Below are 92665 nucleotides of genomic sequence, written 5' to 3'. Positions count from 1 at the left end.
TGCAGGGACACAAAAAAATCCGGCCTTCAACAGGTGAAGGCCGGATTCTTGGGACGCCTTGGCTACGATGCAATGCTTAAGTGAACAGCATTACGCCTTGTGCGGGGTTTTTCTTTGCCTTGGAGGCCGTCTAAAGAGGCGAGCCCTACTGCAACAACTGTACGTAGCTGCGCACCGTTGCCGCCAGTCCGTCGTAAAGCGCTTCGCCGATCAGCGCATGGCCGATCGATACTTCGGCCAGATGGGGAACCGCGGCCTTGAACGCTCCCAGGTTGGCCTGGCTGAGATCATGGCCCGCATTGACGCCCAGTCCCGCCAGATGCGCGAGCCGCGCCGCATTCGCACAGGCGGCCAGAGCGCCGCGCGGTTTGCCTTCGGCAAACGCGTGCGCAAAAGGGCCGGTGTAGATTTCGATGCGCTCTACCCCAATAGCCGCTGCCGGTTCGAAGCGCTCGGCTTCAGCATCGACAAACAGGCTCACGCGACAGCCGAGATCGAGCAACTCGTGGACCAGCGGACGCAAGCGATCGATATCGCGATCAAGATCGAAGCCGTGATCGGAGGTGATCTGCCCATCGCTATCCGGCACCAAGGTCACCTGCGTCGGGCGTACCTCACGGGCTAGCTCGATAAGCCCTGGATACTCTCCGCGTGCGGCCGCGAAAGGATTGCCTTCGATGTTGTACTCCACACGACCGCGAAGCAGCGCTGCAAGTGCACGCACGTCGTCCGGCCGAACATGCCGCAGATCGGCACGCGGGTGCACGGTGATGCCGCCGCACCCGGACTCGATGCAGGTCTGCGCGGCTTTGCAGATATCCGGTTCGTCACCGCCGCGCGAATTGCGCAGCACGGCGATCTTGTTGAGGTTGACGCTAAGCAGGGTCATGTCGTTTAAACGATTCCTTATAAGAGAGGTCGGCAGCAAGGTCAGCGCAAAGATTAACTAGGCAGGGCGAAAGACGCCGTAAAGCCCGAGTCATCAGATCCCTATCGTCCAGCAGTGGATCTTTCTTGCCGACCCACGCCAGGCCAGCGCGGCAACGTAGTCAATGCCGACGTCCAGCCGCTGCAACTGCCACGCTGAGGCATCATCATCATCGAGCCAGCGCAACACAGGTTGGTCTTGAATGCTCGCTACATGCAAACGATCGAGGCCAAACGCGATTCCTCGCCCCAATGCCTTGAGCACTGCCTCTTTTGCCGTCCAAAGGTTCAGAAATACCGTACTGCGAGCATTCAACGGCGTCGATGTCAAAACCGCGAGCTCACCTTTGCAAAAATAGCGCTCGGCGATATCCAGCGCACGCGGGCGATCGCGCCGCCGTTCGATATCGATGCCGGGCATGCAATGCCTTCCAATGGCGATCAGGGCACAGCCGCCGCTGTGAGACCAGTTGAATCCCACCACAGCGCCGTGCCGCCTATCGAGTTCAGGCCGGCCGAATTCACCGTCGATCAAGCTCACTTCGCCGCCGGATATTCCAAGATAGGCGCCGAGCACATTCTGCAGAGGCTGCCGTTTTTGCCGCCGCTCATAGGGCAGCAAAAACACGTGCAGATCGTGATCGCCCAGCTGCCCGGCGATCAAGCCGAGACCACGCATGTCGGTTGACTTCATGCCCGGATTTTAGCGCGACTGCGGTGTTCCTCGCCGCCTCGCCAGACAAAGCGTAAACCCATCTGGACGGCTATTTGATCAATCGCTCATCCACCAGGCTCTTTACGACACCCGGATCGGCAAGCGTAGAGATGTCACCCAGTTGATCGGGCAGGTTCTCACCGATCTTGCGTAGGATGCGCCGCATGATCTTGCCCGAACGTGTTTTCGGCAAACCCGGTGCCCACTGGATGTAATCAGGCGTGGCGATAGGCCCGATTTCCTTGCGTACCCACGCCACCAGCTCCTTGCGCAGCTCGTCGCTGCCCTCGATGCCCGACACCAGCGTGACATAGGCATAGATGCCCTGGCCCTTGATATCGTGCGGGCAGCCGACCACGGCCGCCTCGGCGACTTTCGCATGCGCGACCAGGGCGCTCTCCACCTCGGCCGTACCGATGCGATGACCACTGACGTTGATCACGTCATCCACGCGGCCGGTGATCCAGTAGTAGCCGTCCTCGTCGCGTCGCACGCCGTCACCGGTGAAGTAGTTGCCGGGGTAGGCGCTGAAATACGTTTCGATGAAACGCTGGTGATCGCCATAGACGGTACGCATCTGCCCCGGCCAGGAGTTCGTGATCAGCAAGTTGCCTTCCGTCGCCCCCTGCTGTACTTCGCCATTCGCATCAACGATCGCCGGCTGGATGCCGAAGAACGGCAGCGTGGCCGAGCCCGGTTTGGCATCGGTGGCACCGGGCAGTGGCGTGATGAGGATGCCGCCGGTCTCAGTCTGCCACCACGTGTCGACAATCGGACAGCGCTCGTCGCCAACCACGCGGTAATACCACTCCCACGCTTCGGGGTTGATCGGCTCGCCAACGGTACCGAGCAGACGCAGCGAAGCGCGCGATGCCTTCTTGACCGGCGCTTCGCCCTCACGCATCAGTGCGCGGATGGCCGTGGGCGCGGTGTAGAACAGCGTCACCTTGTGCTTGTCCACCACGTCCCAGAAGCGGCTGTAGTCGGGATAGTTTGGCACGCCATCGAACATGACGGTGGTGGCGCCGTTGGCCAGTGGACCGTAAACCACGTAGCTATGGCCGGTAATCCAGCCGACGTCGGCGGTGCACCAGTAGACATCGTCTTCGCGCAGATCGAACACGCACTCGTGCGTGTAGCTGGCATAGACCAAATACCCGCCGGTCGTATGCAGAACGCCCTTGGGTTTTCCGGTGGAACCGGAGGTGTAGAGAATGAAAAGCGGATGTTCGGCTTCCACCGGTTCGGCCGGGCATTCAGCCGTCTGGCCGTCCATCAGATGATGGTAGTAGCGGTCACGCGGCGACTGCATCGGCACGCTGGCGCCCGTGCGGCGAACCACGATGACGGTTTCCACACTGTTTGTACCGGGACGATCGAGGGCCGCATCGACATTGGTCTTCAGCGCGATCTTCTTACCGCCGCGCGTGCCTTCGTCGGCAGTGATCACCAGCTTGGCGGTGAAGTCGGCAATACGTCCGGCCAGTGAATCCGGCGAGAATCCGCCGAACACCACCGAATGGATCGCGCCGATGCGAGCGCACGCCAGCATCGCGATCGCCGCCTCGGGAATCATCGGTAGATAAATCGCGACGCGATCGCCCTTGGTCACGCCGAGGTGCTTCAGCATATTGGCGAACTTGCAGACCTCGGCGTGCAGCTCGCGATAGCTGATGCGACGCGACTCGTTCGGATCGTCGCCCTCGAAAATGATCGCCGTCTTGTCGCCACGCTCGGCCAGGTGACGGTCGAGGCAATTGCTGGTGACATTCAGCACGCCATCTTCGTACCAACGAATATGCAGATCTTTCGGATCGAACGAGACGTCGCTGATCTTGCTTGGTGCCTTGTTCCAGTCCAGCCGATCGGCTACGCCGGCCCAGAAACTGTCCGGGTTCTCGATCGACTCGGCATAAAGCCTTTCGTAATCCGCCTTGCGCAAACGCGCGCCGGCAGCGAATTCGGATTTGACCGGATAAAGCTTGGACATGATGAGCCTCGCGTTTGGCCGGCTAAAAAGAGCAGCCGGCAGGGAATCGTCATGGCGCTTCGCGCCATAGCCAGTGGCCGAGTGTAATACCGTGGGTCGCCATGCTGTTGACGCGCGGCACAAGATTTCGTGATGAAAACGCACTCGATTTTTCCATGGCGCAGAAATGCAAAACGCAACAGCTCGCGCTGTTGCGTTTTGCGACACATCTTCCATTGAAACGTCTCAATGCCGGCCAATCAAACCAACGCGGAATCTGCCTTCGTCGACCAAGGCGGTACCGCCCTCGCGATCACGCTCTTCTAAACAGGCCGATGATGACGAGCAGGACAATCGCACCGATCATTGCGTGGATGATGCTGGTGACGATCGGTCCGATAATCACGAAATGAACCCCCAGCGCCGGCAGCAGCCAGCCGGCCAGAAACGCGCCGATGATACCGACCACGATATTGCCGAGCAGGCCAAAGCCAAACCCGCGCACGATTAGCCCTGCCAGCCAGCCCGCCATGGCGCCGATGAAAAGAAAAATAAGCAAGCCGTAACCGGTCATGGAAAACTCCAGATTGGACGAGGCAGGAAGAATGGTCGCAGTGCCCCGGAACTGCTGACCGCGGAGCATCGGTCTATTGCCGTGCAGCCACTGTGACGGTAGCCGTGCGGCGAGGAAAACACCACATCGGGCTCACAGTCCCGACTCATTGAATTCTTGCCTCCGCGCAGCCGCTCCCCAAGATGCATCATAAACCGGTCGATGAGCGTTGCGTATGCGCCCAAGCAGCAGATGCGGCCACCAACCATTTGTGCAAAAGACTTCGCAAGATGTCGCGACTGCTGAGACGCTCTCGCGTCATCATCGGAGCATGGATCACCCGCCACCGGACGACCACGACCTGCTGTCGAGCTTTCCTGACGATCAGCCAGCCTCGCTAGCGCGAGCAGTGAAGGGCCGTGGCGCCGCGTCCAATCCCGAAGGCCGATTCGAAACCGTTCGCCATCAAGCAGAAGACGACGGCTGGTCGCATGCGCTACTCGACGAAACGGCGCCACGCCCGCGTACCGAAGTCACCGAAGAGCGTGCGCGCAGCCTGATCAGTCGTAACGACTCGCCGGATATCCATTTCACCCAGGCCATCAACCCTTATCGGGGCTGTGAGCACGGCTGCATCTATTGCTTCGCGCGGCCGTCGCACAGTTATCTCAACCTTTCCCCTGGCTTGGATTTCGAAACCAAGCTGCGCGCCAAGAGCAATCTTGCCGAGGTTCTACGCATCGACCTGGCCAAGCGCGGCTACGTCGTCAGCCCGATCAATATCGGCAGCAATACCGATCCCTATCAACCGGTCGAAAAACGCTGGCGGCTGACCCGCGCCGCGCTGCAGGTGCTGGCCGAATGCCATCACCCTTGCACCATCGTGACTAAGAACGCGCTGGTCGAGCGCGACCTCGACATCCTGGTGCCGATGGCACGCGAGAATCTGGTGCAAGTGTTTATCTCGATCAACTCGCTGGACAACCGCCTGGCCGCCAAACTCGAACCGCGTGCCAGCGCGCCGCATCGTCGCATCAAGGCCATCCGCATGCTCGCCGACGCGGGCGTCCCCGTTGGCGTGCTGGTGGCGCCGATCATTCCGGCGCTCAACGACAAGGACATGGAAGTCGTGCTTGAGCAGTCGGCCGATGCCGGCGCGCGCTGCGCCGGCTACACCACGCTGCGCCTGCCGTACGAATTGAAGGCGCTATTCCGCGAATGGCTGGCGCTGCATGTGCCGCAGCGCGCCGACCATGTGATGAGCCTGGTGCAGCAGATGAACGGCGGCCGCGATTACGACAGCGATTTCTCCACCCGCATGCGCGGGCAGGGCGTCTTCGCCGATCTGCTGCGTCGCCGTTTCGACATAGCCAGTCGCCGGCACGGTTACGCGCGCTCGCGCGAACTCTTACTCGATATCTCACGCTTCGTACCGCCGCGAAAACCGTCGCCGCAGGGCGACCTTTTCTAAAGCAACCACCTCGGCTTATTCGGCAGGGAAAGAAAGGATGTGGCCGCTGCATCAAATCCCGTCAGCATCTTTGGCTCAGCCAATACATCGCTATACCGGGGCGCCCATGAGCCTTGCCCATGTCATCCGATGCTGGCCGGGCGCCATCGCCGCAAATTTGGCACTGAGCGATACCTTCAGGCATCGATACATCAGCTGGACAGGATAAAGATCGAGACAGCGTTGGATCGTCGGATCCCTCAGCTCGATTCCCTGGCGAAGAACACGACCGCATCGCGCAAAAAATCTCTCTCCTTCTTCATCCGGGCCAGCTCGCGCTTGAGCGTGGTCGTCTCCAGTCGGTGTCGCCAATGGCCTAGAACCCCGGTGCCCATGTGCGCATGCTGGAAAATCGGAGTCAACGTCTACGGAATTCGATTTCAGGCAATCTGTCGAACGAAACGCTCCAGCCAAAGGAATGAGATCAAGGGTGCCGTTAGCGCACGTGCGCGCGTCACTACCAGCTCGTCCAACAGCTGGAGTACGGCGTCTCGGTTGACGAGCCCCAGGTCGGCAAGGGCGCAATCGCGCAGTTGCGTGGTTATCGTCTTGGCGTGATGTGCAATTAACTCGGGGAGAACGTGAGCGAACGTTTCTTTGCAATAACTTCTTGGAAATATTTCACCCAGTTTGGCCCGTAAATATCGCCACATCGTTTCCCGATCCTTTCGGCTCTGGAGAGGCAGGCGCCGACAAAAAGAAGCCAAATGTGGATCGCTCAACGGATTGATCGGCCAAAGACCTCGTCGAAGCAGGTGGGGAGCCTGGCACATACTCGAAGCCAACACCGATGCGGATAGCGGACCGACGGGAGCGTCAAACCCACTGATCGAGCAGGATGAATTAAGCGCTCGGGGCGTCAACAATAATTCCGCGCGACGCTTGGCCTCTGCAACCACAATGTCGCTTTTGCCTCCGGCGGATCGCTCCTCATTTCGATACGCCGGGAACAGTTGGTCTCCGCCAAGACCGGTGAACAGAAATTCGCTGCCCTGCGTTCGAGCGCTGTCCCACAAATTCTCGAACGCTTCGAGATAGAACTCAGCAAGTGGATAGTCCGGTCGACTTGCGCTTGGCTGTAGATCGAGCGTCGGCGGGAATGAATCGATATTTACGGCCGTATCGCGAAGACCAAGCTTTTCAATAAGCATGCGCCGGCGTTCGGCCTGGAGTTGACTGTATCCGTCATCGAGCAGGACTCCCAGACTTATGATGTTCTCATGCGATTGAGCCAGAGCGCATGCAACGGTCGCCGAGTCCATGCCGCCGCTTAACTCGACGGCCATCCGCTTCGGGGTGGGTCGAATCGAAATCGCACGATGCAGCAGTTGCTCGAATCGCTCTACGCCGTGGTCAATCAATGCTTCTTCGGAAGGCGATATGGTTTCAGCAGGTGAAGGATATACGTAACGGCTTTTGCCCGGCTCCGCGTAAAGCGTGGCTCGTTCTGTCAGCATAAGAACGCCCGAACATAATTGCCTCGCGGAATAATCGGCGTTGAGTGCCAGACGCCTGCTGGCCATCTCCAGATCAATGGTTGTAGGCCGGGAAAAAAAGTCGGCCAGATCATAGGAAATTTCCACCGCGTCATCGGTGACCCGGCAATAGACTGGCGCCGATCCGAGAAGACCGGCGCGCAACTTCAGTCGGCACCCAGCCTGAGCCACTTCGATCATCAGATAATCAAGCGGCCATAAAAGAGCCTCTTTGTAGAGCTGGTTGAATCGATCGGCGTCGACCAACGCGCCCGCATCTCCTTTGTCCCATTCGACATCCCGGCAACGCTCGCGCACCGTCGCGAACCACTGCCCCTGCATGCGAACCACGATGGTCTCCACGGCGCAGTGACGGTAGGGAGCGATCTGGCTTTCCCCGAAGAACAGGGCATCATTTCGCCACTCTGGCGGCTGCTGGAGGTCGGAAAAAGCAACATTGGCCTTGATCATGGATACTCGATTGCCTGTGATCGGTGCCGTTTGGTCATCGGAGTTTTCGAACAAAAGAACGCCGCCTGATGGCGGCGTTCTTTATCGCCACGTCTCAATAGAATCGCCGTGGTTTTAGCCGCCTGGCTGGGTGGAGTACCAGCGAGAGTCTTCGCCAAGATATGGCTTCATTTCGCAGACGCCCGGCGCCGCGATGTTTTGCATGGGTTCGTCGAGCTGAATGGCGAACGGGTTGGATTGAGAATCCTGCTTCTCAAACTTGGCATCTTGCAGTTTCATCACGAAGTTCCTCTTCCTAGATATCGCCATGTGGCGACAAACTGAACCTACCATCGTGCCCATGATTAGTTCGGATGACTGGGTCACAGTTCTGTCTGAAACGATATGGAATCGAGTGCAACAAGCATTGACTCATCCGGCCGATCGACCCGTGATGAAAATCAAACTGCCGATTCGTCGCTTCGACGCTCGGGTCGGCCGGAACGCCCAGCGAGAAGCTGTGTGGAGCACGGCATTCGCCGAAGGGCTTGGCGGTCCCGACGCGTTGGCCCTGTCGAAGCCGATCCGACGAAATGGCTCCCGGCGGCTATCCGGAGTTGGTTCGTGCACAGCAGCAGGCCGTTACCGATTTAGCCATTCGTATCGCTTCGACGGCGAGATCGTGGCGACGTTGCAGCGATTCGAGCTGCTCAACGCCGTAGAAAATCGGCAGGTATGCATTCACGCGCTTCAACGCTACTGCGTCAAGCGTTTATCGTTTCATTCAACGGAAGGCGCTGTTCCGCGAATGGCTGGCGCTGCATGCGCCGCAGTGCGCCGATCAGGTGATGAGCCTGGTGCAGCATTCGAACGCAGCGGATTACTTCGACGCAGGCAGATATTTCTCGAACCAGCCCAGCGCACGCTGCAGCACGTCGCGCTGATGCACGGGGTCGACGAAGTGATGGCCTTCGTTGGGATACACCACCAGCGACGTCGGCACGCCCTGCGCGCGCAGCGCATGCCATAGTTCGAACGACTGCGGCGCGGGGCATTCGGCGTCACGGTCGCCCACGACGATAAGCATCGGCGTCTTGATCTGCTTGACGAAATTGATCGCCGAACTCTTTGCGTAGATCGCCGGATCGTCGTATACGGACTTGCCGAAGAACGGGATCATCCACTGGTCGATCAGATTCTCGCCGTAATAGCTCTGCCAGTTCGAAATGCCTGCGCCCGCAACCACGGCCCGAAAACGCTGCGTCTGCGTGGGCGCGAACATGCTCATGAAACCGCCGTAGCTCCAGCCGGTCAGGCCAAGCCGTTTGTCGTCCACCGGCAGCTTTTTCTCCACCGCATCGACGCCGGCCAGCGTGTCACGCAGGTCGCCATAGCCGAAGTCCTTGCGGTTGGCCTGCACGAACGCCTCGCCCTGGCCAAAGCTGCCGCGCGGATTGGGCATGAGCACGAAATAGCCGAGCGTCGACAGCGGCGCCGAGCCGAAGCCGACCGATGGCCAACGCGGAATCATCGCCGCGGACGGACCTCCATGCACCATCACAATCATTGGATACGACTTGCCGGCATCGTAGCCGGCGGGATACAGCAGCCAGCCCTGCACGTGTCGACCTTCGTTATCCCACTCGACCGATTCCGCCTTGCCCCATGCGGGCTTCAACGCGGCGTTGATCGCGGTGACCGCCTTGGGCGGCGTAGTGCCCAGTGCACCAGCGTGTACCTCCGGCGCCTCAGCGTACGAGCTTTGCACGAACGCCACCTGCGCGCGATCGCGCGACAGCGCCAGCGCCATGTCCGCACTGCCATCGCCGATGCTTGCCGGCAGGTTGAACAGCACGCGTTCCTGCGCAGCTTTGTCGGCATCGACACGGTATTCGGCCACTTCACTATCGCCGCCGCGTACCTGGGACACCAGCAGCTGCTGGTTGCTGTTCCAGCTCAGCCATGCCGGCGAGACATGAATGCCGGGGGTGAGATTGGTCGGGCTGCCACCGCGGGACAATACGGCATAGATATCGCCGCCGGTCGAACCCTGATCGCTCATCAGGCCCCCGATAAACGCGATCCGCGAACCGTCGGGCGACCAGCGCGGCAGCGCGATCTGCAGGCCGTGCAGATCGCCACTCACGTTGCCGGGATCGACCAGCACAGTCGGCGCAGCGTTTGTCTGTGCGTTCTGCACATACAGTTTGGCCACCCACCAGTTGTTGTCGCCAGGGGCCGGTGCCGAAACATAGGCGATGCGCTGCGCGTCGGGCGACCAGCTGAATTCGTAGACGTAGCTGGCGGCCGGCGTGAGCATCTGCGGCGCACCGCCAGTGGCAACCACAGTGGCCACACGCTGCACCTCGAGTCCGTCCACACCCACCTCGCCGGAGGCGGGTTTGGCCGCCGACACGGCGCTGGCGCGGCGGGTGGCCCCTTCCACATAGAGAAAGCCCAGACGGCTGCCGTCGCCCGACCAGCTCAGCGCCTGCGCGTTGCCGTTCAACGTGGTGAGTACCACGGGAGCCGTCTTGCCCAGGGCGTCGGCGAGCACGATCTGAGAAGCGCGCGACTTATCCTTGCGTTCTGCACCGTGGCAATCGGAGATATAGGCGAGGTGGCGCGAGTCCGGTGCCCAGGCGATTTCGTCCTGGCTGCAGCTACCGGACTTGGCGGACGGATCCGCGGCGCGCGCGTGGCTGCCATCGGCATCCGCTATTTCAACGCTCGGCTTGTCGTCGGATTCCACGACCCAGGCCAGCTGCCGGCCGTCGGGCGACAGCTGCGCCGCGTGGATCGACTTTACCTTGCCCAGCTGGGTCAGCACGTTCTGGATGCGCGGATCGACCGTCGTCGGCGCTTCGGCAAGTACCGCCGGTGCAGCTGCCAGCAGGGTTAGCAAGATGGCGATGCGGAGACGGCAGGTCATGACAGATCCCAGGGACAGTGATCGGCCAAACTAGCAGCGCCTCGCCACGGTTCCAAGTGACGGAAGTCCCGGTCGAGCGTGCCGATGCTGGATCGGGTATGGCTCCCACAACCGGCAACGCCGCGTGGCGGCCTTCGCACGTTTGCCTATGGCGTGACCGGCGCCAGCATGAGACTGGCCCGTCGCGCGGCCACCGCCGCCTTGATCGCCGGCATCGCCGCCAGCGTGGCGCGCTCGCCTTCGAGAATGGCCTGGTTCTTCTGCTCGAAATCGGTGGCGCCGATGCCGGTGATATTCGGCTTGATGACGAAGTCGGCGCGGGCCAGCTCCTGCTTGCCCAATTGGCGACCCATGATGGTGATCGACTGGCCGACGATGTTGACCATGCCCTGAGGATTGCTGCCGCTGGGCGTTGAAGAGATATCCACCGCGATCACGAAATCCGCGCCGAGCTGGCGCGCCGCGTCCACCGGCACAGGACTGACCACGCCGCCATCGACGTAGTGCTTGTCGCCGATCGACACCGGCTCGAAAACACCAGGGATGCTGCTGGAAGCGCGCACGGCCTGGCCGGTATTGCCGCGTACGAACACGGTGCGCTCGCCGGTTTCCAGCTGCGTGGCCACCGCGGCAAACGGCAGCTTCAGCTCCTGGATCGCGCGGTGGTTGACCGCCGTGTTGATGTAGTCCTGCAGTTTCTGCCCCTGCACCAGGCCGCCGGAAAAAATATGCACGTCGCGGATCGTCGCCTCGTCCAGCGCAAACGCCTGCTCCTGCAGCTGAAACGGATCCAGGCCGGCGGCATACAGCGAACCGACTACGCTGCCGGCACTGGTGCCGGACACCACGTCCGGATGGATGCCGCTGGCTTCGAGCATCTTGATCACCCCGATATGCGCAAAGCCCTTCGCCGCACCGCCGCCGAGGGCAAGGCCGATCTTCAACGTCACCGGCGCGGCGGCGACAGCCGGCAATGTGTTGTTGGGTTTGCTGTGCCCGGTACAGGCAGCCAGCGTCAGTGCAGCAAGCAGAAGCAGGAGCTGGCGGCGGAAGGGCATGAAGAGGGTGTGCCGGCGAAGGAAAAGGGAATGCTGCTATCGAAAAGCGGCAAAGCCGTGGCAGTCACGGGCGTTGCCGCTTGCAAGTTCACCCGATGGAACGGTCGACGTCGTCGACCTGGTTCTGCGCACCGTCGGCGATGAGGTGGTAGTGCGTGGCGACCTCGACTTCCTTCTTCGAGCCGAGGAACACCGGCACGCGCTGATGCAGTCCGGTAGGCTGCAACTGCATGATGCGTTCACGGCCGGTGGTGGCTGCGCCGCCGGCCTGTTCGATGATGAAGGCCATCGGATTGGCCTCGTACATCAGACGCAGTTTGCCCCCCTGCTTGAGGATCTTGGCATCCAGAGGGTAATAAAACACGCCGCCGCGGGTCACGATGCGATGCACGTCGGCCACCATCGAAGCGACCCAGCGCATGTTGAAATCCTTGCCGCGCGGGCCGGTGGTGCCGGCAAGCAGTTCGCCGATATAGCGCTGCATCGGCGGCTGCCAGTGGCGCTGGTTCGACATATTGATGGCGAACTCGGTAGCCTCCTCGGGAATGCGGATGCCGCGACGGCTGAGCATGAAGCTGCCGACCTCGCGCTCCAGCGTGAATTCGTGCGTGCCGTGACCGAAGGTCAGCACCAGCGTGGTCGCCGGGCCGTACACCACGTAGCCGGCGGCGAGCTGTTCCGTACCCGGCTGCAGAAAGTGTTCGGCCTTCGGTTCGGTCACATCGTCCGGGCAGCGCAGCACGGAGAAGATCGTGCCGACCGAAATATTGACGTCGATGTTGGAGCTGCCGTCCAGCGGATCGAACAGCAGCAGATGGTTGCCCTTCGGATAGCCGTCCGGAATCTGTTGCGGATCTTCCATCTCCTCCGACGCGCACGCGGCGAGGTGGCCGCCCCAGGCGTTGGCTTCGAGCAGGATCTCGTTGGAGATCACGTCGAGCTTTTTCTGCGCCTCACCCTGCACGTTGATGCTGCCGCCTTCCCCATCGCCAGCTTGCATGCCGAGCACGCCGCCGAGCGCGCCTTTGTTGGTGGCTACCGCGATGCGCTTGCAGGCGCGGGCCACCACTTCGATCAACAGGGAAAGCTCGGCATTGATGTGGCCGGCGCGGCGCTCCTCGATCAGGAACTGGATCAGCGAAATGGGTTTTATCGGGCTCGGTTTCATGGGGCGGCCAGGGTGAACGAAGCACGCATTGTCCCGGCTCCGGCTGAACCGCGCCAGCCGGGTCGGCGAAAAGGCGAATGATCATGCCGTCGCCCCACTACTGACAGCACGTTGGCAGCAGGAGGCGGCCAAGCTGTGTATCCACCAGGGAGGAAACGCCATGCGCGATACGGTTTATTTTCTGATTTTCGACGGCTTTGCCGATTGGCAGGCAGCGCTGGCGCTTTGCGAGATTCGCCGTCCGGGGGACTGGCGGGTGCAGACGGTCGGGTTCTCGCGCGCCGCGGTGATGTCGATGGGCGGCCTCGCGGTGCAGCCCGACGTGCCGCTGGGGCAGGTCGACCTGGGGCGTGCCGCCATGCTGATCGTGCCCGGGGGGCATCTCTGGCTGCGCGGGGAGGGCAGCGCAGCGGTGGCCATCCTGCGTGATGCTGGTGAGGCGGGAGTGCCTGTGGCTGGCATCGATACCGGCGTCGTGGCGCTGGGCCGCGCTGGCCTGCTCGACGACGTTCGCCATACCGGCAACTGGGCGGGACAGATCGCAGGGCAGGTTGCCGATTATTCGGGCGAGTCGCTATACGACGCTTCAGCGCTTGCCATCAGCGACGGCGGCGTCATCACCGCCAGTCATCTGGGCAGCGTGGAGTTTGCCCACGACATCATTCAGGCGCTGCATCTTTACAGCCCCAGCGATCGCGAGCACTGGTACCGACTGTTCAAGCATGCCCAGCTACCGCCGTGGTGGGTGGGCGAAACGGTGATGGCCTGAGAGGCGACACGATGAATTCGCCATGGCAGCGCCTGCTGAAGGCGTATCACCCGGTATATCAACGCGGCCTGCTGATGGACGGGCTTTACAAGTGGCCATCGGACAAGTCGTCGGAGGATCCTTCAAAGCCCGAATCGCGTCCGCGCCGCCGCATGCTGCTGATCGCGCTGACCGGGTGGCGCGCGATCACGTCCGACAGTGGCCGTGCTCGTCTGCCTCGGCGATGATGAGCGCATGCGTCGTGCCGATCGTCTCTTCCTCATCATTCATGCCCTGCGCGGTCGGCGTACCGCGCTGCAGGCGCGCCAGCTCGCGCAGACGCTGGGCGTATCGCAGCGCACGGTCTATCGCGACGTGTCGGACCTGCAGCTGTCCGGTGTACCGATCGAGGGCGAGGCCGGGGTCGGTTACGTGCTGCGCAAGGGCTCGGATATTCCCCCGCTGATGTTCACCGCCGCCGAGCTCGAAGCGCTGGTGGTCGGCACACGGTTCGTCCGTGCTTTCGCCGGCGCGCGCCTGGCCGATAGCGCGAAGACCGCCCTGCTGAAGATCGAGGCCGTGCTGCCGCCGGAGCTACGCGAACGCGCGGCGCATACGCGCATCTTCGCGCCGGTATGGCGCGACCAGCACCAGTCCGATTTCGCGACGATGATCGATCGCCTGCATGCGGCGATCGTAGGTAATCACGTATTGCAGCTCGACTATCGCGACGAAAGCGGACGCGTCAGCGCGCGCGAGGTCGAGCCGCTGTGCCTGTCGTTCTGGGGTGGCGCGTGGACGCTGGGGGCATGGTGCCGGCTGCGTAAGGATTTTCGAAATTTCCGCCCGGACCGCATCCATACCTGCGAGCCGACGGGCGAAGTCTGTGCGGAAGTGGCCGAGCGAAATCTGGCCAGCTATCTGCGCGCCGTCGGCGGCGGCATGATGGATATCGGATAAGCCTTCACGGGGTATCCGTCACGGTGCACCGTGGCGCGATCACGAGTACGCTGGCACGCACTCAATCGCGAAGGTGTGTCGCATGCAACTCCATCATCCGCAGCTGCAGGTGGCACCGGCCGACCTGCGGCCGACCCAACTGACCGTGGGCTATGCCGAAGTGGCTGCCAAGCGTGCCGAGTGGGCAAAGCTCGCCAGAAAAAAGCGCAGGGAGCTGCTCGGCCGGCACTGGTTTCCCGGCGTGCTCGGCCCGGGCGGCAAGATCTACATCGTCGATCATCATCATTTGGGCCTGGCCCTGATCGAGGAGAAGGTCGACAGCGTGCCGGTGCTGGTGCAGCGGGATTTTTCCTGGCTGGAGCCCGCGGTGTTCTGGCGCACAATGGAATTCAACCGCTGGGCGCACCCCTACGACGCGCACGGTCATCGCACCGACTACGACGCGTTTCCCGCCAAGCTCACCGACTTGACCGATGACCCCTACCGCACGCTGTCCGCACGCGTGCGCGAAGCCGGCGGTTATTCGAAGGACGCCACGCCTTACGCCGAATTTTTGTGGGCGGATTTTCTGCGTTCGCGGGTCAAACTAAAGGGCAAGCAGCCCGGCAAGCGTGCGCTCAAGCAGTCGCTGGAACTGGCGCATACGCACGAAGCCGCCTACTTGCCCGGCTGGAGTGGCCTGATCGTATGAGTTCGGCCGCATGAGCGAGGCCGCCGCGGCCGCGCCGTCGCGATCGGCCGATCTGCTGGCCGGGCTGTCGATTGCGGGGTTGCTGCTGCCCGAAGCGGTAGCGTATTCCAGCATCGCCGGTCTACCGCCGCAGGCCGGCGTCATGGCGCTGTTCGCCGGTCTGGTCTGCTACGGTGCGATCGGACGCAGCCGCTACGCCATCGTGTCGGCGACATCGTCATCTGCGGCCGTGCTGGCCGAGGCCAGCGTGGCGATCGGTGGCGGCGATCCGCTATTGCGCGCCGCGTTCGCTGCGCTGCTGGTGCTGATGACCGGCGCGTGCTTTCTTCTCGCCGGTGCGGCTCGACTGGGCGGCATTTCCAATGTGATCGCCAAGCCGGTGCTGCGCGGTTACGCGTTCGGTCTGGCGCTGGTGATCGCGGTCAAGCAGTGGCCGAATCTGGTGGGTTTGTCGGCGAAGCAGTCGAGTTTGCTGCCGTTGATCGTCGAGCTGCTGCGGCGCGTGCGCGAATGGCATTGGCCCAGTTTCGGCTGCGGCATCGCCGCCTTGCTGCTGCTGTTTCTGCTCGAACGCCTGCGGCGCCTGCCGGGTACATTGCTGGTGATCGTCGCGGGTATCGCCGGCTCCAGCTGGCTGGCTGTGCACGGCGTGGCGCTCACCGGCGTGATCCGTCTGGCGCTGAGCTGGGCGGCGCCGGCGCTGCCCGATCGCGCGCAGTGGCTGCCGGATCTGGAGCTCGCCGCGGCGCTGATGTTGATTCTGTATGCCGAGTCGTACAGTTCGATCCGCAGCTTTGCCTTGAAGCACGGTGAGGCGGTAGCGGCCAATCGCGATCTGGCCGCGCTTGGCGTGGCCAACGTGGTGTCCGGGCTGTTCCACGGCATGCCGGTGGGGGCGGGCTATTCCGCCAGCTCGGCGAACGAAGCCGCCGGCGCGCAGTCGCGGCTGGCCGGCCTGACCGCGGCCGCTACCGTGCTGGTGCTGGTACTGACCTGTCTGCCGTGGATCGAGCGGATTCCGGTGCCGGTGCTGGCGGCGATCGTGATCCACGCGGTAAGCAAGTCGCTGAGCCTGGATGTCTTCGCGCCATATCTGAAATGGCGGCGTGACCGGCTGGTGGCACTGGCCGCGGTAGTGGCGGTGATCGCGCTGGGTGTGCTCAACGGCCTGCTGGTGGCGATCGGCTTCAGCCTGGCGATGCTGCTGCGAACGCTGGCTACGCCGCGGCTGAGTGTGCTGGGCCGGCTGGCCGACAGTCACGATTTCGTCGATATCGCGCGGCATCCGCAGGCGCTGCCGCTGGCCGGGACGATGATTCTGCGGCCGGAGGAGCCGCTGTTTTTCGCCAACGCCGAGCCGATGCTGGCGCTGGCGCGAGCCCGCGTGCTGGCGCAGAACGATGCGCGGCGGCCAGCCGCGGCGGCCACGCCAGTGACGCGGGTGATCCTGAGCCTGGAGGAATCGCCGGACCTCGACAGCAGCGCGCTGGAGGCGCTCGCCGATTTCGCCGACTGGCTGCAGGCAAGAAATATCGAATTGCGGGTAGCGCGACTGAAGGAAGCCGTGCGTCAATTGCTGATGCTTGCTGCGCTGCCCCAGCTACCGGCGGCGGCGCTGGACTACTGGAGCGTCGAAGACGCTGCCAGCGGCAGCGAGGCTTCGGGCAAAGCCGGCTAAAAACGAACGTTGAAGGAGTGGATTTAAGTGAAGTCAGTGGCAGTGAAGAAAAAAGTGATGAAGAACAAAGTGACCACGAACATTGCCGCAAAAAAAATCCTGGTCGCGATGATTGCCGGCCTGCTGACCCTGCCGGCGTGGGCTGCTCCGAGCACCGCCGATACCTCGTTTCAGAATCTGTATCAGCAGGAATGGTCATGGCGCACCGGCCAGTCCGGCGTCAGCACCTCGGGCGAATCGCAGCCCAACGATGGCCGCCTCGACGATGTCGACGCCGCGAGCCAGCAACAGCGCCTCGCATATTGGCAGCACGTGCTCAAGCAGCTCGACGGCATCGATGCGAGCCAGCTGTCGCCGGCCAACCGCATCAACGCCGCGGTCTACCGCGAGCAGATCGGCAACTTCGTCGCCGACCAGCACTTCGCCAACTGGCAGATGCCCTTCAACAGCGACTCGGCGTTCTGGTCCGACGTGGGCTACGAGCTGGGTGGGGGCAATTTGCGCACGGTCGACGACTATCACAAGTACCTCGACAAGCTCGATCAGATCCCGGCGTATTTCGACCAGCAGATCGCCAATATGCAGCTCGGCCTCAAGCGCGGTTTCAGCGTGCCGCGCGCGGTACTCAACGGGCGCGACGTGTCCATCGCCGCCGTTGCCGATCTCAAGGATCCCACTGAAAGCGCGTTCTACCAGCCGTTCAAACATCTGCCGGATTCGATCGGCGCCGACGATGCGCAGGCGCTGCAGGGCGAGGCCGTGCAGCGCATCCGCGACGATGTGATTCCGGCCTACGCCAAGCTGCTGACGTTCTTCCGCAACGTGTACGTGCCCCAGGCACGCACCACGCTGGCCGCCGAGGCCATGCCCGATGGTAAGGCGTATTACCGTCAGCAGATCCACGAGTACACCACGCTCGATCTGAGCCCCGATGCGATCCACCAGATCGGGTTGGACCAGGTCGCAAAGATTCACGCGCAGATGCTCGACACGATGGCGCAGACCGGCTTCAAGGGCAGCTTCGCCGACTTCCTGCATTTTCTGCGCACCGACCCGCAGTTCTACGCCAAGACGCCGCAAGAGCTGCTCGATCGTAGCGCCTGGGTGGCGAAAGAAGTCGACGGCAAAGTGGGCAAGCTGTTCGGCCATCTGCCGCGCGAGCGCTTCACTATCGAGCCTGTGCCCGACGCGATCGCGCCGTACTACACCTCCGGCCGCGGCGGTCCGGACGTCTATCTGGTCAATACCTACGACCTGCCGTCGCGACCGCTGTACAACATGCCGGCACTGACCCTGCACGAGTCTTACCCCGGTCACGCGCTGCAGCTGGAGCTGGCCGACGAACAGCACGATCAGCCGGATTTTCGCCGCAACGGTTACATCTCCGCCTATGGCGAGGGTTGGGGCCTGTACTCGGAGTTTCTCGGCAACGAGATGGGCATCTACAAGACGCCGTACGAGCAGTTCGGCTTTCTCAGCTACCAGATGTGGCGCGCCTGCCGCCTGGTGGTCGATACCGGCATCCATCACCTGGGTTGGACGCGCCAGCAGGCGATCGACTACATGACGCAGAACACCGCGCTGTCCGACCGCGAGATCGCCAACGAAGTGGACCGCTACATCAGCTGGCCCGGCCAGGCGCTCTCGTACGAGCTGGGCTATCTGAAAATTCTCGAGCTGCGCGCCAAGGCGGAAAAGGCGCTCGGCGCGAAATTCGATATCCGGCACTTCCATGACACCGTGCTCTCCACGGGATCGGTGCCGTTGCCGGTGCTCGAACAGCGTGTCGACCAGTTTATTGCCGACGGCGGGCCGGAGCCGAATTTCTGAAGTCCTTCGACCATAGCGTTCCGGTGGCGTCCATCCAAAGCGTTTCGGCCGTCCGGACGCGCTGATTCGGGCAAAACCGAGTAAACTTCTGTTGTAAAGTAAATTTGTCCATTACTTCACAGCGAGAATTTAAATGTCGGCCACTCCGCTGCCTCACGCGCTTCCCGCCGATGAACTCGGCGGCCCGGCCTTGCGCAGTTTCTTTGGCCTGGCCGACCGCTGGAATCTGCGCATCGCCGACCAGCGCAAACTGCTCGGCGACCCGCCGGAGTCGACGTTCTACAAATGGAAGCGCCAGCAGGACGGTGCGCCGGGGCGAGACACGATCGAACGGATCAGCTACCTGCTCGGTATCTGGAAGAACCTGCAGATTCTGTTTCCCGATGCCGCCCAGGCCGATGCCTGGCTGCACAAGCCGAATCAGGCGCCGCTGTTCGGCGGTCATTCGGCGCTGCAGCGCATGCTGTCCGGCAACGTCGCCGACCTGTATGTGGTGCGGCAGTATCTGGACGCGCAGCGGGGCGTCAGCTGAGGCTGAGCGGGCCGTCGCAGATGGCGATACGCGCTTGGCCCACGCTAGGACTTCCCAGCGCTAACGCTTTTCGATCAGGGCAACGCGCCGATTTGAAGCGATATAGCGCGTGACGAAAACTCCGATGCCCCATGCACTGCCACCCATCAAACGTATCCGCTGGAGCCACGCGTATCGCGTCGTGCCCAGCCGGTTTCCGCCAGTGGGCGTTTACGACCGCATCGCCGATCCGGCCGATCTCGATGCGGTCTTTGCGATCGAGGCGATGACCAATCCGCGCTTGCGCGAAGAGGCAGGGTCGTTGCAGCTGATCCCGAAAGATCGCCGCATCAGCGGGCCGGGCAGCACGCCGGTGATGGCCGCCTTTACCCACCTCAATCCCGAGGGCAGCCGATTTTCCGACGGCAGCTGGGGCGTGTTCTACGCCGCGCACAGTGTGGCGACCGCAGTAGAAGAAACCATTTATCACCGCCAGCAATTTCTGGCGGCTACGGCCGAGCCGGCGTGCGATATCGAGATGCGTTGCTATCGCACCGCCATCGCCGGCAAGCTGCACGACCTGCGCGGCGGCTGGCCCGAGGCGCAGGCCCCCGACAGTTATGCGGCGAGCCAGCGGTTGGCGCGGCAACTGCGCGATTTGAACTCCAACGGCATCGTCTACGACAGCGCGCGCCACCCCGGCGGCGAATGCGCCGCGGTGTTCTATCCCGACCTGATCGCGCCGTGTGTGCAGTCCGAGCATTTGATTTACCGCTGGGATGGCAGGCGCATCGCGATGGTACTGAGGGTTTCGAAGCTGGAACGACCGCGCTAATCTCGGCGCTGGCGCAGGCCTTTGACTTGCTTTGAGGATATAAAATGAGACGGTTCATGCTGCTGCTCTTGCTGGCGCTGCCGCTATTCGCACACGCGAGCGAGCCGGTTCCTGAATCCGCGGAGCAGGCGAAATGGGAGCCGGCCATCGCGGCGTTTGAAGCGGCGGACAGGCAGCAACCGCCGCCGCCGCGCTCGATTCTCTTTATCGGCAGCTCCTCGATCGAGCACTGGAAAAGTCTCGCGGCCGATTTCCCGGAACTCAGCGTGATCAACCGCGGCTTCGGCGGTTCGGAGCTGGCCGATTCGACTTACTTTGCCGACCGCATCGTGGCGCCGTATCACCCGCGCGCCGTCGTGCTGTATGCGGGCGACAACGATCTGCAGGACGGTCACAGCCCCGCGCAGGTGCGCGACGATTTTGCCGCTTTCGTGCGCAAGGTCAGGTCGGTCGACCCCGGTGTGCCGATCGCGTTCGTCGCGATCAAGCCGAGCATGGCGCGCAAGGTGCTGTTGCCTAAAGTGAGCGAGGCGAATGCCTTGATCAAAGCCTATGCAGCCACGCAGAAGCAAGTGACCTATCTGGACGTCTATACGCCCATGCTCGGCGCCGACGGCCAGCCGCAGCCGAAGTGGTTCGGCGACGATGGCCTGCACATGAACCGCACCGGCTATGCGCTGTGGATCGGCATCATCAGACCTTGGGTCGACAGGCAACGAGGCGATGCCGTGCCGCGCTGAGAGCCCGCCAGTGGCGAGCCCGGTCTCAGGCGTCGTCGTTTGTGGCAAACCCTTCGCGCGTGCCGCGGGTAAACACGCGCTCATCGCCGAGCACATCGCCGGCGTTGTGCGTCGGCCGCTGCTTGAGGCGGGCATAGATCGGCGTGAAGTCCGGATGGGTCGCTTCGAACAGCTGCTCAAAGCTGTCGATCACGAAGTAGGTCTGCTGGAATGTATCGATGCGGTAGCGCGTATTCATCACGCGCTCCAGATCGAAGCCGATGCGGTTAGGCGCGGCTGAATCCAGCGAATAGATCGACTCGCCTTTCGAGCTGACGATGCCGGCGCCATAGATGCGCATGCCTTCGCTGGTGTTGATCAGGCCGAATTCGACCGAGTACCAGTACAGCCGCGTGAGGTTCATCAGCGCGTCCGGACCGATCGCAAACGCCTTCATGCCGCCGCGGCCATAGGCCTGCATGTAGTCGGCGAACACCGGGTTGAGCAGCAGCGGCACGTGGCCGAACAGGTCGTGGAACAGGTCAGGCTCGCTGAGGTAATCGAGCTGGTCGGGCTTGCGGATCCACCAGCTCACCGGAAAGCGGCGATTGGCCAGGTGATCGAAAAACACCTCGTCCGGCAGCAGCCCTTCCACCGCCACCACTTCCCAGCCGGTGGCTTCGCCCAGCACCTTGTTGAGGTCGGCGAATTTCGGAATGCCGCCATCGCCCAGACCGAAGCGTTCGACGCCGGCCAGGAATTCCGCGCAGGCGCGACCGGGCAGCATCTCGCGCTGACGCTTGTACAGCGTGTCCCACACTTCATGATCGGTGCGCGAATAGCTGGCCCAGGGTTGTTCGACCACGCCCGTGGCATACACCGGTACATAACCACGATCGGTCTGTTGGTGTTCGACGCGGCGAGGGGTGTCCATGGCGCACTCCGGGTGGCAGCAGTTTCGGTTGAGTCGATAGTCTACGGCCGAAACCGCACATGAAGCTTGTTTAGTTGCTCGATATCGGGCTCTACATGCACTATTATTGCTAAAGAAAGATAAATACGGCAGGTATCGTGCACATGATGGCCCTGGACCGCACCGATCTTCGCATGCTGGCCGTGCTGCAGGGCGAAGGCCGCATCACCAACGCCGAACTGGCCGAGCGCGTGAGCCTGTCGGCCTCGGCGTGCCTGCGCCGATTGCAGCGGCTGGAGTCGGACAAGATCATCACCGGCTACGCAGCGCAGGTCGATCCGCAGGCCGTCGGGTTGGGTTTGCAGGCCTTCGTGCGCGTGCAGCTGACCAAGCACGAAAGTTCGGCGATCGAGAGCTTCGTCGAGCGCGTCAACGGCTGGGACGAAGTCGTGGCCTGTCACGCGCTGACCGGCGACATGGACTACCTGCTGCATGTCCACGTAGCCGACCTGCAGGACTTCTCGCGTTTCCTGCTCGACCATCTGCTCAATGCTGCCGGCGTCGCCGACGTCAACTCCAGTTTCGTCTTGCGCACGGTCAAGCGCTCGCCTTCGTTGCCGCTGACGCAAGTGAAACTTTGAACATTCAAGCGCTCGCTGATTAACGCTAAACTAACCGACTCATGAGCACCGCCACCACGACCGCCACCATGCCCGATCGCCTGCGCCCGCTGCGCTACCTCTGGCGCGTGCCGCTGCTGCTCGCCCACATCGTGCTGGGCATCGCGCTGGCGATGACCGTCACTTGGAATCGCTTCGCCGTAATGCGTAACGGCCACGAGCCGTTTTCGCATCGGCTGATCCGCTGGTGGTCGCGCATGCTGCTGCGGATCTTCGGCATGCATTCGGTGCGCATCGGTCAGCCGATGCCCGACGCGGTGCTGTTCGTCGCCAACCACACCTCGTGGATCGACATTGTCATGCTGCACAGCCAGCGCGCCGCGTGCTTCGTGGCCAAGTCGGAAATCGCGCGCTGGCCGCTGGTCGGCTGGATGGCGGCCTGCGCGGGCACCATTTTTCATCGCCGCGGCAACAACCATTCGCTTTCGTCGGTGATGCAGGTGATGGTCGAGCGCCTGCGCGGCGGCCGTTCGGTGGCCGTGTTTCCGGAAGGCGGCAGCGGCTACAACGGCGTGCTGAAGGTTTTTCATGCGCGGATCTTCCAGGCGGCGCTGGACGCCAACGTGCCGGTACAGCCGGTGGCCCTGCGCTTTGCACGCAACGGTGTACGCATCATCGATGCCGGCTTCCGCGTCAACGAAAGTTTTGTGCACAACATCGTGCGTCTGCTCGGCGAGGCGCCGATGGATGCCGAGGTGCATTTTCTGGCCGCCGTGCCGGCCTCGCCCGATGCGCGTCGCCGCATGGCCGAGCTGTCGCGCGAGCGTATCGAAGCGGCGCTTGGCGGGGCCGCGGCGAGTAAAGCGGCCGCATGAGCGTGTTTCGTTCCAAACTGCTGCGCGGCGCCGATTTCAATCCGCCGTGGCCGCTGCGCAGCGGCCACGTGCAGACCCTTCTTTCCTCCAGCGGCGTACGTCGCTATCTGCTGCCCCGTGCCGCGAAAACCGTGCTGATCGGTGCCGAGCCGATGATCGTCGACGGCGGCGACGGCGTGCGCTTGACTGGCGCCTACACGGCGCAGAAAACCCATCCGCAATCGCGCGGCCTGGCCGTGCTGTTTCACGGTTGGGAAGGCAGCGTGGATTCCACTTACGTGCTGCAGACGGGCAGCCGCCTGCTGCGCGACGGCTGGGACATCTTCCGGCTGAACTTCCGAGATCACGGCGAAAGCTTTGCCTTCAACGAAGCGCTGTTCCACTCCAACCGCATCGACGAAGTGATCCACGCGCTGGGCGATATCGCCAGCCGCTGGCCGTCGCGGCCGATGGCGCTGGCCGGGTTCTCGCTGGGCGGCAACTTTGCTTTGCGCGCGGCGCTGGCCGCGCCGAGCCGCGGTATTCCGCTTTCGTATGCGCTGGCCGTCTGTCCGATCATCGATCCCGCCGAGGGCCTGTTCTCGCTGGAGCGCAAGGCACGCTGGTTCTACAACGCGTATTTCATGCAGAAGTGGCGGCACTCCCTGCGCGCCAAGCAGGCCGCGTTTCCGCAGCAGCAGTATTTCGAGCTGTCCGAGCTGAAGCAGAACATGCGTGGACTCACCGAAGCGCTGGTGCTTCGGCACACCGACTTCGGCTCGCTGGAAGAATATCTGGACGGTTATTCGGTCGCCGGCAGCGCGCTGGCCGGCATGCAGATTCCGGCCACCATTCTCACTGCGGAAGATGATCCGGTGATCCCGATCAATGCGTTCAGAGAGCTGCAGCTGCCGCCGAATATCGAACTGGATATTTCGCGCTACGGCGGCCACTGCGGCTTTATCCGCAACTGGGGTATGACCAGTTTCACCGACGATTACATCGCCGACCGCTTCAACGCCATCGCGGACAGTGCGGTCGCCGGTATCGGCTGAGAGCGGTCCTGTGTTCGATGCCGCGCTGCGGTTTGACAGTGCGGACGCGATCGCTTCCACTCCAGATTCTCCGTTCGATGCGCATCGGCCTGCCATGCTGTGGCGCCACGCCGCGAACGACCGCAGGTAAGTGGAAAATCCCGGAGGATTCGGCATGAAGGTATCGGCATCGCGCCGCACACGGCGCGGCGTGGTCACGTTCGCGACAATCATCACCGGCGCGATGCTGGCTGGCGGCGCGGCGTCCGCCCGATCCACCGTCGACAGCTTTCAGACCTCGTTCGAAGCCGGCCAGCCGGCGCCCGTCGTCGCGCCGCCGGGCGCGGCGTTCGGCGCACAGGTCGATGGCGGTCCCGCCAAGAATGTCGTGCTTACAGCCAAGCCGGATGTGGGTTTCACCGGCCTGCATTCGCTGCACTATCGAGGCAACAGCGGCGGAAGCCAGCAGCAAAAGCTGTTTGATGTCGATGTGCCGGTGCGCGCGGATACGCAGCTCTCATACGTGATCTTTCCGCAGCGCGACGGCGACGACCTGCGCAACCCCGCCAACTATGTCGCGTTGGATCTGCTCTTCGACGACGGCAGTCGGCTGTCGACTCGCGGTGCGCTCGATCAGCATCGTATTCCTGCAGACGCACGCGGGCAGGGCGAAGGCCGCGTGCTGTATCCGGACCAGTGGAATATCGTTTCGATCGACCTTGGCCGCGTCGCGGCGGGTCGACGCGTCAAGCAGATTTTGCTCGATCACGATGGCCCTGCCGCCGATATCGAAGGGTATGTCGACGATATCCGCGTCGGCAGCGAGGCGCCGGATTCGCGCCATCAGCCGGCCGACTTCGTCGATACGCGCCGGGGCAGCAACGCCAACTTCAACTTCTCGCGCGGCAACGTCTTTCCTGCGATGGCGCTGCCGCACGGTTTCAATTTCTGGACGCCGGTGACCGACGCCGGCTCTAACTGGCTATACCAGTATCAGGACCACAATGGGCCGGACAATCACCCGCGCCTGCAGGCCTTTCAGCTGTCGCACGAGCCCAGCCCGTGGATGGGCGAGCGGCAAACGCTGCAGCTGATGCCCGAAGCGCAGGCCAGCGGTGTGCCGCTGCTCGATCGCGTTGCGCGGTCGCTTGGCTTCACCCATGCCAACGAATCGGCGCACGCGAACGATTACCGCGTGACGTTCGACAACGGCATGGTCACCGAGATGGCGCCGACCGATCACGCGGCGATGTTCCGCTTCACCTTCATCGGTGCGACGTCGCAGCTGCTGTTCGACAATCTCAAGGACGATGGCGGCGTTACGCTGGACCCCAGCGGACAGAGCTTCAGCGGCTACTCGGACGTCAAGAGCCGACTGAGCGCCGGCGCGGGTCGGCTGTTCTTTTATGGCACTGTGGATCAGCCGGTACAGCGCAGCGGCCGGCTGACCGGCGCGGGGCGCGATCACGTGGCCGCGTGGTTCGGCTTCGATACCCGCATCAATAAAGTGATCAACCTGCGCGTCGCCACCTCGCTGATCAGCCTGGACCAGGCCAGGCACAACCTCGCGCTGGAAATCGCGCCGAACGATACGCTGGAAACCGTGCGTGATCGCGCGGCGCAGGCCTGGAATGCGCTGCTTGGAGCGGTGCAGGTCGAGGGCGCCAGCCGCGACGAAAAGACCACGCTGTACTCCAACCTCTATCGGCTCTTTCTATACCCGAACGAGGCCTATGAAAACACCGGCAGCGCGGCGCAGCCGGTGTATCGCTACGCCAGCCCGTTCTCCGCACCGGTGGCGGCCGATACCCCGACGCGGACCGGCGCGCGCATCGTCGACGGCAAGGACTTCGTCAACAACGGCTTCTGGGACACGTATCGCACGGCGTGGCCGGCCTACGTCCTGCTCACGCCGACGCAGGCCGGCGAGATGATCGACGGCTTCGTGCAGCAGTATCGCGACGGCGGCTGGATCGCGCGCTGGTCCTCGCCGGGCTATGCCGACCTGATGGTCGGTACCAGCGCCGACGTGGCCTTCGCCGACGCGTGGCTGAAGGGCGTGCGCAATTTCGATGTGGCCTCGTTCTATCAGTCCGCGCTGAAGGATGCGTCGGTTGTCAGTCCGCTCGCGGGCACCGGCCGCAAGGGCCTGCAGCGCTCGATCTTCAACGGCTATACCGACACCGGCGTGGACGAGGGCCTGTCGTGGTCGATGGACGGCTATATCAACGACTTCGCCATCGGCAACCTCGCCGATGCGCTGACGACGCAGCATGCGGCCAACGATCCGTACGCGGCTTACTACGCCGATGACGCGCTCTACTACCGCAACCGCGGGCTCGACTACGTCAATCTGTTCGACGCCGACGTCGGTTTTTTCGTCGGTCGCGCATCCAATGGGCAATGGCGCTATGGCAAAGCGGATTTCGACCCGATCCGCTGGGGTGGCGACTACACCGAGACCGATGCATGGAACATGGCCTTTCATGCGCCGCAGGACGGCGCCGGCCTGGCGGCACTGTACGGTGGCCGCGCGGGGCTGGCCGCCAAGCTCGACGCGTTCTTCGCCACGCCGGGCAACTTCCATGTCGGCAGCTACGGCGAGCCGATTCACGAGATGCTCGAGGCGCGCGACGTGCGCATGGGCCAGTACGGCCACAGCAACCAGCCGTCGCACCACATCCTGTACATGTACGACCTCGCCGGCCAGCCGTGGAAGACGCAGGACAAGGTGCGCGATGCGCTGTCGCGTCTCTACGTGGGCAGCGAGATCGGCCAGGGCTATCCGGGCGACGAGGACAACGGCGAGATGTCCGCGTGGTATGTGTTCAGCGCTGCGGGCTTCTATCCGCTGCGCATGGGCTCGCCGGAGTACGTCATCGGCGCGCCGTACTTTCCGCATATGGACGTCCGGCTGGAAAACGGCAAACACATCGTGATCGATGCGCCGGCGGTCAGCGACACCAACCGCTATATCCAGAGCCTGCAGGTGAACGGCCAGCCGTGGAATAAGCTGAGCTTGCCGCATGAGCTGCTGGCCCAGGGCGCGACGCTGGATTTCGTGATGGGTCCAAAGCCCTCGGCGTGGGGCAGCGACGTCTCGTCCCTGCCGGCATCGCTCACCGCCGAAGGCCGGAAGCCGCAGCCGATGCGCGATCTCACCGGGATCGGTCAGGGCAAAGCGAGCAGCCGACCGGCGATGCAAAAACTCGATGCGCTGTTCGACAACGACTCCGATACGGAAGCCACGCTGCCCGTCGGCGCGTCGACCGTGAGCTGGCATTTCCCGCAGGCGCGTGAAGTGGCGATGCTTACGTTGACCTCCGGGGCAACGGCTGCCGCCCCTTCGGACTGGCAGCTGGATGCGTCCGGCGACGGCGAGCATTGGCATCGTCTGGATACGCGCAAGAACGAAACATTTTCCTCGCCTCGCCAGACGCGCGTGTTCGGCATTCGACAGCCGGGTAGTTACACATATTATCGTCTGAGCTTTCCGGCAGCCCACGGTTCGGCCAGAGCCCTGGCCGAGATCGAGCTGATCGGGCCGACCGTCCCGAAGGATCAGTGACCGACGGGAACCGCGCGCTGCCGCATCCAGCACGCGATGCTCATGCGCTGGCGCGTCGCCGGCAGCACCTCGTGCTCGAACTGCGCCGACAGAAACAGCACGAGTGTGCCGGCGCGTGGATAGATATCGCGGTGAGAGGCATCGGCGAGGTATAGCCGCAGCGCACCGCCTTCGACGTCCAGCCAGTTCGCGTTGAGATAGAACACGGCAGACACTACCCGAGCATCGCTCTGGTGGAGTTGATCCAGATGTCGCGCGTAGCCGGCGCCGGAGGGATACACCGCGTACTGCGATTCGCTGTCGACCAGACCCAACAGCAGGCGGCGGCTGAGCGCGATGCGCAACGCGTCGATTCGATCCACGAACGCTTGCTGCGGTGCGCTCAAGTTTCTGGATTCAAACCACCGCGTGCTGTCGCCGCGCAACAGGGTCAGGGCACGATCGAGGCCCGTCGCCGCCGGCATCAGCAAACGCGAGGTGTGCATCGCGGTGCACTCGCTGGCCAACGCCTGCGTTTGCACGTCGGTCATCAGGTTCTCGATGACGCACCAGCCATCCGCGGCGAGTGCTCTCGTCGCGGCGTCGAACTCGCGGGGCAGCATGGTCGCGGGGTGCTCTGGTCGTGCGCTCGATGGCGCCAGCGCCCTTGCGGGCAGTCTCGACCGGACGCGGAGGAGGAAGGTTGCAGCGGTCGATCATTCAGACGATCGGCCTGAACATCCTCGACCGTGCCTTGCAGGATACGCCCAAAGCGCGCGCGCACGACTACCGCTTGCGCAGCGGCTCCAGCAATGACGACAGCCCGTTATGGTCGAGCTCCAGCATCAGCGCCAGCAATCGGCCCAACTCACCCTTGGGAAAGCCCTTACGGGCGAACCACGCCAGATAGGCGCCGGGCAGGTCGGCGATCAGCCGGCCCTGATACTTGCCGAAAGGCATGGTCACGGTCACCAGTCGCTGCAGGTCTTCGGCTTCCATCGTCGGCCCTATTTCGCAAACAGCTTGGAGCGGTCGGCGAAAGCCTTGAACTCCAGCGCATTGCCACACGGATCGCGCAGAAACATCGTGGCCTGCTCGCCGGGCTGACCCTGGAAGCGCACGTGCGGCTCGATCACGAAATGCGTGTCGGCAGCGCGCAGCCGGTCGGCCAGCGCTTGCCACTCCTCCATCGACAGCACCAGACCGAAGTGGCGCACGGGCACGTTGTCGCCGTCGACATCGTGAGCCGCCACGTTGCCCCATTCCTCCGGCGCCAGATGCGCCACGATTTGATGACCGTGAAAATCGAAATCCACCCATGTCTCGCTGGAACGTCCTTCCGGACAGCCCAACAGCTCGCCATAAAAACGGCGTGCGTTGACCAGCGACGTCACAGGAAAGGCGAGGTGAAACAGTGCGAGATTGGACATGGTTGATCCGGGGCGAATCGCCTTCGATGGCGAATGACGAAGCATTGCCGCCATCGCCGCAGGGGTCAATGGTCGCCATGGCTTACACGCTATGCTGCCCTTCGTTTCGAGTCGATGCCATCGCCCATGCGCCACGCCCGTATCGTCATCGCCACCGTCGGCTCGCTGGGCGATCTCTTCCCTTTTCTCGCCATCGGCCAGGAGCTGAGCGCGCGCGGGCATCGCGTCGCCATCGCAACGCACGGTATTCATCAGGCGACGATCGAGCAGGCGGGCCTCGACTTTGCCGATGCCAGTGGCATTCCCGAACCCGAAGACCGCGAAGCCTTCATTGCTCGTGCATTCGATCGCTGGCGCGGTCCGCGCTTTGTGGTGCACGACTTTGCCGCGAAGGATGTGCGGGCCAGTTACGAAAAACTCGCCCCAATCGTTGCCAATGCCGACGTGATGATCACCACGACATTGGCTTTCGCCGCACAGATACTGGGCGAACAGCTGAACGCGGCGGGCAAGCTGTGCTGGCTATCCGCGGTGCTGGCACCGGCGGGCTTTCTATCGGCATACGATCCGCCGGCAACAGGGATAGCTCTGCTGGACCCCCTCATGCGCGGCGCGGCGCGCCGCGGTCGCTGGCTGCAAGGGCTAGCACGCCGCATTACGCAGGGATGGACGGCGCCGGTACGCGACTTTCGCCGTTCGCTCGGCTTGCCCCCGGTATCGCCGCTGGGCGATCCGTTTCATCGGGGCCAGCACGCGCCGCAGGGAGTGCTGGCCTTGTTTTCTCCGTTGCTTGGCCAGCCGCAGCCGGATTGGCCGGCCCAAGCGCACGTCACCGGCTTCGCGCGCTACGTCCAAACGGCCGAGCTCGATCGTCCGTTACGCGCGTTTCTCGACGCAGGCCCCGCTCCACTGGTATTCACGCTCGGGTCGACGGCGGTGCATATGGGCGCGGACTTTCTGCGCGAAAGTCTTGCGGCCGCCCTGGGGCTGAGTCAGCGCGCCGTGCTACTCACCGGCTCAGCGGAAATGCGCGCGAAGCTGCCAGCGGATTTGCCGGCAAGCATCCATGCCGTCGACTACGCACCGCATGCGGCACTGTTTCCATGCGCCTCCGTCATCATCCATCACGGCGGCATCGGTACCAGCAGTGAAGCGCTCTACGCCGGCAAGCCGATGCTGGTGGTACCGCACGGCTTCGACCAGCCCGATAACGCGGCCCGACTGAAGCGGCTGGGCGTGGCGGAAATTTTGCCGGCGGCAAGCTATCGCGAAAACCACGCAGCACCACTCTTAAAGCGGCTTCTCGCCGATGACACTTATACACAGCAAGGCAGGATTTGCGCGGCGAGTTCTCGCGGCGAATGCGGCGCATCGACTGCCGCCGATATCATCGAAAGATCACTACTCCGCTAGGCTTTCTCGAGCACACATAGCAAGGAAACGCCGAACGGTAGATCGAAGTGCTTCAGCCAGGTGCGCTCGGCGGCGAAGATAGTCCGCAGCAGGCCATTGATCGGTTCAGGCGGAACGCGGCTGCCGGCGGCGACCTTGCTGCCAAGCAGGCGTTCCTTCACCCGCACGATGGCAGCGAGCGGAAACAGCAGCGTATTGAAGTGAGAAAGCCGCACCAGTCGATAGCCGGTTGCATGAACGCGCTGCCGTATTTCGCGCGCTGAGTAGCGCCGATGGTGATGCAGAAATTTGTCGTGAACACCGTATAGCCACGCATACGCGGGAATCGTGACAAGAATCCGGCCGTTGTCCGCCAGCAGCGAGCGGATCGCGGCCAGCGTTTGGGTGTCCTGTTCGATGTGCTCCAGCACGTCGAACAGGCAGATCAGATCAAAGCGCTCACCCTGGAATGGGATGTTGTCCGGACAGTGGCCGGCGCGAATATCATGCGTACCGCCGGTCTTTTTGTCGGCAAGCACTCGCGCGCTTTCCTCCATGTCGAAAGCGCTCACCTCGCCAAAAGTTGCCAGCATGTCCAGATTGCCGCCGGTGCCGCAACCTATCTCCAGAATGCGCGCGTTGCTGGGCAACCTCAGCTGTCGAATGGTGGATGTGAGAATGGCGCGTCTTCCGGTGAACCACCAATGTCGCGACTGGATCTCGGCCATCTCGATATAAGCTGCGGGTTCCAAGCGTTTTCCATGAAGCAATGAAAGAATCCGCTAAGCGTAACGTGTTCGGCGAGCCGCCGTTTCATGGATGCGCAAACTGCGTCATCGATAACTGACCGAAGCATGATCTCGGGCTCTATCTTATCCAGCTGCGCATTGTTGTTGACGGCGTCGAACAGTGCGCTGACGATGGTCTGTCCGATTTCGGCACTGGAGAACCCGACGCTGGCGGCACCCAGGGCGGTCAGATCGAACGCACTGTCACCGCAGTGTGATGTGTCTCTGGATAAGGTTCAGGTTCCAGCTAGTGAGCGTGAGTCGGAGTAGAGCATGACAATGCGAATGGCGCTTTTTCTGTTGTTGAGTTGGCTGGCCATGCAGGTGCAGGCCGCTTCGCCGCTGGAGCAGCTGACCCTGCCGCCGGGTTTCCATATCGCGCTGTATTCCGATCAGGTGGCGAATGCGCGGGAGATCGCCCTGGGCGCGAAGGGTACCGTCTTCGTCGGCTCCGGCGACGCCGGCAAGGTTTACGCGCTGACCGACAGCAAGGGCGCTGGGGTGGCCGACAAGGTACGCGTGGTCGCCAGCGCTCTGGAGTCGCCGATCGGGGTGGCCTTCAAGAACGGCGATCTCTACATTTCGGCGGTCAGCCGTATCGTCGTGCTGCGCGATATCGAGAACCATCTCGATGACCCACCGGCGCCGGAGGTAGTCACCGACAAGCTGCCGACCGAAACGCACCACGGCAGCAAGTTCCTCGCCTTCGGCCCGGACGGCAAGCTTTACGTGCCTATCGGCGCGCCGTGCAACGTCTGCGATCCGGGCCCCGACCACGGCAAGCTCATCCGCATGAACGCCGACGGCAGCGGCATGGAAGACGTGGCGCGCGGCATCCGCAATTCGGTCGGCTTCGACTGGCAGCCGGGCACCGGCCAGCTGTGGTTTACCGACAATGGCCGCGACATGCTTGACGATGATCTGCCCAGTGACGAGCTCAATCGCATCACCAGACCCGGCGAGCACTTTGGTTTCCCGTACTGCCATCAGGGCGACACGCTCGACCCCGAGTTCGGCCAGGGCAAGCGCTGCAGCGACTATGCTCCGCCGGTGTTGAAGCTGGGCGCACACGTGGCGGCGCTGGGCATGCGTTTTTACGAGGGCCGCCAGTTTCCGGCGAGCTACAAGGGCGCCATCATCGTGGCCGAACACGGCTCCTGGAACCGCACGAAAAAGTCCGGCTACCGTGTGATGACGGTGCATCTGCAGGGCAGCAAGGTGCTGTCGTATGAGCCGCTGATCACCGGCTTTGCGCCGAACGAGCAGGCGTGGGGTCGCCCGGCCGACGTGCAGCCGCTGCCCGACGGCAGCTTGCTAGTCAGCGATGACCTGACCGGCGCCGTGTATCGGGTCACCTATAAGCCCTAGATCGGCAGCGGTCAGCGAGTGGCGAAACCTTCGATGGCGGTCGTCAAAGGGCGATGGGAGAGGCCTGTCCGTTGGCGCCCGCCCTAGCCGACGTCGCCGCGGCGTGCAGATACACGGGATTTCCCTTCACGCTCGCATGGCGGATTCTATGGGTGAATGGCTGACCCCCACCCGGCAAGCCACCTCGGCGGCGAGCCACGGGCCTGACTTTGGCTCCCATTCAAGAGGACAACGCCATGCTTCACTACGCACTGGTTTTTCTGGTTATCGCGATCATCGCCGCCGTACTGGGTTTCGGCGGCATTGCCGGCGCCGCCGCAGGCATTGCAAAGATTCTTTTCGTCATCTTTCTGATCTTTGCGATCCTTGCCTTCTTCCGCCGCGCGCGATGACAAGACCGTGCGCTTGCGAGAGTGACGTCTAGCCACGCACTCTCCTTGCGCCAACAGACAGATGTGTCGAAGCATTGCCTCCCCGAACGCCCTCAAACGGAGTTACCCATGAACAAGCACGTACAGACCCCTGAAGAATTGGTCGGCAACCGTATCGACGAGAGCGCCGAGCGCGTCAAACAGGCGACATCCAGCGCCGTCGCCAGCACCAAGGAAGTCGTGGATCGCGCGGCCGATTCGGTCGAAGAAGGCCTGCATCGCGCGACGGACAAAGTGGCCGATGTGGCCAACCGCACGACCGACAAGGCGGTGGAAATCGGCGAGCGGGGTCGCGAGGTCTACGACCAGACGCGCGAGCGCGCCGACGAGTGGCTGGAAGTGGCGCGCGATTATGTGCGCGAAAAGCCGGTGCAGTCTGTCGCCATCGCGCTGGGTGCCGGCTGGCTGCTCGGCCGCATTCTGCGTCGTTGATCTCGCCGACTTAGGGGCAGGGAATGCAGCAAACGACATCGGAACCCGGAACCGCGGCGCCAGAAACGGCGCCGCTTCCGTCTGGACTGTTTGCCGAACTGGGCCAGCTCGGTCGTGCGGTCAGGCGTCTGTTCGGCGCCCAGATGCATCTGCTGGCCGCCGAACTCGGCCTGGCACGCACGGCCGTGTCGTGGATGCTGATTGCCGGATTGGCCGCGATGGTGGCCGGCGTCGGGCTTGGCCTGAGCCTGCTCGCCTTTGTCGGCCTGCTGTTGGCGAAATGGTTTGGCTCGTGGGTGCTGGCGCTGCTGGGCCTATGCGTGCTGCAGTTGATCTTTCTGCTGGGCTCGATTCTGTTGTTCCGCCGCTGCATGCACTGGATGAGTCTGCCGGTGACACGTGGCGAATGGCGCGGGATGATGCGCGACACCGTGGCCAAGGCGCGCGAGGAAATCGATGTCGAGCGCATCAAGGCGGACGTGGCGCGGGTGAAGGATGATCTGGTGCGCAAGGCGGAAACCTTGAAGGACGACCTGCTCGCCGGCGATCCACGGAAAAGCGAGCGTGGCAATAATGCGTCCGAGCGGGAGGGCAATCCATGAGCCTGTTCAAGCAGTTGGCCAAGGTACGCGCCGCGCAGTCGGAAATGAAGCTGGCCCGCAGCGAGCTCAGTCCCCCGGCCGCACTGCTGCTGGCCCGGGGCCAGCGCTATCCGCTGACGACGGTGGGTGCTGCGGCTGGCGCAGGCTTCGTGCTCGGGCGTCTCAACGTGCATCCGCTGCGGATTCCTGGCCTGGGCTCCTTGCTCAGCGGTGGCTTGGCCGAGACGGTGGCCTACGGCGTGCGACTGGTTTCCGAGCTGGGGTCGTTTGGATCGAGCGCGGCCGATTCGGGCGCCGACGCGTCGGGCGACTCATCGGCTGCGGATATCGACAGCAGTCGATCCTCATGACGACGGCGATGACGCGGACATCGGTCAGACAAGGGCCGACGCTGTCGTCATCGTCGCTATTTTCATCGTTCGATCGCGCACTGCCCACGGGTACGGTCCGATGAACGAGCCCGGCCATCTGCCATCGCACGACGAGCCCGTCAGAGACCGCAGCGATGTGGCTCCGCTTTCGGTCGATAGCGACGAATCGATCGGCTATGCGTCGAGTGCGCACAGTCGGGGGCTGCAGACGACGCGCGGCACGCTGCGGCATCTGCGCGCCATCCGGGTGATATTGAACAGCATGCTGCTGCTGGCGCTGATGTACACCGTCACGCTGACCAAGTCGCTTTTGATTCCGCTGGTGCTGGCAGCGTTCCTGGGGCTGGCGCTGAATCCCATCGTGGCCGCTGGCTCGCGTCGCGGCCTGCCGCGCTGGCTGTGTGCCAGTGTGCTGATGCTGGCGCTGGTCGGCTCGCTCGGATTCGGCGTGAGCAAGGTGGCGCAGCCGGCGATGGGCTGGATCCAGGGCGCGCCGGCCACCATGAAAGAACTGTTGCCGAAGTTCCGCACCATTACCGCACCCTTCGAGATGGCCAACCGCGCGACCCAGAATCTGGTGAACGGGCCGCCATCGCGCGCCCATCCTGCAGCGGCGGCGGCCGCCGTGTCGATCAGTACGTGGGATGTGCTGGCCAAGGCGCCCGCCGTGCTGGCCGCCATGCTGACGGTGACCCTGCTGGTGTTCTTTTTTCTGGTATTCGGCGACACCTTGCTCAGGCGGCTGGTGGAAATCGTGCCGGATTTCCACGCCAAGCGGCACGCGGTGGTGATCGTGCGCAGCATCCAGACCGAGGTGTCGCGTTACATCCTCACCACCTCGTTGATCAACCTGAGCCTGGGACTGTTTACCGCCGGCATGCTGTGGTGGCTGAACATGCCCGATCCGCTGCTGTGGGGCACGGTTGCCATGATGGCCAATTACATTCCCTATGTCGGCGCGATCACCACCACCACGATTCTGATGATGGTGGGTCTGGTGCATTTCGATCAGCTCGGTCAGGCGATGCTGCCGGCGTTGTGCTTTATCGGCTTCACCATCGTCGAGGGCAACCTGATCACGCCGATGGTGCTGGGCCGGCGCATGCGCGTCAGTCCGATTGCGATTCTGCTGTGGCTGCTGATCTGGGGCTGGCTGTGGGGAATTCCCGGGGCCTTGCTGGCGGTGCCGATGCTGACCAGTGTGAAACTCATCGCCGAACGCATTCGCGGCTGGGGCTGGTTCGCGGTGATGGTACAGCGCTGAGTCGCGGCGCAACGATCACCAGTCGATCGGTTGGCGATCGCGGAAAAAGCCGCCGGTGATCGACGATTTCGCCGGCAGGCAGGCGGCCCAGACGACACCTTGCGCGCTCTCGCTGGCCGGCCGTCCTCCAGTGCCGCCCATGTCGGTGTTGGTCCAGCCGGGACACACCGCGTTCACCAGAATTCCGCTGCCGCCCAACTCCGCCGCGAGCGTGCGGGTATAGGTGTTGAGGGCAGCCTTCGAGACCCGATAGGCCGGACAGCATTCGCCATCGACCGCGCTGGAGCCGCAGCCGCTGGAGACGTTGACGATACGGCCGAAGCCAAAGGGGCGCATCAGCGGCAGCAGCGCCTCGCAAACGCGCCACGCGCCGAACAGGTTGGTTTCCAGCGCGGCGCGCACGGTATCGAGGTCGATCGACGACGGCAGTTCGCCCATGTCGTAGTAGGCGCCGGCATTGTTGATAAGGACGTCCAGACGTCCATAAGTATTATCGATATACCTCGCCGCGGCGTCGATGCCGGTCTGGTCGGTGACGTCCAGCTGGATCGCCGTGACGTCGATCCCATCACGGCGTAGCCGCTGTGCCGCCCGCTCACCCAGCGTGAGGTCACGACTGCCGAGCAGCACGGCCATGCCAGTCGCTGCAAGCTGCCGCACCACCTCCAGACCCAATCCGCGGTTGGCACCGCTGACCAGCGCGATCTGCTGTTCCAGCGGCGGCGCGGTGAACGAAGAAAAGCTACGCCGCGCTTGCGGGCGCATATTCATGGCGCGCTGGCCAGAGCGCTGCAGTGTTCGTTGCCGCAGGCCTGCCAGCCGCCGCCCAGCGCCTTGTAGATGGCGATGGCCTGAAGGTTGATGCCGGCTTCGGCCTCGGCCAGCTGATCTTCCGCGGTGAGCTGCGTGCGTTGGGCGTCGAGCAGCTCGAGATAATCGGTGGCACCGGCTTCGTAGCGGATGCGCGCCAGTTCGGCGGCACGCGTGCTCTGGGTTGATTGCTCGTCCAGCTTCTGCACACGCACGCGCTGCTGGTTGTAGCTGACCAGTGCGTTGTCGACGTCTTCCAGGGCGTTGAGCACGGTGCGCTGGTAGTTGGCCTTGGCCTCGTCGGCGCGCGCTTCGCTGGCCTTGACGCCGGAGCGCACGCGCTGCACGTTGAGCCCGTCCCAGCTGATGCTGGGCGCCAGCGAAAAAGCGCGCGACTGCGCACCGCCGAAATCGTTGCTGCGGCCGGCCAGAAAACCGACGAAACCGCCCAGCGAAATGTGCGGAAACCAGTCCGCCTTGGCCACGCCGATGCGTGCATTGGCCGCCGCCAGTTCGCGCTCGGCAACGCGAATGTCCGGCCGGCGGGCCAGCACGTCGCCGGCGTTGCCGATCGGCAGCGCGGTATCGATGGGATGGAAGGTCTTCGGCGACAGATCGATGTCGAGTTCTCCCGGCCGTTCGCCGAGCAGCACGGCGAGGCGGAACGTATCGGCCTGCGCCTGGGTCTGCAGCAGCGGCAGCTGCGCCTCGACTGCGGCCAGACGCGCGCTGGCGCTGGCCACATCCTGATCCGAACCGGTGCCGACATCGGCGCGGCTCTTGATCAGCTTGAGCGAATCGCGCAGGTTGCCTATATCGCGCTGGGCGACGTCGATGCGCAGCTGAGTGCCGCGCAGATCGAAGTAATGGCGCGCCACCTCGGCGAACAGAGTGACCTGCGCATCCTCCAGCGACGCGGTGCCGGCTTCGGTATCCGCGCGCGCGGCTTCCACCGAACGGCGGATGCCGCCGAACAGATCCAGCTCCCAGCTGGCGTCGAAACCGGCCTGGTAAGTGGTGATGGTTTCCGGATCGGTGGTGAAACCCGGCTGCTGTTCGCGGCTGCGCGTATAGCTGGTCTGGGCCTGGACGTCGGGCAGCTGCTGGGAACGCGCCGTACCGAGCTGCGCCCGCGACTGGTTCAGCCGCGCCAGCGCGATTTTCAGATCCGGGCTGTTTTTCGCGGCACGCTTGATCAGCGCATCGAGCGTTTGATCGTTGAACTGCGTCCACCAGTTGGCCTGAAAATCCCGCGCCGACTGCTGCGCGGCATCGACGCCCTGCAGCGCCACCGGCTTTTCAACCGGACGGTGATAGTCCGGGCCGACGGTAATGCAGCCGGCCAGGAGCAGCGCGCTCGCAAGAGCGCTCAAACGGAAAAGCGAAGTCATCTCAGTGTTCCTCGAAAGCGGGTGCGGGCATCGCCGCGTGACGCGCCTTGCGGGCGGCGCGGCGGGCCGCGCTGTTTTCGCTCCAGCGGCGGATCAGCACATAGAACAGTGGGGTGAATACCAGGCCGAAGAAGGTGACGCCGAGCATGCCGGAGAACACCGCCACGCCCATCGCATGACGCATCTCTGCACCGGCGCCGTGCGACAGCACCAGCGGCACCACGCCCATGATGAAAGCGAACGACGTCATCAGGATCGGGCGCAGCCGCAGTCGCGCCGCTTCCAGCACGGCCTGCACGCGATCCAGTCCTTCGAGGATCTGCGCTTCGCGGGCAAACTCGACGATCAGGATGGCGTTTTTGCAGGCCAGTCCCACCAGCACGATCAGGCCGATCTGGGTAAAGATGTTGTTGTCGCCGCCGCTCAGCCACACGCCGGTAATCGCGGACAGCAGCACCATCGGCACGATCATGATCACCGCCAGCGGCAGGGTCAGGCTTTCATACAGCGAGGCGAGCACCAGGAACACCAGCAGCACCGACAGCGGGAACACCAGCACCGCGGTGTTGCCGGCGAGAATCTGCTGATAGGTCAGCTCGGTCCACTCGAACGACATGCCGTTGGGCAGGGTGTTCTTGGCCAGCCGCTCCATCGCATCCTGGGCCTGGCCCGAGCTGTAGCCGGGTGCCGCGCCGCCATTGATCTCTGCCGTCGGGAAACCGTTGTAGTGCTGCACGCGATCCGGCCCCACGCTCTGGCGCACGCTGACAAACGAACCCAGCGGCACCATCTCGCCACGGGCGTTGCGCGTCTTCAAGGTGGTGATGTCCTGCGGCTCGTGGCGGAAACCGGGCTCGGCCGAGACATTGACCTGGTAGGTGCGACCGAAGCGATTGAAGTCGTTGACGTAGAGCGAGCCCAGATACGCTTGCATGGTCTGGTAGACATCGCTCAGATCCACGCCTTCGGCCTTGGCCTTTTCGCGATCCACGTCGGCGTCGATCTGCGGCACGCTGACTTGGTAGCTGGAGAACAGCCCGGCCAGCGCCGGCTCCTTCTGGCTGGCGGTGATCAGGTTCTGGGTCTGTTTGTACAGCTCCTCGAAGCCCTGGTCGCCGCGGTCCTCCACCTGCAGGCGGAAGCCGCCGATCGTGCCCAGGCCGTTCACCGGCGGCGGCGGAAAGATCGCGATATAGGCATCCTGGATCGCCGCATACTTCTGCTGCAGCGCCGCGGTGATCGCACCGGCCGAAAGCGACGCATCGCGGCGCTCCTCGAACGGCTTCAGCGTGACGAAAACGATGCCGGAATTCGTGCTGTTGGTAAAACCATTGATCGACAGGCCGGGAAACTCGACCGCGCTTTCCACGCCCGGCTGCTTCAAGGCGATGTCGCTCATGCGGCGTATCACGGCTTCGGAGCGGTCCAGCGACGACGCGTCCGGCAGCTGCGCGAACGACACCAGGTACTGCTTGTCCTGCGCCGGCACGAAGCCGGTCGGCACCTTGGCAAAGCCGAACACGCCCAGCAGGACCAGGCCGCCGTAGATGATCAGCGCGACCGAACCCGCCCGCAGCACACGCTGCACGCCGCTGACGTAGCTGTTGGCGCTGCGCACGAAGAAGCGGTTGAACGGGCGGAACAGCCAGCCGAAGGCGCGATCGATGCCGCGGCTCAGCGCGTCCTTCGGTGCGCCGCGCTCCTTCAGCAACAAGGCGGCCAGCGCCGGACTCAGGGTCAGCGAGTTGAACGCCGAGATCACCGTGGAGATCGCGATCGTCAGCGCGAACTGGCGATAGAACTCGCCGGTCAAGCCGCTGATGAAGGCTGCCGGCACGAACACCGCGCACAGCACCAGCGCCGTGGCCACGATCGGGCCGGTGACTTCCTTCATCGCCTGACGGGTGGCGTCCTTCGGCGACAGGCCGTGCTCGATATGCCGCTCGACGTTTTCCACCACCACGATCGCGTCGTCCACCACGATGCCGATGGCCAGCACCAGGCCGAACAGCGACAGCGCATTGAGCGAAAAACCGGCCAGATACATCACCGCAAACGTCCCGACCAGCGACACCGGCACGGCGACCAGCGGAATGATCGAGGCGCGCCAGGTCTGCAGGAACAGAATCACCACCAGCACGACCAGCAGAATCGCCTCGAACAGCGTATGCACCACGGCCTCGATCGAGCCGCGTACGAATACCGTCGGGTCGTAGACGATCTTGTAGTCGACGTCCTGCGGAAAATCCTTCTTCAGCTGCGCCATGGTGCTGCGCACTTCGTCGGAAATATGGATCGCGTTGGAGCCCGGCCGCGCGAAGATCGGCAAGGCCACCGCCGGCTTGTTGTTGAGCAGGCTGCGCAGCGCGTAATTGTTCGAACCCAGCTCCACCCGCGCGACGTCGCGCAGATAGGTGACGCCGCCGTCCGGACTGGTGCGCACGACGATCTTCAGAAACTCGTCTTCGGTGACCAGTCGGCCCTGCGTGTTGATGTTGAGCTGGAATGCGTTGTTGTTCGGGCCGGGCGACGCGTTGAGTGCGCCGGCCGCCACTTCGACGTTCTGCTCCTTGATCGCGTGCACGATGTCGCCGGTGGTCAGGCCGCGGCTGGCCAGGCGCTGCGGATCGAGCCACACGCGCATGCTGTATTCGCCGGCGCCGAAAATCTGCACGTCGCCGACGCCGTCGAGGCGCGCGAGCTGGTCCTTGATGTGCAGGCGCGCGTAGTTCGACAGGTACAGCATGTCGTAGCGCTGGTTCGGCGAAATCAGATGCACGACCATGGTCAGGTCCGGCGAGCTTTTCTGCGTAGTCACACCGAGCCGTTGCACTTCTTCGGGCAAGCGCGGCAGCGCCTGGGCGACGCGGTTCTGCACCTGCACCTGAGCGTCGTCGAGGTTGGTGCCGAGCGCAAAAGTCACGGTCAGCGTCATGGCGCCGTCGCTGGTGGCCTGCGAGGCGGTGTACAGCATGCCCTCGACGCCGTTCATCTGCTCTTCGAGCGGTGTGGCAACCGTCTCGCCGATCACCTTCGGATTGGCGCCGGGGTAGCTGGCGTGCACCACCACGGTCGGCGGCACCACTTCGGGGTATTCGCCGATCGGCAGTTTGAACAGCGAGATCGTGCCGGCAATCAGCAGCAGCACCGACAGCACGCCGGCGAGGATCGGTCGATCCACAAAATATTGAGCGAGTTTCATCGAATCAGTCCTGCGCGCTGGTCAGCGCATTGCCTTTGGGAATGCCGCCGCTGGCGACCTGGCTGGCCGTGGCATCGAGGCTGCGCGTAGCCATCGCGACCTTGGTCGGGTTCACTTCCATGCCGGGGCGCACGTGCTGCAGGCCGTTGACGACAATGACGTCGCTGCTGCTCAGGCCGTCGGTGACGACGCGCAGGCCGTCGATCAGCGGGCCGGTGGTGATCTTGCGGTAGTCGACCTTGCGATCCTTGTCGAGCACGTAGACGAACTTGTTGCCGAGGTCGGTGCCAACCGCGCGATCGTCGATCAGCGCACGCGGCTGCTTGCTCTCGCTGCGCAGCTGCATGTGCACGTAAAGGCCGGGCGTGAAGCTGCCATCGGTGTTGTCGAACACGGCGCGCAGGCGAATCGTGCCGCTGGCGGCGCTCAGCTGGTTGTCGACGAAGTCGATGCGGCCGTTGTGCGGAAAGCCGCTTTCATCGGCCAGGGCCATGGCAATCTGCGGCGCGGCGCCGTGCTCGCGCCGGATGCGGTCGAGCTTGAGGTAGCTGTGCTCGTCGACGTCGAAGTACGCATACACCGGATTGACGCTGACCACGCTGGTCAGCACGTCGCTCGGCGTCACCAGGTTGCCGGCGGTGATCAGCGCGTTGCTGACGCGCCCGTCGATCGGCGCGCGCACTTCGGTGAACTCGCGGTTGAGCTGGGCGGCCTCGAGTGCCGCGCTATCGGCGGCCACCTGTCCCTTGGCACTTTGCGATGCCGTGCTCATGCGGTCGGCTTCCTCGCGCGATACGGCGTGCTGATCGAGCAGCTTCTGCGCGCGTGCAGCGTTCGCGTCGGCCAGCACCAATTCGGCATGCGCCTGGCCCAGGTTCGCCTGCAGCCGATCGACCTCGGCCTGATACGGGCGCGGATCGATCTGGAACAGCAGCTGGCCTTTCTTGACCATCGCGCCTTCGGTAAACAGCACGCGGTCGACGTAGCCGCTCACCCGGGGCCGCAGTTGAATGGTGTCGATCGCCTGCAGCCGGCCGGTGAACTCATCCGCATCGCTGACCGTGCGAATCAGCGTCTGCGCCACGGTCACCGCCGGCGGTGGCGGTGCGCTGTTGGTCTGCGCGTGGCTTTCGCCGTGTTGGCCCAGCACCGCCCAACTGCCGATCACCAGGGCAATGGCCAGGGCGAGGGGAATCCAGCGCTTTTTTGTTGCGTTCGTTGACATGATCGATCTCCAGAAACAGGGCACGCACGGTGGGGCCGGCGGCGAAGGCTGGAGAGAATAGGTGTACCAAGCGGTATAGATAATCCGTTCGCGGCGCACTACACTCGTGAGTCAGAATCACGAATCCGTGGGAAAACCAGGCTATGGAAGACTTTTCCGCCATATCGACCTTCGTGCGCGTGGTCGAGGCCAAGAGCTTTGCCGCCGCGGCCAGCCAGCTGGGCATGACGCCGTCAGGCGTGAGCCGGGCCGTGGCCCGACTGGAAACCCAGCTCGGTACCCGGCTGCTGTCGCGCTCCACGCGCTCGCTGCGGCTGACCGACGACGGTGCCTCGTTCCACGCCCGCTGCAAAGAAATTCTGGCCGACCTGGCCGAAGCTACCGAGGCGCTGGGGCAGGCGCGGATCCATCCGGTCGGCAAGCTGCGCGTCGCCGCCCATTCGGCGATCGGCCGCTCGGCGATCATTCCCAACTTGGTGGAGTTCGAGGGCCGCTATCCGGATATTCGGCTCGAGCTGGCGATGTGCGACTACCAGTTCGACCTCAACGAAGAGGGCTACGACTGCGCCATCCGCATGGGCGAGCTGGAGGATTCCAGCCTGATCGCGCGCAAGCTCGGCCACTTCAGCAACGTGCTGCTGGCCGCCCCGTCGTACCTGGCCCGACATGGCATTCCGCACACGATCGATGACCTGCGCCAGCACCGCTGCATCAACTATGTTTTCCCCAGTACCGGCAAGGCCTACCAATGGCAGTTCGATACGCCGAGCGGTCGGGTCGAGCTGGACGTCGACGCGCACATGCTGATCAACGACGGCGAATCGGTGATCCAGGCGGCGGTCGCCGGCCTGGGTATCATCCAGGTGCCGCACTGCCTAGCGGCCGCGGCGCTGGCCAAGGGTGAGCTGGAAATCGTCATGACCGACACGATTTCCAGCGGTTCACCGCTGTGGATCGTCTACCCGCAGAAGCGTCACCTGTCGGCGCGCGTGCAGGCCTTTATCGAGTGGGTCAGCGAGCTGTTCCAGCGCACCTGCGAGCCGCAGTGTCTGCTCAATGCGCGGCTCGCCGCCGAGGCGACGACGAGAGAGATCGAACGCATCACCGCGGCCGCCTGATTCGCGGCCGAAGGCTCAGCCGCCCGCGGGCACCAGCAACAGAAGCGCGATGCCCAGCACGATGCGATAGATCGCAAACGCGGTGAAGCGATGGCTGCGGATATAGCCCAGCAGCCATTTCACCGCGACAAAGCCGACGATCAGCGAAACGACGAAACCGACGATCAGCGCGGTCCAATCCTCGTTGGCGGCGCCGCCGTCCTTCAGCACTTTCAGCAGCTCGTAGCCGGTCGCTGCGTACATGGTCGGAATGCCGACCAGAAAGGCGAACTCGGTGGCCGCCGCGCGGTTGCTGGTACCGGCCAGCATGGCGGTAAAAATCGTGGCACCCGAACGCGAGGTGCCGGGAAACACGCCGGCGACCATCTGCGCAATGCCCACCAGAATCGCCACTCGCCAGGTCACCTGGGTGCGATCGGTCTGTCTTGCCGCGATCTGTTCGGCGGCGATCATCCAGATGCCGCCGATCAGCAGTGCCCATGCGATCGGCGTAATCGTTTCAGGCAGCTTGAAATGGAAATGCACCACGATGACTGCGCCGAGCACCGAGGTGATCAGAAAGCTCACGATCAGCTTCAGCAGATAATCGCGATTGACCGGCTCGCGCCATTGCGAAAAGAGCTGCCAGATGCGCTTCCAGTAAATAAAGGTGATCGCGAGAATCGCACCGGCCTGGATGCCGACGTTGAATAGATCCGAGCGCGCGCCCAGCCCGAATTTTTCCGCAATCAGCAGATGCCCGGTGCTGGAGATCGGCAGAAATTCGGTGATGCCTTCGATGATGCCGAGCAGGATGACGTGGATCAGATCAGTCACGGATACAAACCTTCAAGAGGACGGCGCCGTCGCCGCGGACACGGGAGCCTAGCTTAGGTACTGACGCTTCGCGAGATCTGTCGCGCAGCGGCCGAAGTAAGGTCGCCGAGATGGAGAAATACGGGACGGCGGCCGCCGCTGCGGCGCAAATTCCTGCGATTCATTCCCGCGATTGCGCGGTGGAGAGCGCCCGGTGAAATTGGTTACAAGGAAAACCAATGAGATGCATGGGCCGGCAGCAAAAATATTTCTTACGAAAATAATCGCGTCATCGTATTGCAATGCACAAATAACTAGGGCAGGATCGAGTCATCGGCATAGTTTGCGACGTCGTGTGGTGCAGCGCTAATAGCGCGCCGACACGCTCGAACAACTCAGGTCGTGGGGAATACGGGTCAGGTTGGCGCATGGTTGCGCTGCGGCAGAACCATGTCGGTCCGTTCGTGCCTGCGGGTACACGCCACGGCGAAGACCGAAAAGCTGGCGGCCGTCTCATCACCGGCGGCGCCCGATATTGAAGCGGCGCTTCTTGAAACGCAGCGGTTGCCCGACGTTCGGGCGTCGGCGCGCGATTTCGAGCCCGCGGCTCATTTCATCAGAAAACGTTGCTTATCTGTGTGGCCGCGCATGCGCCACGCAAGCCAGGCCGTTGCCGATGCGCCAGCCACTCGATGGCCCGCCTTGTCGACGCTGTCGAAGTTGCATGGGGTTATGGACGTCCAGACGTCCGAATCCGATGTGCTTCAAACATAGCGAAGGAGCCACACCGATGAAGCGAGCATCGCAATGGATACTGGCAAGCGCCGTGATGTTGGGCGATCCGATGGCTGCCCTGGCGGATGACACACCGGTCAGCAAGGTCATCGGCAGCGTCTCGGTGACGAACGACTACATTTTCCGCGGTCTTTCGCAGACCAATCGCAAGCCGGCGTTTCAGCCGGGTATCGAATACGACGATGCCGGCGGCTGGTATGTCGGCGCGTGGGGCAGCAACGTCAGCTGGCTGTCGGACGTGTCCACTGCGGAAGCTCGCGTTTCCAGCAGTCTCGAAATCGACGGGTACGCCGGCTACCGCGGCAGCTTCAGCGCCGACTGGGCGTACGACGTCGGGCTGTATACCTATTACTACCCCGGCACGTACCCGGCCGGCTTCAGTCGCCCGTATACCACCGAGGCTTACGCATCGCTGACGTGGAAAGGGATCGCGCTGAAATATTCCTATGGCTTGACCAACCTGTTCGGCTTCGCCGACAGCAAGCACAGCGATTACGTCGATCTGTCCTACAACGTCGAGTTCACTCAGGGCTGGACTTTGAACAGCCATGTCGGTCATCAGGATGTGCCCAATAGTCCCGGATATTCCTACTACGACTGGCGGGTCGGCGTGACGCGTGCCTTCGCCAGCGGTTACTCGATCGCGCTGGGTTACTACGACACGAACGCGAAGCGCAGCGCTTATACCAATCCCGAAGGTCATTACGTCGGTCGCGCTACCGCCATCCTTACCCTGAGCAAATCGTTCTGACCAACGATCGCCCATTTGTGGTTTTATGAAAGAGAGGTCGCAGCAAACGTTGTATCGGGAAAATCTGTGAGCAGGCATTCAAACCAGCCGTCGTGGGCGACCACGGCGGTATCAACGTCTGGAGATGTGCATGAAATTGATCAGTTGCATCATCCGGCCCTACAAGCTGGACGAAGTGCGTGACGCGTTGACCAATGCCGGCGTCAGCGGCATCACGGTCAGCGAAGTGCGTGGCTTCGGACGACAGAAGGGCCATACCGAGCTCTACCGCGGCGCCGAGTACGTCGTGGATTTTCTGCCCAAGCTCAAGCTCGAGGTGGTGATCGCCGACGAGCTGCTCGATACGGTGCTGGAGGCCGTTCAGCAGTCGGCGAAAACCGGCAGCGTGGGGGACGGCAAGATTTTCATCAGCACCATCGAGCAGGTCATCCGCATCCGCACCGGCGAGCTCGACGCCGACGCCCTCTGAATTCTGCCCTGCGAGGTTTCCATGAAACAGCTTCCGTTGAACGACCACTCGCGCTGTCTACCCGGGTGGATGTCCCCCTTTGTTTTCCTGTGCCTGCTTCTGCTGGCACCTTCCGCTTTCGCCGCGGCGCCCATCGTGCAGGTGGTCGACAAGGGCGACGTGGCGTGGATGCTCACCTCGACCCTGCTGGTGCTGCTGATGACGGTGCCGGGCCTGGCGCTTTTCTACGGCGGTCTGGTCCGCTCGAAGAACGTGCTGTCGGTGCTGATGCAGGTGATGACGGTGTTCTCGATGATCCTGGTGCTGTGGGTCATCTACGGGTACAGCCTGGCGTTCACCGAGGGCAATGCCTTCATCGGCGGCTTCAGCAAGCTGTTCCTGAAAGGCGTCACCAAGGACACGCTGTCGGCCACCTTCAGCGCCAACGTGTCGCTGCCCGAGTACGTGTTCATCGTGTTCCAGTCGACCTTCGCCGGCATTACCGGCGCGCTGATCGTCGGCTCGTTCGCCGAACGCATGCGCTTCCGCGCCGTGCTGGCCTTCACCGCGCTGTGGTTCACCTTTGCCTACCTGCCGATCGCGCACATGGTCTGGTTCGGGCCGGACGGCTTCATGTTCGCCAGAGGCTCGCTGGATTTCGCCGGCGGTACCGTGGTGCACATCAACGCCGGTATTGCCGGTCTGGTCGGCGCCTACATGGTCGGACCGCGTCTGGGCCTGGGGCGTGAATCGATGAAGCCACACAACGTGACCTACACCATGATCGGCGCGGCCCTGCTGTGGGTCGGCTGGTTCGGCTTCAACGCAGGCTCCAATCTGGAAGCCAACAGTGGCGCGGCGCTGGCCTTCATCAACACCCTCGTTGCCACGGCGATGGCGGTGCTGGCCTGGCTGATCGTTGAAGTCGTCACCCGCGGCAAGCCGTCGATGGTCGGCGGCGCGTCCGGCGCGGTCGCCGGGCTGGTGGCCATTACGCCGGCCTGCGGCACGGTCGGGCCGATGGGCTCGCTGGTGATCGGTGCCCTGGCCAGCCTCTGCTGCGTCTGGGGCGTGACCGGGCTGAAGAAGATTCTGAAAGTGGACGATGCGCTGGACGTGTTCGGCGTGCACGGCATCGGCGGCATCGTCGGCGCGCTGCTCACCGGCGTGTTCAGCGCGGTGTCGCTGGGCGGCACCGGCTTCGGCGCCGGCAACACCACGATGGCGCAGCAGGTCGGCGTGCAGGCGCTAGGCGTCGGCATCACCCTGGTGTGGAGTGGCGTGGTGTCGGTGATCGTCTATCTGGTCGTGAAGCTGATCTTCGGACTGCGCGTCAGCCATGAAGCCGAACGCGAAGGCCTGGACATCAGTTCGCACGGCGAAAGCGCCTACGAGGCCTGAGCAGCGGGTGCATGCGGGGCGACGGGGCGGCGGTGTAGTGCCCACCCGCCGCCCCGTAAGCTTCATATTGGTGCAAATATCGCGCAAGATTGCCCGTGTATGATGCACAAGGTCGTGCTGCGATCGTCATCAGGTCGCGCAAAGGCCGGCAGAATCGGGTTTTTGCCCCGTGGCATGACGCTTGCTAAAACCGCTTGTTAATCACTAGCCGAGGTTGTTCTATGTCCGCCGCCAAGAAAGTGCTCGATCTGATCCAGGAACACGAGGTCGAGTTTGTCGACTTCCGCTTCGCCGACATCCTCGGTGTCCATCACCACGTCAGTTTCCCCGCCCACTCGATCGACGATTCGACGTTCGAAGACGGCAAGATGTTCGACGGTTCGTCGATTTCCGGCTGGAAGGGCATCAACGAGTCGGACATGGTGCTGCTGCCCGATCCGGACACCGCCTACCTCGACCCGTTCAGCGCGCACACCCAGCTGGTTCTGCATTGCGACGTGCTCGAGCCGTCGACCATGCAGGCCTACGGGCGCGACCCGCGCTCGATCGCCAAACGCGGCGAGGAATACCTGAAGTCCACCGGCATCGCCGACACCGCCTTCTTTGGCCCGGAGCCCGAATTCTTCATCTTCGATTCGGTGCGCTGGCAGAACGACATGGGCCACGCCTTCTACGAGATCACCTCGCAGGAAGCGGCCTGGAGCTCCAAGTACAAGTACGACGGCGACAACACCGGCCATCGTCCGGGCGTCAAGGGCGGCTACTTTCCGGTGCCGCCGGTCGATTCGCTGGCCGACCTGCGTGCCGACATGTGCAAGGTGCTGGAGTCGCTGGGACAGACCGTCGAAGTGCACCATCACGAAGTGGCCAACGCCGGCCAGTGCGAGATCGGCGTCAAGTTCAACACCCTGGTGAAGAAGGCCGACGAGCTGATCACCATGAAGTACGTGGTGAAGAACGTGGCGCACCAGAACGGCAAGACCGTCACCTTCATGCCCAAGCCCATCGTCGGCGACAACGGCAGCGGCATGCACGTGCATCAGTCGCTGAGCAAGGGCGGCGAAAACCTGTTTGCCGGCGATCTCTACGGTGGCCTGTCGCAGACCGCGCTGTGGTACATCGGCGGCATCTTCAAGCACGCGCGTGCGATCAATGCGTTCTCCAATTCCACCACCAACAGCTACAAGCGTCTGGTGCCGGGCTTCGAAGCGCCGGTGATGCTGGCCTATTCGGCGCGCAACCGTTCGGCCAGCTGCCGCATTCCGTACGTGGCCAGCCCGAAGGGTCGCCGCATCGAAGTGCGCTTCCCCGATCCGATGCAGTCGGGCTATCTGACCTTTACCGCGCTGATGATGGCCGGCCTCGACGGCATCATCAACAAGATCGACCCGGGCGCGCCGGCCGACAAGGATCTGTACGATCTGCCGCCGGAAGAAGAGAAGAACATCCCGCAGGTCTGCTCCAGCCTTGATGTGGCGCTCGAAGCGCTGGACAAGGATCGCGACTTCCTCAAGGCCGGCGGCGTGTTCACCGACGACTTCATCGATGCCTACATCGAGCTGAAAATGAAGGAAGTCACCCGCTACCGTGCCAGCACGCATCCGGTTGAATTCCAGATGTACTACACGTTCTGAGTTTCGATCATTGCCGCATAAAGAAACGGGCGCTCAGGCGCCCGTTTCCTTTTATGGCGCCAGCGGTCATGTCCGAGAGAATACTCAGCCGATATCGTCGGAGCCTTCATTGACGCCTTCGAACAGAAACGTCGACAGATAGCGCTCGCCGGTGTCCGGCAGCATCGCCAGCAGCACCGAACCTTCCGGCGCATCCTTGGCCACTTCCAGCGCGGCGGCGAGCGTGGCGCCGGCCGAGATGCCGACAAAGATGCCTTCCTTTTGCGCCAGCGCGCGCGAGGTATCGCGCGACAGCACGTCGTCGACCGGCACGATGCGCTCGGCGATCTGCCGGTTCAGCACGCCGGGCAAAAAGTCCGGCGTCCAGCCCTGGATCTTGTGCGGCTGCCATTCCTTGCCGGACAGCAGCGCCGCGCCGACCGGCTCGGTGGCGATGACCTTGACGTCCGGCCGCGCCAGCTTAAGCACTTCGCCCACGCCGGTGATGGTGCCGCCGGTGCCCCAGCCGCTGACGAAATAGTCCAGCCGACGACCGGCGAAATCGCGCAGGATTTCCGGCGCGGTGGTGTTGCGGTGATACGCGGGGTTGGCCGGATTGTCGAACTGATTGGCGAGAAACCAGCCGTGCTCCTTTGCCAGCTCGGCCGCCTTGCGCACCATGCCGGTGCCGCGCTCGGCGGCGGGCGTCAGCAGCACCTTGCCGCCGTAGGCGCGGATCAGCTTGCGCCGCTCCACCGAAAACGTTTCGGTCATCACCGCGACAAACGGATAGCCGCGCGCGGCGCAAACGGCGGCCAGGGCGACGCCGGTATTGCCGGAGGTCGCTTCCACCACGGTCTGGCCGGGTTTCAATGTGCCACGCTTTTCGGCATCGAGGATGATCGCCAGCGCGAGGCGATCTTTCACCGACCCGGCCGGATTGAACGCCTCGACCTTGACGTAGATGTCGACGTGCTTCGGTGCCAGACGGTGCAGCTTCACTACGGGCGTGTTGCCGATCGTGTCGAGAATGCTTTCGTAAATCATGCTTGCTCCGGAGGTCGGGGAAGATAGTCGGAATTACTGACGATGAATCGCTGCCAGCCGGCTTTGGCCGCTGCGCCGCGCCGGAACCGGCAGTGGCTTGCCCTGTGCATCGCCGCGCGACGCCACAGCCGACGTGCCCAGCGGCGATCGACCGAACCAGGCCAGCGAATGCGCCAGCGCGGCGACCTCGCCGAGAATCAGCAGGGCAGGCGATTTCACCGCATAAGCCACAGCACGCTCGGCTAGTTGCCCCAGCGTGCCGGTAATCACGCGCTGATTCTGGCGCGTGCCATTCTCGATCAGCGCGAATGGCGTGGATGCGGCGCGGCCGTGGGCAATCAGCTTCGACTGCAGCGTGGGCAACTCGCCGACGCCCATGTACACGCCCAGCGTCTGCCGCTCCTGCGCCAGCGCCGACCAGTCGAGCGTATCCATCGAGGCCTTGCAGTGTGCGGTAACAAAACGCACCGACTGCGCGTGATCGCGATGCGTCAGCGGAATGCCCGCATACGCGGCGCAGGCCGCCGCGGCGGTGATGCCGGGCACCACTTCAAAGGGAATGCCGTGGTCGCGCAGAAACTCCAGCTCCTCGCCGCCGCGACCGAACACGAACGGGTCACCGCCCTTCAAACGCACCACGCGCTTGCCGGCACGGGCGTGCTCCAGCAGCAGCGCGTGGATACCGTGCTGCGTGGTGTGATGATGGCCGGCCTGCTTGGCGACTTCGATGCGGTCGGCGTCGCGCCGAGCCAGATCGAGCACCTCGGCGCTCACCAGCCGATCGTGCAGGATCACGTCGGCCTCGTTCAGTGCACGCAGCGCGCGCAGCGTCAGCAGGCCGGGGTCGCCCGGTCCGGCGCCGACCAGCACCACCGATCCGGCCGCGCGAATCGGCGATGACGCGAGCAGCTGTTCCGCCGCAGCCAACGCGCGTTCCGGCTGTCCCTGCCGCAGCAGTCGCGCCACCGGGCCGGTAAAGAGATCTTCGTAAAAACTGCGTCGCTCCGACAGGTCCGGATGGCGCAGGCGAATGCGCTTGCGCAGTCGCGCCGCCAGCGAGGCCAGCGCGCCGAGCGAATGATCGAGCAGGGATTCCAGCCGCTCGCGCAGCAGTCTCGCCAGCATCGGTGCATCGCCGCCGCTGGAAATCGCGATCGTCAGCGGCGCGCGATCGATCACCGCCGGCACATGGAAACTGCAGAGCGCGGATTCGTCGACCACGTTGACGAAAATCCGCCGCGATTCGGCCAGCGCGGCAACGCGCCGGTTGAGCGCGTCGTCCGAGGTGGCCGCAATCACCAGCCATACCGCGTCGAGCAGACGTTCGTCGAACGGCTCGCTGTGCAGCGTGATCCGAGCCTCGTCGGCCCAGGCCTGCAGCTGCGGCGTGAGCGTCAGCGCGTGCACTGTGATGTGCGCCTGCGCGCCCAGCAGCGCGGCGATCTTGCGCTCGGCCACCGCGCCGCCGCCCACCACCAGCACCGGGCGGTTCGTGAGATCGGCAAACAGTGGATACAGCTTCATGGTTCAGACCCGAAAGATAGAGTGGTATTTCTTGTGGACGTCCAAACCGCGTCACGCCGAGGCGCATGCACGGTGGACTCGTGCCGGGCGAATCAACCGATCTTGTGAATGCCGCACTCCCGCTTGAGCCCGAAGAAGCGCGTGTCCTCCGGCTCCATGCCGGGTTCGAGCCGCTGGCTGGTGTGGCGGTCGCCGATCGATACGTAGCCCTCGTCCCACAGCGGGTGGTAGGGCAGGTCGTGTTCTTTCAGATACACGCCGACATCGCGGTCGGTCCAGTCGGCGATCGGATGGAATTTCCAGCGCTCGCCGGGGCGCTCGACAAAGTCGATATCCGCGCGGCTGCGCGACTGGTCGCGGCGCAGGCCGGAAAACCAGCCGTGTGCATCGAGCTCGTCCAGCGCCCGTTCCATCGGTTCGACCTTGCGGATGTGGTTGTAGCGGTCGAGCCCATCGACGCCCTGTTCCCACAGGCGGCCATAGCGCGCCTCCATCCAGTTCACGCCGATGCGCGGCCGATAGACTTTGAGATTCAGTTGCAGTCGCTCGGTCAGCTCATCGATGAACCGATAGGTCTCGGCGAACAGGTAGCCGGTATCGATCAGCACCACGGGAATATCCGGCCGCTGCCGCGTCAGCATGTGCAGCGACACCGCCGCCTGCGCGCCGAAGCTGGACGACAGCACGTGCGTGCCTGGCGTGTTTCTGAAGGCCCAGGCCACGCGTTCCTGCGCCGTCAGCGTGGCCAGCTCCGCGTTGATCCGCGGCAGAGTCTGCGGGTCATTCAAGTCGAAAGGCGGCGTCAGTTCGCTCATGTCACCACCTGCGAGGCGATACGACGCGAGGGCGGCGGCAGTACGCCGGCGCGCAGCAGAAAGTCGCCAAAGCCTTCGGCGTCATTCCGCTCGGCGGCGTAGCGCGCGAACAGCGGATCGAGCGCGCCGAGAATGGCGGTTTCGTCGATGTTCTCGCGATAGACCCGGTTCAAGCGCTCACCGCGGAAATCCGCACCCAGGCGCAGGTCGTAGCGACCCGGTCCGCGCCCGACCAGCGCGATCTCCCCGAGGTAGGGGCGCGAGCAGCCGTTCGGGCAGCCGGACAGGCGCAGCAGGATCGGCGCATCGGTGAGATCGTGTCGATCGAGCAGGGCTTCCAGCTTCGGCAGCAGCAGCGGTACATAGCGTTCGCTTTCGGCCATCGCCAATCCGCAGGTCGGCAGCGCCACGCAGGCGACCGTGTGGCGACGAATGCCGCTCTGCTGCAGATAGTCGTCCAGACCATGCTCGCGAACGATGGTATCGATGCGCGACTGGTCGGCCGGCGCGACGTTCGCCACGATCACGTTCTGGTTGCAGGTCATGCGGAAATCGCCCGTGTGAACCTTGGCCAGCTCGCGCAGTCCGGTCAGCCAGCGCCGCTCGCCCACGTCGGCCAGGCGGCCCGATTCGATGTGCAGGGTGAGATGCCACCGGCCGTCGTGACCCTGCACCCAGCCGTAGCGGTCGCCGTTGTGGTCGAAGTGATAAGGCCTCACAGGCGCGAGCGCAAAACCCAGGCGCGATTCCATCTCGGCCTTGAACGCGTCAAGCCCGCGATGATCCAAGGTGTACTTCAGCCGCGCATGCTTGCGCTCGCTACGGTTGCCCCAGTCCCGTTGCACCGTGACCACCGCTTCGGCCACGGCCAGCAGCTGGGTCGGGCTGATGAAGCCGATCAGGCTGCCCAGCCGCGGATAGGTGGAATCGTCGTTGTGCGTAGCGCCCATACCGCCGCCGATGGCGACATTGAACCCGTGCAGCACGCCGTTCTCGATGATCGCGATCAGGCCCAGATCCTGTGCAAACACGTCGACATCGTTGAGCGGCGGAATCGCCAGGCCGATCTTGAATTTACGCGGCAGATAGGTCGGGCCGTACAGCGGTTCGCTGTCCTTGACTGCCGGCTTTTCCGACTTCGGTTCGGCAACCAGCGCTTCGCCGTCGAGCCAGATCTCGTGGTACGCGCTGGTTTTCGGCGCCAGTTCGTTCGACAGCATCGTGGCCAGTGCATACGCCTCGGCGTGCGCCGCCGATTCGATCGGGTTGGCCGTGCTCACCACGTTGCGCACCACGTCGCCGCAGGCGGCGATGGTACCGGCCAGCGACGCGTGGATCGCCGCAATGGTCGGCTTGAGGTTGCGCTTGATGATGCCGTGCCACTGAAACGTCTGCCGCGTGGTGATACGCAGCGTACCGTTGGCGTGCTCGCGCGCGATCCGGTCGAACACCAGCCACTGCGCCGGCGTCACCACGCCGCTGGGCAGGCGCGCGCGCAGCATGAAGGAGAACGCAGGCTCCAGCTTCTGCTTGCGCCGCTCGTCGCGCAGGTCGCGGTCGTCCTGCAGATAACTGCCGTGGAATTTCAGCAGCTTGTTGTCGTCGTCGCTGATCGCGCCCGTGATCGGATCGGCCAGGCCTTCCACGATGCCGCCGCGCAGAAAGTTGCTCGCCGCCTTGACCCGCTCGAAGTCGGACGGTGGCGCGGATGGTTTGGTTTTCGCTGGATCTGAATTCGTCATATCAGTACACGTCGCGGGCGTAGCGCCCTTGCTGCATCATGGCGGCGAGCCATGCCCTGGCGTCGTCGGGCGATTGGCCGCCGTGGGTGACGGCCACATCGATCAGTGCCGCGTGCACGTCTTTCGCCATGTGGGTGGAATCACCGCAGACATAGAGATGGGCGCCATTTTCCAGCCACGCGTAAAGCTCGGCTCCGCGCTCGCGCAGACGCTGCTGCACGTAGATTTTTTCCGCGGTGTCACGTGAAAACGCCAGATCGAGCCGGTGCAGCGCGCCTTTCTTCAGCGCCGCCTGCCATTCGGTCTGATAGAGAAAATCCTGCGCAAAATGCCGGTTGCCGAAGAACAGCCAGTTGTGCCCGGCGGCGCCCGTCTCCTCGCGCTCCTGCACAAAGGCGCGGAACGGCGCCACGCCCGTGCCGGGGCCGATCATGATGATGTCGCGCGAGGCGTCTGCCGGCAGGCGGAAGCGGTCGTTCGACTCGATGAAGACCGGCACCGTGCCGTCTTCGTCCACCGCCGCAAGAAAGGTTGACGCGGCGCCCCAGTGACGGGAGCCGTGCGCTTCGTAATTCACCACCGCCACGGTGAGATGCACTTCCTCGCCCACCTGGGCCTGGCTGGAGGCAATGGAATACAGTCGCGGAGTCAGTGGCCGCAGCGCGGCGATCAGCGCATCTGCCGACCAGGTCGCTCGGTAGCGTCGAAGCAGATCGATCGGCTGATAGGTATTCAGCAGCTCGGCCAGCTCGGCGGAATGCGCCGGCTGCAGCAAGCGACCCAGCTCATCGTGACCGCTGACCGCTGCCAGTGACACGATAAACGCTCGGCTGAGCCGGGTGATCTCGCGTTCGCGCTTCAGCCACAGCGCCAGCGGCAGGGTGCGGCCGTCGTAGCTCACGTCGATGCCGCCGTCCAGCCCAAGCGTATCGAGCCACTGCGCCACCAGCGTCGGCGGGTTGTGCGCCCATACGCCGAGCGAATCGCCGGGTAGGTAGGCGAGGCCAGAGCCTTCCAGCGACAGCTCGATATGGCGTAGGTCGCGGTCCGCCTCGCGCGACACGATGCGCTGGTTCGCCAGAACAACCGCGTGGAAAGGCCTCTCGCGTGAATGCAGCGGCTGAGTGGCCGCCTCGTCCTGGGCACGCTCGCGCTGTACGGCGTGCAGTGTCGTAACGCTGCCGCCAGGTGCCTTCAGCAGCTCGCGCGCCTGCTCCAGCGCTTTCTCCAGCCACGGCGTTGCGACGGTGTCGATATCAACGTCCGCTGCACCGAGCGGCGCAAAGCGCGTCGCGCCGAGCTCGGCCAGCCGCGCGTCGAGCTGGTTACCGATGGCGCAGAACTCGGCATAGCTCGAATCGCCCAGCCCCAGTACCGAAAACTGCAGGGAAGGGATTTTGGGCGCGCGCTTGCCCAGAACGAACTCGACCAGGCCACGCGAATCGTCCGGCGGCTCGCCCTCGCCCTGAGTACTGATGATGATCGCCAGGTAGCGCTCCTTCGCCAACTCGCGCTGCGGGTATGCATCGGCCCGGAGCAGGCGCACCGGCAAGCCGCTGACTTCGCCGCGTCGGGCCAGTTGCTCGGCCAGCCGCTTGGCGTTGCCTGTCTGGCTGCCGTAGACCACGGTCAACATCGCCGCCGCTTGTTTTGCGGGGCTCGCCGCGGTTGTCGTACCGCCTTGCTGGGACTGCGCCGCCAGTGAGGCACTCCATGCCGCCACCCAGTACAGCTCGGCCGCGGTCAGTCCCTCCGCCAGCCGCTTGAGCTGGTCGAGCTTATCGGCATCGAGCGTGCTTTCCGGCAAGCCCGGCGCTATAGCGGCCTTTACGGTCATGTCCTTTAGACGTCCATACGACTAGACGTCCGAACATAAAGATTTCGTTGCCTAGGGTAAAAGGATCATTCGGCATGACCATATGCCGTTCGCTTATTTCAGCCCGGGTCTTGCCGGTGACGAATGTCGCATTGGGCTGCTACAGCTAATACTGCGATAGCGGCGTAAGTGTGCTTAAGCGTTCGTAACGAGCTGAAGGAGAGACCATGAACAGAATATTAGGATTCGATAACCGGCAATGACCCAGCGGGATCTCGGAATTCTACGTCACTCATAACTGGTGTAGGCATCGAAACACGCGGCGACGTTCTTGACGAGGAGGCGGCCGCGCGGGGTGAGGGCGATGCGGTCGGTGCTCAGGGTGACCAAGCCGTCCTGCGCATAGCGCGTCAGGCGGCGCAATTCGTCGGCGAAGTAGTTGTCGAAGTCGATGTCGTAGGTTCGGCCGATGTCCTCACGATCCAGCTCGCCGTGGCACATCAGGCGTCCGATCACGTCCCGGCGCAGCACATCGTCCGAGGTGAGAATAACGCCACGATTGACGGCCAGGTCGCCCGCTTCGATGGCGCGGTAATAGTCGATGAGCTGGCGATGGTTCTGGCTGTATGTTCCGTCGATGCGGCTGATGGCGCTGACGCCAACGCCGAGAATGTCGCAGTTGGCGCAGGTCGAGTAGCCCTGAAAGTTGCGTTGCAGCGTGCCGGCGAGCTGGGCGACGACCAGGTCGTCATCCCCGCGCGCGAAATGATCCATGCCGATATAGAAATAACCGGCGGCGGACAGTTTCTCCAGGGCCACGCCGAATAGTTGCAAACGCTGTGCGGCGTCGGGCAGATCTTCGGCGCGAATCTGTTTTTGTGCCTTAAACAGCGCCGGCAGATGGGCGTAGCCATAGACGGCGATCCGAGTGGGCTGAAGTCCCACGACTTTTTCCAGCGTCGCAGAAAAGCTTTCCGGCGTCTGATGCGGCAGCCCGTAGATAAGATCCACGTTGATCGAGCGGAATTGGGCCCGCTGCGCGGCCTGGATGACCTCGTGCGATTTTTCGATGGAGTGGACGCGGTTGATGGCGCTCTGCACGGCCGGATCGAAGTCCTGAATCCCGATCGAGATTCGATTGAATCCCAGGCGGGCCAGTCCCCGCACATAGTCGGCGTCGCAAAACCGCGGATCGATCTCTATCCCGAATTCTCTCGAATCCGGCGCGGCGAAAGTGAAGTTGTCCTCCAGCGCATGCATCAGCCGCTCGAGCCGGGCAAGATCGAGAAAATTGGGCGTGCCTCCGCCCAGGTGCAGCTGTATCAATGGGCGATCCCGGTCGAAGCAGGGCGCGAGCCGTTCGATTTCCCACAGCAGGGCGCGCAGATAGCGATCGGCCACGGCGGGATTTCGACCGATTACATGCATGCAGCCGCAGTAGAAGCAGGGGCTGAAACAGAACGGCACGTGCACGTACAGCGACAGCGGCCGCGGAATGGGATTTTCGTTGGAGGCGCGTATCGCCTCGATGAGCGCGGCGTTGCCGAAATCTTCGCAAAAATGGGGCGCCGTCGGGTAGCTCGTGTACCGCGGGGCGGCGGTGTCGTAAAAAGACAACAACGAGGCATCGAACGTCGGTTCTAGAGTGGGCGTGTTCATCGGTAAAGTCTCGTCGGCGCGCTTCGAATAGGTATTGATCTACATCAAGAGACGGCGCGCTTGATCCGCTGAACTCGTCGGTCGAATACGGGAACAGGAGCTTGGTGAACCGAGCGTCCGAGTTTCATTTTGTCGACACGCCACCGATGAATGGCCGGATCAATGTCGCATGAACAACGGAATGTCGGCATGCTCCATCGCGTGTCGCGTCACGCCGCCCAGAATGCGTTCGCGCAATGGTGAGTGGCTGTAGGCGCCGAGGACCAGCAAGTCGCTTCTTACATGACGTGCGGAGCTGAGCAATGATTCTCCCGATGCGTCTCCGGCCACTTCGACGGGAATCACGGTGACACCATCCTGAGCCAGGTACTGGTACGGATCGAAGTGCGGGAAATCGTCCCGTTCGTCGGTCGAGCTCAACGTGCCGTCCAGCAGGTAGACCTGGTGCGCCTGTGCCAGCAGCGGCCGCGCTGCGTGGATGGCACGTGTCGCCGACAGGCTGTTGTTCCACCCGATGGCGATACGTTCGAACCGGGCCGAGTCGTGGTAGTTCGGTGGCAGCAAGAGGCAGGGAAGGCGACAGGTGATCAGCAGGTTGCTCAGTATGCTGCGCACCTTTTCGACGTTGCTCATATCGCTTTCCAGCACGACGAGGTCGTGCCATGAGCCCAGCCAGTGCAGCCTTCGGGCAATCTGCGTGCGCAGAATCGTCCAATGTGTATCGATGGCGTTGTGTCTGCGGGCGAAGGCGGCGAATTCGCGGCCGTTGGGCGAGTCGATAGCATTGCCGATGCCACCGAGCGGCTGCGCAAAGGGCGACATGCTCGCATCGCCCATCACCGTCGTGACGATCTCCGGATCGAAGTAGGCGCCGGTCAGCGACGTGCCAAAGCGCGCGGCGAGACGAGCGGCCACCATGGCGGACGAACCCCATGCGGCGCCTGCCGTTATCAGGGCGAGAATATCGCCGACCGTGCGCGCAGGCATGTCGCGGGCGGGCAAAACAACGTTTGCAAGAGGGTTCTGCGCAGAAAGATTCATCGGTGTTCTCCTGGAGAGATCGTCAGCGCGCAAGTCCTTCTGGCTGTGGCCGACGCGTCGATAAGACAGCATCGGCGCCATGGACGTCGCGCTTATGTTTTACGCGCGCTGGTGCCGGCGACCTTTGATCGAAATCAATAACGAAGCACGCATCCTTCGCCGATCGGATATCGCCTAACGCACGGCAAATTGATCTCGCTCAACATGGGCGGTGCGCCCACTTCCTATATTGCGTTGCATGCCGGCGACATCGGCAACGGCTTTCAAAAAAAGGAACGCAAGCAATGAAGACGCAATGGAAACAGCTGGCGCTGGGCGTATTGGCCTGCGCGATAGCGGTCAACAGTTCGGCACAGGATGCCGATACCCCATGGGTACTGCGGTTCGGTGCGCACATCGTCGATCCGACCTCGAACAACGGCTATCTGGCCGGCGCCAAGACCAGCATCAGCAGCAGCACGCGGCCCACCTTCAGCATCGAATACATGCTTACGCCGCAGTGGGGTTTCGAAGCGCTCGCTGCGCTGCCGTTTCAGCACACGCTGCGCCTGAACGGACAGCGTGCGGCGACGGTCAAGCAGCTGCCGCCGGTGCTGGGCGTCAATTACCACTTTCTGGCGGGCTCGGCGGTATCGCCGTTCGTCGGGCTCGGCGTCAACTACACACATTTCTACGACGCGAACGGCGTGGGCCCGCTGTTCGGCGCGCACGTGGTGGCGAAGGATAGCTGGGGTACCGCGGCGCACGGCGGTGTCGACTTTCGCCTGAGCGAACGCTGGATACTTACCGCCGACGTTCGCTGGATGGACATCCGGAGTAAGGTGCGAGTCAACGGTGCGCACGTAGGCACGGCGAAGATCGATCCACTCGTTTACGGACTCAGCGTCGGCTGGCGTTTCTAGGAGGCACGATGGCGTCGCCCTTCTTTCCGCGCAAACCGGCTTCCAGGCGATGGGCGTCGCGCCTGACGCTCGAGCTGATCGTCATCGTCATCGTCAAGATCGCGGCGCTGTCCCTGCTCTGGTGGGTCGCCTTTGCGCCTTACCCGAAACCCGCTCGCGGTCATGACGCCATCGAGCGACTGCTGGCACCCACGGCCACCCCTTCGATTCACGAGAGCACACCATGATTGTCGATACCGAGGTTGTCACCCTGTCGCGCATGCAATTTGCGATGACCGCGCTCTATCACTTCTTGTTCGTGCCGCTGACGCTGGGGCTGGTCTGGATGCTGGCCGTGATGGAGAGCATCCACGTCATGACCGGCCGGACGATATGGCGCCGCATGACCCAGTTCTGGGGCGTGCTGTTCGGCATCAACTTCGCCATGGGCGTGGCCACCGGCGTCACCATGGAATTCCAGTTCGGCACGAACTGGGCGTACTACGCACAGTATGTCGGCGACGTTTTCGGCACACCGCTGGCGATCGAGGGACTGATGGCGTTCTTCCTCGAGGGAACGCTGGTCGGGCTGTTCTATTTCGGCTGGGATCGCATCTCGCCACTGAAGCACATGTTCGTGACGTGGTTCCTGGCGCTGGCCACCAGCCTGTCGGCGCTATGGATCTTGATCGCCAACGGATGGATGCAGCATCCGGTAGGGGCGAAGTTCAACGCCCAGACCATGCGCATGGAAGTCACGTCTTTCAGCGACGTGTTTTTCAATCCTGTCGCCCAGGCCAAATTCGTCCATACCGTGAGCGCGGGTTATGTGCTCGGCGCGATGTTCGTGCTGTCGATCAGCGCGTGGTATCTGCTGCGCGGTCGCAACGTGGATATCGCCAAGCGCTCGATGACGGTGGCGGCGAGCTTCGGTCTCGCGGCGGCGCTGTCGGTGGTGGTGCTGGGCGATACGTCAGGCTATACGGTGTCGCAGAACCAGAAGATGAAGCTCGCCGCGATCGAGGCGATGTGGCATACCGAGCCGGCGCCGGCGCCGTTCACGCTGTTCGGCATGCCTGACGTGCAGCAACGCACGACCCATATGGCCATCCAGATCCCGTGGGCGATGGGTCTGATCGGTACGCACTCCACCGACGAGACGATGCCCGGCATCGCCGAGCTGGTGGATACGGCCAAGGGGCGCATCGGCGAGGGCGTGAAGGCCTATGACGCAATGCTGGTGCTGCGTCGGGACAAGTCCAACGTGCAGGCTCAGGCCACGCTGGCCGCGCACGATCAGGATATGGGCTATGCGTTGCTGCTCAAGCGCTATGTCGACGATCCGCGCAAGGCCACGCCGGCGGATATCCAGAAGGCCGCCGACAGCACGATCCCGAATGTGCCGGTGCTGTTCTGGTCGTTTCGCCTGATGGTGGCCTGCGGCATGTATTTCATCGCGCTGTTCGCCTTCGCCTTCTGGAAAGCCAGCAAGCGCGAGCTGACCAGGCATCGCTGGTTTCTGAAGGTGGCGCTGTGGAGTCTGCCGCTGCCGTGGCTCGCCATCGAGCTGGGCTGGATCGTGGCCGAGTACGGCCGCCAGCCGTGGGCGATCGAGGGGGTGTTGCCGACGGCGCTGGGCGTGTCGTCGCTGAGTGCTCACCAGGTCTGGGGATCGCTGATCGGCTTCATCGTTTTCTACAGCGCGCTGGCCATCGTCGACGTCGTACTGATGCTGAAGTTCATCCGCAAAGGCCCCGACGGGCTCGAGCTTTGGCCGGCGAGCATCGAGCCGGCACCGATCGAGCCGAACCCGGCACCATTCACCCCTGTTCCGCTGAAGTCCTGAGGACGATCACATGTTCACTTACGAGGTTCTGCGGATTATCTGGTGGCTGCTGCTCGGCGTGCTGCTCGCCGGCTTTGCCATCATGGACGGCTTCGATTTCGGGCTGGCCGCGCTGCTGCCTGTGCTGGGCCGCAATGACGAGGAACGCCGCGTGCTGCTGGAAACCATCGAGCCGACGTGGGAGGGGAACCAGGTCTGGTTCATTCTCGGCGGCGGCGCGGTGTTTGCCGCGTGGCCGCTGCTGTATGCGGTGTCCTTTTCCGGCATGTACGAGGCGATTCTGCTCGTGCTGCTGGCGTTTATCGTGCGGCCGGTCGGCTTCAATTTCCGCAACAAGATGCCCGGCCGGGTGTGGCGGAATATCTGGGACGGTGGTCTGACGGTGTCCGGGCTGGTGGTGATGCTGATCTGCGGCGTGGCGTTCGGCAATCTCTTTCTCGGCCTGCCGTTCCGCTTCGACGACGACCTGCGCATGAGCTGGGAGGGTGGCTTCTTCAACCTGCTGCAGCCGTTTGCGATCCTGTGCGGGCTGGTCAGTATCGTACTGCTGCTGATGCACGGCGCGAGCTGGGCGTCGTTGAAGAGCGATCCGCAGATCGCACGGCGCGCTTCGCGAATCGCGCAAGCGTGTTCGGTCGCTTTTATCGCGCTGTATGGTTTGGCGGGGGTGTACCTGTTGCATGGCGTAACGGCTTACCGTCTGGTCGGCGCGATCTCGTCCGGCGGCGTATCCAATCCCCTGCTCAAGGATGTCGCCCGCGGCGGCAACTGGCTGGCGAGCTATGCCGAGCACCCGGCATTCTGGCTCGCTCCTGCGCTAGCTCTGCTCGGCGCTCTGGTGGTGGTGGCATTGAATCGTCACTCCCCGCGCATCACGTTTTTCTTCAGTGGCCTTACGGTGGGTGCCACGATCTTTTCGGCGGGCTTCGCGCTGTTTCCCTTCCTGATGCCGTCCAGTCTGGATCCACGATCGAGCCTGACCGTCTGGGATGCCTCGTCCAGCCGAGGCACGCTGGGGCTGATGCTGGGCGCGACCGCGGTCTTCATGCCGATCATCCTGCTCTACACCGGCTGGGTTTACCGCGTGCTGCGCGGGCGCGTCACGCTGGAACACATTCGCCGCACTCACACCGGTTATTAGGAGGTAAGTCTCATGTGGTATTTCGCCTGGATTCTCGGCCTCGGCCTGGCCTGCGCATTCGCGGTACTCAACGGCATGTGGTACGAAGTGCATGCAAGCGACGAAGCCGCTCGCTTGCCCACGGATACCGAGTTGCCGGATGAGCTGAGTTGAGTGGGGCGTGGTGGCCTCGCGGTCGCAAGCAAGCGGTCGAGAGGTCGCCACGGATTACGCGTTAAAGCGGCTACCTACGATCGGCAGATCGATGCGCCTCGACGCATCGATCCAGAGGGCCGCGGCGATTATCGATCGATCGGCCGGATGGTGATGTCTGGCATAGTCTCGAACAAGGACGTGGAAGGCTTCGCCGGTTTCCTGCACATAGCACGACAAGTTTGTTCAGCGTCTTCCGTCCTGCCTACCCGCGGGAACGAATGTGGGGTGGGTCAGTTAGCGACAGACCATCACGGGCAATGGCGTGTTGAGAATCACCTTCTGCGTTTCGCTGCCCAGCAGCAGCCGATCAAGCCCGCGCTTGCCATGCGAGCCCATCACGATGAGGTCGCAGTGTTCGGCCTCGGCGGTGGCCAAAATGGCGGTGTGGGTCCGTTTTTCGAGCCGGTAGCTGGATGCGCAGGGCACGCCGGCTTCTTCCGCGAGTTTGACAATATCCGACAGGCTGCGCGTCGCATAGGCGATGGTCTGACTGCTGTAAAAGTCCTGATCGACATAGATGTCCGTGACGAAAATGGCATCTTCGTACGGCGCGGCGACATGAAAGGCATACACGCCGATACCGAGTCGCTTGGCCAGATCGATTGCCACTTTTGCGGCGCGAAGAGAGACCTCTGAACCATCGGTGGCGATAAGGATTCGGGAAAACATCGGTGTACTCCTTTGGGGAAAATCGGTAGACGATCGGGGTGGTTCAATCTCGCGGCGCGTTATCTGCAGTCGTCCGTTCGAATCGAGACCAGCGCACGCATTCAGTGCTGCAAAAAGATCGGCAGCGTGGAGCGGGCCAAGACATGTCGCGTGGCCCCGCCGTCAATGCGCTCGCGCATGCGCGAGTGGCTGTAGGCACCCATCACCAGCAGGCTTGCGTTGTTGTCCTGTGCTTCCCGAATCAACGCCCGACCGGCGGCGAGATGGTCACCGACCGCCACCGCCCGGCTCCATGGCTCAGCACGTCCATCCATGCCGTAACGCAGGCACGGCAGGGCGATTCCGCAGGGAGCCGATGCCGAGGCGATAGCGGAAAGCTCATGGCATCAGGCTCCGACGAGGTCGATCGAGTGAATCACCTGCGTGCCGTCGTCGGGGTCGGTGCACCGCGAAAAGCCGAGTCGATGGGTGAAGTGGTGCATGGTGTCGTTCGACGCGGCATCGAGGGAAATCATCCTGCGATATCCATGGCGCAGCGCCATGCCCATCGCCCGACGCATCAGAATCGTTCCCAGGCCGCGACGCTGCCAGTCGTCGGCAACGCTGATCGCGCATTCGCCGGTGTCCGGTTCGGACGTGGCACCGTAGCGGCTGATACCGATTTCGCGCAGCGTGCCGTCGTCATGCACCAACGCGACAAACGCGGCCGATCGATCGCCGTCGACGGTCATCATCTGATCGACAAGTGCCGGGCTAGGTTCGCGAAACTCGCTGAGAAAGCGCGCCCTGCGCGAATCGGGCGAGAGCCGACGGATGAATTCGATCTCGCGCGCGCGATCTTCCTGGCGCAATTGACGAATAAGCACATAGCTTCCGTCGTGCAGCCGTTCGACCCAGTGATCGTCGGGTACGACGGGAAACTCGTGCGGCGCGGCGGTCTGTTCGCGTATCGTGGAAGACGACATGGGCATACTCCGGTTCATCGAGTCGAAACCAGAGATGCGCTCTGGTCTTTCCCGGATTACCGTTCTACCCGCTCTACCGATCGCTTCATTGACCCAGATCAATCAAAAAAGCGATATCTCCTATCGCCGTGTCGGTTCTTTTTTGCCGCTGTCCTGGGTGCCGCACATGGCCGCGAGCAAGTCGGGCTTGAGGATGGAAACGGTCTTGCGACTCACCGCCAGCACGCCGGCGGCCTCCATCCGGGTAAACAGTCGGCTCACCGTTTCGACCACCAGGCCGAGATAATTGGCGATGTCGTAGCGCGACATCGTCAGCGTCAATGTCACGGTGTCGCGCGACAGGCGGCCATAGCGTTCCGAGAGGCTGCGCAGAAAAATGGCCAGGCGTTCCTGCGCCTGCTGGCGCCCCATCATCACCAGATGGCGCTGCTCGGCGACCACCTCCCGGCTGACCACGCGCATCAGCTGGCGCTGCAGCGACGGCACCTCGGTCATCACCTGCTGCAGCTGTGTGTACGGCAGCTCGCAGACGCTGGTGCGCTCCAAGGCTTCGGCGGCACAAAGATGATGATCGTTCGCCAGGGCGTCGACCCCGATCAATTCGCCGGGCAAATGAAAGCCCAGTATCTGGGCGTCGCCCTCGTCGCTTTCCACCACGGTCTTGAGCGAGCCCGATCGCACGACGTAAAGCGAGTGAAACGCATCGCCCTGGCGATACAGATGGTCGCCACGTTCGAGCACCCGCTTATCGCGCACCGCCGTGTCCAGGCGTTCCAGATCGGCCTGATTGATTCCCGCCGGCAGGCACAGTTCACTGAGTGCGCAGTGGCCGCAGCTGCGCTTGAGCTGATGCAGATCGATCGGATCAAAAGGCAGGGCGCTGCGTTTCATGGCCCGTTCTGCGGCATGTGTGTGATCCAAGGATCGGAAAAGCAGATCCACCATAGCACCGACACCTTCCGCTGTAAGGTTGTGACGATCGGAGGGGTGGAATTGCGCGCCAGGGACAGACGCGAGTGTTCAACCGGCTCGAATCGGCAGGCCGAGGCTAACCGACTGCCGCGACTCCCGAGTTGATCAGGATCAAATAGCGCATGGGAAATGCGGCGTCTATCCAGAAAGAATGGCGCGCTGCCTGTCGCCTAGGGTCGCGTCTGAGCAGCCATTCTTTTCCGCCTGGCCCGACAAGCTCTCAGAGCCTATCTCGAACCGCAACGCCTAGAAATAAAGAAAGTCCGAGCTGATTCGTCGGACACAGGGGGCGGAGCCGACGCGATCGCACCCATCGGAGACTGTTTTGAGCGCTCATAAATCGTAAGCGCCGGACAACAAAAAGATCCGCCTGTCGTGCAGCGGCACAAACGTTTCGTCAAAATTATCGCTGAGCAAGTTCCGGCCGAACAGGTTCTTCACGCCCAGCGTCATGCTCCAGCTTTTAGCGCGGTATGACACATTGGCATCGACGCTGGCCTGACCATGTATGTCGAAATAAGTGCCGTCGTCCGTTGTTTGGCCAACGCTGCGACTGCGTGCCAGGATGCCTCCAGCGATCCCCCACCCTTGCAGCGCGCCGCTAGGGAACCAGTAGCTGGCCCATAGGTTGAAATGCTGCCGGGGAACGCCTGTCGGCGTTGTGCCGTCGTGATTGCTGATGCGCGAATTGGTATAGCTCGTCGTGATGTTCAGACCGGGGGCGACTCGGCCAGTGAGTTCGATCTCCATACCGTTGTTCGTCTGACCTGGGCCTGGCGTATAAAAATACGGGGGCTGTGCAGACTGCAGGTCGTAGCTGCTATCTACCATGATGCGATACCACGAAACGGTCAGGCGCGCGCGATCCTGAAAAAGATCGAACTTGCTGCCCGCTTCGATCTGGCGTGATAGCGCGGGCGCAAGCGGGCGGCCATTCTTACCCAGCCAAGTATCAGGCTGGAATCCATTCGTGGTATTGCCATAGAGGGCCATATCGGGGGTGATCTTGTAGACCAATCCGGCGCTAGGTACCCATTGCGTCTTGTGCAGATTCCATGGATTGCCATTGACGTCGTCAGTCGAGAGTTCGTAAGCCGAGCGCCGCCATGCCAACAGGACGTCCCAAGACTCGCCTACCGCGATCTGGTCCTGCAGAAATACGCCATTGGTGGCCGACCACGGGCTCCCGGGTACGTAGATGTCATTGGCTGGCTGAATGACGGATCGAGCAGGTGGCAGCGGGGCGCCAGTGAAGATGTTGTAAGGCACGCCGAGGATATTGTTGAAAATATCCTCGCTATTACCGATCAGTGAACGCGAGTAGTCGAACCCGGCGACCACGGTATGAGTCAACGGCCCCTGCCTGAAAGTGGCGGTGATGTCGTTCTGCAGCGTGTAATACGCATTGGAGTATCGATACACTTCCGCTCTCGCGTCCACGTTACCGGTAGATGTGGGATTGCTCACGGTCCAGTCTTGCTGGTCGGTTGACTGCCTTACGTATTGCCCACGGCTGCGGAACGTCCATACGTCACCGAGCTTTTGTTCGAGCATGTAATAGAACCGGCTCGTCTGGTAAGTGGAATGGTCGCTCGGGTTGCCGAGAAGGATCCCGGCCGGCGAGGCGGAGGAAACAGAGCCGTTCAACAGAATGGTGTGATCGGGAATGGGCAGCCGATTGAGGATGCGTTCGACGCCGACGGTAAGTTTCGTCGTCGCGCCCTGCCAGCCGATCGAGGGCGCGAGGTAACTGCTGCGCTGGCCGTGATATCCCTGGGGCGTGCGATCGGCATATTCGTCGGACAACACCAGCCGGTAAGTCAGCGTATGGCCGCTGCCCAGCGGACCGGCCAGGTCGATGCCCGCCTGCATGTCGCCGTATTCTCCGATGCTGTAGCTGAACTCGTGTACCGGGTCGGCCTGTGGCTTTTTCATGAGCACATTGATCAGGCCGCCAAAGTCGTTGTTGCCGATGGAGTCGCCCAGGATGGCCTCGGGCCCCTTCAGCACTTCCACCCGTTCCACGCCGATCAACGGTGGAAAATCACCTAGTGCCGTGATGCTGTTGGGCATCCCGTCTGTCATGCCATTGCCGGGATTGAAGCCACGTATCTGGAAATTCGGCAAGCTGTCGGTGCCGTCGATGTATTGCACACCCGCAACATTGCGAACCGCGTCAGCCACCGTACGGATCTGCTGCGAATCCATGAGGTCGCGCGTGACGACACTGACCGATTGCGGCACATCGATCAGATCGGAGTCGGTGCGCGTGGCACTTCTGGTGGTGTCGACCATGTAGCCAGGGCCTGGCTCGACGATGCCCTCGGCATCGACAGGAGCGAGCAGCTTGGCATGGGCGACACTCGGGCTAATGGAAGCTGCGCCGGCCCGGGTCGGGGCGGGTTCGGCGGGTTTCACGACCACGGTTCCCGAATCAATGAATGAGTAGCTCAATCCGGTGCCTTGCAGCAGCCTGGCGAGTGCAGCATCCGGAGTGAATGTTCCGCTCGCGCCGCCGGAGCGAAAGCTCGCGATCGTTCCGCCAGCAGTCAGCACCTGGACGTTGGCCTGCTTGCCAAACATGATCAGCGCGGTAGGAAGTGGTTGCGGCGGTATGGTGAAATCCATGCGGGGGGTTGCCGCTGCCGCGGGTGCCGGCGTCGCCAGCGCAGCAAACGGCGCCGACAGCCAGCCGCAGACAAGCAGCAGCGCAACCCGGTTCATGGCAATCGCTTTCCCCCAAAGCGACAAGTCTGACATGCGTCAGGAAAATGGCCCAGGCGCCTTTGGCAAACGCCTTGGGCATCCGGGGCTCTTAGCTTTGGATCACTGCTTCGCTGGCGATGGCGGTTTCTGTCCGGGCTCGGCATCGGAGAGGGTTACCTGACTAGTATCCTCGCTGACGCGCAGGGGAAAGACCTGCGGCAGCGCACTCAGCCAGCTGTCGATGGCTCCTGTCTTGATGTTGCCGGTAAAGGTCAGTGCCTTCAGATCCGCATCTGCAATATGTATAGGGCGCGCGCTGTAGCGATTGACGTTGGCGATCACCACGCCGAGCGGCTCGTCGATGAATTCCAGCCGGTCGCTGCGCCAGGCGGTGGCCTGCTCGGGTGTGATTTTGCCGATGCTCATGGCCGACGTGGCCGGATCGTAAGACACCAGCTCGCCGGCGCCGGCTTCGAGACTGCCGGTGTCCGTCGAGCCCACGACACCGGCGTTGTTTGCAATCTGCACGCGGCCCTGGGTTACCGCAATGCTCACGCGCTGTCCGGTGCGGCGTACGTCAAAGGCCGTGCCGACATCGCGGATGAACAGAGTGCCCGCGTTGACGATGAAAGGGCGCTGTGCATCGTGCTTCACCTGGAAAAATGCCTCGCCGCCACCCAGCTCGACGCGGCGCTCACCGTGGCTGAAGCGGGTAGTCAGCGTGGAGGCGCCCCCCAGGGCGACGGTCGAGCCATCCGGCAATGTGACGCTGCGGTTCTGTGCTATCGCGCTGCTGTAGACCTGCGGCACTGCCTGTGCTCCAGACCGGCTCCATCCCACGTAGCTACCGACCAGCACCAGCACGGCGGCAGCGGCGGCAGCCAGCGGCAGCCAGCGGCGTGGCGAGGCCGCAGGCGGCACAGCAACCGGGCGTGCAAACTCGCGCATAAACTGCTGCCGCGTGAGGTCATCGAGCGAACCCAGCCGATCGCCGAGTTCGGTCACTTGTTCGAAAGCCTCGAGATGGCGATCGTCGGCACCGATCCACTCCAGCCAATGCTCCACCGTTCTTGCGGCCTCGCTCGGATCGCGCAGGCGCGTCCACCAATCGGCGGCGGCGTGCAGGGTTTTTTCGTCCATGCGCTTGTCCATCACGGCATCTCCGGTTCGTTGACCCGCGCCCGGCAGTGCGCCAGTGCGTTGGTGACGTGATAACGCACCATGCGCTCACTCAGCTTCATGGCTTGCGCGATGACGCTGAAGTCGCGCCCCTCGATGACATGCATGACGAAAGCCTGACTGGTTTTCGCCGGCAGCTCGCGCAGCGCATTGCGCAAATGGCGCCACTGTTCGACGGTCGAAGCGAGTCGCTCGGGAACGGGGGCGAGGTGCAGATCTTCTTGTGGCGGTTCGGTGACCATGTCGTTTCGCATCTTGTCGTTTCTTACCTTGCGCATGCGCAGCCGGTCGACCGCCAGATTTGCCGCGATCCGAAACAGGTAGGCGCGCAACGAGTCCAGCCGTTCGGGATGTTCCAGCGTGAGCATGCGCACGTAGGCTTCCTGTGCGAGTTCTTGCGCATCCGACAGCGAGTTGAGTCGACACTGCAGAAAGGCGATCAGGGCACGGTTGTGCTCGCGGAACAGCTCGGCGACCTGAGCCGCGTGTGCAGGCGACTTCGCCGCATTGATGTCGGCATCAACCGCTTTATCTAGCGTGTCCACGAAACTTCCAGGCCGTCATGTTGAAATGACCGGGCCGATTCTAACTCTTCAACCAAGGGCGCCATGTCCCTTCTCGGGGGGTAGGCTGCGAGCGCATCGATCAACAACTGCTCCGCTTCGAGGCGTATCGCCTCGCGCCGACGGAAGGCGGATCGATGTTTGCTAGGGACGTCTGCTTCGGATTTACGGCTCAAGGTTTCGGGCAGCATGAACCAACCATGCCCGACATTGCAGCCTTTCTGCTCCAACCAGAACTCGTCGTAGTCGGCCTGGAATCTGTCACGCGCCCGGCGCAACGGATGCGCCATGTTGCTTACCGCCAAAATGCGTTCGATGCCAAAGCGCTGCGCGAACGCATACGCGAGGGAAAGCATCAACTGCTTCGGCCGCATGCCGTACATATTCTTGGTCAGGTCACGGACTATGTCTTTGCCGTTCTGGCCTTCCGGACCCTGCAGGCAACCGATCGCGATCGTCGGCCGATCGTCAATCACAGTAAGGATAAGGCGATAGATCGGAAAATCATCGGCATCGCTGAGTTGCAGGCAAAGTTCACCTTCGCAGCCCCGGTGGATCGGCGGTCGCAGGCAAAGCTTGAGCTGCGTGCCGTCCTTCAACGTCACATTGCCGAGCGTCGCATTTCCATAAACGTAGATCGCTTCGAACAACGTTTTCGGTAATCGAGCGAGCGCGAAGCGGTAATGTTGCTGAACACTCCGCAAGCGCGCGGATCGACTCCACTGCAGATGAATATAGCGATGAAAATGGCGTTCCAGCAGGCGAGGGTCGCGGCGCTGGTACGCGCACATCGGTGGATTGCCATACACAAACGATAAATACCGAACATGTCGCCACGGCATGCCGATGGCGCGAACGATGTATTTGACCGCCATTTTGCGGCGCAATCGCGGCTCGCCGGCCCAGTCAGCGCGTCCATTGAATGAGCGCAGGAAGTTCGTCACATGTTCGAGGCCAAAGCCAGGCCGATGCGCACGGAGCCGGGCAGCCACGCCTTTGAGCCTGTCAATGATCGCCCCGAGGCCATCACCCGATGTATATCCCACAGCACCCATATCGGCCGACCACAAGGAGGCGACTGCGTCGATGGACTCGGATACAACGTGGTTGTTCTGTTTGCTCACGGCTTTCGATCTACTTATTTGCTGCGATCTCCTGAAGACGTTTGGGGGGCGGAAAATTGAAATGAGCGAAGAGAATTGATTTTCATGCCGCTCAGGCATTGCGTCGCGCTTCCCCGCCGCGGCGGCACCTGTTTTATTTCCCAGCTTTCACCCCGCTATACGACGCCCCCCAGCTTTGGGTAGCGCGCTGGCAAAACCTATGGCGCCAGTGTGCGCGGCTCCTGTGACGTGCTGTCCCTGACATACCGGGCCGTCGTCGATGACATACGTGAAATGCGCGTCCTGTAAGCATCGCTCGCGGATGACGGCGCTCGCCAGTTTGCTGAATCTTTGGATGTTGGGCAGGTCGACGGGTTGTGCGTTCCCCGTAATCGTCGCTAAACCCCAAGCCCTTGGATCCGCCTTTGATCGTTCAAGCGGCCGTTGTTAGGTATGCGGCGAAGCAGCGATGCCTCAGAGCACCTGATGAAACAGCACCATGCCGCCGTCTTGCTGACCGTCGTCTCTGAAAATGGGGCATGCATAACAAATGATCAAAATGGTCGATCCATCGGGACGCCTGACGCGCAGTCGGTCGCCCACGACTGTTTCGCCGGAAAGAACCGCTCTGGCCAAGGGCAAATCCGTCGAAGGGTAGGGACGACCGTCCTCGGTAAATATTCCGTGGTGAAGGCTGTAGTCGTCTGGGTCTGCACCTAGAGCCACCCGGCCGAGCAGGGTATTCGCACTGGAGTTTCCAAAGACAATGCGACCGTGCCTATCTGCTAAAACGACGCCCTGCGTGAAGTCATATAGCCCGGCATAGTCACCTTTTCTCACCAAATGTAAGGCCTCGGGCAACGAGCTGTGTTGTCCAGGTGGCATCGCTAAACGGGGTCCTTCGGCGATAGAGATATCTATTTCGGCCGAAAGTAATGGATTTGAATTAAGGCCGATGGCGCTTTATCGGCAAAATCTCATCGCCAGTTTTGCCCAAGGAACAAAGCAAAAATCCCGCCCTCAACGCTGATATATGTCGCTTGCAACGCTTCAGTTAAGGTCTGCCGGTGAGCCCAGGAATGGACAGAACGCCATAGTCCGTGCGTTTTGGTACTCCATAGCCTGTGCAATCCTTTTGGGTCAATACGTTATCTATCCGGATAGGGATGATCGAACAAATGGTGTTGCTACAGCAGCGTCAGCGTACGGCCGAGCTGAAGGGCTGTATGCATCCGCCATTGGACGGTGGTCAGGACGTGCGCGCTCGCCTTCATGAATGAGGCGTTGTCGGAGGTCACGTCGAGGCAGCGGGTTTCCGCAGCGAACGTGATCATGACGGAGCTCGCGAGCATCGGCGAAAAGTCCGGCCGGAGGCGCGTCCCAAAGCAGATGTCGATGCCTGGGCGTCGGCGATCGGCGACATGCTGGGCGCGTATCTCGACCGGCTCGCGGCGATGCCATATAAACCGCGCTAGAACACCATCCCGCCCGCGACGTCGATCGTGCAGCCGGTGATCCAGCCGGCATCATCGGAGACGACGTAGGAAACCGCGGCGGCGATATCGCCCGGCTGACCGACTCGTCCCAACGGTGTTTTCGATACCAGGAACGCTGCCATGTCCTTCGACGACTCTGCGTTTCCTTCGGTCGCGACGAATCCCGGCGCGATCCCCACGACGCGAATGTTGCGCGGACCGAGTTCCATGCCGAGCGTGCGCGTCAGCGTATCCACGGCGCCTTTGGTCGCGCAGTAGACGTGCACCATCGGGTACGGACTCTTCGCGAGCCCCGAGCTGATATTGACGATGACCCCGCCCGCCGGCAGCACCCGCGCAGCCGCTTGCGTGGTCAGCAGCAAGCCGCGCACGTTGAGATGAAAGTGTTCGTCGAAGCTATCGGCCGACAGCGTGTCGAGCGAATCGATCTTGTAGACGCCCGCGTTGTTGACGAGGATATCGAGGTGGCCGAACGCGTGGAGGGCGGCGTCGATCAGCGGCTGGATCTCGGCGGGCGTCGCGATATTCGCCTTCACTGCGACGGCTTTGCCGCCCGCGCCGACGATTTTATCGACGACGATCTGCGCGTCTTCGGCGCTGCGCGAATAGTTCACGACGACGGCTGCGCCATCGGCGGCGAGGCGCAGTGCGATGCCTGCGCCAATGCCCTTCGACGATCCGGTGACGAGGGCGACTTTGCCTGACAGCTTGCTCATGGTGGGTGCTCCTGGGAAGTGGGCGGCACATGATAGGCTGCGGGATTGCAAAGATTAACGTAGGTTTTCGGGATGCAGAATGAAGCGAAGCTTCATAATGACCCCAGAATGTCCGACCTGCTTCCGGCGATTTCCGCCTTCGCGCGGGTCGCGCATCACGGGAGTTTTACGCGTGCGGCGACGGAACTGGGCGTATCGCCGTCGGCACTCTCGCAGACCTTGCGGACGCTTGAATCCCGACTCGGCGCGCGTCTGCTCGACCGCTCGACGCGGCGGATGGGTCTAACCGAAATCGGCCGACGTTTCCTGCAGGAAGCGCTGCCGGGGCTGGGTGCGCTGGCGGGGGCTATCGAAGGCGTGAATGAGTGGCGCGACAAACCGACGGGCCTGTTGCGCCTGAACCTGTCGCGCACTGCCGCCGATATCCTCGTGATGCCGCATCTGGTCGCGTTCCTTGAGACGTTCCCGGATATCACCGTTGAGCTGCACTGCGATAATGCGCTGGTCGAACTGGTGGGTGGGGGGTTCGATGCCGGCATCCGGCTTGGCGAAAATCTGGCGCAGGACGTTGTGGCGGTGCCTCTTGGCGGCCATCACACCATCGTGACTGTCGCGGCGCCGCGCTATCTCGAGGGTAGCCCGCTGCCACGCAAGCCCGAGGATCTGCGCGCGCACCGGTGCATCAACGTCCGTCTGGCGGGCGGTATATATCGGTGGGAATTCATGCACAAAGGGCGCGCTTTCGATATCGAAGTACCGGGTCCGATCGTGACCAATGACGGCGATATTCTGCTTGCCGCAGTGCGCGCCGGCGCTGGCATTGCGTGTGCGTTCGAGATACAGGTTCGCGACGACATTGAAGGCGGCCTCCTCGTTCCGCTGCTGAAACCCTGGTGGCCGACGTTTCCGGGGTTTTATCTCTACTATCCGAGCCGCGTGCATGTACCGCGCAAGCTGCGCGTCTTCATCGAGTTCTTCCAGGGTCGGCTCAATGGCTGACTGACTGGCCGGCGGGCCGAAGCGACTTATATTCCCTTTCAAACAACTTGTATGCCTATCGATCGCTATCAAAGTGCTGCGGTGTAAACGCTTCGGACATCATTGGCCAATGGACCGCTTTGCGGAACGCTGACGGTCCATTGCGGGTCGGTTTGCACGGTTACGGCCAGGCCCTGGAGCCGGCGGTGATCCAAATGGCGGCTGCGCGCTGCGGCTTGCAGCGGAATGCTGACTCCAGCACCACCCTAGCGTGGCAAGGTCGGTCCTGAAGTAACTCTATCGCGGCCCAAACTCCATAGTTTGTAAGCTGCCCGTTCTCCAAAGTTTGTGGTCGGCCTACAAACTATGGAGTTATGTCCACAAGCGCCCTGCGAGGTTGCGCCGTTGCGCAGCTCAATTGCACCAATCCTACGCATTGCCCATCATGGTGCAATGAACAAGGCGGCGTGGCAGACATGGGCGGAGCAGATGAGGACCGGGCTGGTGTTGGTCGATGCGGACCTGCGCCTGCTGTGGATCAATCGCGCGCTGGCGGAGTGGATCGAGATGGGGCCGCGCAGCGCGGTCGGCCAGCCGTTGGCGCTGTTGCTGCGGGAGCCTGAATCGTTGGCTTTGGCCGCGCGGGTGCTGGATCAGCAGCGGCCGCTGCAGCTGCGTGGGCTGACGCTGTTTACCGCCGTAGGCCGCGAAACGCTGGTCGATATCGCTATCCAGCCGTTTGAGGCGGGCCTGCTGCTTGAAATACATGCACTGGCCGAACCGGCGGCCAGCGGTTCGCCGCTGTCGGCGACGCTGCGCGGCTTCGCGCACGAAGTGAAGAATCCGCTGGCCGGTTTGCGCGGTGCGGCCCAGCTGCTGCAGCGTCGCGTGGGCACGGGCGATCTGCAGTCACTGGCCGGTTTGATCATCGACGAGGCCGATCGGCTGGCGGCGCTGGCCAATCGGCTGTTGCATCACGACGGTGCGCCGCAGCTCGGTGCGGTGAATATCCATCATCTGCTGGAGCGGCTCACCGATCTCCTGCAGGCGCAGGCGCAGCCGCTGCAGTTGAAGCACGACTACGACCCGAGCGTGCCGGATCTGCTAGGCGACGCCGATCGGCTGCAGCAGATCCTGCTCAACCTGGCGCGCAACGCGCAGGAGGCCGGCGCCAAAACGCTGACGCTGCGCACGCGCGTCGATCACGGCCTGCGCTGGGGCGACCGGGTGCTGCGCATGGCGCTGCGCATCGATGTGATCGACGACGGCCCGGGCGTGCCGGCATCGCTGCGCGACACGCTGTTCCAACCGCTGGTCTCCGGCCGCGCCGACGGCAGTGGCCTGGGCCTGGCCCTTTCCCGAGAGATCGCGCGCGAACACGGCGGCGAACTGCGCTACGTCAGCCGGCCGGGCGAAACCGTGTTCTCTTTGTATCTGCCGCTGGAGCGCGTACATGACTGACGAAATCTGGATCGCCGACGACGATCGCGGCGTGCGCTTCGTGCTGGCCGAAGCGCTGCGCGACGCCGGCTTGGCGGTGCGCGAATTTGGCGACGTCAGCGCGGTGCGCGAAGCCTTGCGCGAGTCGCGTCCCGCGCTGCTGGTGACCGATGTGCGCATGCCGGGCGAAGATGGTCTGCAGTTGCTTGACGATTTGCAGAAGCAGGGCCTGGGTCCGGTGATCGTGATGAGCGCCTATACCGACGTGGCCACGACGGCGGCGGCGTATCGGGCCGGTGCGGCGGATTATCTGGCCAAACCCTTCGACCTCGATCAGGCGGTCGCCGCCGTGCAGCGCGCGCTGGAAAGCGTGCAGTCTCCCGCTGCGCCGCCGCCGGTAAACAGCGTGGCCAATCACGCGTTGATTGGCGAAAGCGCGCCGATGCGCGAAGTGTTTCGCTTGATCGGCCGCATCGCGGCCAGCGATCTCAACGTGCTGGTCACCGGCGAAACCGGCACCGGCAAGGAGCTCGTCGCGCGCGCCCTGCACGAGGAAAGCGCGCGGCGCGGCAAACCCTTCGTGGCCTTGAATACCGCGGCCATTCCCAGCGAGCTATTGGAAAGCGAGCTGTTCGGGCACGAGGCCGGCGCATTCACCGGCGCGGTGCGGCGCGTCTCGGGCCGCTTCGAACAGGCCGAGGGCGGCACGCTGTTTCTCGACGAGATCGGCGACATGCCGCTGGTGCTGCAGACGCGGCTGCTGCGTGTGCTGGCCGGCGGCGAGTTCTATCGTGTCGGCGGGCGCGAGCTGATTCGCGGCAACGTGCGCATCGTCGCGGCCACGCATCAGGATCTGGCCACGCGCGTGGCCGCCGGACAGTTTCGCGCCGATCTGATGCATCGGCTCGACGTGGTGCGCATTGAGCTGCCGCCGCTGCGCACGCGCCGCGCGGACATTCCGATTCTGGCCCAGCATTTTTTGGCCAGCGCCGCACAGGAGCTGAAGCTGGCGCCCAAGCGGTTTTCGAAAGCGGCGCTGAAGGCGATTGCGCAACGCGACTATCCGGGCAACGTGCGTGAGCTGGAAAATCTCTGCCGCCGCATGGCGGTGATGGCGCGTGGCGCGGAAATTCTTCCGGCCGATCTGGGCGAGGTCAGCGGCCAACCGGCCAGCGGCGAATGGACCGATGCGCTGCGCGAGTGGGCATCGGCAGCGCTGGCCAACGACGAGAAAGACATCCATGCGCGCGCCCGCGATGCGCTGGACCAGACCTTGCTGCAGGCGGCGATGCAGAGCTGCGCGGGGCATCGGCAGAATGCGGCGCTGGCGCTCGGGATGGGGAGGAATACGTTGACGCGGAAGTTGGGGGCGTCAAGAACGAGGCGTAGCTGATTCACTCCTTTCGCGGGAGTTTAAGGCACGTAACGCCGCCAGGTTTGACGGCCGCTTTTCGCGTAGGCGCATGCAGTTCGCCCATAAACGCGTAAGCAACAGTGTCCGCAAGATTTATGGAAATACCTGGTGCACGAAGATCCAGCGGTTTGGTCATCCGTCAATTTCTAACTTGTAGCCAACCCCATAGATCGAACGGATCGGATCCATGTCGGGCGCCACCTGTTGCAGCTTTCGGCGCAGGTTCTTGATGTGGGTGTCGACAGTCCGATCGGTAACGATACGGTGATCGGCGTGGAGCCTATCGAGTAATCCATCACGTGAAAAAACGCGCCCGGGAAAATCGGAAAGTGTTTTCAACAGGCGAAATTCAATAGAAGTCAGCGGCACAGGCGTGCTGTAGTAGATCGCCTGATAGGTAGTCTCGTCGACCTGCAAAATAGACGATGGCTTGGCCGGCGTGCGCGATCGCCGCAAAATGGCCTTGGCCCGAGCGACCAGCTCGCGAATGCTGAAAGGTTTGCAGATGTAGTCATCAGCGCCAATTTCCAGTCCGAGCAACCGATCAATCTCCTCGATCCTCGCCGTCAACATAATGAGCGGAACATCGCTGAAGCTGCGTAGTTCACGGCAGATGTCCAAGCCGTTGCGTCCCGGTAGCATCAGGTCGAGCAAAACGAGATCGAACACGCTGGCCTTGATCGCCGAAATGACGTCACGACCGTCGGCTACCCACTGCGTGGTAAAGCCGGTTGCATTGAGATAGTCGCGAATCGCCATGGCGAGCTTTGCCTCGTCCTCGACGATGAGTACGTGCGCGATAGTTCCCTGCATCGTTTGCATACTCATGCATCCCCGATAGGCAGGCGAATAACCAGCCACAGTCCGCCGAGCTTGGAGTGTCTGGCTTCGATAGTGCCGCCGTGTGCTTCAACAATGGAGCGCGATATCGGCAAGCCGAGGCCGGCGCCTCCGCTGGCGCGGTTGCGCGAGGATTCGCCGCGATAAAAGCGATCGAACAGTCGCTCCAGCCCTATGTCATCGACGCCGGGTGCAGAATCCATGACGTCGATGGCAACCTGATCTTCCAGCTGCATGCAATAGATGCTTAACCGGCCACCGGCATGGGTGTAACGAATAGTGTTTTCCAGCAGATTGGCAAAGAGCTGTCTCAGCCGTTTTTCGTCGGCATCAATGGTAAGAGGTGACTGTGGAAGCTTTAATTCCAGCGTGATGTCCGCCTGGATGAGCCGTTTCTGGAAGGCCTTTGTGGTTGTTCGAAGTAGCTCCGTGATGTCCACCTCGCTTTTGCGATAAATCAATGCGCCGATATCCGCCAGCGAAAGCTGATAAAGATCTTCCACGAGTTTGCTCAGGTGCGTCGCTTCAACCTTGAGCGATTGTATGGCGGCTATGTCGATGGGCCGTATGCCGTCTTCCAGCACTTCAAATTCGGCATGCATCACGGCAAGCGGTGTGCGCAGTTCATGCGAAACGTCGGCGACAAATTCCCGGCGCATTTTTTCATTGCTTTCCAGCACAAGCGCCATGAGATTGAAGTTCTTGGCGAGCTGGCCAAGTTCGTCACGGGTGTTTTCGTGCACACGAATCGTGTAGTCGCCAATGGCTACAGCGTCCGTCGCGCGCTTCAGTTGACTTATCGGACTAAGCAGCGATCGCGCCACGACAATCGTGAGTAATGCAGCCAGCAACAGCGCACAGACGCCAATGATGAAAAATCCCCGGTGCTGGCTCTGTTGAAAGGCCAGGTCACCGGCTTCGATCACTCGCTGGAACGGCAGCATCCTCAGCCAGCCGACCGTTCTGCCATCCACAACAATAGGTAATTTTGGTGCGCCCAGGCCTGTTTTTGGATTACCAAAAACGTATCGCTGCTGCGCGTCGAGCAAGGTGAAGCGCATCGGTGTGCCGGTCAGATCAGAGACTGAAAGGGCGGTACGTTCAACATCCTCCGCCGTCGGATGATCGGGCAAGTTGGCTGGACGCATCAGCACCATCCAGTTCTGCGGATCATCGCGGATAAACCGCCAGCTGCCATGCGCGCGATAGGCATCGGCAAGCAGGGGCACCGTTTCCTTCAGGCGAATTTCTTCCTGCTTGCTCAGATAGCCGAGAAAGCCTTGATTGAATGTGACGCGTGCAGCGAAGCCCATGGCAATCACGATGAACGCGGTCACCAAAAGAACGGAGAAAAAAAGTTTGGCGATGAGGCCCTGCGGCATGGTCGATAGTCGATGAAGGACCGACCTTTATTAGGGTCGGTTGTGGAATAGGTTTCAAGCGTCGAGATCGCTTATTACGAAATCCCCCTTTTTCGCTCACATTTGTTCGATACCTTGCGACCTTGTCGAGCACCCCGTGCGCGGAGGTTGAAGTGACGTATGCATTTTTTCTGCGGTCCAGATACGCGAGGTATGCTGCCCTGGCGCTCCTTGGACTGACCGCCTGTTCGCCGTCCGCCCCGCCGCCACAAATGGCGCCAGCCAAGGTCACGGTGCTGACGCTGAAGGCCAAGCCTTATGCGCAGTCCACGTCTTTGCCGGGCCGACTGACGGCGTATCTCTCCGCTAACGTGACGCCGCAAGTCACCGGAGTCATCCAGAAACGTCTCTTCGACGAGGGCACTGAGGTACACGCCGGACAACTGCTCTATCAACTCGATCCGGGTACTTACCAGGCTGCCTACGATCAGGCGAAGGCCAATCTGGCCAACGCTCAGGCAGCGCTTTATGCAGCGCGCCCGCAAGCGGAGAGAGCCAAGCAGCTGGTCAAGATAGATGCCGTCAGCAAGCAGGATTTCGACACGGCAATCGCCACACTCAAGCAGGACGAAGCCACCGTGCAAGCCGACCAAGCGGCGGTAGAAAGCGCGCGCGTCAACTTGGGCTATACGCGCATCACGGCCCCCATCGGCGGAACGATTGCCACCTCGACATATACGGTCGGCGCCCTGGTCACGGCCAACCAGAGCACCGCACTGACGACGATTTATCGCTATGACCCGGTCTATGTCGACATCACGCAGTCCAGCGCGCAGTACCTGCAGCTGCGAAAGGATCTCGCCAGCGGCCGTCTCAAGGCGGACGCCAGCGGCGCGGCGAAATTCAAACTGCTGCTGGAAGACGGCAGCACGTATCAAAGCGAAGGCAGCCTGCAAGTCGTCGGCGTCGCGGTGGATGAGAGCACGGGCACGATCACCTTGCGCGGCACGGTCGCCAACCCCGACAAAATGCTGCTGCCCAATATGTACGTGCATGCCGATCTGGAGCAGGGGGTCGACAACCATGCGTTGTGGGTGCCGCAGCAGGGCGTAAGCCATGACGCCAAGGGCGACGCCACGGCGCTCGTCGTTGGAGCCGACAACAAAGTGGTCCAGAAAACCCTGACCGTGGCCGGAGCCGTCGCCGGCGACTGGATTGTGGACAGCGGCCTCAAGGCTGGCGACCGGGTAATTGTCGCGGGCCTGCAAAACGTCAGGGAAGGCGACACTGTCGATCCACAGGAATCTGGCGCTACCGCCACCGCTGCGCCGCCGTCCGTCGGCCAGCCAGCGACACCGAAGAGCTGAGGACGGTACGTCGTGTCCATCGCCCGTTTTTTCATCGATCGTCCCGTCCTGGCGTGGGTCATCGCCATCGCCATCTGCCTCGGGGGCACGTTCGCGACCACACAGATGCCGCTGGAGCAATATCCGGATATCGCGCCACCGTCGATCAGTGTCAGCGCCAGCTATCCCGGTGCCTCGGCGAAGACGGTCGAGGACGCCGTCGTCCAGGTGCTCGAGCAGCAGATGACCGGCCTGGACAATCTGCTGTACATGTCGTCGACCAGCAGTGCGACGGGCAGCGCCAGCATCACGCTGAGTTTCAAGTCGGGGACCAACGCCGATACGGCGCAGGTGCAGGTGCAGAACAAGGTGCAGGCCGCCAACTCGCGGCTGCCAAGTACGGTGCAGCAAAATGGCGTGACGATCACCAAGTCCACCGGCAGCATATCCATGGTGCTCGCACTGGTCTCGCAGGACGGCAGCCAGAGTTCGGCCGATATCGGTGACTACATCGCCAGCCATCTCAAGGACGGCCTGTCCCGCATGGAAGGCGTCGGCGCAGTGGTGCAGTTCGGTTCGCAATACGCGATGCGCATCTGGCTCGATCCGACCAAGCTGCAAAAGTATTCGCTGATGCCGTCGGACGTATCCAGCGCCATCAGCGCCCAGAACACCGATCTGGCGACCGGCGAACTCGGTGGCTTGCCGGCGGTGAAAGATCAGCAACTCAATGCGACCATCACGGCGCGCAGCCGTCTTCAGACACCGGCGCAGTTTCGCCAGATCGTGCTCAAGACGTCCAGCGGCGGCGCCCAGGTGTTGCTCGGCGACGTGGCACGCGTGGAACTGGGCAGCGACGACTACAGCACCAGTTCGCAGTACAACGGCAAGCCGGCGTCGGGCGTCGGTATCGAGCTGGCCAGCGGTGCCAACGCCATCGCCGTTGCGAGCGAAGTCAGGGCCTACCTGGCGCAGCAAGCGCCCAACTTTCCCAAAGGCGTTACGGCGGAATATCCGTACGAGACCACACCGTTCGTCAAGCTGTCGCTGAAAGAGGTGGTGGAGACACTGATCGAGGCGATCGTGCTGGTCGTGCTGATCATGTACCTGTTTCTACAGAACCTGCGCGCGACACTCATTCCGACCATTGCCGTGCCGGTGGTCTTGCTAGGTACGTTCGGCATCCTCGAACTGATGGGCTACTCGATCAATACGCTGACGATGTTCGGCTTGGTGCTGGCCATCGGTTTGCTGGTGGACGACGCCATCGTGGTGGTGGAAAACGTCGAGCGCGTGATGAGGGAAGAGCGTCTGTCACCGCTCGAAGCGACGCGTAAATCCATGGATGAAGTCAGCAGCGCGCTGATCGGCATCGCCACGGTACTCTCCGCGGTGCTGATTCCCATGGCGTTTTTCGGTGGCTCGACCGGCGTCATCTACCGTCAGTTCTCGGTAGCTATCGTCTCCGCGATGGCGCTCTCGGTACTGACGGCCCTGACGCTGACGCCCGCCCTGTGCGCGACAATCCTCAAGCCGGTGGCAGCGGACAACGAACCCCGTCGCGGCTTTTTTGGATGGTTCAACCGTACATTCGACAAAACGGCAGGAAGCTATCAGCGCGGGGTTGGCCGTGTCATTCGCCACCGGCGCATCGGTACGGTGCTTTTCCTGGCGATCACGCTGGTCATGCTGCTGGTGTACAAGCAATTGCCCACCTCCTTCCTGCCGGACGAGGATCAGGGAATTCTGATGGCGATTGTGCAGCTGCCTTCCGGTGCGACGGAGCAGCGTACCCAGAAAGTCGTGGACGAGGCCGTCGGCTATTTCATGAAACAGCCGGGCGTGGACGGTGTCTTTGCGGCCCTGGGATTCAGCAGTGCCGGTAGCGGCCAGAACTCCGCCATGCTTTTCGTCAGACTGAAGGACTGGAGTACGCGAACCGTCAGTGCCGCGGATATTGCCCGCCAGGCATCGGGTTACCTGATGGGCAGCGTTCGCGACGGTAGCGTTTTCGTGCTGCAACCACCCTCGATCAACGGACTCGGTACAAGTTCCGGCTTTGACATGGAACTGAAGGACCTCGGCGGCGCCGGCCACGATGCCTTGATGAGTGCGAAAAACAAACTGTTGGCGCTGGCTGCCAAAGACAGCTCGCTATCGCAGGTCCGCTTCAACGGACTGGAAGACACGCCCCAGTTTTCGCTGGATATCGACGACAAGAAAGCGGGTGCGATGAATGTCGCGTCGTCAGATATTGGCGATACGCTCAGCGATGCGCTGGGCGGAAGCTATGTCAATGACTTTATCGATCGCGGCCGGGTAAAAAAGGTTTACATCCAGGGCGAACCCGCGGACCGGATGTTACCCAGCGATATCGACAACTGGTTCGTGCGCAATTCGGACGGCAACATGGTGCCCGTGTCTGCCTTCGCCCGCTCCCACTGGACATACGGCGCGCCGCAACTGAGTCGATACAACGCGGTGTCTTCCGCAGAGATTACCGGTGACGCCGCCGCGGGAGTGAGTTCGGGCGCAGCGATGGACGCCATGCAGAAACTGGTGAGCCAGCTGCCGAATGGTTTTGGCTACGAGTGGACCAGTCTGTCCTATCAGGAGCGGCAGTCCGGCAATCAGTCGGTGTATCTCTATCTCGCTTCGGTGGTGTTCGTTTTCCTGTGCCTGGCAGGGCTTTATGAAAGCTGGTCGATACCTTTTTCCGTCATGCTGGTCGTACCGCTTGGCGTGCTTGGCGTAGCGTTGGCGACCAGCCTGCGCGGGCTCGACAATGACGTGTATTTCCAGGTGGGCTTGCTGACAACCATCGGCCTGTCTGCCAAGAATGCCATTCTGATCGTCGAATTCGCGATGCAGCTGGAGCATGACGGTCAGAGCACGCTCGACGCGGTGCTGCACGCGGTAGGCATGCGTCTGCGCCCGATCGTGATGACGTCATTGGCCTTTTTGCTCGGCGTGTTTCCCCTGGTGATAAGCACCGGAGCCGGTGCGGGTGCGCGCCATGCGATCGGCACCGCCGTGTTCGGCGGCACGCTGGTGGCAACGGTATTGGGCATTTTCTTCATCCCACTGTTCTACGTCGTGGTGCGCGGCCTGGCCGGTGCATCGCTGGTCGAGTCGAAAACGCCCGTTGCTGGAGACAGGCCATGATGCGAATGCTCCGCACATGCTCGATGGTGGCTGTCGCGACGGCGCTGACGGGCTGCGTCAATCTGGCGCCGACATATACCCGCGCCGCCGCGCCGGTGCCCCAAACCTGGCCGACGGTCGACGGTAAGCCGGCGACGGCGTCGAAGACTCAGGCGGCGAGCATCGGCTGGCGTGATTTCTTCAAGGATGCCCGCTTGCAGCGCGTGATCGAGCAGGCGCTGGCAAACAATCGCGACCTCCGCGTCGCTGTACTCAACATCGAAAAGGCGCGCGCGCAGTATCGTATCCAGCGGGCCGAGTTGTTTCCCAGCATCAGCGCGGAAGGTTCGGAATCCGCTTCGCGGACACCATCGAAACTCACGGCGACAGGCCAATCTTCCGTATCGCGAACGGACAGCGTCCAGCTGGGTTTCAGCAGCTACCAGTTGGATCTGTTTGGCGAATTGCATAACCTCAAGGACGAGGAATGGGAAAACTATCTTTCCACGGCGGAAACTCGGCGCAGCACTCACATAAGCCTGGTCGAGACGGTCGCCAGCGATTGGCTCACCCTCGCCTCCGACATGGCGCTGCTCGATCTTTCCAGGCAGACGCTGAAGAGCCAGCAGGCCACTTACGATTTAACGAAGGCCCAGCACGACATAGGCACCGTATCCGGACTGGATCTCGTGCAGGCGCAAAGTAGCGTCGAGGCGGCACGTAAGGATATCGCCAGCTATATCACTCAGGTGGCGCAAGACCTGAACGCGCTGAATCTGGAGGTGGGTGCCAGCGTCGCCGATGCGGACCTCCCCGATGCGAGCATCACCAGCCAGCTCGCCATGGCCGAGCTGCCCGCAGGCATCTCGTCGAATGTGCTGCTGCAACGTCCTGACGTACTGTCGGCAGAGCACACCCTGAAAGCCGCCAACGCCGACATCGGTGCGGCGCGCGCCGCTTTCTTCCCGTCGATCACTCTCACGGCAGACAAGGGCACCGAAAGCGACGGTCTGGCCGGGCTGTTCAAAAAGGGAAGTGGCGCGTGGTCGTTCGCACCCTCCATCAGCGTACCTATCTTCAATGCCGGCAGCCTGCGTGCCTCACTGGATGAAGCGAAGGCGACGCAAGGCATCGATTTAGCCGACTACGAAAAAACCATTCAGACCGCCTTCCGGGAAGTTGCCGATGCGCTGGCTACCCGCGCGACTGTCCAGGACCAGCTCGACGCGCTGCGAAACGAGGTCCGGGCGGATCAGCGCAGCTACGACCTCACCAGGGCGCTGTATCAGCAAGGTAGCGACAGCATGCTGGACGTGCTGACGACACAACGTACGCTCTACAGCGCTCAGCAAAGTTTGATTGCCGTACAGTTATCGGATCAAACCAGCAGCATCAATCTCTATGCTGCACTGGGCGGCGGCTTGCGCGAGCAGACCATCAACACCAGCACTGGCGAGGCGTCTCCGTAATAGGCGCCCGGTTACGGGCGCCGCGTCTTTTCCCGTTACCCCAAAACGATATGCAGAGCGTGGGTTTGACCATCGTCGGCCAGCACGACGGATTGATCGGCAGGCAGCATTTGGCCGTCTAAATGGATTTGCTTGACGCCGTGGCTGACCTTGTCGGGGTTCGTCACGGAAATCTTGTAGTGGGTGATGGCGCCGGATTTGCCGTGGTGCTGGTAGGCGATCTCGAAGCCGGGCCAATGCTTGGGGATGCTCGGGTCGAGCTGCAGGCGGTCGCCGTGTTTGTGGAAGCCGAGCACGGCTTCGATGCCGCCGCGGTAAAGCCATGCGGCCGAGCCGGTATACCAGGTCCAGCCGCCGCGGCCGACGTGTGGATCGACGGAGTAGACGTCGGCGCAGGCGGCGTAGGGTTCGACTTTGTAGCGGGCGATGGCGTCGGCGTTTTCGCTGTGGCGGATCGGGTTGAGCAGACCGAACTGCGCGGTGGCGCGATCGCCGTCGCCGAGGCCGGCCCATGCGAAGATCGACCAGGTGGCGCCGTGCGTGTACTGCCCGCCGTTCTCGCGCACGCCCGGCGGATAGCCCTTGATGTAGCCGGGGTTTTCCTTGCCGTGATCGAACGGCGGGGTGAACAGCTTGGCGATCTTGTTCGGGTGATCGACCAGCAGCTTGTCGACCGAGGCCATCGCCTGCTCGGCGTGCGCGCGGTTCGGCGCGCCGGCGATGACGCTCCACGACTGCGCGATGGTATCGATCTGGCACTCGTCGCTGTCGCGCGAGCCCAGCGGCGCACCGTTGTCGTAGTAGCCGCGGCGGTACCACTCGCCGTCCCACGCGTCTTCCAGCGCGCCGCGCATGTTGTCGGCGTAATCGCGCCAGCGTTTGGCACGCTCGGTTTCACCGCGCAGTTCGGCGCGCGGTGCGAACAGGCCGATGGCGGCGATCGCCAGCCACGCCAGCCAGCTGCTTTCGCCGCGGCCCGCTTCGCCCACCGCGTTCATGCCGTCGTTCCAGTCGCCGGTGCCCATCAGCGGAAGGCCGTGGGCGCCTTGGGTCAGGCTGGAGTCGATGCCGCGCGCGCAGTGTTCGTACACCGACACTTTTTCATCCGACGGCGATGGCAGAAAAAACGCGTCGCTGGCGCCGTCGGGAATGGCGTCGCCCTTGAGGAAAGGCAGCAGCTCGTCCAGCACCGCCTCGTCGCCAGTGACGTCGACGTAATGCGTGGCAACGTAGGACAGCCACAGGCGGTCGTCGCGGATCTTGGTGCGAATGCCCTGACCACCTGGCGGCAGCCACCAATGTTGTACGTCGCCTTCGGCGAACTGGCGGCCGGCGGCGCGCAGCAGATGCTCGCGCGCCAGGTCGGGACGGCTCACGCACAGCGCCATCACGTCCTGCAGCTGGTCGCGAAAACCGTAGGCGCCGCTGGCCTGATAGTAGGCCGTGCGCGCCCACACGCGGCTGACCAGCACCTGATACGGCAGCCAGTGGTTGAGCATCACGTCCATCGCGCGGTCGGGCGTCTTCACCTGCACCGTGTCGAGCAGGCCGTTCCACTGCGCGCCGACGTCGGCCAGCACGCTGTCGATGTCGACGCCGCGATAGCGCGTCACCAGCGCCTGTGCGTCCGCTTCGGAGGCGGCATCGCCCAGCGCGAAGACGATATCGATCTGCGTATCGGCCGGCAGTTCGACCGTGGTTTGCAATGCGCCGCAGGGATCGAGCCCGGCGCCAACGCGGCCCGACAGCGGCGCGCTGCTACTCAGGGCGGCAGGGTTGTCGACGGCACCGAGTTCGCCGAGAAACTCGCCGCGGTCGCCGCTGAAAGACTGCTGCTGGCCGCCGAGATCGATAAACGCCACGCGGTCGCCGAAATCGCTGCGCCAGGCGTTGCGCGCAAACAAGGCCCCGGTCGCGTCGTCGCGCGTGGTGACCACGAACGGCGCGGGCGTGGTGCCGTTCGATCCCAGCGCCCATTCGACATAGCCGGTGATGGAGAGCCGGCGCGTGCGACCGGAGTGGTTGCTCAGGCGCAGCCGCGACAGCTTGATCGAATCGACCGTTGGCACGCACTGGGTCAGCTCGGTGCCGATACCGTGCGCGTCGTTGACGAAGCGCGTCCAGCCCTTGCCGTGCGTGGTGGAATAGTTTGCGTCGACCACGCGCACGGGCAGGGCGGTGGCGCTCCAGACGTCGCGGCTTTCCTCGTCGCGCAAATAGAGAACGTCGCGCGGGCTGTCGCTGACCGGATCGTTCGGCCACGGCGTCAGCGGATTCTGCTGGCTGTTGAGCGACCACGCGTAGCCGCCGCCCTCGGCCGAGACGATAAAGCCGAAGTTCGGGTTGGCGATCACGTTGACCCACGGTGCCGGCGTCGGACGCTGCGCATCGAGCTCGATGCGATAGGCCCGGCCGTCATCGACGAAGCCACCGTGGCCGTTGGCGAACTCCAGCGTCGACGGTGTGGCGCTGGCGGTGATGGGCTCGGTTGCGCGGATAGCCGTGGCAGCCGTGCTCGAACCGGAGCTCGCTGGCTCTGCGTCGCTGTCGCCGGCGATCTTGTCGCCCAGCACCACGCGCGCCACCGTCAGCAGGCCGTTGCGGAGGTTGTCGTCGATCGCGCTGTCCTTCAAACAGAACGCTTCGGCCTTGGGCGCGGCACTGTCCTGCTTCAGCAGCGCCTGCTGTGCGCCGATCAGCGGATCGAGTTTGCCCTGCAAGGCGTCGGCGTCTTTTGCGGCGTTCAACACCACCACGTCGACGGCCAGGCGCTGGCTGCGCCACAGGGTTTGCGCGAGCAGAAGATCCTGCACCTGCGCCAGCGACGCGTCGTTCTCCAGCCGTAGCAGCACGATCGGACGATCGCCCGAAATGCCGGCACCCCACAGGGTCGGCGGGCCGCCGCGGCCGCGCGCCAAGACCGCCGGCGCAGCGCGCTGCGAGGCATCGCTGCTGAGCAGGGCGGACATCCAGTGGGCAAAGCGAGACACCTTCGCATCGTCGATGCCGAGGCGCTGCTGCTCGGCCTCGGCGCGTTTGCTCGCGCCGTTGAACAACGCGTCGGCGGCGTTGGCGTCACCCAGGCGCGAGATCAGCGCCTGCACCCCGTCGCGCGAATCGGCCAGCTGCGTCCACAGCAGCACGGTGACGCTGCTGCCGGCGGCGAGCGTCACCCGCTGGCGCAGGGCGAACACCGGATCGAGCACACAGCCGGTGGTGCCGGACAGGTGAGTGCCGCGCTGCATCGCCTGCGCGTTGCGCAGCGTGCGGCCGCGGCCGATAAAGCGCGCGCGGTCGGTGTCGAATTCGGCGGTCGCCGGCTGGCCTTCGACCTGCAGCGCCTGCGCGGCCCAAATCTTGGCCTCGCTGGTGGCGCGGCGCCGGCGCGTGGCCAGCAGCAAATGATTCGATGCGTCCCAGTCGGTCTGCACGAACATCTTGGAAAACGCGGGATGCGCGTTGTCCGCGCCGATCGGGCCGATCACCACCTCGGCGTAGGCGGTAACCGAGAGCGAACGCGGCCGGTCGCCGCTGTTGGTCAGGGTCAGCCGGCGCAGCTCCACGTCGGCATCGCTGGCCACGGCGACGTCGAGCTTGCTGTGGATGCCGTCGTAGTGGCGGTCGAAGGTGGCGCTACCCGGCGCGAAAGTCGCCGTATCGTCGGCGCTGCCGTCGCCGCACGGCTGCTGGGTCGGCGACCACAGTTCGCTGCTCTCCTCGTCGCGCAGCAGCAGGTAGCTGCCCCAGGGGTCGCGCGTGGCGTCCTCGCGCCAGCGCGTCACCGCCATGTCGTGCCACTGGCTGTAGCCGGAGCCGTGCACATTCAGCATCACGCTGTAATTGCCGTTGGAAAGCAGGTGCGCGCGTGGCGCGGTGCGTGGCTGGGAGGTTGAGCGGGGTGACATGGGCGATGGAACTCCTGCGCGATCGGCGGGGACGGGTGCCGCAACCGGCGTAGCGTACGTCCGCAGCGGGCTAACACCGCGTGAAGCCGGGCCTGGACGAACCAGTATCGGTCGAGCATTGGCGTCGAATCGGAAACGCTCAGTCCATCGGGTGACAACAAGATGTCCGCCGCCTTTACACGCGTTACATGCACCGCACCGCACGATCATGTCGCGGTGTACCACCGAGATCACGCTACCGGCGCGCCGGCACGAGACGAGGCAAAATGGCATGCTGCGAAACGCATCCCACCAGCTCGTGCCCAGCTCCGCGTGGCCGCATCATGGCCGATGGGTGCACCAGCGATGACAGACCATTGGCTTGCCGGAATCCCACGCAATGACCCAGTTACCCACGCTCACGGACGAGGCGATGTTGGACCAGCTGCAGAAGGCAGCCTTCGGTTACTTTCTTGAAACGGTGAATCCGGACAACGGCCTGGTGGCCGACACCTCGCGCGAGAACTCGCCGGTCAGCATCGCCGTGGTCGGCTTTGCGCTGTCGTGCTATCCGATCGCGGTGGAGCGGGGCTGGATGAAACGCGCCGATGCGATAAAACTCAGCGTGGCCGCGCTGCGCTTTTTCCGCGACAGCGACCAGAGCGGCGCCCCCGATGCCACCGGCTACAAGGGCTTTTACTACCATTTTCTGGACATGAAAAAGGGCACGCGGGTGTGGCAGTCCGAGCTGTCGATGATCGACACCGCGCTGCTGATCGCCGGCGCGCTGACGGCGGGCCAGTACTTCACTGCCGACACGGCGGAAGAAACCGAGCTGCGCGATCTGGTCGATTTTCTCTACCGCCGCGTCGACTGGCTGTGGTCGCAGGACGGCGGCGGCACCATCCGACAGGGCTGGAAGCCGGAGAGCGGCTTTCTGCACTACGGTTGGGAAGGTTACAGCGAGGCGATCGTGCTGTACGCCATGGCGATGGGCTCGCCCACGCATCCGATCAAGGCCGATTGCTACACCGCGTGGACGGCGACCTACCAGTGGGAAAACCTCTACGGCCACGATTATCTGTACGCCGGCCCGCTGTTCGTGCATCAGTTTTCGCATGCGTGGGTGGATCTACGCGGCATCCGCGACCCGTTCATGCGCGAAAAGAACTCCGACTACTTCGAGAACAGCCGCGCCGCCGTCTACATCCAGCGCCGCTACACGCAGCTCAACCCGCACGAGTTCGTCGGCTACGATGAAAACTGCTGGGGCCTGTCCGCCTGCGACGGTCCGACCGACGACCAAGCCGATACCGTGAGCCCCGACCACCGCCTGTTCGGTTACGCCGGTCGCGGCGTGCCGTATGGCCCCGACGACGGCACGCTGTCTGCGCCGGCCGTGCTGGCCTCGCTGCCGTTCGCGCCGGAGCTGGTGATGGAGGCGATGCGCAACATGCTGATGCGCTATCCGCAGATGATGGTCGACAATCGCCTGGCCAGCAGCTTCAACCCCTCGGTGCCGGTCGACGGCCAGCCGTGGATTTCCAACGGCTATTACGGGCTCGATCAGGGCATCGTGGTGATGATGATCGAGAACCACCGCAGCGGCCTGATCTGGCAGTTGATGCGCAGCAACCCATATATAGGCGACGGATTGCGTCAAGCCGGCTTCGAAGGCGGCTGGCTGCAACCCTCTGCGCCCGAAGGAGCACACTGATGTCGCCGCCGTTCGATGCCACTATCACCACGCCGCAGGACGCGTGGGAAGACAAGCGCGTCGCCGATCTGCATCCTGAGGCCTGGGCCAATCCCAAGCCGGCCGATCGCTATCAGCTGGTAATCATCGGTGCCGGCTCAGCCGGCGTCGCCGCGGCCGAGCTGGCTATCGCCATGGGCTTGAAGGTGGCGCTGATCGAGCGTCACTTCATCGGCGGCACCTGCCTCAACACCGGCTGCGTGCCGTCCAAGGCGCTGATCCGCACCGCACGGCTGTACGCCGACATGCGCAACGCGGCGCGTTACGGTGCCAAGGTCGACCATATCGAGGTCGACTTTACTGCCGTGATGGATCGCGTGCGGCGCATCCGCAGCCACCTCAGCGGCGGCTCGTCGGTGCGACACATGGCCAAGCTCGGTGTCGACATGTTTTTCGGCAACGTGCGCTTTGCCGGCGACGACACGCTGATGGTCAACGAGCTCACGCTGCGATTCGGCAAGGCGCTGATCGCCACCGGCACGCGCCCGCACATTCCGGATGTGCCGGGTCTGCGCGAGGCCGGGTTTCTCACCAATGCCACCGTGTTCAATCTCACCGAGCTGCCCAAGCGGCTGCTGGTGATCGGCGGCGGCCCGGTGGGCTGCGAGCTGGCCCAGGCGTTTCGACAGCTCGGCTCCAAGGTCACCATCGTGCAGGACAAGCCGCTGTTTCTCGAACGCGAGGAGCGCGATGCCGCACAGATTCTTTCCGACGCGTTCGGCCGCGACGGCATCGAGGTGCGCCTCAACACCACCGCCACGGCGGTACGCACGGAGAACGGCGCCAAGCAGGTGGACCTGATCAGCGCCGATTACAAAAGCACCATCGAGGTCGACGCGATTCTCACCGGCGTGGGCCGCGTGCCCAACGTGCAAGGTCTGGATCTTGAAAAGGCCGGCATCAAGTATGACGCCATCAAAGGCGTCACCGTCGACGATTTTCTGCTCACCAGCAATCCGCGCGTCTACGCCGCCGGCGACGTCTGCCTGCAGGACCAGTACACCGACACGGCGGCGGCTTCCGCGCGCATCGTGGTCAACAACGCTTTCATGCGTGGGCGCATGCGTCTGAGCGAACTGGTCATCCCCTGGTGCACGTACACCGATCCGGAAATCGCCCATGTCGGCCTGTATGTGCGCGAGGCCAACCTCATGGGTATTCCGATCAAGACGTTTACGGTGCCGATGCACCAGATCGATCGCGCGGTCACCGACAGCGAAGAAGGCGGCTTCGTCAAAATCCACGTGCGCGAGGGCACCGATACCATTCTCGGTGCCACCATCGTGGCGCGCCACGCGGGCGAGATGATCAACGAGATTACCCTCGCCATGGTCGCCAAGATCGGCCTGACCACGCTGGCGCGGGTGATCCACGCGTATCCCACGCAGGCCGAAGCGATTCGCGAGGCGGCCAAGGCCTACGGCCGCACGCGCATCACCGCGCGTCTGCGCGCGCGCTTGCAGAAATGGCTGGCGCGCACCACGTAGCAAGTTTCTGCGATCACGCCGGCTTATCGGTGACGTGAATACACTGCATGACTGACGTATTTCGAATTCCTCCTCTCCCCAACACATTACGTAAAGGACATCCGATGGAACTTGGCATGGTGGGTCTCGGCAAAATGGGCGCCAAT

At 63.0% G+C, this 92665-nt stretch carries 81 protein-coding genes and 1 pseudogene (1 of these 82 only partly in view); 41 read left to right on the top strand and 41 right to left on the bottom strand.

Features of this window, described 5'->3' with window-relative positions:
• Window positions 1–145: 145 nt before the first annotated feature.
• The 4 genes from HDE76_RS17230 to HDE76_RS17215 all read right to left on the bottom strand — a co-directional run bounded on the left by HDE76_RS17230 (window position 146) and on the right by HDE76_RS17215 (window position 4185).
• Window positions 146–889, bottom strand: coding sequence for a pyridoxine 5'-phosphate synthase (locus HDE76_RS17230; protein WP_184509303.1), 744 nt, complete (start codon window positions 887–889; stop codon window positions 146–148).
• Window positions 890–982: 93 nt separating this feature from the next.
• Window positions 983–1621, bottom strand: coding sequence for a 4'-phosphopantetheinyl transferase superfamily protein (locus HDE76_RS17225; protein WP_184509301.1), 639 nt, complete (start codon window positions 1619–1621; stop codon window positions 983–985).
• Window positions 1622–1691: 70 nt separating this feature from the next.
• Window positions 1692–3632, bottom strand: coding sequence for an acetate--CoA ligase (gene acs / locus HDE76_RS17220; RefSeq protein ID WP_184509299.1), 1941 nt, complete (start codon window positions 3630–3632; stop codon window positions 1692–1694).
• A 292-nt stretch (window positions 3633–3924) separates the two neighbouring features.
• Window positions 3925–4185, bottom strand: a complete 261-nt coding sequence (locus HDE76_RS17215; RefSeq protein ID WP_179479030.1) for a GlsB/YeaQ/YmgE family stress response membrane protein — start codon at window positions 4183–4185, stop codon at window positions 3925–3927.
• 310 nt (window positions 4186–4495) lie between these two features.
• Here HDE76_RS17215 and HDE76_RS17210 point away from each other — a divergent pair, with 310 nt between their 5' ends.
• Window positions 4496–5635, top strand: a complete 1140-nt coding sequence (locus HDE76_RS17210) for a PA0069 family radical SAM protein (RefSeq protein WP_184509297.1) — start codon at window positions 4496–4498, stop codon at window positions 5633–5635.
• A gap of 162 nt (window positions 5636–5797) precedes the next feature.
• Here the strand turns inward: HDE76_RS17210 and HDE76_RS17205 are convergent.
• The 6 genes and pseudogenes from HDE76_RS17205 to HDE76_RS17180 all read right to left on the bottom strand — a co-directional run.
• Window positions 5798–5958 (bottom strand): annotated as a pseudogene (locus HDE76_RS17205) (IS3 family transposase); the annotation flags it as partial.
• A 96-nt stretch (window positions 5959–6054) separates the two neighbouring features.
• Window positions 6055–7620 (bottom strand): asparagine synthase-related protein, encoded by a 1566-nt coding sequence (locus tag HDE76_RS17200; RefSeq protein ID WP_184509295.1) that lies wholly within the window; start codon window positions 7618–7620, stop codon window positions 6055–6057.
• Window positions 7621–7734: 114 nt separating this feature from the next.
• Window positions 7735–7899, bottom strand: coding sequence for a hypothetical protein (locus tag HDE76_RS17195; protein WP_179479024.1), 165 nt, complete (start codon window positions 7897–7899; stop codon window positions 7735–7737).
• Window positions 7900–8479: 580 nt separating this feature from the next.
• Window positions 8480–10531 (bottom strand): S9 family peptidase, encoded by a 2052-nt coding sequence (locus HDE76_RS17190; protein ID WP_179479022.1) that lies wholly within the window; start codon window positions 10529–10531, stop codon window positions 8480–8482.
• A 146-nt stretch (window positions 10532–10677) separates the two neighbouring features.
• Window positions 10678–11589: a patatin-like phospholipase family protein gene (locus HDE76_RS17185; RefSeq protein WP_179479020.1), complete on the bottom strand. Its 912-nt coding sequence runs from the start codon at window positions 11587–11589 to the stop codon at window positions 10678–10680.
• Between the two features lie 88 nt (window positions 11590–11677).
• Complete coding sequence (locus tag HDE76_RS17180; protein ID WP_179479130.1) at window positions 11678–12742, bottom strand: class 1 fructose-bisphosphatase; 1065 nt, start codon at window positions 12740–12742, stop codon at window positions 11678–11680.
• A 175-nt stretch (window positions 12743–12917) separates the two neighbouring features.
• On the opposite strand from HDE76_RS17180, the gene HDE76_RS17175 reads away from it, so the two are divergent.
• The 9 genes from HDE76_RS17175 (at window position 12918) to HDE76_RS17135 (ending at window position 20750) form a co-directional block, all read left to right on the top strand.
• Complete coding sequence (locus HDE76_RS17175) at window positions 12918–13526, top strand: DJ-1/PfpI family protein (RefSeq protein WP_179479018.1); 609 nt, start codon at window positions 12918–12920, stop codon at window positions 13524–13526.
• Window positions 13527–13537: 11 nt separating this feature from the next.
• Window positions 13538–13753: a hypothetical protein gene (locus tag HDE76_RS17170; RefSeq protein WP_179479016.1), complete on the top strand. Its 216-nt coding sequence runs from the start codon at window positions 13538–13540 to the stop codon at window positions 13751–13753.
• A gap of 7 nt (window positions 13754–13760) precedes the next feature.
• Window positions 13761–14465, top strand: coding sequence for a YafY family protein (locus tag HDE76_RS17165; protein WP_184509293.1), 705 nt, complete (start codon window positions 13761–13763; stop codon window positions 14463–14465).
• Window positions 14466–14547: 82 nt separating this feature from the next.
• On the top strand, window positions 14548–15156 hold the full coding sequence (locus tag HDE76_RS17160) for a ParB/Srx family N-terminal domain-containing protein (protein ID WP_184509291.1): 609 nt from the start codon (window positions 14548–14550) through the stop codon (window positions 15154–15156).
• Between the two features lie 10 nt (window positions 15157–15166).
• Complete coding sequence (locus HDE76_RS17155; protein ID WP_184509289.1) at window positions 15167–16834, top strand: SulP family inorganic anion transporter; 1668 nt, start codon at window positions 15167–15169, stop codon at window positions 16832–16834.
• A gap of 108 nt (window positions 16835–16942) precedes the next feature.
• Complete coding sequence (locus HDE76_RS17150; protein WP_255457754.1) at window positions 16943–18664, top strand: DUF885 family protein; 1722 nt, start codon at window positions 16943–16945, stop codon at window positions 18662–18664.
• Window positions 18665–18797: 133 nt separating this feature from the next.
• On the top strand, window positions 18798–19196 hold the full coding sequence (locus HDE76_RS17145) for an MbcA/ParS/Xre antitoxin family protein (protein ID WP_179479008.1): 399 nt from the start codon (window positions 18798–18800) through the stop codon (window positions 19194–19196).
• 124 nt (window positions 19197–19320) lie between these two features.
• The gene (locus HDE76_RS17140; protein ID WP_179479006.1) at window positions 19321–20010 is read left to right on the top strand and encodes an RES family NAD+ phosphorylase; all 690 of its coding nucleotides are present in this window, start codon (window positions 19321–19323) and stop codon (window positions 20008–20010) included.
• A 44-nt stretch (window positions 20011–20054) separates the two neighbouring features.
• Window positions 20055–20750, top strand: coding sequence for an SGNH/GDSL hydrolase family protein (locus HDE76_RS17135; RefSeq protein WP_179479004.1), 696 nt, complete (start codon window positions 20055–20057; stop codon window positions 20748–20750).
• 25 nt (window positions 20751–20775) lie between these two features.
• Here HDE76_RS17135 and phhA read toward each other — a convergent pair whose 3' ends face one another.
• Window positions 20776–21663, bottom strand: coding sequence for a phenylalanine 4-monooxygenase (phhA, locus tag HDE76_RS17130; RefSeq protein WP_184509287.1), 888 nt, complete (start codon window positions 21661–21663; stop codon window positions 20776–20778).
• Window positions 21664–21806: 143 nt separating this feature from the next.
• Here phhA and HDE76_RS17125 point away from each other — a divergent pair, with 143 nt between their 5' ends.
• From HDE76_RS17125 to HDE76_RS17110, 4 genes are all read left to right on the top strand, one after another.
• Window positions 21807–22283 carry an Lrp/AsnC family transcriptional regulator gene (locus HDE76_RS17125; protein WP_179479001.1) on the top strand — a complete coding sequence of 159 codons (477 nt, stop codon included), beginning with the start codon at window positions 21807–21809 and terminating at the stop codon, window positions 22281–22283.
• Between the two features lie 41 nt (window positions 22284–22324).
• Window positions 22325–23137, top strand: a complete 813-nt coding sequence (locus tag HDE76_RS17120) for a lysophospholipid acyltransferase family protein (RefSeq protein ID WP_179478999.1) — start codon at window positions 22325–22327, stop codon at window positions 23135–23137.
• Window positions 23134–24171: an alpha/beta fold hydrolase gene (locus HDE76_RS17115; protein ID WP_179478997.1), complete on the top strand. Its 1038-nt coding sequence runs from the start codon at window positions 23134–23136 to the stop codon at window positions 24169–24171. The genes HDE76_RS17120 and HDE76_RS17115 overlap by 4 nt, the downstream gene beginning before the upstream one ends.
• A 154-nt stretch (window positions 24172–24325) precedes the next feature.
• Entirely contained in the window at window positions 24326–27718 is a 3393-nt protein-coding gene (locus HDE76_RS17110) for a GH92 family glycosyl hydrolase (protein WP_343205728.1), read from the top strand.
• Here HDE76_RS17110 and HDE76_RS17105 read toward each other — a convergent pair.
• From HDE76_RS17105 to HDE76_RS17095, 3 genes are all read right to left on the bottom strand, one after another.
• Window positions 27712–28320, bottom strand: coding sequence for a 2OG-Fe(II) oxygenase (locus HDE76_RS17105; RefSeq protein ID WP_179478995.1), 609 nt, complete (start codon window positions 28318–28320; stop codon window positions 27712–27714). The genes HDE76_RS17110 and HDE76_RS17105 overlap by 7 nt on opposite strands.
• A 163-nt stretch (window positions 28321–28483) precedes the next feature.
• Window positions 28484–28696 carry a DUF3820 family protein gene (locus HDE76_RS17100; RefSeq protein WP_179478993.1) on the bottom strand — a complete coding sequence of 71 codons (213 nt, stop codon included), beginning with the start codon at window positions 28694–28696 and terminating at the stop codon, window positions 28484–28486.
• An 8-nt stretch (window positions 28697–28704) separates the two neighbouring features.
• Window positions 28705–29127, bottom strand: a complete 423-nt coding sequence (locus tag HDE76_RS17095) for a VOC family protein (RefSeq protein WP_179478991.1) — start codon at window positions 29125–29127, stop codon at window positions 28705–28707.
• 126 nt (window positions 29128–29253) lie between these two features.
• Here HDE76_RS17095 and HDE76_RS17090 point away from each other — a divergent pair, with 126 nt between their 5' ends.
• Window positions 29254–30540, top strand: coding sequence for a nucleotide disphospho-sugar-binding domain-containing protein (locus HDE76_RS17090; RefSeq protein WP_179478989.1), 1287 nt, complete (start codon window positions 29254–29256; stop codon window positions 30538–30540).
• On the opposite strand, the gene HDE76_RS17085 is transcribed toward HDE76_RS17090, so the two are convergent.
• A complete protein-coding gene (locus tag HDE76_RS17085; RefSeq protein WP_184509285.1) occupies window positions 30537–31271 on the bottom strand; it encodes a class I SAM-dependent methyltransferase in 735 nt (244 codons plus the stop codon). The genes HDE76_RS17090 and HDE76_RS17085 overlap by 4 nt on opposite strands.
• A gap of 315 nt (window positions 31272–31586) precedes the next feature.
• Between HDE76_RS17085 and HDE76_RS17080 the strand changes: the two genes are divergently transcribed.
• The 6 genes from HDE76_RS17080 to HDE76_RS17055 all read left to right on the top strand — a co-directional run bounded on the left by HDE76_RS17080 (window position 31587) and on the right by HDE76_RS17055 (window position 35775).
• Window positions 31587–32675 carry a PQQ-dependent sugar dehydrogenase gene (locus tag HDE76_RS17080; protein ID WP_184509340.1) on the top strand — a complete coding sequence of 363 codons (1089 nt, stop codon included), beginning with the start codon at window positions 31587–31589 and terminating at the stop codon, window positions 32673–32675.
• 236 nt (window positions 32676–32911) lie between these two features.
• Complete coding sequence (locus tag HDE76_RS17075; RefSeq protein WP_179478985.1) at window positions 32912–33067, top strand: DUF1328 family protein; 156 nt, start codon at window positions 32912–32914, stop codon at window positions 33065–33067.
• Window positions 33068–33175: 108 nt separating this feature from the next.
• Window positions 33176–33538: a DUF883 family protein gene (locus tag HDE76_RS17070; RefSeq protein ID WP_179478983.1), complete on the top strand. Its 363-nt coding sequence runs from the start codon at window positions 33176–33178 to the stop codon at window positions 33536–33538.
• A 23-nt stretch (window positions 33539–33561) separates the two neighbouring features.
• Window positions 33562–34140 carry an ABC transporter ATP-binding protein gene (locus HDE76_RS17065; protein ID WP_343205727.1) on the top strand — a complete coding sequence of 193 codons (579 nt, stop codon included), beginning with the start codon at window positions 33562–33564 and terminating at the stop codon, window positions 34138–34140.
• Entirely contained in the window at window positions 34137–34490 is a 354-nt protein-coding gene (locus HDE76_RS17060; RefSeq protein WP_179478981.1) for a hypothetical protein, read from the top strand. The genes HDE76_RS17065 and HDE76_RS17060 overlap by 4 nt, the downstream gene beginning before the upstream one ends.
• A gap of 100 nt (window positions 34491–34590) precedes the next feature.
• A complete protein-coding gene (locus HDE76_RS17055; RefSeq protein ID WP_184509283.1) occupies window positions 34591–35775 on the top strand; it encodes an AI-2E family transporter in 1185 nt (394 codons plus the stop codon).
• Between the two features lie 15 nt (window positions 35776–35790).
• On the opposite strand, the gene HDE76_RS17050 is transcribed toward HDE76_RS17055, so the two are convergent.
• From HDE76_RS17050 to HDE76_RS17035, 4 genes are read right to left on the bottom strand one after another with little or no spacing between them, the layout of a single operon-like run.
• Window positions 35791–36546, bottom strand: coding sequence for an SDR family oxidoreductase (locus tag HDE76_RS17050; protein ID WP_255481649.1), 756 nt, complete (start codon window positions 36544–36546; stop codon window positions 35791–35793).
• Window positions 36543–37976: an efflux transporter outer membrane subunit gene (locus tag HDE76_RS17045; protein ID WP_184509281.1), complete on the bottom strand. Its 1434-nt coding sequence runs from the start codon at window positions 37974–37976 to the stop codon at window positions 36543–36545. Before HDE76_RS17045 ends, HDE76_RS17050 begins: the two co-directional genes overlap by 4 nt.
• A gap of 1 nt (window position 37977) precedes the next feature.
• The gene (locus HDE76_RS17040; protein ID WP_184509280.1) at window positions 37978–41178 is read right to left on the bottom strand and encodes a multidrug efflux RND transporter permease subunit; all 3201 of its coding nucleotides are present in this window, start codon (window positions 41176–41178) and stop codon (window positions 37978–37980) included.
• Between the two features lie 4 nt (window positions 41179–41182).
• A complete protein-coding gene (locus HDE76_RS17035; protein WP_184509278.1) occupies window positions 41183–42403 on the bottom strand; it encodes an efflux RND transporter periplasmic adaptor subunit in 1221 nt (406 codons plus the stop codon).
• Between the two features lie 143 nt (window positions 42404–42546).
• Here HDE76_RS17035 and HDE76_RS17030 point away from each other — a divergent pair, with 143 nt between their 5' ends.
• Complete coding sequence (locus HDE76_RS17030; protein ID WP_184509275.1) at window positions 42547–43521, top strand: LysR family transcriptional regulator; 975 nt, start codon at window positions 42547–42549, stop codon at window positions 43519–43521.
• Between the two features lie 15 nt (window positions 43522–43536).
• On the opposite strand, the gene HDE76_RS17025 is transcribed toward HDE76_RS17030, so the two are convergent.
• Window positions 43537–44337 (bottom strand): undecaprenyl-diphosphate phosphatase, encoded by an 801-nt coding sequence (locus HDE76_RS17025; RefSeq protein ID WP_184509273.1) that lies wholly within the window; start codon window positions 44335–44337, stop codon window positions 43537–43539.
• A gap of 429 nt (window positions 44338–44766) precedes the next feature.
• Here HDE76_RS17025 and HDE76_RS17020 point away from each other — a divergent pair, with 429 nt between their 5' ends.
• From HDE76_RS17020 to glnA, 5 genes are all read left to right on the top strand, one after another.
• The gene (locus HDE76_RS17020; RefSeq protein WP_179478967.1) at window positions 44767–45090 is read left to right on the top strand and encodes a hypothetical protein; all 324 of its coding nucleotides are present in this window, start codon (window positions 44767–44769) and stop codon (window positions 45088–45090) included.
• Between the two features lie 16 nt (window positions 45091–45106).
• Entirely contained in the window at window positions 45107–45862 is a 756-nt protein-coding gene (locus HDE76_RS17015) for a TorF family putative porin (RefSeq protein ID WP_184509271.1), read from the top strand.
• Window positions 45863–45992: 130 nt separating this feature from the next.
• Window positions 45993–46331 carry a P-II family nitrogen regulator gene (locus HDE76_RS17010; RefSeq protein ID WP_179478963.1) on the top strand — a complete coding sequence of 113 codons (339 nt, stop codon included), beginning with the start codon at window positions 45993–45995 and terminating at the stop codon, window positions 46329–46331.
• A gap of 21 nt (window positions 46332–46352) precedes the next feature.
• A complete protein-coding gene (amt, locus tag HDE76_RS17005; RefSeq protein ID WP_184509269.1) occupies window positions 46353–47711 on the top strand; it encodes an ammonium transporter in 1359 nt (452 codons plus the stop codon).
• Between the two features lie 221 nt (window positions 47712–47932).
• Window positions 47933–49345, top strand: a complete 1413-nt coding sequence (gene glnA / locus HDE76_RS17000; RefSeq protein ID WP_179478959.1) for a type I glutamate--ammonia ligase — start codon at window positions 47933–47935, stop codon at window positions 49343–49345.
• A gap of 84 nt (window positions 49346–49429) precedes the next feature.
• On the opposite strand, the gene cysK is transcribed toward glnA, so the two are convergent.
• The 7 genes from cysK to HDE76_RS16965 all read right to left on the bottom strand — a co-directional run bounded on the left by cysK (window position 49430) and on the right by HDE76_RS16965 (window position 58968).
• The gene (gene cysK / locus HDE76_RS16995) at window positions 49430–50371 is read right to left on the bottom strand and encodes a cysteine synthase A (RefSeq protein ID WP_184509267.1); all 942 of its coding nucleotides are present in this window, start codon (window positions 50369–50371) and stop codon (window positions 49430–49432) included.
• A gap of 33 nt (window positions 50372–50404) precedes the next feature.
• The gene (cysG, locus tag HDE76_RS16990) at window positions 50405–51895 is read right to left on the bottom strand and encodes a siroheme synthase CysG (RefSeq protein ID WP_184509265.1); all 1491 of its coding nucleotides are present in this window, start codon (window positions 51893–51895) and stop codon (window positions 50405–50407) included.
• A gap of 92 nt (window positions 51896–51987) precedes the next feature.
• Window positions 51988–52710, bottom strand: coding sequence for a phosphoadenylyl-sulfate reductase (locus HDE76_RS16985; RefSeq protein WP_179478955.1), 723 nt, complete (start codon window positions 52708–52710; stop codon window positions 51988–51990).
• A complete protein-coding gene (cysI, locus tag HDE76_RS16980; RefSeq protein WP_184509246.1) occupies window positions 52707–54452 on the bottom strand; it encodes an assimilatory sulfite reductase (NADPH) hemoprotein subunit in 1746 nt (581 codons plus the stop codon). The genes HDE76_RS16985 and cysI overlap by 4 nt, the downstream gene beginning before the upstream one ends.
• 1 nt (window position 54453) lies before the next feature.
• Complete coding sequence (locus HDE76_RS16975; RefSeq protein ID WP_184509244.1) at window positions 54454–56289, bottom strand: assimilatory sulfite reductase (NADPH) flavoprotein subunit; 1836 nt, start codon at window positions 56287–56289, stop codon at window positions 54454–54456.
• Between the two features lie 267 nt (window positions 56290–56556).
• Window positions 56557–57927 (bottom strand): oxygen-independent coproporphyrinogen III oxidase, encoded by a 1371-nt coding sequence (hemN, locus tag HDE76_RS16970; protein ID WP_179478944.1) that lies wholly within the window; start codon window positions 57925–57927, stop codon window positions 56557–56559.
• A gap of 159 nt (window positions 57928–58086) precedes the next feature.
• Complete coding sequence (locus HDE76_RS16965; RefSeq protein ID WP_179478942.1) at window positions 58087–58968, bottom strand: universal stress protein; 882 nt, start codon at window positions 58966–58968, stop codon at window positions 58087–58089.
• Between the two features lie 284 nt (window positions 58969–59252).
• On the opposite strand from HDE76_RS16965, the gene HDE76_RS16960 reads away from it, so the two are divergent.
• The 5 genes from HDE76_RS16960 to cydX are packed head-to-tail and all read left to right on the top strand — an operon-like array spanning window position 59253 to window position 62989.
• Window positions 59253–59870: an OmpW family outer membrane protein gene (locus tag HDE76_RS16960; protein WP_179478941.1), complete on the top strand. Its 618-nt coding sequence runs from the start codon at window positions 59253–59255 to the stop codon at window positions 59868–59870.
• An 8-nt stretch (window positions 59871–59878) separates the two neighbouring features.
• A complete protein-coding gene (cydP, locus tag HDE76_RS16955; RefSeq protein ID WP_179478939.1) occupies window positions 59879–60097 on the top strand; it encodes a cytochrome oxidase putative small subunit CydP in 219 nt (72 codons plus the stop codon).
• The gene (locus HDE76_RS16950; RefSeq protein WP_184509242.1) at window positions 60094–61695 is read left to right on the top strand and encodes a cytochrome ubiquinol oxidase subunit I; all 1602 of its coding nucleotides are present in this window, start codon (window positions 60094–60096) and stop codon (window positions 61693–61695) included. Before cydP ends, HDE76_RS16950 begins: the two co-directional genes overlap by 4 nt.
• A 10-nt stretch (window positions 61696–61705) precedes the next feature.
• Window positions 61706–62836, top strand: a complete 1131-nt coding sequence (cydB, locus tag HDE76_RS16945) for a cytochrome d ubiquinol oxidase subunit II (RefSeq protein WP_184509240.1) — start codon at window positions 61706–61708, stop codon at window positions 62834–62836.
• A gap of 12 nt (window positions 62837–62848) precedes the next feature.
• Window positions 62849–62989: a cytochrome bd-I oxidase subunit CydX gene (gene cydX / locus HDE76_RS16940; RefSeq protein WP_184509238.1), complete on the top strand. Its 141-nt coding sequence runs from the start codon at window positions 62849–62851 to the stop codon at window positions 62987–62989.
• Between the two features lie 276 nt (window positions 62990–63265).
• Here the strand turns inward: cydX and HDE76_RS16935 are convergent, their stop codons facing one another.
• The 11 genes from HDE76_RS16935 to HDE76_RS16885 all read right to left on the bottom strand — a co-directional run bounded on the left by HDE76_RS16935 (window position 63266) and on the right by HDE76_RS16885 (window position 73400).
• Window positions 63266–63700 carry a universal stress protein gene (locus HDE76_RS16935; protein WP_179478931.1) on the bottom strand — a complete coding sequence of 145 codons (435 nt, stop codon included), beginning with the start codon at window positions 63698–63700 and terminating at the stop codon, window positions 63266–63268.
• Between the two features lie 101 nt (window positions 63701–63801).
• Window positions 63802–64014 (bottom strand): universal stress protein, encoded by a 213-nt coding sequence (locus tag HDE76_RS16930; RefSeq protein WP_184509236.1) that lies wholly within the window; start codon window positions 64012–64014, stop codon window positions 63802–63804.
• Between the two features lie 72 nt (window positions 64015–64086).
• Entirely contained in the window at window positions 64087–64665 is a 579-nt protein-coding gene (locus HDE76_RS16925) for a GNAT family N-acetyltransferase (RefSeq protein ID WP_184509234.1), read from the bottom strand.
• 120 nt (window positions 64666–64785) lie between these two features.
• The gene (gene fnr / locus HDE76_RS16920; RefSeq protein ID WP_184509232.1) at window positions 64786–65556 is read right to left on the bottom strand and encodes a fumarate/nitrate reduction transcriptional regulator Fnr; all 771 of its coding nucleotides are present in this window, start codon (window positions 65554–65556) and stop codon (window positions 64786–64788) included.
• A 414-nt stretch (window positions 65557–65970) separates the two neighbouring features.
• Window positions 65971–68361: a TonB-dependent siderophore receptor gene (locus HDE76_RS16915; RefSeq protein WP_184509230.1), complete on the bottom strand. Its 2391-nt coding sequence runs from the start codon at window positions 68359–68361 to the stop codon at window positions 65971–65973.
• Window positions 68362–68463: 102 nt separating this feature from the next.
• Window positions 68464–69495, bottom strand: a complete 1032-nt coding sequence (locus HDE76_RS16910; RefSeq protein WP_184509228.1) for a FecR domain-containing protein — start codon at window positions 69493–69495, stop codon at window positions 68464–68466.
• Window positions 69495–70034 (bottom strand): RNA polymerase sigma factor, encoded by a 540-nt coding sequence (locus tag HDE76_RS16905; protein ID WP_184509336.1) that lies wholly within the window; start codon window positions 70032–70034, stop codon window positions 69495–69497. Before HDE76_RS16905 ends, HDE76_RS16910 begins: the two co-directional genes overlap by 1 nt.
• Window positions 70035–70054: 20 nt before the next feature.
• A complete protein-coding gene (locus HDE76_RS16900) occupies window positions 70055–71209 on the bottom strand; it encodes a DUF535 family protein (RefSeq protein ID WP_184509226.1) in 1155 nt (384 codons plus the stop codon).
• 453 nt (window positions 71210–71662) lie between these two features.
• Window positions 71663–72049 carry a PAS domain-containing protein gene (locus HDE76_RS16895; RefSeq protein ID WP_184509224.1) on the bottom strand — a complete coding sequence of 129 codons (387 nt, stop codon included), beginning with the start codon at window positions 72047–72049 and terminating at the stop codon, window positions 71663–71665.
• 326 nt (window positions 72050–72375) lie between these two features.
• The gene (locus tag HDE76_RS16890; RefSeq protein WP_179478916.1) at window positions 72376–72522 is read right to left on the bottom strand and encodes a hypothetical protein; all 147 of its coding nucleotides are present in this window, start codon (window positions 72520–72522) and stop codon (window positions 72376–72378) included.
• 137 nt (window positions 72523–72659) lie between these two features.
• A complete protein-coding gene (locus tag HDE76_RS16885) occupies window positions 72660–73400 on the bottom strand; it encodes a glucose 1-dehydrogenase (protein ID WP_184509222.1) in 741 nt (246 codons plus the stop codon).
• Window positions 73401–73508: 108 nt separating this feature from the next.
• Here HDE76_RS16885 and HDE76_RS16880 point away from each other — a divergent pair, with 108 nt between their 5' ends.
• From HDE76_RS16880 to ntrC, 3 genes are all read left to right on the top strand, one after another.
• Window positions 73509–74399, top strand: a complete 891-nt coding sequence (locus HDE76_RS16880; RefSeq protein ID WP_184509220.1) for a LysR family transcriptional regulator — start codon at window positions 73509–73511, stop codon at window positions 74397–74399.
• A 432-nt stretch (window positions 74400–74831) separates the two neighbouring features.
• Window positions 74832–75839: an ATP-binding protein gene (locus HDE76_RS16875; protein ID WP_184509218.1), complete on the top strand. Its 1008-nt coding sequence runs from the start codon at window positions 74832–74834 to the stop codon at window positions 75837–75839.
• Window positions 75832–77211, top strand: a complete 1380-nt coding sequence (gene ntrC, locus HDE76_RS16870) for a nitrogen regulation protein NR(I) (protein ID WP_184509216.1) — start codon at window positions 75832–75834, stop codon at window positions 77209–77211. Before HDE76_RS16875 ends, ntrC begins: the two co-directional genes overlap by 8 nt.
• 153 nt (window positions 77212–77364) lie before the next feature.
• On the opposite strand, the gene HDE76_RS16865 is transcribed toward ntrC, so the two are convergent.
• Window positions 77365–78054: a response regulator gene (locus HDE76_RS16865; protein ID WP_221262460.1), complete on the bottom strand. Its 690-nt coding sequence runs from the start codon at window positions 78052–78054 to the stop codon at window positions 77365–77367.
• Window positions 78055–78056: 2 nt separating this feature from the next.
• A complete protein-coding gene (locus HDE76_RS16860; protein WP_184509214.1) occupies window positions 78057–79454 on the bottom strand; it encodes an ATP-binding protein in 1398 nt (465 codons plus the stop codon).
• A 251-nt stretch (window positions 79455–79705) separates the two neighbouring features.
• Between HDE76_RS16860 and HDE76_RS16855 the strand changes: the two genes are divergently transcribed.
• The 3 genes from HDE76_RS16855 to HDE76_RS16845 are packed head-to-tail and all read left to right on the top strand — an operon-like array spanning window position 79706 to window position 85392.
• Window positions 79706–80800, top strand: a complete 1095-nt coding sequence (locus HDE76_RS16855; RefSeq protein ID WP_184509212.1) for an efflux RND transporter periplasmic adaptor subunit — start codon at window positions 79706–79708, stop codon at window positions 80798–80800.
• An 18-nt stretch (window positions 80801–80818) separates the two neighbouring features.
• A complete protein-coding gene (locus HDE76_RS16850) occupies window positions 80819–83944 on the top strand; it encodes an efflux RND transporter permease subunit (RefSeq protein ID WP_184509333.1) in 3126 nt (1041 codons plus the stop codon).
• Window positions 83945–83949: 5 nt separating this feature from the next.
• A complete protein-coding gene (locus HDE76_RS16845; protein ID WP_184509331.1) occupies window positions 83950–85392 on the top strand; it encodes an efflux transporter outer membrane subunit in 1443 nt (480 codons plus the stop codon).
• A gap of 35 nt (window positions 85393–85427) precedes the next feature.
• Here HDE76_RS16845 and HDE76_RS16840 read toward each other — a convergent pair whose 3' ends face one another.
• A complete protein-coding gene (locus HDE76_RS16840) occupies window positions 85428–89297 on the bottom strand; it encodes a glycosyl transferase family 36 (protein WP_184509210.1) in 3870 nt (1289 codons plus the stop codon).
• A gap of 379 nt (window positions 89298–89676) precedes the next feature.
• On the opposite strand from HDE76_RS16840, the gene HDE76_RS16835 reads away from it, so the two are divergent.
• The 3 genes from HDE76_RS16835 to gnd form a co-directional block, all read left to right on the top strand.
• Entirely contained in the window at window positions 89677–90993 is a 1317-nt protein-coding gene (locus tag HDE76_RS16835; RefSeq protein WP_184509208.1) for a glucoamylase family protein, read from the top strand.
• Window positions 90993–92519 carry a mercuric reductase gene (locus HDE76_RS16830; protein ID WP_184509206.1) on the top strand — a complete coding sequence of 509 codons (1527 nt, stop codon included), beginning with the start codon at window positions 90993–90995 and terminating at the stop codon, window positions 92517–92519. The genes HDE76_RS16835 and HDE76_RS16830 overlap by 1 nt, the downstream gene beginning before the upstream one ends.
• Window positions 92520–92623: 104 nt before the next feature.
• On the top strand, window positions 92624–92665 hold the beginning of the coding sequence (gene gnd / locus HDE76_RS16825) for a phosphogluconate dehydrogenase (NAD(+)-dependent, decarboxylating) (RefSeq protein ID WP_179478897.1). Its footprint extends 867 nt past the window's final position; the window shows 42 of its 909 coding nt (coding positions 1–42); the start codon lies at window positions 92624–92626; its stop codon lies off the right edge, out of view.

Source organism: Rhodanobacter sp. ANJX3 (assembly GCF_014200755.1).
Taxonomy (GTDB): domain Bacteria; phylum Pseudomonadota; class Gammaproteobacteria; order Xanthomonadales; family Rhodanobacteraceae; genus Rhodanobacter.
The sequence above is the reverse complement of the archived record's forward strand: the minus strand, read 5'-3'. Positions and strand labels throughout refer to the sequence as shown.

Bases quoted from the DNA above. Each gene is read 5' to 3' on its own strand.
- HDE76_RS17075 (WP_179478985.1), top strand. From the start codon at position 32,912: ATGCTTCACTACGCACTGGTTTTTCTGGTTATCGCGATCATCGCCGCC.
- HDE76_RS17155 (WP_184509289.1), top strand. From the start codon at position 15,167: ATGAGCGAGGCCGCCGCGGCCGCGCCGTCGCGATCGGCCGATCTGCTG.
- HDE76_RS17115 (WP_179478997.1), top strand. From the start codon at position 23,134: ATGAGCGTGTTTCGTTCCAAACTGCTGCGCGGCGCCGATTTCAATCCG.
- HDE76_RS16930 (WP_184509236.1), bottom strand. From the start codon at position 64,014: ATGGATGGACGTGCTGAGCCATGGAGCCGGGCGGTGGCGGTCGGTGAC.
- HDE76_RS17125 (WP_179479001.1), top strand. From the start codon at position 21,807: ATGATGGCCCTGGACCGCACCGATCTTCGCATGCTGGCCGTGCTGCAG.
- HDE76_RS17105 (WP_179478995.1), bottom strand. From the start codon at position 28,320: ATGCTGCCCCGCGAGTTCGACGCCGCGACGAGAGCACTCGCCGCGGAT.
- HDE76_RS17070 (WP_179478983.1), top strand. From the start codon at position 33,176: ATGAACAAGCACGTACAGACCCCTGAAGAATTGGTCGGCAACCGTATC.
- HDE76_RS17190 (WP_179479022.1), bottom strand. From the start codon at position 10,531: ATGACCTGCCGTCTCCGCATCGCCATCTTGCTAACCCTGCTGGCAGCT.
- cysI (WP_184509246.1), bottom strand. From the start codon at position 54,452: ATGACGAATTCAGATCCAGCGAAAACCAAACCATCCGCGCCACCGTCC.
- HDE76_RS17095 (WP_179478991.1), bottom strand. From the start codon at position 29,127: ATGTCCAATCTCGCACTGTTTCACCTCGCCTTTCCTGTGACGTCGCTG.
- HDE76_RS16865 (WP_221262460.1), bottom strand. From the start codon at position 78,054: ATGCAAACGATGCAGGGAACTATCGCGCACGTACTCATCGTCGAGGAC.
- HDE76_RS17145 (WP_179479008.1), top strand. From the start codon at position 18,798: ATGTCGGCCACTCCGCTGCCTCACGCGCTTCCCGCCGATGAACTCGGC.
- HDE76_RS17160 (WP_184509291.1), top strand. From the start codon at position 14,548: ATGCAACTCCATCATCCGCAGCTGCAGGTGGCACCGGCCGACCTGCGG.
- HDE76_RS16835 (WP_184509208.1), top strand. From the start codon at position 89,677: ATGACCCAGTTACCCACGCTCACGGACGAGGCGATGTTGGACCAGCTG.
- fnr (WP_184509232.1), bottom strand. From the start codon at position 65,556: ATGAAACGCAGCGCCCTGCCTTTTGATCCGATCGATCTGCATCAGCTC.
- cysG (WP_184509265.1), bottom strand. From the start codon at position 51,895: ATGAAGCTGTATCCACTGTTTGCCGATCTCACGAACCGCCCGGTGCTG.
- HDE76_RS17015 (WP_184509271.1), top strand. From the start codon at position 45,107: ATGAAGCGAGCATCGCAATGGATACTGGCAAGCGCCGTGATGTTGGGC.
- HDE76_RS16975 (WP_184509244.1), bottom strand. From the start codon at position 56,289: ATGACCGTAAAGGCCGCTATAGCGCCGGGCTTGCCGGAAAGCACGCTC.
- HDE76_RS17140 (WP_179479006.1), top strand. From the start codon at position 19,321: ATGCCCCATGCACTGCCACCCATCAAACGTATCCGCTGGAGCCACGCG.
- cydX (WP_184509238.1), top strand. From the start codon at position 62,849: ATGTGGTATTTCGCCTGGATTCTCGGCCTCGGCCTGGCCTGCGCATTC.
- cydB (WP_184509240.1), top strand. From the start codon at position 61,706: ATGTTCACTTACGAGGTTCTGCGGATTATCTGGTGGCTGCTGCTCGGC.
- HDE76_RS17170 (WP_179479016.1), top strand. From the start codon at position 13,538: ATGAATTCGCCATGGCAGCGCCTGCTGAAGGCGTATCACCCGGTATAT.
- HDE76_RS17120 (WP_179478999.1), top strand. From the start codon at position 22,325: ATGAGCACCGCCACCACGACCGCCACCATGCCCGATCGCCTGCGCCCG.
- HDE76_RS16840 (WP_184509210.1), bottom strand. From the start codon at position 89,297: ATGTCACCCCGCTCAACCTCCCAGCCACGCACCGCGCCACGCGCGCAC.
- HDE76_RS17045 (WP_184509281.1), bottom strand. From the start codon at position 37,976: ATGACTTCGCTTTTCCGTTTGAGCGCTCTTGCGAGCGCGCTGCTCCTG.
- HDE76_RS16845 (WP_184509331.1), top strand. From the start codon at position 83,950: ATGCTCCGCACATGCTCGATGGTGGCTGTCGCGACGGCGCTGACGGGC.
- HDE76_RS17060 (WP_179478981.1), top strand. From the start codon at position 34,137: ATGAGCCTGTTCAAGCAGTTGGCCAAGGTACGCGCCGCGCAGTCGGAA.
- HDE76_RS17110 (WP_343205728.1), top strand. From the start codon at position 24,326: ATGAAGGTATCGGCATCGCGCCGCACACGGCGCGGCGTGGTCACGTTC.
- glnA (WP_179478959.1), top strand. From the start codon at position 47,933: ATGTCCGCCGCCAAGAAAGTGCTCGATCTGATCCAGGAACACGAGGTC.
- HDE76_RS16830 (WP_184509206.1), top strand. From the start codon at position 90,993: ATGTCGCCGCCGTTCGATGCCACTATCACCACGCCGCAGGACGCGTGG.
- HDE76_RS17150 (WP_255457754.1), top strand. From the start codon at position 16,943: ATGATTGCCGGCCTGCTGACCCTGCCGGCGTGGGCTGCTCCGAGCACC.
- HDE76_RS17050 (WP_255481649.1), bottom strand. From the start codon at position 36,546: ATGAATATGCGCCCGCAAGCGCGGCGTAGCTTTTCTTCGTTCACCGCG.
- HDE76_RS16985 (WP_179478955.1), bottom strand. From the start codon at position 52,710: ATGAGCGAACTGACGCCGCCTTTCGACTTGAATGACCCGCAGACTCTG.
- HDE76_RS17010 (WP_179478963.1), top strand. From the start codon at position 45,993: ATGAAATTGATCAGTTGCATCATCCGGCCCTACAAGCTGGACGAAGTG.
- HDE76_RS16860 (WP_184509214.1), bottom strand. From the start codon at position 79,454: ATGCCGCAGGGCCTCATCGCCAAACTTTTTTTCTCCGTTCTTTTGGTG.
- HDE76_RS16965 (WP_179478942.1), bottom strand. From the start codon at position 58,968: ATGAATCTTTCTGCGCAGAACCCTCTTGCAAACGTTGTTTTGCCCGCC.
- HDE76_RS16950 (WP_184509242.1), top strand. From the start codon at position 60,094: ATGATTGTCGATACCGAGGTTGTCACCCTGTCGCGCATGCAATTTGCG.
- HDE76_RS16935 (WP_179478931.1), bottom strand. From the start codon at position 63,700: ATGTTTTCCCGAATCCTTATCGCCACCGATGGTTCAGAGGTCTCTCTT.
- HDE76_RS17035 (WP_184509278.1), bottom strand. From the start codon at position 42,403: ATGTCAACGAACGCAACAAAAAAGCGCTGGATTCCCCTCGCCCTGGCC.
- HDE76_RS17185 (WP_179479020.1), bottom strand. From the start codon at position 11,589: ATGCCCTTCCGCCGCCAGCTCCTGCTTCTGCTTGCTGCACTGACGCTG.
- HDE76_RS16910 (WP_184509228.1), bottom strand. From the start codon at position 69,495: ATGGACAAGCGCATGGACGAAAAAACCCTGCACGCCGCCGCCGATTGG.
- cydP (WP_179478939.1), top strand. From the start codon at position 59,879: ATGGCGTCGCCCTTCTTTCCGCGCAAACCGGCTTCCAGGCGATGGGCG.
- HDE76_RS17215 (WP_179479030.1), bottom strand. From the start codon at position 4,185: ATGACCGGTTACGGCTTGCTTATTTTTCTTTTCATCGGCGCCATGGCG.
- HDE76_RS17175 (WP_179479018.1), top strand. From the start codon at position 12,918: ATGCGCGATACGGTTTATTTTCTGATTTTCGACGGCTTTGCCGATTGG.
- cysK (WP_184509267.1), bottom strand. From the start codon at position 50,371: ATGATTTACGAAAGCATTCTCGACACGATCGGCAACACGCCCGTAGTG.
- HDE76_RS16925 (WP_184509234.1), bottom strand. From the start codon at position 64,665: ATGTCGTCTTCCACGATACGCGAACAGACCGCCGCGCCGCACGAGTTT.
- HDE76_RS16875 (WP_184509218.1), top strand. From the start codon at position 74,832: ATGAACAAGGCGGCGTGGCAGACATGGGCGGAGCAGATGAGGACCGGG.
- HDE76_RS16960 (WP_179478941.1), top strand. From the start codon at position 59,253: ATGAAGACGCAATGGAAACAGCTGGCGCTGGGCGTATTGGCCTGCGCG.
- HDE76_RS17195 (WP_179479024.1), bottom strand. From the start codon at position 7,899: ATGAAACTGCAAGATGCCAAGTTTGAGAAGCAGGATTCTCAATCCAAC.
- HDE76_RS17080 (WP_184509340.1), top strand. From the start codon at position 31,587: ATGCGAATGGCGCTTTTTCTGTTGTTGAGTTGGCTGGCCATGCAGGTG.
- HDE76_RS17055 (WP_184509283.1), top strand. From the start codon at position 34,591: ATGAACGAGCCCGGCCATCTGCCATCGCACGACGAGCCCGTCAGAGAC.
- acs (WP_184509299.1), bottom strand. From the start codon at position 3,632: ATGTCCAAGCTTTATCCGGTCAAATCCGAATTCGCTGCCGGCGCGCGT.
- HDE76_RS16915 (WP_184509230.1), bottom strand. From the start codon at position 68,361: ATGAACCGGGTTGCGCTGCTGCTTGTCTGCGGCTGGCTGTCGGCGCCG.
- HDE76_RS17030 (WP_184509275.1), top strand. From the start codon at position 42,547: ATGGAAGACTTTTCCGCCATATCGACCTTCGTGCGCGTGGTCGAGGCC.
- HDE76_RS17100 (WP_179478993.1), bottom strand. From the start codon at position 28,696: ATGGAAGCCGAAGACCTGCAGCGACTGGTGACCGTGACCATGCCTTTC.
- HDE76_RS17225 (WP_184509301.1), bottom strand. From the start codon at position 1,621: ATGAAGTCAACCGACATGCGTGGTCTCGGCTTGATCGCCGGGCAGCTG.
- HDE76_RS17210 (WP_184509297.1), top strand. From the start codon at position 4,496: ATGGATCACCCGCCACCGGACGACCACGACCTGCTGTCGAGCTTTCCT.
- HDE76_RS16855 (WP_184509212.1), top strand. From the start codon at position 79,706: ATGGCGCCAGCCAAGGTCACGGTGCTGACGCTGAAGGCCAAGCCTTAT.
- HDE76_RS16880 (WP_184509220.1), top strand. From the start codon at position 73,509: ATGTCCGACCTGCTTCCGGCGATTTCCGCCTTCGCGCGGGTCGCGCAT.
- HDE76_RS17200 (WP_184509295.1), bottom strand. From the start codon at position 7,620: ATGATCAAGGCCAATGTTGCTTTTTCCGACCTCCAGCAGCCGCCAGAG.
- amt (WP_184509269.1), top strand. From the start codon at position 46,353: ATGAAACAGCTTCCGTTGAACGACCACTCGCGCTGTCTACCCGGGTGG.
- HDE76_RS17230 (WP_184509303.1), bottom strand. From the start codon at position 889: ATGACCCTGCTTAGCGTCAACCTCAACAAGATCGCCGTGCTGCGCAAT.
- HDE76_RS17135 (WP_179479004.1), top strand. From the start codon at position 20,055: ATGAGACGGTTCATGCTGCTGCTCTTGCTGGCGCTGCCGCTATTCGCA.
- HDE76_RS16885 (WP_184509222.1), bottom strand. From the start codon at position 73,400: ATGAGCAAGCTGTCAGGCAAAGTCGCCCTCGTCACCGGATCGTCGAAG.
- HDE76_RS17065 (WP_343205727.1), top strand. From the start codon at position 33,562: ATGCAGCAAACGACATCGGAACCCGGAACCGCGGCGCCAGAAACGGCG.
- HDE76_RS16890 (WP_179478916.1), bottom strand. From the start codon at position 72,522: ATGATCACGTTCGCTGCGGAAACCCGCTGCCTCGACGTGACCTCCGAC.
- ntrC (WP_184509216.1), top strand. From the start codon at position 75,832: ATGACTGACGAAATCTGGATCGCCGACGACGATCGCGGCGTGCGCTTC.
- HDE76_RS17040 (WP_184509280.1), bottom strand. From the start codon at position 41,178: ATGAAACTCGCTCAATATTTTGTGGATCGACCGATCCTCGCCGGCGTG.
- hemN (WP_179478944.1), bottom strand. From the start codon at position 57,927: ATGAACACGCCCACTCTAGAACCGACGTTCGATGCCTCGTTGTTGTCT.
- HDE76_RS17090 (WP_179478989.1), top strand. From the start codon at position 29,254: ATGCGCCACGCCCGTATCGTCATCGCCACCGTCGGCTCGCTGGGCGAT.
- HDE76_RS17020 (WP_179478967.1), top strand. From the start codon at position 44,767: ATGTCGGTCCGTTCGTGCCTGCGGGTACACGCCACGGCGAAGACCGAA.
- phhA (WP_184509287.1), bottom strand. From the start codon at position 21,663: ATGGACACCCCTCGCCGCGTCGAACACCAACAGACCGATCGTGGTTAT.
- HDE76_RS17165 (WP_184509293.1), top strand. From the start codon at position 13,761: ATGCGTCGTGCCGATCGTCTCTTCCTCATCATTCATGCCCTGCGCGGT.